The organism is Rheinheimera texasensis DSM 17496, assembly GCF_000711985.1.
In the GTDB taxonomy this organism is placed as follows: domain Bacteria; phylum Pseudomonadota; class Gammaproteobacteria; order Enterobacterales; family Alteromonadaceae; genus Pararheinheimera; species Pararheinheimera texasensis.
This window is the reverse complement of record NZ_JONU01000007.1, coordinates 692,058-806,327: the sequence shown is the minus strand read 5'-3', so window position 1 is coordinate 806,327 and position 114,270 is coordinate 692,058. Positions and strand designations below refer to the sequence as shown.

At 51.8% G+C, this 114,270-nt stretch carries 112 protein-coding genes and 2 riboswitches (2 of these 114 running past the window's edge); of the genes, 61 read left to right on the top strand and 51 right to left on the bottom strand.

The genetic code is table 11. From position 1 onward, the window contains the following. The 3 genes from Q399_RS0103705 to Q399_RS0103695 form a co-directional block, all read left to right on the top strand. On the top strand, positions 1-929 hold the end of the coding sequence (locus Q399_RS0103705) for an efflux RND transporter permease subunit (RefSeq protein ID WP_031565655.1). Its footprint begins 2,293 nt before the window's first position; the window shows 929 of its 3,222 coding nt (coding positions 2,294-3,222); its start codon lies off the left edge, out of view; its stop codon occupies positions 927-929. 13 nt (positions 930-942) lie between these two features. Beyond that, a complete protein-coding gene (locus tag Q399_RS0103700) occupies positions 943-4,023 on the top strand; it encodes an efflux RND transporter permease subunit (protein ID WP_031565653.1) in 3,081 nt (1,026 codons plus the stop codon). A gap of 80 nt (positions 4,024-4,103) precedes the next feature. Next, positions 4,104-4,286: riboswitch (yybP-ykoY riboswitch) on the top strand. Between the two features lie 3 nt (positions 4,287-4,289). After that, positions 4,290-4,859 (top strand): TMEM165/GDT1 family protein, encoded by a 570-nt coding sequence (locus tag Q399_RS0103695; protein WP_031565651.1) that lies wholly within the window; start codon positions 4,290-4,292, stop codon positions 4,857-4,859. Here the strand turns inward: Q399_RS0103695 and Q399_RS0103690 are convergent. After that, positions 4,856-5,464, bottom strand: a complete 609-nt coding sequence (locus Q399_RS0103690) for a hypothetical protein (protein WP_031565649.1) — start codon at positions 5,462-5,464, stop codon at positions 4,856-4,858. The two genes, Q399_RS0103695 and Q399_RS0103690, sit on opposite strands and share 4 nt — an antisense overlap. A 283-nt stretch (positions 5,465-5,747) precedes the next feature. Between Q399_RS0103690 and Q399_RS0103685 the strand changes: the two genes are divergently transcribed. From Q399_RS0103685 to Q399_RS0103670, 4 genes are read left to right on the top strand one after another with little or no spacing between them, the layout of a single operon-like run. Then, entirely contained in the window at positions 5,748-7,949 is a 2,202-nt protein-coding gene (locus tag Q399_RS0103685; protein WP_051685710.1) for a YgiQ family radical SAM protein, read from the top strand. A 21-nt stretch (positions 7,950-7,970) separates the two neighbouring features. Continuing rightward, positions 7,971-8,555 carry a GNAT family N-acetyltransferase gene (locus tag Q399_RS0103680; protein ID WP_051685709.1) on the top strand — a complete coding sequence of 195 codons (585 nt, stop codon included), beginning with the start codon at positions 7,971-7,973 and terminating at the stop codon, positions 8,553-8,555. Beyond that, positions 8,556-9,209 carry a hypothetical protein gene (locus Q399_RS0103675; protein ID WP_031565643.1) on the top strand — a complete coding sequence of 218 codons (654 nt, stop codon included), beginning with the start codon at positions 8,556-8,558 and terminating at the stop codon, positions 9,207-9,209. Beyond that, positions 9,176-9,406 carry a hypothetical protein gene (locus tag Q399_RS0103670; protein ID WP_031565641.1) on the top strand — a complete coding sequence of 77 codons (231 nt, stop codon included), beginning with the start codon at positions 9,176-9,178 and terminating at the stop codon, positions 9,404-9,406. Before Q399_RS0103675 ends, Q399_RS0103670 begins: the two co-directional genes overlap by 34 nt. Before the next feature lie 7 nt (positions 9,407-9,413). Here the strand turns inward: Q399_RS0103670 and ygiD are convergent, their stop codons facing one another. Together ygiD and Q399_RS0103660 are read right to left on the bottom strand one after the other, a co-directional pair. Beyond that, on the bottom strand, positions 9,414-10,190 hold the full coding sequence (ygiD, locus tag Q399_RS0103665; protein ID WP_051685708.1) for a 4,5-DOPA-extradiol-dioxygenase: 777 nt from the start codon (positions 10,188-10,190) through the stop codon (positions 9,414-9,416). A 144-nt stretch (positions 10,191-10,334) separates the two neighbouring features. Next, a complete protein-coding gene (locus Q399_RS0103660) occupies positions 10,335-13,535 on the bottom strand; it encodes an amidohydrolase family protein (RefSeq protein WP_245612818.1) in 3,201 nt (1,066 codons plus the stop codon). Positions 13,536-13,786: 251 nt separating this feature from the next. Between Q399_RS0103660 and Q399_RS0103655 the strand changes: the two genes are divergently transcribed. The 3 genes from Q399_RS0103655 (at position 13,787) to Q399_RS0103645 (ending at position 16,617) form a co-directional block, all read left to right on the top strand. Next, entirely contained in the window at positions 13,787-14,038 is a 252-nt protein-coding gene (locus Q399_RS0103655) for a DUF1289 domain-containing protein (RefSeq protein ID WP_031565634.1), read from the top strand. A 77-nt stretch (positions 14,039-14,115) separates the two neighbouring features. Beyond that, positions 14,116-15,663, top strand: a complete 1,548-nt coding sequence (locus Q399_RS0103650; protein ID WP_245612817.1) for a cation:proton antiporter family protein — start codon at positions 14,116-14,118, stop codon at positions 15,661-15,663. Positions 15,664-15,891: 228 nt separating this feature from the next. Beyond that, positions 15,892-16,617, top strand: coding sequence for a polysaccharide deacetylase family protein (locus tag Q399_RS0103645; protein WP_031565630.1), 726 nt, complete (start codon positions 15,892-15,894; stop codon positions 16,615-16,617). A gap of 27 nt (positions 16,618-16,644) precedes the next feature. On the opposite strand, the gene pcp is transcribed toward Q399_RS0103645, so the two are convergent. The 4 genes from pcp to pxpA are packed head-to-tail and all read right to left on the bottom strand — an operon-like array spanning position 16,645 to position 19,717. Next, complete coding sequence (gene pcp, locus Q399_RS0103640) at positions 16,645-17,295, bottom strand: pyroglutamyl-peptidase I (protein WP_031565628.1); 651 nt, start codon at positions 17,293-17,295, stop codon at positions 16,645-16,647. A gap of 15 nt (positions 17,296-17,310) precedes the next feature. Then, positions 17,311-18,255, bottom strand: a complete 945-nt coding sequence (locus Q399_RS0103635) for a DUF979 domain-containing protein (protein WP_031565625.1) — start codon at positions 18,253-18,255, stop codon at positions 17,311-17,313. Next, positions 18,249-18,968 (bottom strand): DUF969 domain-containing protein, encoded by a 720-nt coding sequence (locus tag Q399_RS0103630; protein WP_031565623.1) that lies wholly within the window; start codon positions 18,966-18,968, stop codon positions 18,249-18,251. The genes Q399_RS0103635 and Q399_RS0103630 overlap by 7 nt, the downstream gene beginning before the upstream one ends. Beyond that, positions 18,965-19,717, bottom strand: coding sequence for a 5-oxoprolinase subunit PxpA (pxpA, locus tag Q399_RS0103625; RefSeq protein ID WP_031565621.1), 753 nt, complete (start codon positions 19,715-19,717; stop codon positions 18,965-18,967). The genes Q399_RS0103630 and pxpA overlap by 4 nt, the downstream gene beginning before the upstream one ends. A 137-nt stretch (positions 19,718-19,854) precedes the next feature. Between pxpA and Q399_RS0103615 the strand changes: the two genes are divergently transcribed. The 7 genes from Q399_RS0103615 to Q399_RS0103585 all read left to right on the top strand — a co-directional run bounded on the left by Q399_RS0103615 (position 19,855) and on the right by Q399_RS0103585 (position 29,162). Next, entirely contained in the window at positions 19,855-20,340 is a 486-nt protein-coding gene (locus tag Q399_RS0103615; protein WP_031565619.1) for a GNAT family N-acetyltransferase, read from the top strand. A 207-nt stretch (positions 20,341-20,547) separates the two neighbouring features. Further along, positions 20,548-21,858 carry a trigger factor gene (tig, locus tag Q399_RS0103610; protein ID WP_031565617.1) on the top strand — a complete coding sequence of 437 codons (1,311 nt, stop codon included), beginning with the start codon at positions 20,548-20,550 and terminating at the stop codon, positions 21,856-21,858. A 110-nt stretch (positions 21,859-21,968) separates the two neighbouring features. After that, positions 21,969-22,574 carry an ATP-dependent Clp endopeptidase proteolytic subunit ClpP gene (clpP, locus tag Q399_RS0103605; RefSeq protein ID WP_037045517.1) on the top strand — a complete coding sequence of 202 codons (606 nt, stop codon included), beginning with the start codon at positions 21,969-21,971 and terminating at the stop codon, positions 22,572-22,574. Positions 22,575-22,644: 70 nt separating this feature from the next. Beyond that, positions 22,645-23,922 carry an ATP-dependent protease ATP-binding subunit ClpX gene (clpX, locus tag Q399_RS0103600; protein ID WP_031565613.1) on the top strand — a complete coding sequence of 426 codons (1,278 nt, stop codon included), beginning with the start codon at positions 22,645-22,647 and terminating at the stop codon, positions 23,920-23,922. Positions 23,923-24,170: 248 nt separating this feature from the next. Beyond that, positions 24,171-26,567: an endopeptidase La gene (gene lon, locus Q399_RS0103595; RefSeq protein WP_031565611.1), complete on the top strand. Its 2,397-nt coding sequence runs from the start codon at positions 24,171-24,173 to the stop codon at positions 26,565-26,567. Positions 26,568-26,777: 210 nt separating this feature from the next. Next, positions 26,778-27,050, top strand: a complete 273-nt coding sequence (gene hupB / locus Q399_RS0103590) for a nucleoid-associated protein HU-beta (RefSeq protein WP_031565609.1) — start codon at positions 26,778-26,780, stop codon at positions 27,048-27,050. A 189-nt stretch (positions 27,051-27,239) separates the two neighbouring features. Beyond that, entirely contained in the window at positions 27,240-29,162 is a 1,923-nt protein-coding gene (locus tag Q399_RS0103585) for a SurA N-terminal domain-containing protein (protein ID WP_031565607.1), read from the top strand. A 101-nt stretch (positions 29,163-29,263) separates the two neighbouring features. Here the strand turns inward: Q399_RS0103585 and Q399_RS0103580 are convergent, their stop codons facing one another. From Q399_RS0103580 to pspF, 6 genes are read right to left on the bottom strand one after another with little or no spacing between them, the layout of a single operon-like run. Continuing rightward, on the bottom strand, positions 29,264-30,031 hold the full coding sequence (locus Q399_RS0103580) for an ATP-binding cassette domain-containing protein (protein ID WP_031565606.1): 768 nt from the start codon (positions 30,029-30,031) through the stop codon (positions 29,264-29,266). Beyond that, positions 30,024-31,025 carry a peptide ABC transporter ATP-binding protein gene (locus tag Q399_RS0103575; protein ID WP_031565604.1) on the bottom strand — a complete coding sequence of 334 codons (1,002 nt, stop codon included), beginning with the start codon at positions 31,023-31,025 and terminating at the stop codon, positions 30,024-30,026. The genes Q399_RS0103580 and Q399_RS0103575 overlap by 8 nt, the downstream gene beginning before the upstream one ends. After that, complete coding sequence (locus tag Q399_RS0103570; RefSeq protein ID WP_031565602.1) at positions 31,025-31,918, bottom strand: ABC transporter permease subunit; 894 nt, start codon at positions 31,916-31,918, stop codon at positions 31,025-31,027. The genes Q399_RS0103575 and Q399_RS0103570 overlap by 1 nt, the downstream gene beginning before the upstream one ends. Then, on the bottom strand, positions 31,918-32,937 hold the full coding sequence (locus Q399_RS0103565) for an ABC transporter permease (protein ID WP_031565599.1): 1,020 nt from the start codon (positions 32,935-32,937) through the stop codon (positions 31,918-31,920). Before Q399_RS0103565 ends, Q399_RS0103570 begins: the two co-directional genes overlap by 1 nt. Beyond that, positions 32,934-34,544, bottom strand: coding sequence for an ABC transporter substrate-binding protein (locus tag Q399_RS0103560; RefSeq protein ID WP_031565597.1), 1,611 nt, complete (start codon positions 34,542-34,544; stop codon positions 32,934-32,936). Before Q399_RS0103560 ends, Q399_RS0103565 begins: the two co-directional genes overlap by 4 nt. Then, entirely contained in the window at positions 34,541-35,635 is a 1,095-nt protein-coding gene (pspF, locus tag Q399_RS0103555) for a phage shock protein operon transcriptional activator (RefSeq protein WP_031565595.1), read from the bottom strand. Before pspF ends, Q399_RS0103560 begins: the two co-directional genes overlap by 4 nt. Positions 35,636-35,819: 184 nt before the next feature. Here pspF and pspA point away from each other — a divergent pair, with 184 nt between their 5' ends. The 13 genes from pspA (at position 35,820) to maiA (ending at position 48,154) form a co-directional block, all read left to right on the top strand. Next, positions 35,820-36,488, top strand: a complete 669-nt coding sequence (gene pspA, locus Q399_RS0103550) for a phage shock protein PspA (RefSeq protein ID WP_031565592.1) — start codon at positions 35,820-35,822, stop codon at positions 36,486-36,488. Positions 36,489-36,513: 25 nt separating this feature from the next. Beyond that, complete coding sequence (pspB, locus tag Q399_RS0103545; protein WP_031565589.1) at positions 36,514-36,753, top strand: envelope stress response membrane protein PspB; 240 nt, start codon at positions 36,514-36,516, stop codon at positions 36,751-36,753. Next, positions 36,743-37,153 carry an envelope stress response membrane protein PspC gene (pspC, locus tag Q399_RS0103540; RefSeq protein WP_031565587.1) on the top strand — a complete coding sequence of 137 codons (411 nt, stop codon included), beginning with the start codon at positions 36,743-36,745 and terminating at the stop codon, positions 37,151-37,153. The genes pspB and pspC overlap by 11 nt, the downstream gene beginning before the upstream one ends. A 44-nt stretch (positions 37,154-37,197) precedes the next feature. Continuing rightward, on the top strand, positions 37,198-38,565 hold the full coding sequence (locus Q399_RS0103535) for a YcjX family protein (RefSeq protein WP_031565586.1): 1,368 nt from the start codon (positions 37,198-37,200) through the stop codon (positions 38,563-38,565). Then, positions 38,562-39,566: a TIGR01620 family protein gene (locus Q399_RS0103530; RefSeq protein ID WP_051685707.1), complete on the top strand. Its 1,005-nt coding sequence runs from the start codon at positions 38,562-38,564 to the stop codon at positions 39,564-39,566. Before Q399_RS0103535 ends, Q399_RS0103530 begins: the two co-directional genes overlap by 4 nt. Positions 39,567-39,698: 132 nt before the next feature. Further along, a complete protein-coding gene (locus Q399_RS0103525) occupies positions 39,699-40,898 on the top strand; it encodes a trans-sulfuration enzyme family protein (RefSeq protein ID WP_031565580.1) in 1,200 nt (399 codons plus the stop codon). A 172-nt stretch (positions 40,899-41,070) separates the two neighbouring features. Next, positions 41,071-41,862, top strand: coding sequence for a phenylalanine 4-monooxygenase (gene phhA / locus Q399_RS0103520; RefSeq protein ID WP_031565577.1), 792 nt, complete (start codon positions 41,071-41,073; stop codon positions 41,860-41,862). Positions 41,863-41,915: 53 nt separating this feature from the next. After that, positions 41,916-42,254, top strand: coding sequence for a 4a-hydroxytetrahydrobiopterin dehydratase (locus Q399_RS0103515; RefSeq protein ID WP_031565574.1), 339 nt, complete (start codon positions 41,916-41,918; stop codon positions 42,252-42,254). Between the two features lie 158 nt (positions 42,255-42,412). Continuing rightward, on the top strand, positions 42,413-43,975 hold the full coding sequence (gene tyrR / locus Q399_RS0103505; protein WP_031565572.1) for a transcriptional regulator TyrR: 1,563 nt from the start codon (positions 42,413-42,415) through the stop codon (positions 43,973-43,975). Between the two features lie 219 nt (positions 43,976-44,194). Further along, complete coding sequence (hppD, locus tag Q399_RS0103500) at positions 44,195-45,268, top strand: 4-hydroxyphenylpyruvate dioxygenase (RefSeq protein ID WP_031565570.1); 1,074 nt, start codon at positions 44,195-44,197, stop codon at positions 45,266-45,268. Beyond that, complete coding sequence (locus Q399_RS0103495; protein ID WP_031565568.1) at positions 45,261-46,406, top strand: homogentisate 1,2-dioxygenase; 1,146 nt, start codon at positions 45,261-45,263, stop codon at positions 46,404-46,406. The genes hppD and Q399_RS0103495 overlap by 8 nt, the downstream gene beginning before the upstream one ends. Before the next feature lie 21 nt (positions 46,407-46,427). Next, positions 46,428-47,450: a fumarylacetoacetate hydrolase family protein gene (locus Q399_RS0103490; RefSeq protein WP_031565565.1), complete on the top strand. Its 1,023-nt coding sequence runs from the start codon at positions 46,428-46,430 to the stop codon at positions 47,448-47,450. A gap of 59 nt (positions 47,451-47,509) precedes the next feature. Continuing rightward, positions 47,510-48,154, top strand: a complete 645-nt coding sequence (gene maiA, locus Q399_RS0103485) for a maleylacetoacetate isomerase (protein WP_307689884.1) — start codon at positions 47,510-47,512, stop codon at positions 48,152-48,154. A gap of 11 nt (positions 48,155-48,165) precedes the next feature. Here the strand turns inward: maiA and Q399_RS0103480 are convergent, their stop codons facing one another. Beyond that, positions 48,166-49,029: a sensor histidine kinase gene (locus tag Q399_RS0103480; protein WP_051685706.1), complete on the bottom strand. Its 864-nt coding sequence runs from the start codon at positions 49,027-49,029 to the stop codon at positions 48,166-48,168. 123 nt (positions 49,030-49,152) lie between these two features. Here Q399_RS0103480 and Q399_RS21380 point away from each other — a divergent pair, with 123 nt between their 5' ends. The 3 genes from Q399_RS21380 to Q399_RS0103465 are packed head-to-tail and all read left to right on the top strand — an operon-like array spanning position 49,153 to position 52,572. Continuing rightward, the gene (locus tag Q399_RS21380; RefSeq protein WP_051685705.1) at positions 49,153-51,153 is read left to right on the top strand and encodes a putative bifunctional diguanylate cyclase/phosphodiesterase; all 2,001 of its coding nucleotides are present in this window, start codon (positions 49,153-49,155) and stop codon (positions 51,151-51,153) included. Further along, positions 51,146-52,315, top strand: a complete 1,170-nt coding sequence (locus Q399_RS0103470; protein WP_031565556.1) for an HDOD domain-containing protein — start codon at positions 51,146-51,148, stop codon at positions 52,313-52,315. Before Q399_RS21380 ends, Q399_RS0103470 begins: the two co-directional genes overlap by 8 nt. After that, positions 52,312-52,572 (top strand): hypothetical protein, encoded by a 261-nt coding sequence (locus Q399_RS0103465; protein WP_031565555.1) that lies wholly within the window; start codon positions 52,312-52,314, stop codon positions 52,570-52,572. Before Q399_RS0103470 ends, Q399_RS0103465 begins: the two co-directional genes overlap by 4 nt. Before the next feature lies 1 nt (position 52,573). Here Q399_RS0103465 and Q399_RS0103460 read toward each other — a convergent pair whose 3' ends face one another. The 3 genes from Q399_RS0103460 to gloB form a co-directional block, all read right to left on the bottom strand. Continuing rightward, on the bottom strand, positions 52,574-53,062 hold the full coding sequence (locus Q399_RS0103460) for a hypothetical protein (protein WP_051685704.1): 489 nt from the start codon (positions 53,060-53,062) through the stop codon (positions 52,574-52,576). Positions 53,063-53,077: 15 nt separating this feature from the next. Continuing rightward, positions 53,078-54,628 carry a LysM peptidoglycan-binding domain-containing protein gene (locus tag Q399_RS20980; RefSeq protein ID WP_037045513.1) on the bottom strand — a complete coding sequence of 517 codons (1,551 nt, stop codon included), beginning with the start codon at positions 54,626-54,628 and terminating at the stop codon, positions 53,078-53,080. Positions 54,629-54,708: 80 nt separating this feature from the next. Beyond that, complete coding sequence (gloB, locus tag Q399_RS0103450; protein WP_031565548.1) at positions 54,709-55,476, bottom strand: hydroxyacylglutathione hydrolase; 768 nt, start codon at positions 55,474-55,476, stop codon at positions 54,709-54,711. Between the two features lie 111 nt (positions 55,477-55,587). Here gloB and Q399_RS0103445 point away from each other — a divergent pair, with 111 nt between their 5' ends. Next, positions 55,588-56,328, top strand: coding sequence for a class I SAM-dependent methyltransferase (locus Q399_RS0103445; RefSeq protein WP_031565545.1), 741 nt, complete (start codon positions 55,588-55,590; stop codon positions 56,326-56,328). A gap of 1 nt (position 56,329) precedes the next feature. On the opposite strand, the gene Q399_RS0103440 is transcribed toward Q399_RS0103445, so the two are convergent. The 4 genes from Q399_RS0103440 to Q399_RS0103425 are packed head-to-tail and all read right to left on the bottom strand — an operon-like array spanning position 56,330 to position 58,145. Further along, positions 56,330-56,794, bottom strand: coding sequence for a YaiI/YqxD family protein (locus tag Q399_RS0103440; RefSeq protein ID WP_031565544.1), 465 nt, complete (start codon positions 56,792-56,794; stop codon positions 56,330-56,332). Further along, positions 56,794-57,276 carry a GNAT family N-acetyltransferase gene (locus Q399_RS0103435; protein WP_157836217.1) on the bottom strand — a complete coding sequence of 161 codons (483 nt, stop codon included), beginning with the start codon at positions 57,274-57,276 and terminating at the stop codon, positions 56,794-56,796. Before Q399_RS0103435 ends, Q399_RS0103440 begins: the two co-directional genes overlap by 1 nt. Positions 57,277-57,317: 41 nt before the next feature. Further along, on the bottom strand, positions 57,318-57,587 hold the full coding sequence (locus Q399_RS22060) for a hypothetical protein (RefSeq protein WP_031565540.1): 270 nt from the start codon (positions 57,585-57,587) through the stop codon (positions 57,318-57,320). Between the two features lie 24 nt (positions 57,588-57,611). After that, complete coding sequence (locus tag Q399_RS0103425) at positions 57,612-58,145, bottom strand: DUF2058 domain-containing protein (RefSeq protein ID WP_031565538.1); 534 nt, start codon at positions 58,143-58,145, stop codon at positions 57,612-57,614. 131 nt (positions 58,146-58,276) lie between these two features. Between Q399_RS0103425 and Q399_RS0103420 the strand changes: the two genes are divergently transcribed. Both Q399_RS0103420 and Q399_RS0103415 read left to right on the top strand, forming a co-directional pair. Continuing rightward, on the top strand, positions 58,277-59,599 hold the full coding sequence (locus tag Q399_RS0103420; RefSeq protein ID WP_031565536.1) for a DEAD/DEAH box helicase: 1,323 nt from the start codon (positions 58,277-58,279) through the stop codon (positions 59,597-59,599). Positions 59,600-59,886: 287 nt separating this feature from the next. Further along, a complete protein-coding gene (locus Q399_RS0103415; RefSeq protein WP_031565533.1) occupies positions 59,887-60,099 on the top strand; it encodes a cold-shock protein in 213 nt (70 codons plus the stop codon). A 301-nt stretch (positions 60,100-60,400) separates the two neighbouring features. Here the strand turns inward: Q399_RS0103415 and dinB are convergent, their stop codons facing one another. Beyond that, complete coding sequence (gene dinB / locus Q399_RS0103410) at positions 60,401-61,456, bottom strand: DNA polymerase IV (protein WP_031565531.1); 1,056 nt, start codon at positions 61,454-61,456, stop codon at positions 60,401-60,403. Between the two features lie 255 nt (positions 61,457-61,711). Between dinB and glyA the strand changes: the two genes are divergently transcribed. The 10 genes from glyA to Q399_RS0103360 all read left to right on the top strand — a co-directional run bounded on the left by glyA (position 61,712) and on the right by Q399_RS0103360 (position 72,002). Continuing rightward, a complete protein-coding gene (glyA, locus tag Q399_RS0103405; protein WP_031565530.1) occupies positions 61,712-62,965 on the top strand; it encodes a serine hydroxymethyltransferase in 1,254 nt (417 codons plus the stop codon). Positions 62,966-63,051: 86 nt separating this feature from the next. Further along, a complete protein-coding gene (gene nrdR, locus Q399_RS0103400) occupies positions 63,052-63,510 on the top strand; it encodes a transcriptional regulator NrdR (protein WP_031565527.1) in 459 nt (152 codons plus the stop codon). After that, positions 63,507-64,652, top strand: coding sequence for a bifunctional diaminohydroxyphosphoribosylaminopyrimidine deaminase/5-amino-6-(5-phosphoribosylamino)uracil reductase RibD (gene ribD, locus Q399_RS0103395; RefSeq protein ID WP_031565525.1), 1,146 nt, complete (start codon positions 63,507-63,509; stop codon positions 64,650-64,652). The genes nrdR and ribD overlap by 4 nt, the downstream gene beginning before the upstream one ends. 9 nt (positions 64,653-64,661) lie before the next feature. Then, positions 64,662-65,315 carry a riboflavin synthase gene (locus tag Q399_RS0103390; RefSeq protein ID WP_031565522.1) on the top strand — a complete coding sequence of 218 codons (654 nt, stop codon included), beginning with the start codon at positions 64,662-64,664 and terminating at the stop codon, positions 65,313-65,315. A gap of 47 nt (positions 65,316-65,362) precedes the next feature. Then, complete coding sequence (gene ribBA / locus Q399_RS0103385) at positions 65,363-66,472, top strand: bifunctional 3,4-dihydroxy-2-butanone-4-phosphate synthase/GTP cyclohydrolase II (RefSeq protein ID WP_031565520.1); 1,110 nt, start codon at positions 65,363-65,365, stop codon at positions 66,470-66,472. Between the two features lie 87 nt (positions 66,473-66,559). Next, on the top strand, positions 66,560-67,024 hold the full coding sequence (gene ribH, locus Q399_RS0103380; RefSeq protein ID WP_031565517.1) for a 6,7-dimethyl-8-ribityllumazine synthase: 465 nt from the start codon (positions 66,560-66,562) through the stop codon (positions 67,022-67,024). Between the two features lie 9 nt (positions 67,025-67,033). Beyond that, positions 67,034-67,447, top strand: coding sequence for a transcription antitermination factor NusB (gene nusB, locus Q399_RS0103375; protein ID WP_031565515.1), 414 nt, complete (start codon positions 67,034-67,036; stop codon positions 67,445-67,447). Positions 67,448-67,475: 28 nt separating this feature from the next. Continuing rightward, the gene (gene thiL / locus Q399_RS0103370; RefSeq protein WP_031565512.1) at positions 67,476-68,435 is read left to right on the top strand and encodes a thiamine-phosphate kinase; all 960 of its coding nucleotides are present in this window, start codon (positions 67,476-67,478) and stop codon (positions 68,433-68,435) included. Continuing rightward, complete coding sequence (locus Q399_RS0103365; protein ID WP_031565511.1) at positions 68,435-68,905, top strand: phosphatidylglycerophosphatase A family protein; 471 nt, start codon at positions 68,435-68,437, stop codon at positions 68,903-68,905. Before thiL ends, Q399_RS0103365 begins: the two co-directional genes overlap by 1 nt. A gap of 157 nt (positions 68,906-69,062) precedes the next feature. Continuing rightward, positions 69,063-72,002: a ligand-binding sensor domain-containing diguanylate cyclase gene (locus tag Q399_RS0103360; protein ID WP_245612816.1), complete on the top strand. Its 2,940-nt coding sequence runs from the start codon at positions 69,063-69,065 to the stop codon at positions 72,000-72,002. Positions 72,003-72,071: 69 nt separating this feature from the next. Here the strand turns inward: Q399_RS0103360 and dxs are convergent, their stop codons facing one another. Genes dxs through Q399_RS0103345 form a run of 3 tightly spaced genes read right to left on the bottom strand, consistent with a single transcriptional unit; the run spans position 72,072 to position 75,084 of the window. Further along, a complete protein-coding gene (gene dxs, locus Q399_RS0103355; RefSeq protein ID WP_031565507.1) occupies positions 72,072-73,934 on the bottom strand; it encodes a 1-deoxy-D-xylulose-5-phosphate synthase in 1,863 nt (620 codons plus the stop codon). A gap of 14 nt (positions 73,935-73,948) precedes the next feature. Beyond that, positions 73,949-74,833 carry a (2E,6E)-farnesyl diphosphate synthase gene (ispA, locus tag Q399_RS0103350; RefSeq protein WP_031565504.1) on the bottom strand — a complete coding sequence of 295 codons (885 nt, stop codon included), beginning with the start codon at positions 74,831-74,833 and terminating at the stop codon, positions 73,949-73,951. 5 nt (positions 74,834-74,838) lie between these two features. After that, positions 74,839-75,084: an exodeoxyribonuclease VII small subunit gene (locus tag Q399_RS0103345; RefSeq protein ID WP_031565500.1), complete on the bottom strand. Its 246-nt coding sequence runs from the start codon at positions 75,082-75,084 to the stop codon at positions 74,839-74,841. A 190-nt stretch (positions 75,085-75,274) separates the two neighbouring features. On the opposite strand from Q399_RS0103345, the gene pomA reads away from it, so the two are divergent. The 3 genes from pomA (at position 75,275) to thiI (ending at position 78,533) form a co-directional block, all read left to right on the top strand. Continuing rightward, positions 75,275-76,045: a flagellar motor protein PomA gene (pomA, locus tag Q399_RS0103340; protein ID WP_031565497.1), complete on the top strand. Its 771-nt coding sequence runs from the start codon at positions 75,275-75,277 to the stop codon at positions 76,043-76,045. Positions 76,046-76,051: 6 nt separating this feature from the next. Beyond that, complete coding sequence (locus tag Q399_RS0103335) at positions 76,052-77,005, top strand: flagellar motor protein MotB (protein WP_031565495.1); 954 nt, start codon at positions 76,052-76,054, stop codon at positions 77,003-77,005. 67 nt (positions 77,006-77,072) lie between these two features. Continuing rightward, on the top strand, positions 77,073-78,533 hold the full coding sequence (thiI, locus tag Q399_RS0103330) for a tRNA uracil 4-sulfurtransferase ThiI (protein ID WP_031565493.1): 1,461 nt from the start codon (positions 77,073-77,075) through the stop codon (positions 78,531-78,533). 22 nt (positions 78,534-78,555) lie between these two features. On the opposite strand, the gene Q399_RS0103325 is transcribed toward thiI, so the two are convergent. Next, positions 78,556-79,458 (bottom strand): ketopantoate reductase family protein, encoded by a 903-nt coding sequence (locus Q399_RS0103325; RefSeq protein WP_031565489.1) that lies wholly within the window; start codon positions 79,456-79,458, stop codon positions 78,556-78,558. After that, positions 79,455-79,817 carry a VanZ family protein gene (locus Q399_RS22005; protein WP_037045508.1) on the bottom strand — a complete coding sequence of 121 codons (363 nt, stop codon included), beginning with the start codon at positions 79,815-79,817 and terminating at the stop codon, positions 79,455-79,457. Before Q399_RS22005 ends, Q399_RS0103325 begins: the two co-directional genes overlap by 4 nt. A 106-nt stretch (positions 79,818-79,923) precedes the next feature. Between Q399_RS22005 and Q399_RS0103315 the strand changes: the two genes are divergently transcribed. After that, the gene (locus Q399_RS0103315) at positions 79,924-80,406 is read left to right on the top strand and encodes a YajQ family cyclic di-GMP-binding protein (RefSeq protein ID WP_031565485.1); all 483 of its coding nucleotides are present in this window, start codon (positions 79,924-79,926) and stop codon (positions 80,404-80,406) included. Positions 80,407-80,511: 105 nt separating this feature from the next. Next, positions 80,512-80,746: riboswitch (cobalamin riboswitch) on the top strand. A gap of 35 nt (positions 80,747-80,781) precedes the next feature. Then, the gene (locus Q399_RS0103310; protein ID WP_051685702.1) at positions 80,782-82,572 is read left to right on the top strand and encodes a TonB-dependent receptor domain-containing protein; all 1,791 of its coding nucleotides are present in this window, start codon (positions 80,782-80,784) and stop codon (positions 82,570-82,572) included. 49 nt (positions 82,573-82,621) lie between these two features. Here Q399_RS0103310 and msrA read toward each other — a convergent pair whose 3' ends face one another. Next, positions 82,622-83,164, bottom strand: coding sequence for a peptide-methionine (S)-S-oxide reductase MsrA (msrA, locus tag Q399_RS0103305; RefSeq protein WP_031565480.1), 543 nt, complete (start codon positions 83,162-83,164; stop codon positions 82,622-82,624). A gap of 89 nt (positions 83,165-83,253) precedes the next feature. On the opposite strand from msrA, the gene Q399_RS0103300 reads away from it, so the two are divergent. Then, the gene (locus Q399_RS0103300; protein WP_051685701.1) at positions 83,254-84,327 is read left to right on the top strand and encodes an NAD(P)/FAD-dependent oxidoreductase; all 1,074 of its coding nucleotides are present in this window, start codon (positions 83,254-83,256) and stop codon (positions 84,325-84,327) included. Between the two features lie 41 nt (positions 84,328-84,368). Further along, positions 84,369-84,746 carry a PH domain-containing protein gene (locus tag Q399_RS0103295; RefSeq protein ID WP_031565475.1) on the top strand — a complete coding sequence of 126 codons (378 nt, stop codon included), beginning with the start codon at positions 84,369-84,371 and terminating at the stop codon, positions 84,744-84,746. Positions 84,747-84,749: 3 nt separating this feature from the next. On the opposite strand, the gene Q399_RS0103290 is transcribed toward Q399_RS0103295, so the two are convergent. The 6 genes from Q399_RS0103290 to Q399_RS0103265 all read right to left on the bottom strand — a co-directional run bounded on the left by Q399_RS0103290 (position 84,750) and on the right by Q399_RS0103265 (position 92,383). Next, positions 84,750-85,595 (bottom strand): cobalamin-binding protein, encoded by an 846-nt coding sequence (locus Q399_RS0103290; RefSeq protein ID WP_051685700.1) that lies wholly within the window; start codon positions 85,593-85,595, stop codon positions 84,750-84,752. 56 nt (positions 85,596-85,651) lie between these two features. Beyond that, on the bottom strand, positions 85,652-86,266 hold the full coding sequence (gene cobO, locus Q399_RS0103285) for a cob(I)yrinic acid a,c-diamide adenosyltransferase (RefSeq protein ID WP_031565470.1): 615 nt from the start codon (positions 86,264-86,266) through the stop codon (positions 85,652-85,654). Further along, on the bottom strand, positions 86,256-87,239 hold the full coding sequence (locus tag Q399_RS0103280; RefSeq protein WP_031565468.1) for a FecCD family ABC transporter permease: 984 nt from the start codon (positions 87,237-87,239) through the stop codon (positions 86,256-86,258). Before Q399_RS0103280 ends, cobO begins: the two co-directional genes overlap by 11 nt. Continuing rightward, positions 87,236-88,024 (bottom strand): ABC transporter ATP-binding protein, encoded by a 789-nt coding sequence (locus Q399_RS0103275; RefSeq protein WP_084164061.1) that lies wholly within the window; start codon positions 88,022-88,024, stop codon positions 87,236-87,238. Before Q399_RS0103275 ends, Q399_RS0103280 begins: the two co-directional genes overlap by 4 nt. Before the next feature lie 198 nt (positions 88,025-88,222). After that, complete coding sequence (locus Q399_RS0103270) at positions 88,223-91,327, bottom strand: efflux RND transporter permease subunit (protein ID WP_031565464.1); 3,105 nt, start codon at positions 91,325-91,327, stop codon at positions 88,223-88,225. A 3-nt stretch (positions 91,328-91,330) separates the two neighbouring features. Continuing rightward, a complete protein-coding gene (locus Q399_RS0103265; RefSeq protein WP_037045684.1) occupies positions 91,331-92,383 on the bottom strand; it encodes an efflux RND transporter periplasmic adaptor subunit in 1,053 nt (350 codons plus the stop codon). A gap of 227 nt (positions 92,384-92,610) precedes the next feature. Here Q399_RS0103265 and Q399_RS21375 point away from each other — a divergent pair, with 227 nt between their 5' ends. From Q399_RS21375 to Q399_RS0103245, 4 genes are all read left to right on the top strand, one after another. Beyond that, positions 92,611-93,276 carry a DUF2982 domain-containing protein gene (locus Q399_RS21375; protein WP_157836216.1) on the top strand — a complete coding sequence of 222 codons (666 nt, stop codon included), beginning with the start codon at positions 92,611-92,613 and terminating at the stop codon, positions 93,274-93,276. A gap of 64 nt (positions 93,277-93,340) precedes the next feature. Next, positions 93,341-93,676 (top strand): hypothetical protein, encoded by a 336-nt coding sequence (locus Q399_RS0103255; protein ID WP_031565457.1) that lies wholly within the window; start codon positions 93,341-93,343, stop codon positions 93,674-93,676. Between the two features lie 97 nt (positions 93,677-93,773). Then, positions 93,774-95,453, top strand: coding sequence for a DUF342 domain-containing protein (locus tag Q399_RS0103250; protein WP_245612815.1), 1,680 nt, complete (start codon positions 93,774-93,776; stop codon positions 95,451-95,453). A 96-nt stretch (positions 95,454-95,549) separates the two neighbouring features. Then, positions 95,550-96,308: a DUF2884 family protein gene (locus tag Q399_RS0103245; RefSeq protein WP_211253160.1), complete on the top strand. Its 759-nt coding sequence runs from the start codon at positions 95,550-95,552 to the stop codon at positions 96,306-96,308. A gap of 1 nt (position 96,309) precedes the next feature. On the opposite strand, the gene Q399_RS0103240 is transcribed toward Q399_RS0103245, so the two are convergent. The 12 genes from Q399_RS0103240 to Q399_RS0103185 form a co-directional block, all read right to left on the bottom strand. Next, a complete protein-coding gene (locus Q399_RS0103240) occupies positions 96,310-97,302 on the bottom strand; it encodes a succinylglutamate desuccinylase/aspartoacylase family protein (protein ID WP_051685797.1) in 993 nt (330 codons plus the stop codon). A gap of 152 nt (positions 97,303-97,454) precedes the next feature. Then, complete coding sequence (gene rimK / locus Q399_RS0103235; protein WP_031565449.1) at positions 97,455-98,345, bottom strand: 30S ribosomal protein S6--L-glutamate ligase; 891 nt, start codon at positions 98,343-98,345, stop codon at positions 97,455-97,457. 92 nt (positions 98,346-98,437) lie between these two features. Continuing rightward, positions 98,438-99,787: a magnesium transporter gene (locus tag Q399_RS0103230; protein ID WP_031565446.1), complete on the bottom strand. Its 1,350-nt coding sequence runs from the start codon at positions 99,785-99,787 to the stop codon at positions 98,438-98,440. A gap of 130 nt (positions 99,788-99,917) precedes the next feature. Then, positions 99,918-100,886: a magnesium transporter CorA family protein gene (locus tag Q399_RS0103225; RefSeq protein WP_031565444.1), complete on the bottom strand. Its 969-nt coding sequence runs from the start codon at positions 100,884-100,886 to the stop codon at positions 99,918-99,920. Between the two features lie 141 nt (positions 100,887-101,027). Next, positions 101,028-102,881 (bottom strand): DUF885 domain-containing protein, encoded by a 1,854-nt coding sequence (locus tag Q399_RS0103220; RefSeq protein ID WP_031565442.1) that lies wholly within the window; start codon positions 102,879-102,881, stop codon positions 101,028-101,030. 56 nt (positions 102,882-102,937) lie between these two features. Next, positions 102,938-104,107, bottom strand: coding sequence for a radical SAM family heme chaperone HemW (hemW, locus tag Q399_RS0103215; protein ID WP_106388947.1), 1,170 nt, complete (start codon positions 104,105-104,107; stop codon positions 102,938-102,940). Further along, entirely contained in the window at positions 104,104-104,715 is a 612-nt protein-coding gene (gene rdgB / locus Q399_RS0103210) for an RdgB/HAM1 family non-canonical purine NTP pyrophosphatase (RefSeq protein WP_031565437.1), read from the bottom strand. The genes hemW and rdgB overlap by 4 nt, the downstream gene beginning before the upstream one ends. 11 nt (positions 104,716-104,726) lie before the next feature. Next, entirely contained in the window at positions 104,727-105,167 is a 441-nt protein-coding gene (locus tag Q399_RS0103205; RefSeq protein WP_031565433.1) for a DUF4426 domain-containing protein, read from the bottom strand. A 50-nt stretch (positions 105,168-105,217) separates the two neighbouring features. Continuing rightward, positions 105,218-105,526 (bottom strand): DUF167 family protein, encoded by a 309-nt coding sequence (locus Q399_RS0103200; protein ID WP_031565432.1) that lies wholly within the window; start codon positions 105,524-105,526, stop codon positions 105,218-105,220. Between the two features lie 2 nt (positions 105,527-105,528). Next, complete coding sequence (locus tag Q399_RS0103195) at positions 105,529-106,074, bottom strand: YggT family protein (protein WP_031565429.1); 546 nt, start codon at positions 106,072-106,074, stop codon at positions 105,529-105,531. A gap of 49 nt (positions 106,075-106,123) precedes the next feature. Then, positions 106,124-106,939 (bottom strand): pyrroline-5-carboxylate reductase, encoded by an 816-nt coding sequence (gene proC, locus Q399_RS0103190; protein WP_031565425.1) that lies wholly within the window; start codon positions 106,937-106,939, stop codon positions 106,124-106,126. After that, positions 106,936-107,700, bottom strand: a complete 765-nt coding sequence (locus tag Q399_RS0103185; protein WP_245612814.1) for a YggS family pyridoxal phosphate-dependent enzyme — start codon at positions 107,698-107,700, stop codon at positions 106,936-106,938. Before Q399_RS0103185 ends, proC begins: the two co-directional genes overlap by 4 nt. On the opposite strand from Q399_RS0103185, the gene Q399_RS0103180 reads away from it, so the two are divergent. Further along, positions 107,699-108,751, top strand: coding sequence for a type IV pilus twitching motility protein PilT (locus Q399_RS0103180; RefSeq protein ID WP_031565421.1), 1,053 nt, complete (start codon positions 107,699-107,701; stop codon positions 108,749-108,751). The genes Q399_RS0103185 and Q399_RS0103180 overlap by 2 nt on opposite strands. Positions 108,752-108,762: 11 nt before the next feature. Continuing rightward, complete coding sequence (locus Q399_RS0103175) at positions 108,763-109,887, top strand: PilT/PilU family type 4a pilus ATPase (RefSeq protein ID WP_031565417.1); 1,125 nt, start codon at positions 108,763-108,765, stop codon at positions 109,885-109,887. A gap of 47 nt (positions 109,888-109,934) precedes the next feature. Here Q399_RS0103175 and Q399_RS0103170 read toward each other — a convergent pair whose 3' ends face one another. The 5 genes from Q399_RS0103170 to rsmE are packed head-to-tail and all read right to left on the bottom strand — an operon-like array spanning position 109,935 to position 112,924. Continuing rightward, a complete protein-coding gene (locus tag Q399_RS0103170) occupies positions 109,935-110,231 on the bottom strand; it encodes a DUF1653 domain-containing protein (RefSeq protein ID WP_051685697.1) in 297 nt (98 codons plus the stop codon). Continuing rightward, positions 110,218-110,628: a Holliday junction resolvase RuvX gene (ruvX, locus tag Q399_RS0103165; protein ID WP_031565413.1), complete on the bottom strand. Its 411-nt coding sequence runs from the start codon at positions 110,626-110,628 to the stop codon at positions 110,218-110,220. Before ruvX ends, Q399_RS0103170 begins: the two co-directional genes overlap by 14 nt. 27 nt (positions 110,629-110,655) lie before the next feature. After that, positions 110,656-111,213, bottom strand: a complete 558-nt coding sequence (locus tag Q399_RS0103160) for a YqgE/AlgH family protein (RefSeq protein WP_031565411.1) — start codon at positions 111,211-111,213, stop codon at positions 110,656-110,658. 10 nt (positions 111,214-111,223) lie between these two features. Continuing rightward, positions 111,224-112,183, bottom strand: coding sequence for a glutathione synthase (gene gshB / locus Q399_RS0103155; RefSeq protein ID WP_211253198.1), 960 nt, complete (start codon positions 112,181-112,183; stop codon positions 111,224-111,226). A 12-nt stretch (positions 112,184-112,195) separates the two neighbouring features. Continuing rightward, entirely contained in the window at positions 112,196-112,924 is a 729-nt protein-coding gene (gene rsmE / locus Q399_RS0103150) for a 16S rRNA (uracil(1498)-N(3))-methyltransferase (RefSeq protein WP_031565408.1), read from the bottom strand. 77 nt (positions 112,925-113,001) lie between these two features. Here rsmE and Q399_RS0103145 point away from each other — a divergent pair, with 77 nt between their 5' ends. Further along, the gene (locus Q399_RS0103145) at positions 113,002-113,928 is read left to right on the top strand and encodes an ABC transporter ATP-binding protein (RefSeq protein ID WP_031565406.1); all 927 of its coding nucleotides are present in this window, start codon (positions 113,002-113,004) and stop codon (positions 113,926-113,928) included. Further along, positions 113,925-114,270, top strand: the beginning of a protein-coding gene (locus tag Q399_RS0103140; RefSeq protein WP_245612813.1) for an ABC transporter permease. Its footprint extends 680 nt past the window's final position; 346 of the gene's 1,026 nt are visible here — the first part of the coding sequence; the start codon lies at positions 113,925-113,927; its stop codon lies beyond the right edge, outside the window. The genes Q399_RS0103145 and Q399_RS0103140 overlap by 4 nt, the downstream gene beginning before the upstream one ends.

Here is a 114,270-nt window from a genome sequence, read left to right as displayed (position 1 = left end):
CGGAAATTACCTTACATTTTGACCATGCACGGTTGTCGCAACTGGGCATGACGGCTTCTGATGTGGCCAAACGTGTCGCAAACTACGTCGGTGGTGAAGTGGCTGGCCAATATAGTATTCAGGACCGAAAAGTCGACATCCGCGTGCGTCTGGCTGAGCAATATCGTAACTCAGAGCAGGAACTGGCCCAGATCATTATCAATCCGGGCAGTGCATCTCCGCTGCCATTATCAGCAGTTGCCAAAATCAGCCGGGAAATTGGCCCGAGTGAAATTACCCGTATCGGTCAGCAACGCGTCGCGGTCATTAGTGCAAACCTGGCTTTTGGTGATTTAGAGCAGGCGACGCAGAATGCCCGGCAGGTACTGCAAAGTGTGCAAATGCCGTATGGCGTCAGTAGCAGTCTGGTCGGACAGAGTGAAGAAATGGAACGCTCATACAACTCATTGATGATTGCCTTAGCGCTTGCGGTATTCCTGGTTTATCTGGTGATGGCATCGCAGTTTGAAAACCTGCTGCAGCCACTGCTGATTCTGTTCACAGTGCCACTGGCCGGTGCGGGTGCCGTGCTTGGTCTGTGGCTGACTGATACCCGTATTTCGGTGATTGTGTTCATCGGGCTGATTATGCTGGCCGGTATTGTGGTGAATAACGCCATCGTGCTGATTGACCGGATTAACCAGCTGCGCGAAGAAGGCTGGGCATTGTCAGATGCAGTGATTGAATCGGGTGGGACCCGCTTACGTCCGGTTTTGATGACCACTTTAACCACAGTGCTGGGCTTATTGCCGATGGTGTTTGGCGGCGACGGTGCTGAGCTGCGTGCGCCGATGGCCATTACGGTGATCTTCGGTCTGTCGCTGTCGACATTGCTGACGCTGTTTTTCATCCCGGTGATTTATCACCTGACCGCCCGTAAAGCGGCTTGAGGAGGCAAGGCTGATGGAACATAAACCTTTAGCACTGACCCGGTTTGCCTTAAGCCGCCCAGTCACCCTTTGCATGATGTTTTTATCTTTTCTGGTGTTTGGTTTGCTCGCCAGCCGGATGTTGCCGCTGGAGAATTTCCCGGGCATTGATATCCCGGAGATTTATATCAATGTGCCGTACCCAAATGCCACGCCGGCTGAGATAGAACGGCTGATCACCAGACCGGTGGAAGAAGCCCTGTCGACGGTCACCGGCATCAAAAAAATGCGCTCGTTTTCCAAAGAAGATTCCGCTGAAATTGGCCTGGAATTTAACTGGGAGGAGAACATCAATACCAAAAGTATTGAAGTGCGTGAGCGGCTTGATGGCATCCGGCATTTACTACCCAAGGACGTCGAACGCGTGTTGGTATTTCAGTTTAATACCAATGATATGCCTATTTTCCAGGTGCGCATCTCCAGCGAACGAGATTTATCGATGGCGTACGATTTACTGGAACGCCAGGTAAAACGCCCGTTGGAGCGGGTGCAGGGCGTGTCAAAAGTCGAACTGTATGGCGTCGATAAACGTCAGGTTACTATCCGGCTGTTGCCAGAGCGGCTGCGCGCGTTGCAATTGGATGCTGGTGTGTTGTTACAAACACTGAGTCAGCAGAACTTTGCTATGACCGCCGGTGAGATCAGAAGCAAAGACGAAAGTATTCTGGTTAAACCTATCGGCGAGTTTGAATCATTGGACCAAATCAAGCAACTGGCGATCGGCCGCGGTCTGCAGCTGGGCGATGTGGCGGAAATCAAACTGGAACTGCCAAAACGCGTGGAAGGGCGCAGGTTAGACCAACGCTATGCCGTTGGTATGAATGTATACAAAGAATCCAACGCCAATCTGGTGGACGTGTCGCGTGCCGCGATGAAAGTGATAGATCAGGCAGGGAAAGACCCTGCCTTTAACGGCATCAATATTTATGTGATGGATGATACGGCCAAAGGCGTGACCGAAAGTCTATCGAACCTGCTGAGCTCTGGTGCGATCGGTGCTTTGCTGTCATTTGCTGTGCTGTTTGTGTTTTTACGCCATACGCCAACCACATTACTGGTGGTTTTGTCGGTACCGGTGTCGATTAGTATCACACTTGGTATGATGTATTTCCTTGATTACAGCCTGAACGTGCTGAGTATGATGGGGCTGATGCTGGCAGTCGGCATGCTGGTCGACAACTCGGTTGTGGTGGTCGAGAGTATTTTCCGCGAGCGCGCTCTGGATGGCGATGTGCGCCGCGCCACAGAGCGCGGGGTTTATCGGGTCAGTCTGGCGGTGATCGCCGGCACTGCCACAACGGCGATTGTGTTTTTACCCAATATCATCGGGCAAAAAGTTGATGTGACGGTATTCCTCGAGCACGTCGCAATCGCCATCACTATTGCGCTGGCGGTGTCATTGCTGATGGCACTGACCTTGATACCATTGCTGTCGACCCGGATTAAAAGCATCACAGGTGCGGAGCATGCCGCGCCATCGAAGCTGGATAAATTTTATGGTCGTACTTTGCGCTGGACCATGGCTCATCCGCGCTGGTCAACTTTTATCGCCTTTATGCTGCTGTTTAGTATCGCGATACCGATGCAGTTTATCTCCGGCGGTGATGATAACGAAGGCGATACTAACCGTCTGTTTCTGAATTACAACATTCAGTCGAATTACGCCTTAGCCGAAGTGGAGCAGGAAGTGAGCCGGATGGAGTCTTATCTGTATGCCAATAAAGAGAAATTCTACATTGATTCGGTGTACAGCTATTACACGCCAGGTTTTGCTGTCTCGACCATTATGTTTGTCGACAAACTGCCGGTGCCGCTGCAGCAGGTGAAAGATGCTATCCGCAAAGACTGGCCGGTGTTAGTGCGTGGCAAACCACAGTTTGGCTGGGGCGACTCTGGTGGTGGTATGCAATTGCATTTGCTGGGCCCTTCGACCGAACAACTGACGCAATTGTCGCAGGATTTAGTACCGGTGCTCAGTCAAATCAAAGGGCTTGAAGATGTGCGCTCAGAGGTGCAGGGCGGGCAAAAAGAACTGCAGATCCGGTTAAAACATGACGAATTGCAGCGTCAGGGTTTAAGTGCACAAAACGTGGCGCAGGCTATTAGTCTGGCACTGCGGGGCAACAACCTGCGCACCTTCCGCACGCTGGATCAGGGCGAAGTGCAGCTGCGTGTGCTATACGACGAAAAAGTCGGCCATTCGCAGCAGGAGCTGGAGTCTATTCCGGTAAAACAACAAGGTACTGAAGTGGTACGACTGGCGCAGGTGGCAACGCTCACCGTCAGTGACCGGCTTGGTGAGATCCGCCGTTTCAACCGCCAGACCGGTCTTGCTATCGGTATGAATCTGAACAAAGAGCTGAAAATGGATGATGCCAAAGATCAGATCAAAAAAGTCATGGAACAACTGCAACTGCCGCCTGGTTACAGCTGGTCATTCGAAGGTAGTTTCCAGTATCAGGATGAAGCGCAAAACATCATGCAAATTAATATGTTGTTGGCCGTTGCGATGATCTATCTGGTGATGGCGGCGCTGTTTGAAAGCCTGTTGTTACCGACCGCAGTGATTGGCTCTTTGCTGTTCTCGATGGTCGGCGTGTTCTGGGCCTTTTTAGTCACCGGCACGACCATGGGTATTATGGGCATGATTGGCATGCTGGTGCTGATGGGGATTGTGGTGAATAACGGCATCGTCTTGGTCGACCGGATTAATCAGATGCGTGAGGAAACGCCGGACGCTGAATTAGTGCCACTGATTGTCACCGCCTGTGAAGCGCGCTTGCGGCCAATTCTGATGACAGTATCGACGACGGTGTTAGGTCTGATCCCACTGGCCTTTGGCGATGCCACTATTGGCGGCGGCGGACCGAGCTATGCGCCGATGGCGATAGCCATTATCGGTGGCCTGGTATTCTCGACTTTAACCAGTTTATTGCTGGTGCCACTGACCTACTGGGGCCTGATCCGCTTGGGTAATAACTGGAGCCGGTTCACCGGTAAAGCGCGACAACGGGCCGATCGTTGGTTAACAAAGCCGGTGAAGTCGGCCAGTTAAATCAATCGCTGTGCTGAGGTTGCAAAAAGGCCGGAGCAAAAATGACTTGCTGCCGGCCTTTCGCATGCTTACAATGCCCGCTTCCTGACTTGGGGGAGTAATCGCCATAAGCGCCATGCTTATGGGCTGTCGTCAACATACTTGTGCCAACGCACATGGCGGCAGCGGAACTTGCAACTGCAATGTTCTGATGAGACCTGAGACAGCGTCGTGGCCCAATGCGGGAGCCACAGCGTTGTCTTTGGCCAATCCCGCTGAGTATTTCCATGGACGCTTTTATCTCTTCTTTCACCGGCGTGGCTATTGCTGAGATCGGTGACAAAACCCAATTACTCTCTTTGTTTTTGGCTGCACGCTTTCGCCAACGTGGCGCAATTGTTGCCGGCATTTTAGTCGCAACGCTGCTCAATCATGCCGCCTCTGCCTGGTTTGGCGCCTGGGTGGCGCAGTTTATCCCGGCGGGTTGGCAGGCTTGGTTATTGGGTGGTTCTTTTATTGCTGTGGCGCTGTGGTTACTGATCCCGGACAAAGACGACAGTGAAGAAAATGGCATGCTGAAATACGGCGCTTTTGCCGCCAGTACTGTGTTGTTTTTCCTCGCTGAAATTGGCGATAAGACGCAAATTGCCACTGTGATTCTGGCTGCCACTTACGATGCAACCACTTTAGTGATTGTCGGTACGACGCTAGGCATGTTGGCGGCCAATGTGCCGGTAGTGTATTTCGGCAAATACATTTTGGAAGTAGTACCGCTGGACTGGGCACGCCGCGTCGCCTGCGGCGTGTTTATGCTGTTAGGGCTGTTGACCATAGCCAGAGGCCTTGGCTGGTTTTAAAAGCGCAGGCTGAGTTCCACCCCGGCAAACCACTGTCCATCTTCTGGCTGGCCATGGACCCAAGGGTCCAGCGCCGCCAGATATTCCTGCTCATAGCTACGCAAATAGCGGTAGCGGCCGAAGGCACGCAGTGACAGATTATTCAGTTCAATGCCGGCACCGACGCCGGCAAACCAGTCGATGGGCCCCATTTTTTCATAGTGCCCACCCCAGCGGTCGTAATAATCATGCTCTTCTTCATCGAAAATCAGCTCATCCAGTGCCACACCGACTTCGCCATATAAACTGATTTTGTCAAAAACGCCAAAACGTACTGAGGTATCGAGGTTCAGAAACTCTATCTCGGGTTGATACATACCATATTGCGGATATTTATCGCTGTAATAAGACGCGAGGCCCACCGCCAGCTGAAAATGCGCATCGGACTGAAACACCGCGCCGAGTGTGGTGATCTGGCCTTTGTCGTTGGCTTCATAGCTCAGGTACGGCGATACCCAACCGACATCTGGTTCATCAAGATAAACAACAGTTTGCGCATGCAAAGCCGCTGGCAAAGCCAATAGAGAACAAGTGGATAACAGCGCAATGAAGCGGAACTGACGCATAATGGATTCCTGAACAAAGACTGGGGACAGTTGCAATCTAAGTGGCTGAAAATTAACAGCTGCTTAACCCTGGGTTTATGATATCTGTTTGTAAGAAAATCTGATAAATCGGACCCAGTGAATTTCATCCTCGCGCAGTCAGGTACCGCAACGGAAAGCCCGCCAGACAAGTCGCATTCAGACAAATACTTGAGTATAATGCTCAACCTTTTTTTGCCGTAGATGAGACATTGCTATGACCAGCACCACAGTTCCATCCCGAAAATCTGCGCCGGTCGAGCGTATGTCCGCAGAACGCGGTTTGTTTTCTTACCCCAAATATCGCGGCGATAATTTTAAACCAGCGCCATTTTTACCGATGAGCAAAGCCGAAATGGCCAAGCTTGGCTGGGATTGCTGCGACATTATTTTGGTGGTGGGTGATGCTTATGTAGACCACCCGAGCTTTGGCATGGCGGTGGTGGGGCGGATGCTGGAAAGCCAGGGGTTTCGGGTGGGTATCATTGCGCAGCCGGACTGGAACAGCAAAGACGATTTTATGCGGCTGGGTAAACCTAAGCTGTTTTTCGGTGTGTCGGCCGGCAACATGGATTCGATGATTAACCGCTACACCGCCGACAAAAAACTGCGACACGACGACGCTTACACCCCGGGCAACGAAGGTGGCAAGCGCCCAGACCGCGCGGTGATTGTCTATTCACAGCGCTGCAAAGAAGCCTTTAAAGATGTGCCGGTCATTATCGGCGGTATTGAAGCCAGTCTGCGCCGTATCGCGCATTATGATTACTGGCAGGAAAAAGTCCGCCGCTCCATTATTTTTGATGCCAAAGCCGAATTATTAATTTACGGCAATGCCGAGCGTCCACTGGTGGAAGTAGCGCATCGCTTGGCTGCCGGTGAGCCTATCAGTACCTTACAAGATATCCGCGGCACTGCGGTGATCCGCAAAGAGCCATTACCAGAATGGCGCGGTGTGGATTCTACCGCTATCGATAAAGTCGGCAAAATTGACCCTATTCCCAATCCATATGGCGCGGACGACGTCGGTTGCAGCAGTTATTCAGAATTCGCTCAGGCTGGTATCGATTTATCCAAACCGGCAGAAGTCGAAGCCAAGCCTGTTCTGGTACAGCCACCGCGGCAAAAACCCTGGGAAAAAACCTATGTGAAGTTGCCGGCTTTTGAGCAGGTCAGTGTGAATAAACCACTGTATGCCCACGCTTCGCGTATTTTGCACCAGGAAACCAATCCGGGTTGTGCCCGCGCTATTATGCAGCGCCACGGCGACCGCTCAGTCTGGCTCAATCCGCCGGCGTTTCCATTAACGACCGAAGAAATGGACGGTGTGTTTGGTCTGCCGTATCAGCGTGTACCGCATCCGGTCTATGGTAAAGCCAAAATTCCGGCCTATGACATGATCAAAACCTCGGTCAATATCATGCGCGGCTGTTTCGGCGGCTGTTCGTTCTGCTCTATTACCGAACATGAAGGCCGTATCATCCAAAGCCGCTCGAAAGAATCGATTTTGCGTGAAATCGAAGAAATTCGCGACAAAGTGCCAGGCTTTACCGGCGTGATCTCCGATTTGGGTGGCCCGACCGCGAACATGTACCGGCTGCGCTGTAAAAATCCAAAAGCCGAACAAACCTGTCGCCGGCCGTCTTGTGTTTATCCGACCATTTGTGAGCACATGGACACAGACCAAAGCCCAACCGTCGATTTATACCGCTCGGCGCGTAAAGTGCCCGGCGTGAAAAAAGTACTGGTTGCTTCCGGTGTGCGTTATGACCTGGCAGTCGAAGATCCGAATTATGTGCGTGAACTGGTGCAGCACCACGTTGGTGGTTATTTAAAGATTGCGCCAGAGCATACTGAAGAAGGCCCATTGTCGAAGATGATGAAGCCGGGCATGGGTGCTTATGACAAATTCAAGGCGATGTTTGACAAATACAGCCGCGAAGCCGGTAAAGAACAGTACCTGATCCCGTATTTTATTTCGGCGCATCCGGGCACTACAGATCTCGACATGGTCAATCTGGCGCTGTGGCTGAAAGAGCGCGATTTCCGCTTAGATCAAGTGCAAAACTTCTACCCAAGCCCGATGGCCAACGCCACAACGATTTATCATACCGAACTGAATTCACTGAAGAATCTAAAAGGTAACACTGAAAAAGTCGCTGTCGCCAAAGGTGAGCGCCAGCGCCGGCTGCACAAAGCGTTGCTGCGTTACCATGATCCGGCTGGCTGGCCGATGATCCGTGAAGCGTTGCTGAAGATGGGCCTTGGTAAACTCATCGGCAAAGGCAAAGGTTGTCTGGTGCCTGAAGAGACTCGCGATGAGAAAAACCTCAAACCCAAAGCCGGCGGCAAAATTGCGGTGACCAAACACACCGGCATGAATCCGGTGAAAGAAGCGCTGATCCGTAAGCAGCAACAGACGTCTAAGTCTTCAGGGCAGGCGTCTTATAAAAAAGGCAAAGGCTAATTATTCCTTGCAGGATGCAGCATGATGGCTAAATTGATCAGAACCGCCCGGCTGCAGCTGCGGCCTTTTACTGCCACTGACGCCCCGGCCATGTTCCGGCTTGGCAACGACCCGCTGGTGATGCGGTATATTGGCTCGCCGCCGATGCAAACCGAGGACGAAGCGCTGGCTTATTTGCAAAGTCATCCGCTTCACGATTACCAACGCACCGGTTTTGGCCGGCTGGCTATAGTGTGGCCCGCAACTGGCGAAATTATTGGTTTTTGCGGCCTGAAATGGGTCGACGAAATCGATGGTTTTGATTTGGGCTATCGTTTGTTACAGCCGTACTGGGGGCAAGGACTTGCTGTGGAAGCATCACTTGCGGTGCTGGCTGATGCGAAGCAACGGCCGGTGCAATGTCCACAAGGCAGGGCTCAACAGCAGATCTATGGTTTAGTCCATCCGCAGAACCAAGGCTCCATCCGCGTGCTGGAAAAACTTGGGTTTATGTATCAGCGCGATATTTTATTTAGCTTATTACCGGAGCAGGCCGTGCAGCAGTTCGGCCTGCTGCTGGATTCTGTTACCATACCTTCAGCTTTTTCAACGAATTCAGGTACATAGATGCGTTGGTCGCTAGAACTAATTCCTTTGCATTACCGGGCGCTTGCCGCCGGAATCTGCGCTTATCTGTTATGGCCTTTTGCCCATGCGCCGCAGTGGCAGTGGCAGGCGCTGTGGCAGTCTGAAGCTGAAACGGCCGCTGCTCTGGCGCCGCTAATGTCGTTTTATACCAAATATGGCGAGCCGGCGTTACCGGCGTTAAATGCCCAGCTGGAGCTGAATAAATTACGTGATTTGGAACTCTCGCTCATCGCCGCTAACGCTGATTTTGCCGATCAGGTTCGGGACGATACCTGGGCCGAAGCTACCGAGTTTATGATTGCGCATGTGGCCCAAAATGTTGGCGCTAATGAGCTGCGCATCTACGACAGCGAATGTCGTAACAACTTATGCCGGATTGAACTGGCGGCGCCAAAAGGCCTCAATCCGGAATTTCGTGCGCTGGTGCTGAAATATGCGGCGACATTAAAAGCCGGCGATCTGGAATTCCATGATCTGAAAGAAGGCAAAGACCGCATCATGCTGGAACTGAAATCAGATAAACGCCTGCAATATGGTTATTTCGAAGAGCGGGCACTCAAACCCGCCGCCCGTGAACAATGGTTAGCAGAGGTAAAAGCATGGCTTGGCACCCAACAACACAACAAAAAGTAGCAGCTGGCTATTTTGTCGCAGGTTTTTGCGCCATCGCTTTGTTGGACGGCGTACTGACGCTGCTGCTGCCAAAACCAGCCGTGCTGGCTCCGCAGCCCGCTTTAAGTAAAGCCATGACGCGTCAGGATGTAACACTCGAGCAATGGAGCAATGCGGCTGAGCGGCTGGAAGAAAAACGTAAACTGGCGAGGTTATAGGGCCGGGTTAGCCAATCCGTAAACTATGCATGGCGAGATTGCCCAGTGTAAAATCCTGATTAAACCACTGCAGAGGCTCGGTTTTATCCGCAGTGCCGAGCAGATAAAACAGTGGCAGCAGGTGGTCCGGATGCGGAACTGCCAACGCGGCTGACTCGCCCCAACTGCGATAATTGGTCAGCTGCTGCCAGTCTCTACTCTCGATACAACTCTGTACCTTCCGTAGAAACTGCACCGCCCAGTCCGGCACCGGGCCGTCGCGCCAATCTAATAACCGCAAGTTATGCACTATGTTGCCGGAAGCCATAATTAGCACACCTTCTTCACGCAAAACCGCCAGTTTTCTGCCCAGCGCTAAATGCCAGGCCGCATCTTTACAACTGTCGATAGAGAGCTGCACCACAGGCACATCGGCTGCCGGAAAAGCATGACAAAGCACCGACCAGGTGCCGTGGTCAAAACCCCACTGACTGTCTGCCGCCGCGCCGTCATCGGCCAATAACTCCAGCAGTAGTGCAGCCAAGGCTGCTGAGCCCGGCGCCGGGTATTGCTGCTGATATAACTCAGGCGGAAAACCGCCAAAATCATGAATAGTGCGGGGATGTGGCTCGGTCAGTACTCTCAGCCCAGGTTTGTCCCAGTGTGCAGAAATCATCAGAATCGCTTTAGGCTGCAGGGCTGCTACCTGTTGACGCCACGCTGTAGTCCAGCGGTTAGACTCCAACGCATTCATCGGGCTGCCATGGCCAATAAAGAACATCGGCATTGGGGTGGTTACAGACATCAAGCGCTCCGTTTAAGCAAGAATTCGCAGCATAAATCGGTTACTGTCGATAAAAAAGTGCAATAAAAGCACTGAAAGCTTGCAGAAAATAGAAAGAAAAATGCCGGCGATTGCCGGCATTTTGCGATGACTTAAAGGCTTTTCTTAATGTTTTTCGAAGTAAAACGGTAGACGTTGTTGTTGCTGACCGTTCAGTTCATGCATTGATTCGGCATCAAACAAGCGGCCATTGACCATGGTGTATTGCACCCGGTCGCTCTGGCGGATGTCCGCCAGCGGGTTGCCGTCGATGACAATCAGGTCGGCCAGTTTGCCGGCTTCAACCGAGCCCAGCTGATGGTCCATACCAAAGGTTTTCGCCGGGTTGATGGTGGCCGTTTTCAGCGCCTGCAGCGGGCTCATGCCGCCTTGAGCAAACATCCAGATCTCCCAGTGTGCGCCTAAACTTTCGCGTTGGCCGTGAGCACCGATATTGGTGATCACACCTTCGTCGCTGAGTTCTTTGGCCATTTTCGCGATGCTGAAATGGTTGTAGTGCGAATCTGGTGCGGTCGGCCGGCGCATACTGCGTGGCCGTAATTCGTCCATCGGCACATATTTGGACAAGCGTGGGTGTTTCCACACTTCGGTTTTGTCGTACCAGTAGTTTTCGCCCCAGATGCCGCCATAAGCCACCACCAGTGTTGGCGTGTAGGCGGTTTTAGTGGCGCGCCACAGCTGTTTGACATCGTCATAGAGTTTGGCGGCCGGCAGCGAATGCTCCAGCGTGGTGTGGCCGTCGACCGCCATGCTGAGGTTGTGCTGCAGCAGCGAGCCGCCTTCCGGTACCACCATCATGTCGAGCTCACGCGCCGCTTCAATCACCTGCTGGCGTTGATTACGCCGCGGCTGGTTATAGCTTTTCACCGAGAAAGCGCCGACTTTCTTTAAGCGTTCCAGATGGAATTTGGCATCGTCCAGGCTATCGACATGCGAGGTATAACCCGCACCATAAGCGCCGTACAAAATAGTGCCGGTGGAGAAAATCCGCGGGCCGACAATCTGCCCGGTTTTTTGCATTTCGCTGGCAGTGAAGATTTCCTGCGTGTCATTAGAAGGGTCGTGAATACTGGTAACACCAAGCGCCAGTGACGCATAGTTAGCATAGTTTTGCTGCGGGATAATTTGATTCACGCCCTGACTGCCGTGCGCGTGTGCATCAAACAGGCCCGGCATCAGGGTTTTGCCTTTGATGTCGATGACTTTGGCACCGGCTGGCACTTTCACCTCGCCGACCGTGCCAACGGCTTTGATCTTATTACCTTCTACCAGCACCACGCCGTCCTGAATCACTTTGTCGCCTTGCATAGTGATGACCTGACCGCCAACAAAAGCCACCAGGCCTTCCGCCTGATAGGCCGGGCTGCTGAAACTGATATTCTGGCCATTGGCGACTTTAAATTTATCCGCCGCTTTGTCGCTGCCGACGTCAAACACGCTGCTTAAATTGGCGTGATAAAGCTCAGGGCCTAAGTTCCAGTACAGCTGTTTGCTGTTACCGCTCCAGCTGATGTTCTCACCGGCGCGCACAGACAGCTGCCGCACCGGAAACTGGGTGTCGCTGCCGCTGATATCAATTGAAGCGCCGCGCTCGGCAAATGGCGTGACATACACTTTAAAGCGATCGGCAAAAGCCACGTATTTTCCATCGGGCGACACTTTAAACTCTGTGCCGTATTTGGCGCTGTATAAAGTGCGTTGGGTTTCAGTGGCAAGATCTATCGTCAGTAACGTCGGCGACTGGCCATAATCCATGGCAAAAATGCGGTCGTTACGGTCAGCATAATGCGGCGCAAAACCGTTGCGGCTGACCAGTTTCAGCTCGCCGCCGGCGGCCGGCACTGTGTAAATGCCGGTATTCAGCGACCAGCGTTTGTCGAGCAGACTGCCGGCGCCGCCTTTGCGGAATACCAGCGTTTTACCATCCGGGCTAAATGAAGGCTCCAGGTATTTGCCCGGCGCACTCACTACGGTGCTGACTTGATTAGTCTCTAAATCAATGACTTTAATCTGACCCTGCTGTTGGTCGTGCCAGCTGACATACACCAGTTTTTTGCCATCGCGGGAAAACGACGGATATAGCTCAAAATGTTCGTTTTGTGCGGTCAGGCGCTGCGGTTTACCGCCTTTGGCGGCGACTTTGTACAAATGCCCGAGCGCCGAATACAGCACAGTGTTGCCATCCGGCGAGGCCTGGACAAACCGCAGCATTTTGACGTCGATGTTGTTGTGGTCGAGGTTCTGTTTAACCCGCACTGCCTGTTGGATTTTCTTTTCCACATCGACTTTAAACGGGATAGCCGCCACTTGTTTGCTGGCGACATCCAGTTTTTGGATTTTGCCGCCGGCCCAGAACACAATGGCTTTATTGTCCGGCGTCCAGCTCATTTGCGGATAAACGCCATGAATGGCCCAGGTTTCCTGCATGTCACGGTCGAGTTTGCCGTATAGCTCAGTAGTTTCACCGGACTCTAAGTTATACAGCATTAATGTGGTCTGGAAATCAACCCGGCGGATATAGGCGAGAAACTTACCGTCCGGCGAAGGAGTAGGGCGAATAGCGCCACCGGCGCCTTCTAACAACACCTCGATTTTGCCGGTTTCGCGCTCAAAGCGTTTGATGACATAAATGCCTTGTTCGGAATCTTTGCTGTAGTGGAAGGTTTTACCCGGCGTGTCGTCCTGCGAGAAATAGACATATTTGCCGTCCGGAGAAAATGCTGGTTCGCCTAAGTCTTTCTCATCGTTGGCTTTTTCTGTCAGCATCACGCCATTGCCGCCGGATTTATGGTACATCCAGACTTCACCGGCGCCCAATGAGCGCGTGTTGGTAAAATGTTTGCGCGCGACGATAAACTCACCGTCCGGGCTCCACGCTGGGCTGTTCAGCAGACGGAAGGTTTCTTCAGTCACCGCATGAGCGTTACTGCCGTCGGCGTTCATCAGCCAGATATTGTCGCCACCGCCTTCATCCGAGGTGTAAGTGATAAATTTGCCATCCGGGCTGAAGCTTGGCTGCATTTGCCAGCCGATGTCAGAGGTCAGGCGTTTGGCAGTGCCGCCGCTGACCGGCATCGTATAAATATCTCCGAGCACATCAAACACCAGGGTTTTGCCGTCGGGACTGACATCCACATTCATCCAGGTGCCGCTGTCGGTATTAATTTGCACCGTTTCGAATTTACCTTGCGGGGCGTTGACGTCCCATGCGGCTTTTTTATCAGCGGCCTGTGCCGGAATTAATGCTGCGCTGACACAAAGTGCCAGTAGAGCGGGTTGCCATTTGTTCATCGACCAATTGTTCATAAGAGTCCCTGGGTTTGCTGTCTGCTGTGGCAGATCTGTGGAGGTAAAGTACCAAACTGCCACAGCCCGCTTCAGAATGTAAGAGGAGGCCCTGGAACCTGCGCCTGTCAGGCGCTGCTCAGCGACAAACGTCAGCCCTTTGCTGCTTCGGGTACAGCGCAAAAAGGCTTAAACCATACTGAACAGGCTTTGAACTGGGCCAACCGCGGAAAATTTTGGCATACTTGCAGGCAAACCTGCCGGAGGCCCTGATGGATTCACCTTGTGTTGCATGCTGCAAACTGAATAACGATAAAATTTGTACCGGCTGCTATCGTCATATTGAAGAAATTGTCGACTGGAACAAAAGGACGGATGCTGAGCAACAGCAAATTCTTGAACGCTGTGCGGCACGGCGGCAGCATGTGGATGCAGAGCAAAGCCCAGCCACCGCCATCACGTCACAGGAGTGGCAACAAGCTAAACAAGCACTGGCGCTGAAAAAGCAAAGCCGGCTCAGTTGATTTGGCGCAATAGCACGGCTTGTTGGTACAGACGCAGGCTGTCAAACTAAAAGAATAACTGCAACAAGGAGATAGCGTTGATTTTAGAAGCAGTCTGGATTGGGTTTGCCTTCAGCCTCGGGATGTTGGTGCGGCTGTGTGGATTGCCGCCGCTGATTGGTTATCTGGCCGCAGGCTTCGCCATCACTGCCAGTACTGAAACCCTACAATTACCGCAAGGCAACGCCATTATTGAACATGTGGCACATTTAGGCGTGTTGCTGCTGCTATTTACTGTGGGCCTCAAACTCAATGTGCGCAGTTTACTCAAACCTGAAGTGCTTGGCGGCAGTTTGCTACATTTTGCCATTTCGGCCTTATTGTATGCCCCGGTCATTTGGCTGGCTGTTGATATCAGTTGGTTTTATGCGCTGATGCTGGGTGCAGCCCTGGCATTTTCCTCAACGGTATTAGCCGCCAAAGTGCTGGAAGGCAAACGCGAGATCCGCGCCTTTCATGGTCGGGTGGCGGTCGGCATTCTGGTCGTGCAGGACTTGATTGCGATGGCGATGTTAAGTTTTTCCAGTGGTGTGACACCGTCTTATTGGGCTCTGGCAGTTCTGGCGGTACCACTAATGCGGCCATTGTTGTTTAAGTTATTGGATTTAACCGGCCATGACGATCTGCAAATCCTGTTCGGCGTGCTGCTTGCTGTGGTGTTGGGCGGCATGGGTTTTCATGCGGTGGGGCTCAGTTCAGAGCTCGGTGCTCTGGTGTTTGGCGCAATGCTTGCCAAGCATCCGAGAGCCGGTGAATTATCCAAAACACTGTGGAGTTTAAAGGAGTTTTTCCTGGTCGGTTTTTTCCTGCAGATTGGTTTAGGTGGCTTGCCGGACTTATCGGCCTGGTGGTTTGCTGTGGTGATGTCGGCGTTGTTACCGCTCAAAGCTGCGTTATTTTTTACGCTGTTAGTGCTGTTTAAATTACGTGCCCGCAGTGCCTTTTTGTCGGGCCTGACGCTGAGTAATTACAGCGAGTTTGCCCTGATTGTTGCCAGCGTGGCAATGCCGCAGTTCTTAATTCCGCTTGCTTTGACAGTAGCCTTGTCTTTTGTTATTTCGGCACCACTCAACCGCTATGCGCACCCATTGTACGAAAGGTTGGCGCACCGTCTGATCCCGCTGGAACGCAACATTCATCACCCGGATGAACAGCCGGTCACGCTGGGCGATGCAGAAGTGATGATTATGGGCATGGGCCGCACCGGTGGGGCAGCTTACGATTATCTGAAGCATAAAACCCATCTGGTCGGGCTCGATTCTGACCCGGCGCGGGTGCGGCAATATCAGGAACGCGGTGACAATGTGTTGTTTGCCGACGCGGAAGACCAGGTGTTCTGGCAAGGGCTGGATTTAGGCCGGATTAAAGCGGTGATCCTGTGTTTAAGCGACAGTGAAGCCAAGTTAATCGCAACACAGAAATTACGAGCCTCAGGCTTTGCCGGCCTGATTGTGTCGCATTCGATGCAGCAGGATGAGGCAAGTAAAGTGATGGCGGCCGGGGCAGACCATACGTATCTGACGATGTCTGAAGCCGGTTTGGGTCTTGCCGAACGGGTACGTCAGCACATCAGTTTGCCGGGATGAGTTAAACGCCCAAGGCGACATCTGTCAATTTTTTATACAGATGCGCCGCAGACATTCAACAACATCTTCGCTGTGACGCGCCGGGCTGGTTGAAACACACCAGTCAGGGGCAGTGTTAGCGCTTTTCCCTTTGTGTGGCACAACTTATGCTTAAGTTTACCCCCAATTTCTGGCGGATAAGCCGCACACAACAACAAGAAGTCCGCGCAGGACACAGAGGGAACGGGCATGCGTGTGCAAACCCACTTTATGTTTTTTTTGGTGCTGGTGCTGTTCAGCGTTGCCGGTATCTGGCGCCTGAGCGCCATGCCGGATTTCCAGCTGTTTGGCGAGCTGAAACACCGGGCGGAAATTAACGACAAATGGATAGCCCTGACCTTCGATGATGGCCCGACGCCGGACAAAACCGAACAAATCCTGCAAATTCTGCAAACTGAACAAGTCCCGGCAACATTCTTTCTGACCGGCAAGGAAGTTGCGCAGCACCCTGACTTAGTGGGGAAAATTCTTGCCGCTGGCCATCAGGTCGGCAACCATAGCTACCACCACCAACGGCTGATTTTTAAGACGCCTGGCTACATCAGTCGCGAATTAGAACAAACCGACGAATTACTCCGTCAGCAAGGGGTTGATGGCGTGATTTATTTCCGCCCGCCTTATGGCAAAAAACTGCTGATATTACCCTGGTATCTGATGAAACATCATAGGGTCAGTGTGACCTGGGATGTGGCGCCGGAGAACTTCCCGAAAATTGCCAAAGATCCGCAGGCGTTGGCAGATCACACGGTCAAACATACCAGAGCTGGTTCTATTATCCTGCTGCATGTGATGTACGACAGCAGGGCGGCAACCATGCAGGCGGTGCCGGAGATTATCCGCCGGTTAAAAGCGCAGGGTTACCGTTTTGTCACAGTGCATGAACTGCTGAAAAAAGAGCAGGCTGAGCGTGGCTGATCACAGCTGAGTATTTAAAAAGTCCGGCTAATCAAGCGTACCCGCTGAGGCTTTGATGTCTGTTTGATATTGCTGACAGCACAGGACCAACTGTCGCAAGCCTGCTACGACTGTGGCAATGGTCATACTGGCAGTATCCGGTTTGGCGGCAGCCTGCTCCGGCGAAAATGGAATATGGATAAAGCCGCCGCGACATGGCTGATCTGGCCGGGCTGCGAGGCTGTGCAGCAACTGGTACATCAGCGCATTGCAGACATAAGTGCCGGCAGTATAAGAAATTTGTGCCGGGATACCGTTTTGCTGTAGTTGCGCACGAATTGCTTTGAGTGGCAAATTGCTAAAATAAGCGGCCGGTCCTCCGCTGACAACAGCTTCACCGCTGGGTTGCCAGCCGCTGTTATCGGCTATACGTGCTTCCAACAGATTGATAGCTACCTGTTCCAGACATATTGCTGTGCGCCCGCCGGCTTGCCCGACGCACAACACCAGATCTGGCTGTAATTGGCTGATGGCGTCATTTAGTAACTCGGCGCTGCGTTTAAACTCCACCGGCAGGATCCGCGCCTGCCAGCTGACTCCCGCGGGTGCATTTTGACTGCAAAGCTGCAGCACGGCTTCCGCGCTTGGGTTACTGCTCTCGCCGCCAAAAGGCTCAAAACCGGTAAATAACACTTTCATCGCTACACTCTTCAATTAAAACGCCAGCTGGTCCAGCAGCACGATATTCACCAACAGCAGCAGCAAAGCGGTTGGCGCCTGTGCTTTAATCACCGCATGCTGATCTTTTAGCCCCAATAATGCCACCGGCACTATATTAAAATTCGCTGCCATCGGCGTCAGTAAAGTGCCGCAATAGCCACAGAACATACCTATCGCCGCCATCACCGCCGGATTGGCGTTGTACTGCATAATGAGCAGTGGGATACCAAGCCCGGCGGTAATCACCGGAAAAGCGGCAAAGGCGTTGCCCATGATCACGGTAAAACCAGCCATTGCCAGCGCGTAGGCTGCAACTGCTGCGAGCCGGCTGTCGAGTTGCAGATAATCATTGCTGAGCGTGGCAATGATTTGCCCTACGCCAGCCTGATTGAACAGCAGGCCCAGGGTCGCCAGCAGATGCGGCAACAAAAAAGCCCAGCCGATGGCTTCGAGTAAACGTTTGGCTTCAAGCCCACCCTGACGCGGTGATTCCCGTGTCAGGTAACAGGCGATAGCAAACGCCAGTATGCAGGCGACACCAAGGCTCAGTAAGGTCAGGTTTTTCGGATCAAACCAATGTAAACCAGGCATTTGCCCCATCATCAGCACCAACACTAAGGTAAAACCCGGGATCGCCAGCGCCGGAATAAACAGCTTTTTGCCAAGACGCTGCAAAGAGTGTTGTTGCTGAGCTTCAGACAGCGGCTGATAGGGGCCGGCAGCCAGACCACCCAAACCGGCCAGCAGCGCCATGCCGATGACCAGAGCGCCGACTACGGCGGTTGGTAGCCAATCACCGACGATAAAAATTGCTGCGTAACAGAGCCAGAATAAACCACTGCGAAAGCGGCGAGGGTGGGCCTGGTCCAATAAAGTCAGCACTGCTACCAGCGTCATAATGGCGCCAACCAGCCAGTACAAATGTGTCAGCGTTAACATGCTGGTGGCTCCGGATTGCGCTGCACGCTTTTTGACAGTCTTGCCTGTTCAGCCGCCAGAACATGGTCGAGCCGGTGCAGGCGCACGGCGTGGATTAAAAAGGCTGCAATCGCTGTTGGAATGCCCCAAAGCGCAATATGCATCGGGTCGGTTTCAATGCCGGATTCGCGCAAAAAAGTGTGCATCAGCACTATGGCACCAAAGGCGACAAACACATCTTCGCCAAAAAACAGACCGATGTTATCAGTTGCCGCCGCCATGGCTTTGACTTTGTCCCGCAGCGTCTGCGACAACCCCGGATGCTGCCGCTCTGCCAGCGCTTCCGCCATCGGCGCTACCAGGGGGCGCACCATTTGCGGATGACCACCCAGGCTGGTTAAACCCAAAGCGGCGCTGCCTTCACGCGCCAGCAAATAAATACTGAGCAGCCGGCCAACCGTGGCGCCTTTGACACCCGCGATAAATCGCTGCGCCTGTTGTTTCAGACCATGCCGCTCCAGCAGACCAATAATGGCAAGTGGTAACAGCAGGATCACCGGCAAAGTGCGGGTTTTCAGGAAACTTTCACCCAGTGCGCTCAGTAACTGCAGCGGTGGCATCCACGCGCACAGCCCGGTGACAATACCCGCGCAAATCACCACCAGTACGGCATTAAAGCGCAGGACAAAACCAATGATCACCACAGCGATCCCTAATAGCGGCCAGTAGTTCATTCGGCGCTCCCGATAAAAGGTCGGATGCTGACACCGGCTTGTTGCAAAGCAGCGCTGAGTTCGTGCACCAGTTGCAGCGCTTCAGGGCTGTCGCCGTGCACACATAAACTGTCGGCCTGAAAGCTAATCTCTTGCTGGTCGATACTGATGACAGTGCCAGTGCTGATCAGCCGCAGGCTTTGCGTCAGTGCGGCCTGATGATCGAGCACAGCGCCCGTTTGACTGCGGGGCACCAGCTGCCCGATCGCTGTGTAAGCCCGGTCGGCAAAGGCTTCATGAAATACCGCGATACCGGCAGCTTTGCCAAGCTCAGACAGCGCACTGTCCGGTAAGGTAAGCACGGCGACATCCGGATGTTGTGTTTTGATGAGGTCAACGATAAGCCCTGCTAAATCGTGGTCTACAGCCGCCTTGTTATATAAAGCACCATGCGGTTTGATGTAGCTCATCCTGACACCGGCTCTTTCCGCTAACTCCTTAAAATACTTGAGTTGTTGCTGCAGGCTTTGAGTCAGCGCTGCCGGATCAAGGTTCAGCGGCAGGCGGCCAAAGTTGGCCCGGTCCGGGTAAGAAGGATGAGCGCCAACACAGACCTGATGTTGTTTACAGGCTAAAAGTGCAGCCAGAATATCCTCTTCAGTCCCGGCATGGGTACCACAGCTGATGTTGGCCGAAGACAGCAGCGGGATAATCGCCAAATCGTCACCGCAGCCCTCGCCAAGATCTGCGTTTAAATCAATATGCTTCATCAGATCACCGTCTGTTCAATTGCAGACTGCACCTTAACAGGCGCGGCTTTTTGCTGTAAAGCTGGCCGCCATTGTAGCATATCGATACACTGGACCGGCCCCAGCGGGGCGGAGCAGTTGTAAAAACAGGAGTGTATATGGCTGAATTATCTGGGGAATTAAGCTTTGGTCCCGTGTTAAAACAAGAGCTTGCGGCCGTTGCAGCGCTTGAGGAAGCGGCATTCCCACCTCCGGTTTATCCGGTATTTTTTTTCCGCCAGGCTTATGACTTATGGCCACAGCTATTTTGGGTGGCGCGGCGGGGCGACGAAATTCTGGCTTATCTGATTTGTGGCCCCGAGCTATCCAACCGGCAACGGCTTAGCCTGATGTCGTTTGCTGTGGACCCGAAGACCCAAGGTCAGGGCATCGGCAAAGCTCTATTACAGGCTTTTATGCAGCAACTTCCTGAGATTGCGCCAGATGTAAGTCAGCTTTGGCTAACGGCAGATCCGGACAACGCAGCGGCGCTGCGCCTGTACCAGCAACATGGATTTGTGCAAACTGCTGAAGAACCTGATTATTATGGCAGCGGTTATCGGCGCCTGGTTCTGACGGCACAAACAGGTGGAAAAAATTGCTGAAAATCACTCTGCTTTTTGTCAAAAACTAAGCGCTAAGCCGCGTCAATACTGGGGGTTCATCAAAAGCTCGACGCCTCGGAAAACCCCCGCTATAATGCCGCGTCCTATTAAACGTTCAGTCTGGCTGCCATCGCTTTTAACGCAACAGAGCCAGGCACAGGTAAGCCGGCGTATCGCTACGCCCGATTTTGATTTTGAGGTAACAAAATGCAAGTTTCTGTTGAAACCACTCAGGGTTTAGAGCGCCGCGTCAATATTACAGTTCCGGCTGCTGCTATCAGTACTGAAGTCGAGAAAGAATTACGCCAAATTGCTAAAAATCGTCGCGTTGACGGTTTCCGTCCAGGTAAAGCGCCTGTATCAATCATCAAAAAAATGTTCGGTCTGTCAGTGTTGCAAGATGTTGCTTCACGTCAGATGCAAAACCACTTCTACCAAGCCATCGTCAGCAACAAGCTGAACCTGGCAGGTAACCCGACATTCGCACCAGGTCAACTGGCTGAAGGTCAGGACCTGTCATTCACCGCTACTTTTGAAGTGTATCCTGAAGTTGCGCTGACTGGTCTGGAAAAAGTTGAAGTAACCAAGCCAGTGGTTGAAATCGTTGCTGAAGACATGGCAAAAATGATTGAAACCCTGCGTAAGCAACACGCTACCTGGGCTGCTAAAGCCGATGCAGCTGCTGCTGGTGACCGCGTCAATATGGACTTCACTGGTTCAATCGATGGCGAAGAATTTGAAGGCGGTAAAGCTGCCGGCTTTACGCTGGAATTAGGCCAGGGCCGCATGATTCCTGGTTTTGAAGACGGTATCATCGGTAAAAAAGCCGGCGAGCAGTTCACTATCGATGTGACTTTCCCAGCCGAATACCACGCTGAAAACCTGAAAGGCAAAGCCGCACAGTTCGCCATCACACTGAACAGCGTTGAAACCCAAGTGCTGCCAGAAGTGAACGAAGAATTCGTGAAACTGTTTGGCCTGGCAGAAAACACTGTTGAAGCGCTGCATACTGAAGTGCGCAAAAACATGGAACGCGAGCTGAACCAAGCCATCAAAGGCAAGGTAAAAGAGCAAGTGATCAAAGGCTTACTGGCAAACCACGAGCTGGAAGTGCCGCAAGCGCTGATCGACAGCGAAGTTGAAGTACTGCGCCGTCAGGCTCTGCAACGTTTTGGTCAGAACATGAACGCGAAAAACCTGCCGGAATTACCAGCAGCGCTGTTCACTGAACAAGCCCGTGACCGCGTCAAAGTGGGTCTGTTATTGGGTGAAGTGATCAAAACCAACAACCTGCAGGTTGACGATTCACGCGTTCAGGCATTGATCGAAACTGTCGCATCTGCTTATGAAGATCCAAAAGAAGTCGTTGCCTACTACAACAGCAACAAAGAGCTGCTGCAAGGTATGCGCAACGTCGCGCTGGAAGAGCAGGCGATTGATCTGGTACTGGCCAAAGCCAAAGTTACAGATCAACCAGCTAAGTTCGACGAAATTATGAATCCGGCTGCTGCGAACTAAGATTGACTTTAGTCCGGTCGACAGCTTTAATGGCCTGAGCAGCAGTGTTCAGGCCATTTTCATTTGTGCTGCCGCATTTCAGGGAATCAGTTATGGTGTCAACACCTCATATGAATGAATTAGTTAACGCGTTAGTCCCCATCGTCATCGAGCAAACCGCCAAAGGCGAACGTTCTTTTGATATTTACTCCCGTCTGCTCAAAGAGCGGGTTATTTTTCTGACCGGCCAGGTCGAAGACCACATGGCCAATCTGATTGTGGCGCAGTTACTGTTTCTCGAATCAGAAAACCCGGAAAAAGACATCTACATTTATATCAATTCTCCAGGCGGTTCTGTCACTGCTGGCCTCGCCATTTATGACACTATGCGGTATATCAAATGTGATATCGCTACGGTGTGTGTTGGTCAGGCCGCCAGTATGGGTGCGTTCCTGTTGTCTGGTGGTACCAAAGGCAAACGTTATGTACTGCCGAATGCCCGCGTGATGATCCACCAGCCGTTAGGCGGTTTCCAGGGCCAGGCCACTGATTTTGAAATCCATGCCCGAGAGATTCTGACGATCAAAGAAAAACTGAATCGTCTGATGGCCGAGCACTGTGGCAAAACTCTGGAAGAAGTGGTGCGCGACACTGAGCGCGATAACTTCTTAAGCGCGCAACAAGCGGTGGATTATGGTCTGGTGGACCAAATTCTGACCAAGCGCGAAGCCAAATAAGCCTGCCAGGCGGCAGTGAATTTAAAAAGTGACGGCAGTGCCGTCACTTTAGCAAGAATGAGGTAGTTCCATGTCTGATCGCACTGACGGCGAGAAGAGCAGCAAGTTGCTGTATTGCTCTTTCTGTGGCAAATCACAGCACGAAGTGCGTAAGTTAATCGCAGGTCCACAGGTCTATATCTGTGACGAATGCGTTGACCTATGCAATGACATTATCCGCGAAGAAATCAAAGATATTTCGCCAAAACGTGATGGCAATAAACTGCCAACGCCGCGGGAGATCCGTACTCACCTGGACGATTACGTCATAGGTCAGGAGCACGCAAAGAAAGTGCTGGCGGTTGCCGTTTACAATCACTACAAACGCCTGCGCACCGTTGGTCAGAAACAGGATGTTGAGCTCGGTAAGTCAAACATTCTGCTGATTGGTCCAACCGGTAGCGGTAAAACCCTGCTAGCTGAAACGCTGGCCCGTTTACTCGATGTGCCATTTACCATGGCAGATGCCACCACCTTAACTGAAGCCGGTTATGTCGGTGAAGACGTGGAAAATATCATCCAGAAGCTGCTGCAAAAATGCGACTACGATGTCGAAAAAGCGCAGCGGGGAATTGTTTACATTGATGAGATCGACAAGATTTCACGTAAATCTGAAAACCCGTCAATCACGCGTGACGTGTCAGGTGAAGGGGTGCAGCAGGCGCTGCTGAAACTGATTGAAGGCACCGTTGCGTCAGTGCCGCCACAAGGCGGCCGCAAACATCCACAGCAGGAGTTTCTGCAGGTTGATACCTCGAAAATTCTGTTTATCTGTGGCGGCGCTTTTGCCGGGCTTGATAAAATCATTGAACAGCGCAGTGCCAAGGGCTCGAGTATTGGTTTTGGCGCTCAGGTCAAAAGCAAAGAATCGAGCCGCAGCCTGACTGAAAGTTTCCGCGACGTTGAACCGGAAGATTTAGTGAAATTCGGGTTAATCCCTGAATTCATCGGTCGTCTGCCGGTCGTTGCTACGCTGACTGAACTGGATTTGGCCGCGCTGATGCAAATTCTGAGTCAGCCGAAAAACGCACTGATTAAACAATTTGGTGCGCTATTCCAGATGGAAGGGGTAGAACTGGAGTTTCGTGAAGATGCACTCAAAGCCATCGCGCAAAAAGCGATGGAACGCAAAACCGGCGCCCGCGGTTTGCGTTCTATAGTTGAAGGCGTGCTGCTCGATACCATGTACGAGCTGCCATCAATGCAGGATGTGGCCAAAGTTGTGGTTGATGAAACCGTTATTCGCGGTGAGTCGCAACCGATTCTGATGTATCAGAGTCCGGAAAAAGTTGCGGCCGAATCGCATTGATACTGAGTATCGCCAGCTGCTGTGAACATCAGCAATTGTGGGTTAAAAAGGAGCTTCGGCTCCTTTTTTGCTTTAAAAGCAGTTGTCGAATCGAAATCTGGTTTAATCCACCATATTCAACGCTTTGCTGCAGCTTTAACCAATGAACTCACCTTTTGGCATTTTTTTTTCGATGGCGTTGAACTGAAGCTTTTGAACCCCATATACTCGTTAATCACGCCTGCAGTAACTAATTCGAGAGTAATTTAATGACAGAAGCAACAGTCGAACGTTTGCATATGCCTGTGTTGGCATTACGCGACGTGGTCGTCTATCCGCACATGGTGATCCCATTATTCGTCGGGCGGGCAAAGTCCATCAAATGCCTGGATGCGGCGATGGACAAAGACAAACAAATTTTTCTGGTGGCGCAAAAAGACGCCACGCTGGACGACCCGGCTGAATCAGACTTATATCAGGTCGGCACTGTGGCGACTATCCTGCAGCTGCTGAAGTTACCGGATGGTACGGTCAAGGTGCTGGTCGAAGGTGGTCGCCGCGCCAAACTGGCTGGTTTTACTGAAACCGACAAAACCTTTATGGCTTATGTCGATGTGATCGCATCGCCAGAACTCGACAGCCGCGAGCAGGAAGTATTCCTGCGCTCTGCGGTCAATCAGTTCGAAGGTTATATCAAGCTCAATAAAAAAATTCCGCCAGAAGTACTGACGGCCTTGTCTGGTATCGACGACGCCGCGCGTCTGGCTGATACGATGGCGGCGCACATGCCGCTCAAAGTCGAAGATAAGCAAAAAGTGCTGGAGATCATCGACGTCACTGAACGGCTTGAATACCTGATGGCGATGATGGAATCGGAGATCGACATACTGCAAGTTGAGCGGCGTATCCGCAGTCGCGTTAAAAAGCAGATGGAGAAAAGCCAGCGTGAGTATTATCTGAACGAACAGATGAAAGCCATCCAGCGCGAGCTGGGGGAGCTCGACGATGCGCCGGACGAATTTGAAGCCATCAACCGCAAAATTGAAGCGGCGCAAATGCCAACGGAAGCCAAAGACAAAGCCAGTGCTGAACTGTCGAAGCTGAAGATGATGTCGCCGATGTCGGCGGAAGCCACAGTCGTGCGCTCCTACATCGACTGGCTGACACAAGTGCCGTGGAAAGCCCGTTCTAAAGTGAAAAAGAATCTGGCGCTGGCCGAAGAAATTCTCAATGCGGACCATTATGGCCTCGATAAGGTCAAAGAACGCATCCTGGAATATCTGGCAGTACAGCAACGCGTCAATAAATTAAAAGGCCCGATTTTATGTCTGGTTGGCCCGCCGGGTGTAGGTAAAACCTCTTTGGGTCAGTCGGTTGCCAAAGCCACCGGCCGTAAGTATGTGCGGATGGCATTGGGCGGCGTACGGGATGAAGCCGAAATCCGTGGCCATCGTCGCACTTACATCGGTTCGATGCCGGGTAAAATTATCCAGAAAATGGCCAAGGTCGGCGTGCGTAACCCGCTGTTCTTGCTCGATGAAATCGACAAAATGGCGTCAGATTTCCGTGGTGACCCGGCGGCAGCATTATTAGAAGTGCTGGATCCAGAACAGAACTCAGCATTCAGCGACCATTATCTGGAAGTTGACTACGACCTGTCGGACGTGATGTTTTTTGCCACCAGTAACAGTCTGAACATTCCGGAAGCCTTATTAGACCGGATGGAAGTGATTCGGCTGTCTGGCTACACCGAAGATGAAAAACTCAATATTGCCAAGCAGCATCTGCTCAGCAAACAAATTGAGCGCAATGGTCTGAAAAAAGGTGAGCTGGAAGTTGAAGACAGCGCCATTATCGGCATTATCCGTTATTACACCCGTGAAGCGGGCGTGCGTAGTCTTGAGCGCGAAATCTCTAAACTGTGTCGTAAAGCAGTGAAACAGATTTTGTTAAACAAAACACTGAAGACGGTGCGGATCAATCAGGAAAACCTGGAAGAATTCCTTGGCGTACAACGATTTGACTACGGCAAGGCCGAAGATAGCAACCGGATTGGTCAGGTCACTGGCCTCGCCTGGACTTCCGTTGGTGGTGATTTGCTGACGATTGAAGCGGCCGCAGTAGTGGGCAAAGGCAAGCTGACGCATACCGGGTCGCTCGGTGATGTGATGAAAGAATCCATTCAGGCGGCGATGACAGTGGTGCGTAGCCGGGCTGAGACGTTACGCATCAACGAAGATTTTTACGAAAAACGCGATATTCATATCCACGTGCCGGAAGGCGCCACTCCAAAAGATGGCCCAAGCGCCGGTATTGCAATGGTGACTGCACTGGTGTCGAGCTTAACCGGTAATCCGGTACGGGCTGATGTCGCCATGACTGGTGAAATCACCTTACGCGGTGAAGTGTTGCCGATTGGTGGCCTGAAAGAGAAGCTGCTGGCGGCGCATCGTGGCGGTATAAAACGGGTATTGATCCCACATGACAACGTGCGTGACTTAAAAGACATTCCGGAAAACGTCAAAGGCGATATCGAAATTTGTCCGGTGAAATGGATAGATGAGGTGTTGGAACTGGCCTTACAGGAGCCGCCAACCGGTATGTCTGTGATCACTGAAGAAAAAAAGAGCACAAGAGCCAAAAAAAGCCAAAAAAATCCGGTTTAGGGGCTTTTCAAAAGCTCAGGCTGTGCTAATTTAGGGGCAGTTTCGGTGCAGCCCTTGTCGGACAAGGGCTGGCGAGACACCAAGAATTTTTCAGGACCCTTGGATTTGTGCTTGCAAGCGGGAAACCAGCTTGATATAACAAAGGCCGAACACAAGAATGTACTTTAAATCTGGTTGTAGAAAATAATAACAATTGAAGGGGATGATATTGTGAACAAGTCTCAACTTATCGACAAAATTGCTGCTGGTGCAGACATTTCTAAAGCGGCAGCGGGTCGTTCTCTTGACGCGTTCATCGAAGCCGTTACTGAAGCTTTAAAGGAAGGTGACTCAGTTGCGCTGGTTGGTTTCGGTACTTTCGCAGTACGCGAGCGTGCAGCACGTACTGGCCGTAACCCACAAACTGGCGAAACGATCCAAATCGCTTCTGCGAAGATCCCATCTTTCAAGCCAGGCAAAGCGTTAAAAGACAGCGTGAACTAAGAAACGCTGATCCGGCGCGCCGGGTAAGTGATTCGGGCTCGAAGGAACCCGTGCCTGTAGTAAGTCTCGTAAAGTGACAATCAGCTAGGGTAGTAACAGTTCCTTCACAGCTTCAATAAAAAAGGCGCATCTGATAAGATGCGCTTTTTTTTTAAGCCAGCTATTGCAGCTAATAGAGATAAACTAAGCATGTTAGAAAAGATCAGAGAAGGTTCGCAGGGCATTATCGCTCAGGTCGTGCTGGGCCTCGTAATCCTGACGTTTGCAGTATCAGGCGTCAGCAGCTATTTCGGAAATAGCACCGACCAGCCAGTAGCCGTGGTCAATGGTGAAGAAATTACCCGCGCCAAATTTGAACAGAGTTATCAGAGCGAACGCGCCCGGATGGAGCAGCAGTTTGGTGAGATGTTCGCCAGTCTGGCCGCCGATAGCAACTACATGAATAACTTCCGTAATCAGGTATTAGAACGCCTGATTGACGAAACGCTGATTAAACAACAAACGGCCAACTTTGGCATCGCCATCAGCGATCAGTTTTTACTTGACGCTATCGTCAAAATGCCTGAGTTTCAAGTCGATGGTGTTTACAACAAAGAACGTTATCAGGCGGTTTTACGCCAGAGTAATCTGACTGCAAACCAGCTGCGTGATATGTTGCGTGAGCAATACAGCCGTAACCAGCTACTGGTTGGTTTAGCCGGTTCGGATTTTGCCCTGCCGGGTGAAATGAAAAATCTGATGACGCTGCAACAACAAACCCGTGATATCGAATTCGCTTTAGTCAAAGCAGCAGATCAGGCTAAAAACGTTAAATTCGATGATAACCAGCTCAATACCTGGTACCAACAGAATCAGGCACGTTATGCCACGCCAGAGCAGGTTGCTGTGCAATATGTCGAGCTCAAAGCTGCTGATTTAGCGAAGGACATCCAGGTCAGCGATGCTGACGTGAAAGCCTATTATGATGCGAATCAGAGCCGTTATCAGGGCGAAGAACGCCGCCGTGTGTCGCATATTCTGCTGGAATCTGCTGAAGAAAACTCAGAGGTGAAAGCGAAGGCCGAAGCGCTCCTGAAGGAAGTGCAGGGCGGAGCTGATTTTGCTGCACTGGCCAAACAACACTCCTCAGACACAGTGTCAGCGGAAAATGGCGGTGATTTGGATTTCATCACTAAAGGTGTGATGGAGCCAGAGTTCGAAGCAGCTGCCTATGCGCTGGCAAAAGCCGGTGATGTTTCTGGCGTCGTGAAAACTTCTTTTGGTTATCACATCATTAAGCTGACTGAAATTGAAGCCGCGAAAGTCAAAACGCTGGATGAAGTGAAAGATAGTATTGTGGCCGTGGTGAAAACCGAAAAATCAGCAGAGAAATTTGCTGAGTTGCAGCAAAAGCTGGCCGAAGTCAGTTTCGAAGTTGCTGACAATCTGGAAGAAGCTGCCACAGCCGTTGGTGCGAAAGTGCAGAATGCAGCACTGTTCAGCCGGGCCACAGCTCCGGAAGCGTTAAATGCACCGAAAGTGCTGGATACTGTGTTTAATGCAGAGTTCATCAGCGCCGGTACCAACAGTGAAGTACTGGAAGTCTCTCCACAGCATGTAGTTGTAGCTCGTCTGGTTGAGCATCAGCCGGCGAAAAACAAATCTTTTGATGAAGTCAAAACGGAAGTACAAACGGCTTATGTCGCAGAGCAAGCCGCAATTCTGGCAGAAGAAAAAGCCAACTTGCTGCTGAGCGAACTGCAAGGCGGTAAAGCGATTAGCGAGCTGGTGGCTGCAAATCAGCTGACGCTGGAAAAATCAGTGGCAACGCCGCGTTTTGGCGGCAGTCTGGACGCGCAAATACGCACTAAAGCGTTCGAACTGGCCAAGCCGACCAAAGACAAGCCAGTCACTTCCGGTAGCGTGAAGCTGCAAAGTGGTGACGCTGCTATTGTATTGGTCAGTAAAGTGACCGAGGTACCGGCACAAGGCGAACCATCACAAGCCGAGCTGGACAATCTGGCGAATCAGTTGAGTCAGTCACACTTTGCAATAGTGCAGAAAGCACTGCGCGACCGTGCCGAGATCAGCCGCAACCTGTCCGTGTTGACCGCAGCGACGGAACAACAATAAGTCAGTTTGTTGTAGTAGCGCGAAACAAAAAGCCAGCATCCGCTGGCTTTTTTCATGGCATTAGACACTATGCATAAGCAAAGCGTGCTGTGCGTTCGACGCTAGTATTGCGCACTGCCGATCAGTTTACGGCTGAAATCATGTTTGGGTTGCAGGAAGACTTCTGCGGTCGGACCATATTCGAGCACCTGGCCCTGGTGCAGCACCATGGTCTGATCGGCAAAATGTCGTACCAGTCGTAACTGGTTGGTGATTAATAAATAAGCGATGCCGGTTTTTTGCTGGAGCTCCAGTAACAAATTGACGATTTGAGCACGCAGTGACGGATCTAACGCCGTCAGCGCTTCATCCAGGATCAGCACTTTAGGGTCCAGGATCAACGCGCGCGCGAGCGCCACCCGCTGCAGCTGGCCGCCGGAAAACATGTGCGGATAGTAGTTGGCATGTTCGTTCAATAAGCCAAGCAAGCGTAAGGTTAAACTGATTTTTTGCTCACGCTGCTGAGCACTTAATACAGTGCTGTAACGTAGCACCGCGTGCAGGATCTCAGCTATTTTCTGATTTGGATTTAGCGAGCGGGCGGCATCCTGAAAGATGTAGCGGATGAATTGATTGGTTTTGCGATATTCACTGCAATTAATTTGATTACCGGCATAGAGAATTTCGCCTTGATCCGGCTGTTCAATACCCACTAATAATTTAGCCAGTGTACTTTTGCCAGAGCCGGTCTCACCGACAACAGCCAAAGTCTCGCCAGCTTGTAATGTAAAACTGACCTGTTGCAAGGCGATGATTTCTTTGTGTTTAAACAGGCCGGTTGCTTTGCGGTAAGTTTTACCGAGATTGCGGACTTCAATCAGATCACTCATCAGCGCCCCCCCGGTGAATTGGAAAATGACAGCTGTAGAAGTGGTTTTGTTGCCGTTCCAGTTGAGGCGTTTTCACACACTCCCGACGGGCGTTGGGACAACGCGGCCCTAAGCGACAACCAATCGGTAGATGTTGCAGCGTGGGAATGCTGCCGTGTAAGGCATACAGCTGTTGTTTAAAGCCTAAATCAGGCTGAAATTCCGGCACGCTGCGGATCAGTGCATCGGTATAGGGATGGCGTGGATTCTTCAGCAATTCGGCAGTTTCACCGGCTTCAACAAGCTGACCGCAATACAACACACTGACGGTGTCAGTATTTTTTGCGACGGTCTCAAGCTCATGGCTGATCAGTAAAATAGATGTGCCTTTGAGCTGATTAAAACTTGCCAGCAAGCGAAACAGCTGCGCCTGCGTGGTACTTTCCAATGCGGTCGTCGGTTCATCGGCTATTAATAACTTCGGATCTTTGGCAATCGCCATTGCAATAGAAATTTTCTGGCAAACACCTTCTGACAGCTGATATGGATAACTGTGGAGCACTGCCTGATGGTCGCGGATCCCGACTTTATGCAGCAAATTAATCGCTCTTTTGCGACGGAAAAAACCTTTCTGCCACCAGGACACCCCTTCCAGCCGGTGATCCGGGATGGATTCGGCCAATTGCTCACCAACAGGCGCCGTCGGGTCCATGCTGCGGCTTGGTTCCTGATAAATCATCGCTATATCACGGCTGATGATTTCCCGCTGGCGTTGATAGGGCAGACGCAATAAATCTTCGCCACACCAGCTGAAGCGGTCAGCCGAGATGTGCCAGCGCTGATGCAGCACGCCCATAATGGCTTTGGCAATCAGACTTTTGCCTGAGCCGGATTCACCGACTAAGCCCCGGATCTCGCCTTCTCGTAGCGATAAGTTGACCCGGTCAACTGCCCGCACAATGCCATCGGGGGTCTCCAGTTCCAGCGTCAGATTGCGGATATCTAATAACTGCATCAGTTTTCCCGCCGCTTTTTCATCGCGTTACGCAAGCCATCGCCGACCAGATTTACTGACAACACTGTGATAAAAATCAATAAACCTGGTAACGCCACTGTCCAGGGGGCCAGATAAATAGAATCCAACGCATCCGCCACCATGCTGCCCCATTCCGGCGTTGGTGCCTGTGCGCCCAGACCCAAAAAGCCCAAAGCAGCAATATCCAGAATTGCAGTTGACAGCGCCATCGTAAACAACAAAGACAGTGGCTCCCATAAGTTTGGCAACACCACAGACCATAGAATTTGCCAGTTATTGGCGCCATCCAGCCGGTAGGCTACGACATAATCCTGCTTTAACTGTTGTTGTATGGCATTGCCGACACCATGGATAAACTGTGGCAGTAACGCCAGCAAAATAGCCCAGATGGTATTGAGCAAGCCCGGTCCTAATACTGCAACAATCACAATGGCGAGCAACAGGCTTGGGATAGTTAAAGCTAAATCCAGTAAGTGGTTGAAGATACTCGACTGTATCCCTCTGGTCATGCCAGCCAGGATGCCGAGAGCAAGCCCTATCAACATAGCGCCGCTGACCGCCAGGATCGCCAGCCCAAAGCTATAGCTGGTGCCCAGCATCAGTCGTGACATCAGGTCGCGACCTAAGTCGTCAGTGCCAAAGGGATAGGCCACCAGACCAGTGCCTTGCCAGGATGGCTGCAATAATAAAATTTCTGAGTTTTGCAGATAAGGGTCGTGCGGGCTGACAAAAGGGCTTAACACCGCCAGCAACAACAGGATGGACAAGATCACCAGCCCAAACAGAGCAAAATGCTGAGTAATAAAGTGCCGCCACAGCAGCTGATACGGCCTTTTATTATATTCTTCGTAGTACAAGCGCAATTTTTTCATCAGAGTTTCCGCGCCAGTGGGTTAAACAGCGTATGCAGAATTTCGGTCAGCATATTCACACAAATCACCAGACTTGAAACCACCAGTAAACCGGCCTGAATTGCCGGATAATTGCGCTGATAAATGCTGTCAATCAGCCATTGACCAATGCCGGGCCAGGAAAAAATCACCTCGGTTAACATCGCGAGCGTGATCAGCGTACTAAATTGCAGCCCGACCTGACGGGTGACCGGCAACAAGGCATTGCGCAAACCATGCCGGTATAATACCTGGCTTCGGGACAAGCCCTTGGCCCGCGCGGTTTTGATGTAGTTTTGCTCCAGCACTTCCAGCATCGACGTCCGGACAAAACGAATCATCACGTTTGTCGGATACACGGCAAGAATAAACGTCGGCATGGCCAGATGCTGCAATGCACTGTAAGCTGCGGCGCTGCGCGAGACATGCTCGGCCAGCAGAATATCGACAAATATGAAACCAGTCTGGCTTGGGACTTCAAACAGCACGCCGAGCCGGCCTGAAGTGGGCAACCAGCCGAGCTGTAGCGAAAACAGCATAATGCAGATCAACGCCAGCCAGAATACCGGCATCGAATAACCAACCAGCGCGATGCCGGAAATACAGCGGTCCAGCAGGCTGTCTTTTTTCACTGCCGCCAATAATCCCAGCGGAATGCCGGCGAATAAACTCAGGCACAGCGCATAAGCCGCCAGTTCCAGCGTGGCGGGCAACACCTGCATAATCTCAGCTAATACAGGTTGCTGACTGGCGAAAGATAAGCCCCAGTCACCGGCCAATAAGCGCCTGTTATAGGCGATGTATTGCTGCCACAAACTATGGTCCAGCGCCAGCATTTGCTGTAACTGCTGATGTTTTTGCGGGGATATATCCCGCATGCCGGTCAGGTTACTGACTAAATCACCGGGAAACAGGTAATTAAGGCTGAACACAAAGACCGTCAGGGCAACAAAAACAAACCCAAGCAGGAATAATCTGCGCGCCAGGTAGCGTAAAATCATGGTGTTTTCCCGGCGTTGACCAAACTAATACCGCCATAAGGGTTAATAGTCACCCCCTGCACACTGCTGTTCTTCACTTGAAAGCGTTTCGAATGTGCAATCGGCATCAACGGCATTTGCTGCTGCAGATATTGTTGGGCAGCCAGATAATAACTGCGCCGCTGCGCGACATCAGTCGTCTGTACGGCGCCGGAAATAAACTGGTCGAACTGCTCATCACACCAGTTAGCTCTGTTACTGCCGGAGACGGCTGCTGCACAACTGAGTAAAGGCCGCAGGAAATTATCCGGGTCAGCATTGTCGGCTGACCAGCCAATTAACACAGAATCATGCTCGCCCTGGCGCAATTTACGCCGGAAGGTATTCCATTCATAAGAGACAATCCGTGCCTTGACGCCGATAGCCCGCAGGTCGGCCTGGATCAGTTCTGCCATTTTTTGCGCATTGGGGTTATACAGACGTTGTACCGGCATCGCCCAGATATCGATGCTAAACCCATCCGGGTAACCGGCCTGAGTCAGTAACTCTTTCGCTTTGACCGGATCAAAAGATTGCACCAGATTTTGTTTGCGGTAGGCCCATGAGTTAGGTGGCAACACTGAAGTCGCTTCTTCGGCCTGACCAAAATAAACCGCCTGTAAAATATTAGGTTTATTGATTGCAAGGGCCAGAGCCTGACGTACTTCAACCCGGTCAAACGGCGGTTTTTGCGTATTAAAAGCCCAGAACGCCACATTCATACTGGTTTGTTGCTCAACTTTAAAGTCCGGCCGGTTTGAAAACATCTGTAATTCAGCCAACCGGGGAATAGGCGCAATATCACATTCCCGGGTCAGCAATTTGGCCAGTCGTTTGGTGTTGTCCGGAACTATATCTATCACTAGCTGCTGAATATCACCGTGTTGTCGCCAGTAGTTGTCATGCCGGTAATAACGGATCAATACATCTTTCTGATATTGGCGAAACTTAAACGGACCAGTGCCGACCGGTTGGATATCCAGCAAGGGTTTTTGCTGCTGGGCAACGAGTTGTGCACCATATTCAGCCGACAGAATCGCAGCAAAGTCGGTCGCCAGCACAGATAAAAAAGAGCTGTCAGGTTGATTGAGTTTGAATTCAACTTCGTCAGAACTGAGTGCTGTGATGCTTTTCACCCGATGGCGCCATTCGATGCTGTCGAAATAGGGATATTCGGTTGCTGTTTGAAAAAACGGGTGTTCGACCTGTAGCATGCGGTTAAAAGTAAAGACCACATCTTCGGCAGTCAGATAACGGCTTGGGGTAAAGTAATCGGTCTGATGAAAGCTGACATTCGGGCGTAACTTAAAACGGTAAGTTAAACCGTCAGGACTGATGTGCCATTGTTGTGCCAGTGCCGGTAACAGGTCGCCGCTATTAGCATCAATATCCAGCAGCCGGTCGTACAAATGCTGACTGATGGCATCAATGGTCGTACCGGAAGTCACCAGCTGTGGATTAAAGCTCTCAGGTGAGCCTTCGGCACAGTACACCAGGCCCTGACCGCTGTTTGCCACGGTGGCCGGTTGACACCCGGTTAACCACAGTACCAGACTCAGGCTACCAAAACGGCAATAAGAAAAATTCATTGTTGGCTGTCTAACAGTTTGTATTTTTTCATATATCCACGTAGTTGATGATACGTCAGATTCAGTGCATCCGCAGTCTTTTTCTGATTGTACTGACAAGCAGCGAGGGCCTGTTTAATCAGAGTCACTTCATAGTGTTCGGACAGCAGTTTAAAATCCTGCACCTGACTGAAATCAAACTGCAGAGCACCGGGAGCAGTTGGTGCTGCGGCTGTTGCGGCAATACCAGGCTGCATAGCCGAGGGTATCGCTTGTGGCGCAACCGCCGCAGGCTGCCGGTCTATCGTGCGTACTCTGGCTTGCGGCCGGAATGGTGAGGCGAAAGGGTCAAACAAAATATCATGTACCGGGACATAAGGATTGTTGGTGCGGTAGACACTGCGCTCCACCACGTTTTTCAGTTCACGCACGTTACCCGGCCAATCATAATCCAGCAGCTGACGTTTAGCTTTTTCGCTGAAGCCGCTGAACAACTCGAAATTCAGTTCCCGCGCCATGTTAATGGCAAAGTGTTCAGCAAGCTGCATAATATCTTCGCGCCGCTCGCGCATCGGCGGTAGGGTGATGACGTCAAATGCCAGCCGGTCTAATAAATCGGCACGGAACTCGCCGCGCTCCGCCATGCCAGGTAAATCTTCGTTGGTGGCACAAACCAGCCGGACATCAACTTTAATAGGCCGGCTGCCGCCAACGCGTTCGAATTCACCGTATTCAATGACTCTGAGCAGTTTTTCCTGCACCAGCCCTGGTGTGTTAGCTAATTCGTCCAGAAACAGCGTGCCGAAGTTAGCCCGTTCAAAGCGGCCTTCATGACGTTTGCTGGCACCGGTAAAAGCGCCGGCTTCATGACCAAACAGTTCACTTTCCAGCAAATTTTCATTTAATGAAGCACAGTTTAATGTCAGGTAAGTCTGATCCCAACGCTGTGACAGATAATGTAAACGTGCGGCAATCAGCTCTTTACCGGTGCCGCGCTCACCAATAATTAACACGGGCTTATTCAGCGGCGCTATTTGTGACACCTGATCCAAAACGTTGAGAAAACTGTTAGATTGGCCAATCAGATTGTCTTGTTGAAAAGCTCTTGCCATATCGCTGCCATTAAGTGGTTAAATTTGCTAATAAGTAGTCTATTTGAAAGTTGATGTTGGCAACAGCCTTTACTAAAAATAAAATAAATTCATTTAAAACAGTTGGTTATGATTGTTTTGCGAGTTGGCAAGCTTCCTGAATAAGGATATATGACTCAATCAGACACCAAACGAGGTAAACATCATGGGTATTTTCTCTCGCTTCTCAGACATCGTGAATTCAAACATCAATGCTTTGTTAGACAAAGCCGAAGATCCGGAAAAAATGGTCCGCCTGATTATTCAGGAAATGGAAGATACGTTAGTCGAAGTGCGTTCTTCTTCAGCAAAAACCATCGCTGAGAAAAAAGAATTGCAACGCGTCGTCAGCCGTCTGGAAGAAGATGTTGCCGACTGGCAAAGCAAAGCCGAGCTGGCACTGAGCAAAGACCGTGATGATTTAGCACGCTCTGCTTTGATTGAAAAGCAAAAAGCGGCAGATCAAGCGGCCGCTGTAAACGCAGATATCGCGAATTTAGACACGCATATCAGCAAGTTACAAGATGAAGTTGCGCAGCTGCAAGAAAAACTGGCCGATGCAAAAGCCCGGCAAAAGACCATGCTGATGCGCCAGAAGACTGTTGCATCACGGCTGGAAGTGAAAAAATCACTGGACAGTACCCGTTTAAATGACGCGATGTACAAATTTGAGCGGTATGAGCAAAAGATCGACAATCTGGAAGCACAGGTCGAATCTTACGACTTAGGTAAAAAGACTTTACGCGACGAATTTGCTGAATTAGCCGCCCAGGACAAAATTGATTCTGAACTGGCAGCGTTAAAAGCAAAAATGAACAACGAGAATAACGCCTGATCACCAGGCGTTTCTGGAGCCTAAGATGGAAGTTACCGAAGCTTTTGCCGTACCATTGATTATCTTCATGATATTCGTGGCGCCGATTTGGATCATTATGCATTACCGCAGTAAACGCAAAATATCCGAGGGCCTGTCCGAACATGAACTGGCGCAGTTAAACGATTTATCCGCGAAGGCGGAGCGGATGGCGGACCGGATTAAAACTCTGGAAGCTATCCTCGATGCCGACGCGCCAAACTGGAGGCGCAAACATGAACAGTAAACGCCGTGAGCTGTTGCGGGATGACCGCAACGGCAAAATCGCCGGGGTCTGTGCCGGCATCGCCGATTACTTCGGCTGGGAATTGTGGTTAGTTCGGGTAGTTGTTTTAGCGTCTGTCTTGTTAGGCTTTGGCGGGATTTTGCCAGTGCTGTATCTGGTTGGCTGGATAGTATTGGAAAAGAAATCAGTCGCTGAAAAACGCAGTGGAGAACCTGCAGCTCCGGTGGTCGAACGTCCGGTCGAAGTTAAAACCCGGGTCTGGCAGCGGGGTGAAGCTCCACCACGGGCTTTAAATCATCTGAAACAACAATTTGATGCGATTGAATACCGGTTGCGGGATATGGAATCTTATGTCACTTCGAGTAAATTCCAGTTACATCGCGAGTTTAATAAACTCTGAACCTGACCTGAAACTTGCAGTCAACCAGCGGAAGCCTTGCTCTGATGAATTTTCAACTGCCAGACAAAGCCCGGATCCTCGGGCAACGTCTGGCGAATCAACATCTCCGTCTTGGTATTACCGGCATCAGTGGTGCAGGTAAAACCGCATTCCTGACCAGTTTAATCCGGCAACTGACGCAGGCACCGTCCAACCAGTTACCGTTTTTTCAGGTGATGCAACAACAGCGTTATTTAGGGGGACAACCCGTACCCAACGCCGTAGCAGCCAGAGCGCGTTTTCCGTTTGAACTGAATCTGCAGCAGCTGCAGCATGGCCAATGGCCGGCATCGACCACGGCGCTCAGCCAAATTACTTTGCAGTTGCGTTACAAACCCCAGCATCCGCTGAAGCAAAAACTGCTGGACTGGCAAACACTGACACTGGAAATCACCGACTATCCCGGCGAATGGCTGCTGGATTTACCGATGTTGCAGTTAGATTATCCGCAGTGGTGTCAGCAAGTCTGGGCTTTGCTGGATTCTGAGCCCGTGCGCGACCTCGCAGGACCGTTTCGCCAACAGCTGGCACAGGCTGAATTAACCGCGGATGCTTTGCTGTTGCAACAGCTGACCGACAGCTATCAACAACTTTTACTCGACATCAAACAGCGGCAACTTGCAGTGATGTTACAACCGGGGCGTTTACTGCGACCGGCGGAACTGCAAGGTGCGCCTTTGTTACAGTTGTTCCCGTTATTACCGGAACAGCTGGTTAGCTCAAATGCACTGAAAGAGCAACTCCAGCGTCATTTCCAGGACTACCAGCAACAAGTTGTGTTGCCGTTTTATCGCGATTATTTCGCCGGTCTGGACCGTCAGGTCATCATGGCTGACTGTCTTGGTGCGCTGAACCGCGGGCATCAGGCGCTGACGCAGCTACAAGAAGCGCTGATGCTGATCATGCAGCATTTCTCCTATGGCCCCGAAAGCTGGTGGCGGCGGTTGTTTAAACCGCGTATTGACAAAGTGTTGTTTGTGGCGTCAAAGGCCGATTTGCTGACGCCGGACCAGCATCGCAATTTGTTGTTATTACTACAGCAAATGTTGCAACAGCCTTTATATCAGCAACGATATCAGCAGTGCGAAACCGAAGCGTTGGCCGTGGCTGCTGTGGTCAGTGCCGAGTTTGGTCAGGTGCAGACTGCGAATGGGCAATCACCTTGTTTACGCGGGCATCTGGCATCAACCGGCGAGTTACAGACCTGGTATCCTGGTGAGGTGCCGCTTTCGATGCCATCGCCGCAACTTTTTGCCCATCACCAATTCGCCTTTCCGGAATTTTTGCCATTAGTTGGGTCGGCCTCCGAGTATCCGCTGCAGCTTCGGATGGATCAGGCGCTGCAGTTTTTACTGGGGGATCATTTGCGTTGACAGAACTGAAAAGTGCGCAGCAATTTACAAATGACGATTTTGTCAGGTTGCAGGGCGAATCCAACCCGACACTGAAGGAAGCGGTGCAGCTGCCGGATAACGGCTTTGTTGCGGCGGATGAGCTGCAAAATCCAACAGATCCTGCTGTAAGCGAAGTACAGCAGGGAGGCGTGTCTGGCTGGTTGCTTACTGGCCTCGCGTTAGTTCTGCTCCTTGGCGGCATACAGTGGGCAGAATTTGTGCAGCAGAGCCTGACTCAAAGCTGGCTGCAGGGCGGTGCCGCGGTGGCCTTAACCGGGTTTGGTTTTGCTGCTGTTGGCACACTGCTGTGGAGCGCCTGGCGTGGCAAACGCCAGCGCCAGATGCGGCAGCAATGGCGGGAAGAAGCATTAACTATGCAACTAAGCCTGCAATATGGTCAGGCCACTCCGCTGTGTCAGCGCATTCTGGCTGCTTTACCGCAGGCGGATCGCAGTGCGTTTTTAGCGCAGCACAATTTGCAGTTTTCCGATGCAGAAACTCTAAAACTTTTTGATTTGCTGGTGTTACAACCTCTAGACCAGCAAGCAGCACAGCGGATTAGCGCGGCCGCGAAACAAGCCGGGATGGCCGTCGCTGTCAGTCCTTTTGCCTTAGCGGATATGCTGTTAGTCAGCTGGCGGGCCTGGCGTCTGATGGCGGAGCTCTCAGAAGTTTATGGGGTCCAGCTTGGCGCTGTTGCCAGGCTCACGCTTTTGAAAAAATTTGCCAATTTGCTGTTCTGGACGGGAGCCACTGAGCTTGCCATTGATATTGGTGGCGATTTTCTCGGGGTGGAACTTAGCAGCAAGTTATCAGCCCGGGCCGGACAAGGGGTATTGGCGGGCCTGATGCTGGCACGGCTTGGCCGATTTGTGCAGCAACAACTGCGGCCATTGCCGTTATTACCGGCGGAGAAACCTGTACAACCGCTACTGCAGTCGTTGATCCAACAGTTATTACAGCGACCATCTGCACAATAATATTTACAATCGCCGCGTTGTGCCCAAAAGTCATCTCGGATTAAACAGACAGACAGATGTCTGCATGCCTTGTCCGGCTTATAACTTCTTTGCTTAAGTTAATTGAAAGATCATCTAAGCAGTCAGGTAGTTATGAGCAGTAGCAGCAAACACGCAGAAACCTTATGTATTCATGCCGGCAAAACCTATGACACCCAATTTGGTAGTCTGGCCACCCCGCTATTTCAAACTTCCACTTTTGTGTTCGGTAGTGCCGAGCAGGGCGCAGCCCGGTTTGCCGGCGAAGCTGAAGGTTTTATTTATACCCGGCTTGGCAACCCGACTTCCCGCGAGCTGGAATTAAAAGTAGCAGCGCTGGAAGGGATGGCCGATGGTGCTGCAACCGCCACCGGCATGGGCGCCGTGGCTGCGGCTACGCTGGCTTTTTTGCAGCAGGGTGACCACCTTATCGCCAGCAAGGCTATCTACGGCTGCAGTTTTGCGCTGTTTAATCACCAGTTCGCCCGTTATGGCATTGAAGTCAGTTTTGTTGATATGACGGACCATGCAGCGGTTGAAGCTGCACGCAGGCCGAATACCAAAATGCTGTTTGCTGAAACTCCGATCAACCCGAATCTGGTGGTGCTGGATCTGGAGTTTCTCGGCCGGTTTTGCCGCCAGCACGCTATCAAATCTGTGATTGATAACACTTTCCTGACGCCTTTATTGCAGCAACCCGCCTTGTTTGGCATCGATATCGTCATTCACAGCGCTACCAAATACCTAAACGGCCATGGTGATGTCGTCGCCGGTATTATTTTGTCTGATGCCGAGACTATCAAAACCATCAAGCTCACGACGCTGAAGGATATGGGGGCGACTATCAGCCCGCATGATGCCTGGCTGATTATCCGCGGTCTGAAAACCTTGTCGGTGCGGATGGAACGCCATTGTCAGAATGCACAAAAAGTCGCTGAATATCTGCAGGCGCATCCTGCAGTGGCGACTGTGTATTACCCGGGGCTGCCATCCCATCCCGGGCATCGTTTTCTCGGCACTCAGATGAAAGGTGCGGGTGGCGTGCTGGCGTTTGAGCTCAAAGGCAGTCTGGACGATGGCCGTTATTTTATTAATCAATGTGCGTTATTAAGCCTGGCGGTCAGCCTTGGCGATGCTGAGTCGTTAATCCAGCATCCGGCATCGATGACCCACAGTCCTTATACGGCAGAGGAACGCCGCGCCGCCGGCATTAGTGATGGACTCATTCGAATCTCGGTCGGACTGGAGCATGTTGATGACATCATTGCGGACATTCAGCAAGCTCTAGTAAAGATGCGGTTACAGCAAAAATAATGTTTAAAATCAGTCTGGTAGTGTAGTCTTCTGCGGCTGTGTATAAAAAAGTGCACAGTCGCAACGCCGCCAGTTTCGTCAGGCGGGTTAACAGCTTTGACTCGATCCACTAGGATGCCTGCCATTCAGCCAGCCCAACCGAGGCCGGCACAAAGAATCAACAGGTAGTAACATGACGACTTACGTATCCCGCCAGTCGGACGCCAATGGCATCATTGCCTGGTCTGACGAAGAAAACCAGATTTGGGCTGATCTAATCCAGCGTCAGCTGAGCTGTATCCAAGGCAAAGCCTGTAACGAATATCTTGAAGGCTTAGAACGACTGAACCTGCCGACCGACCGGATCCCACAATTACACGAAGTTAACGCAGTGCTGGAAGCCACTACTGGCTGGCGCTGTGCCGAGGTCCCGGCGCTGATTAGCTTTGACCGGTTTTTTGAATTGCTGGCGAATAAACAATTCCCGGTCGCCACTTTTATCCGCAGCCGCGAAGAATTCGATTATTTACAGGAACCCGATATCTTCCACGAAATTTTTGGTCATTGCGCCATGCTGACCAATCCGGATTTCGCTGAATTTACTCATATCTACGGCAAGCTAGGTCTTGCCGCCAGCAAAGAAGACCGGGTCTATCTGGCGCGTTTATACTGGTTCACCATCGAATTCGGTCTGCTGGATACCGCTGACGGTCTGCGGATTTACGGCGGTGGGATTTTGTCGTCGCCGGGCGAAACCCAATATGCCATTCACTCTGATATCCCTGAGCGTAAAGTACTCGACGTGGTCGACGTATTCCGTACGCCTTATCGCATCGACATTATGCAGCCGATTTATTTCCGTATTCAGAGCATCCGTCAGCTGTTTGAGATCGCGCAGCAGGACCTGATGGCGCTGGTGCAGCAAGCCAAAGCTTTAGGCTTACATGCGCCCAAATTTGCGCCGAAACAGAAAAAAGCCAGTTAACTTTAGTAAATTGAACATCAACAAAATTAACTCCAGCAAAATTGAGAACAAAGATGACCGAATTAGCTGTACAAAAATGTGAAGCCTGCCGCGCTGATGCACCGCGTGTCTCTGATGACGAACTGCCGGAGCTGATGCGCCAGATCCCGGATTGGACACCTGTGGTGCGCGACGGTATTTTGCAACTGGAACGCGAGTACAAGTTCAAAAACTTCAAGCTGGCCTGGGCCTTCCATCAAAAAGTGGCTGAGATGGCAGAAGAAGAAGGTCACCATCCGGCCTTATTGTTGGAGTGGGGCAAGTTGACTGTGACCTGGTGGTCACACTCGATTAAAGGCTTACATAAAAACGATTTCATCTGCGCCGCCAAAACTGACGCCTTACTCGGCTGACAGAGGAACGATTAAAAAGCTGCTGCGGCAGCTTTTTTTGTCTGCAAAATACCGCCAATCGCCAGCTCTCGTTCACAATAGTTTACAAAAGAGCTGGTCTGCAGCGCGCGCAATGCCGTATGATGCATCAAGAGTCATCTAGTTGGGTTGTTATTCGCATGCGCTTAGAAATCCATTGTCAGGACCGCGTCGGTATCGCCCAGGAAGTACTGAACATCCTGGTGCACTATCAGATTGACCTGCGCGGCATCGAAGTTGATCCGGAATTAGGCCGGATGTTTGTCGCTTTCCCCAGCGTCGATTTTGAAAAATTCCAGGAACTGATGGCGAAAATTCGCCGCATCCCGGGCGTTGAAGACGTCAAAACTACGGCTTTTATGCCGTCAGAACGTGAACACAATGAGCTGTTTACTCTGCTGAAAACCTTACCGGACGGCGTTATCGCCATCGACACCAAAGCCAATGTCACTGTGATTAACGAAGCCGCACTCGATGCGCTTACGCTGCAACGCGACGAAGTGGCGGGTCTACCTATTACGCCGCTGGTAAAAGGCTTTAATTTCCAGCGCTGGCTCGAAAGTGACGATGTGCTGGCGCAGACCCGCAAAATTGAGATCCACGGCAAGAAATTTATCGCCGACATTTTGCCGGTGATGGTGCCGGCTGAAGCGGGCCATGAAATTCTGGCTGGTGCAGTCATTACTTTAAAATCAGAAAGCCGGCTCGGTGAGCAAATGGTTGCGTTCAAAAAGGGCGATCAGGAAAGCTTTAACTCGATCCAGGCCAGCAGCAATCTGATGCGCAAAGTGGTGCGTGAAGCGAAAAAAATGGCCCAGCTTGATGCGCCAATTCTCATTACCGGCGAAACCGGTACCGGCAAAGAACTGTTAGCACGGGCTTGTCACGGCGCCAGCAGCAGAGCTGGCAAGCCGTTTCTGGCGGTCAATTGCGCGGCTTTGCCGGATAACGTCGCCGAATCAGAACTATTTGGTTATGGCCCGAATGCATTCCCCGGCACCACCGAAGGCAAAAAAGGCATTTTTGAGCAAGCTAACCGCGGTACGGTATTTTTAGATGAAATCGGCGAGATGTCGCGCGAGATCCAGACCAAGCTGTTGCGTTTTCTGCAGGACGGCAGTTTCCGCCGGGTTGCTGACGAAAATGAAGTGAAGGTCGATGTGCGGGTGATTTGTACCACACAAAAAGACTTACCGGGCATGGTGCAGGAAGGCCGTTTCCGCGAAGATCTATATTACCGGCTCAACGTGCTGACGCTGATGTTACCGCCGCTGCGCGACCGCAAGCAGGATATTGTGCCGCTGGCCGAACATTTTATGGCGCGTTTATCGGCGAGGCTCGGTCGCAAACCGCCGAAGCTGACTGAAAGTTGCGCGGCCTTTATTCAGAGTTATCCGTGGCCCGGTAATGTGCGCCAGCTGGAAAACGCTTTGTATCGTGCAGTGACCTTGCTTGAAGGTGCTGAACTGGATAAAGAACAGCTGCAATTGCCGAGTTACACCAATGATTTTGGTTACTTAGAAAAAGATTTCGACGGCACGCTGGATGAGGCAGTAAAACGCTTTGAAGCCGGCTTATTGCGAAAACTGTTCCCCGCTTATCCAAGTTCACGTCAACTGGCAAAAAAACTCGGTTTAAGTCACACCGCTGTAGCCAATAAACTGCGTGAATATGGCATCAATCGCAAGAGCGTAAAAATTTAAATACGCTTTGTGCGCTTGCCGTTACTTAAAACAGGCCGTTTTCCGTCGAAAACGGCCTGTTTTGTCTGTTTAACACAAAAATCAGCATTTCGTACGCAAAACGATACAAAACGGCACTTTTGCCCTGTTAGCAGTATGTAAGCAACCAGACTTTCTTTTTCTGTGTCAAACGGCAAGATAACCACATTCCCCCTTGTATTTTTGTTGCCGGAGTTTGTTATGTTTGATCCAATCAACCCGCTGGGTACCGATGGTTTTGAGTTTGTTGAATATACGGCCGCCGACGCCAATGGCATCCGCCAGTTAAAAGAGCTGTTCCAGTCGTTGGGTTTTTCTGAAGTTGCCCAACACCGCTCAAAACAAGCCTGGTTATACAAACAAGGCGATATCAATTTCATCGTCAATGGTGAACCCAATTCACAAGCAGAAGAATTTGCCCGGGTACATGGTCCAAGCGTTTGTGCTATGGCATTTCGTGTCAAAGACGCTGCCGCCGCGCTGAAACATGCATTGGACAATGGCGCCAAAGAATATAAAAACCAAATCGGCCCGATGGAATTAAATATCCCTGCCGTGTACGGTATTGGCTCCAGCCTGCTGTATTTTGTGGACCGTTATGGTCAAAGCTCAGTCTACGACATTGACTTTAAATTCTATGACAACTGGCAGACCACGATGGCAGCGCACGGCGTTGGCCTGGAAGTGCTGGATCACCTGACTCATAACGTTAAACGCGGCAACATGAATGTCTGGGCTGGCTTCTATGAAAAAATTGGTAACTTCCGCGAGATCCGTTATTTCGACATCGAAGGCAAACTGACTGGTCTGGTGTCACGCGCGATGACAGCGCCTTGCGGCAAAATCCGGATTCCAATCAATGAATCTTCCGACGATAAATCTCAAATCGAAGAATTTATCCGCGAATATAAAGGCGAGGGCATTCAGCACATCGCTTTAACCACCGAAAATATCTATGAAACTGTCCGTACCCTGCGTAGCCGCGGCATGGACTTTATGCCAACGCCTGATACCTATTACAACAAAGTGAACAGCCGGGTTGAAGGCCATACTGAAGATCTGGACGCGCTGCGTGAACTGCGGATTCTGATTGATGGCGCGCCGGAAAAAGACGGCATCCTGCTGCAGATTTTCACCAAAACCGTGATTGGTCCTGTGTTCTTTGAAATCATTCAGCGCAAAGGTAATGAAGGTTTTGGCGAAGGCAATTTCAAAGCCTTATTTGAATCGATTGAAGAAGATCAAATCCGTCGTGGGGTGTTAGCCGATGCGTAAATGGGCCCAATTTCCGTTGAAGGAAGGCGATATTTCGCGCCAGGCGCATGCTGATTTTCCGGAGCAGGCGATTTATGAGCGTGAAACCGGCCGCAGTGGTTTTTTCGGTCCGGCCAGCCATTTCCATCATACCCATGCACCAACCGGCTGGACTAGCTGGGAAGGGCCGTTAAAGCCGCGGCTGTTTAATTTCAATGAAATTGGCGCTGACAAAGCGCAATCGCCCTGGGCAGTGCCGAATTTGCTGCATAACGCGCATTGTAAAATGCGCACCTGGCGCTTAGAGCAGTCGATGGACTTTCTGGTGCGCAATGCCGACGGCGACGAGCTGCTGTTTATCCATGAAGGTAGCGCCGAATTGTATTGTGACTATGGCCACCTGAGCCTGCGCGACGGTGATTATGTGGTGATCCCACGGTCTACCAGCTGGCGGCTGGAGATCAGCGCACCGTTGTTTGTGCTGTTGATTGAAGCGACCAACGATTCTTACCAGTTGCCGGAGAAAGGCCTGGTTGGCAACCATGCGATCTTCGACCCGGCGATGCTGGATACACCGAAAATCGATGACGCTTTTAAAGCGCAGTACAGCGAAAACGCAACACAGGTGCAGGTGAAAAGGCACGGTCAGGTGTCGGTGATTACGTTCCCGTACAATCCATTAGATGCGATTGGCTGGCACGGTGATTTAGCGGTGATGCGCATTAACTGGCGGGATATCCGGCCACTGATGAGTCATCGTTACCATTTACCGCCTTCGGCACACACTACTTTTGTTGCCAGCCGTTTTGTGGTTTGTACCTTTGTGCCAAGGCCGATTGAAAGCGACCCTGGGGCGTTAAAAGTGCCGTTTTACCACAACAATGACGACTACGATGAAGTGCTGTTTTACCATGCCGGCGATTTCTTCAGTCGTGACAATATTGAACGTGGCATGGTGACGTTTCACCCGGCTGGTTTTACCCATGGACCGCATCCAAAAGCCTTTCAGGCCGGGCGCGAGTATCGCAAGAAGTTTACTGACGAAGTGGCGGTGATGCTCGATACCCGTGATGCGCTGGAAATGGGGCCGGCGGCGCTGGCCACTGAGAATCCGGAATACGTCAATAGCTGGAAAACCAAACCGGCTGAGCAGCAGTAACAGTTTGACAGGACACAGAAAATGAAATTAGCCAGTCTGAAAAATCAAAGCCGTGATGGCCAGTTAGTGGTGGTGAGCCGCGACTTAACCAAAGCGGTGGCGGTACCGCACATCGCTGCGACTATGCAATATGCACTGGACCATTGGTCAGTCGCAGCGCCAAAGCTTACTGAAGTGTATCAGGGCCTGAATCACGGCACAGTCCAGGGCGAATTTGCTTTTGACCAAAGCGCCTGTGAGTCGCCGTTACCGCGGGCTTATCAGTGGGCCGACGGCAGTGCTTATGTCAATCACGTTGAATTAGTGCGCCGGGCGCGTAATTCAGAAATGCCGCCAAGTTTTTGGACTGATCCGCTGATGTATCAGGGCGGCTCGGATGATTTTATCGGTCCACGCGACAACATCGATGTGGTCAGCGAAGATTACGGCATTGATTTTGAAGGCGAAGTTGCCGTCATTACCGGTGATGTGGCAATGGCATCAACGCCGGAGCAGGCGCGCCGGCAAATTCGTCTGGTAATGCTGGTCAACGATGTGTCGTTACGTGGCCTCATTCCGAATGAACTGGCCAAAGGCTTTGGTTTTTTCCAGTCCAAGCCTGCGTCTGCTTTCAGCCCGGTGGCGGTGACGCCGGAAGAGCTGGGTAGCCATTGGCAGGAAGCAAAACTGCATCTGCCGCTGGTATCGTATTTAAACGGTAAATTGTTTGGCAAACCGAATGCCGGTGTCGACATGACTTTTGACTTTGGTCAGCTGGTAGCGCATGCGGCGAAAACCCGCAATCTGGGCGCCGGTGCCATCATTGGCTCGGGCACAGTGTCAAACAAACAAGGCACGGATTACGGCACCTCGATTGACGAAGGCGGCCTCGGTTATTCCTGTATCGCTGAAGTGCGGATGATTGAAACTATTCGTGATGGCGCGCCAAAAACCTCATTTATGCAGTTTGGCGACCGCATCCGCATTGAAGTACTGGACGAACAAGGCCAGAGTATTTTTGGTGCTATCGACCAGCAGGTTGTGCAATATCTGCCGCGTGATTAACCTGTTACTTGCATGAAAGAGCCGGCGATTGCCGGCTTTTTGCCACTTGGAGTTTTCCGATGCTGACTTTATATACTTACTGGCGCTCGTCTGCAGCTTACCGGGTGCGCATCGCGCTGGCGCTCAAAGAATTAACCGCAAACCATATTCCGGTGCATTTGCTCAAAGACGGTGGCCAACAAAAAGCGGAGCCGTACCGGGGACTGAACCCGGCAATGCTGGTGCCTACGCTGCAACATGATGATTTAACACTAAACCAGTCGCTGGCCATTATCGAATATCTGGATGCAACTTTTCCCCGGCAGCCATTGTTACCAGCAGAGCCGGCTCAAGCTGCGGTCGTGCGTGCACTGGCGCTGGATATTGCCTGTGACATTCATCCACTCAATAATCTGCGCGTGCTGCAATATCTGAGTGGTACTTTGGGCATCAGTGATCTGCAAAAGACTGACTGGATTTTGCATTGGCTGCGACAAGGTTTTACTGCACTGGAGCAACGGCTGAACCAAACTGCCGGGCTTTATGCCTGTGGAGATACGGTGACGCTGGCAGATGTTTGTCTGGTGCCGCAAGTCTATAACGCGCTGCGTTTTCAGTTAGAACTGACGCCCTTTCCTCAGATTGTGCGCATTTATCAGCAGTGTATGACACTGCCGGCTTTTATCGCTGCTGCGCCTGAGCAACAAGCGGATGCACAGGCCTGAACACTGGCGTTTTAACCCGAACTGCTGTCCCCTGACGCGGTGGTTGTCTCTGCGGGCAGGCGCAGGGTAAAAGCAGCGCCGCCAAGTGCTGAGGAGCCCACGCTGATGCTGCCGCCATGCTGTTGAACAATGGACTGACAAATCGGCAAACCCAGCCCGGTACCTTTGCCCGGTGCTTTAGTGGTAAAAAACGGCTCGAAAATCTGTGGAAGGATCTGCGGCGCAATGCCGGGGCCACTGTCAGCAATACAAAGCTCAAGCGAGGCACCGGTCTGCACTGCAGTTATGCGGATCAGACCGGTATTCGCCCCTATGGCCTGTGCGGCATTGAGCAGCAGATTCACCAGTACCTGGGTCAATGCAGCTGGTTGGCCCTGCAGCCAAATGCTGGCAGGCTCCAGCAAACATTCTGCTGTGATATGATTTTTCAGCTCATTTTTGCTCAACCGCAATGCCATCTCCAACAACGGCCGTAATTCAAGCCGTTGAAATTCTGCGTGATCCGGATGAGAAAAACGGCGCAGATCCAGCACTAAGTCGCGCACTCTTGAGGCCCCCTGCACGGAGTCATTCAGCAGACTTTGAGTATCATTCAATAAAAACTGTAAATTCTCCTGCTGTTCCAAACTTGCCAGCTGTTGTTGCAGCAGGCGTTTTTGTTCTGTATCACTGCAGCGGGCCAATGCCTGTAAAATGTCGAAATACTGAATGAAAATAGGCAGATACAGCTGGAAGCTGATCAGGTTACTCAGAATATACCCAATAGGGTTATTCAGTTCATGTGCGATTCCGGTAGTCAGAGTACCAATGGTCGCCAGCCGATCTGTTTGTTGCCAATGCGCGTTAGTCGAAGGGGCTGTTGCCGGTTTTTGCATCTTTACTGCTCCACTGCCGATGAGGCTTTATATTGGCGCTCCACGGCTCGCAGAGCAAGTATGCAGGAAAATACTTGCCTGAGCTGCCTGCTCCTGTTTATGGTGAATGGGGAAGGAGCTTGCATGGCAAAAACAATCTTATTAGTCGACGATGAACCGGCCATTTTGCGTGCGCTGCAACGTACTTTGCAGCGCGCCGGGTACAGGGTGCTCCTGGCTGAAAGTGGCGCTGTGGCGTTGAATCAGCTGGCTGCTGAGCCTGTCGCGCTGGTGTTGTCAGATTTTCGCATGCCAGGCATGAACGGCGCCGAGCTGCTGCAGCAAGTCAAGCAACAATACCCCTCGACTATCGGGCTCGTCTTGAGTGCCTACGCGGAGCGTGATGCGTTGCTAGCCTGCTTAAACAGCGGCGCGGCCTGGCGTTTCCTGGAAAAACCCTGGGACGACGGGCAATTGCTCAAAGAAATTGCGGCGGCTATCAGTGAACGTGACCGGCGGCAGGCCGAGCAACAAAGAACCAACTTGTTGTTATCCAGTCACGAAGCTCTGCTTGAATTGTCTGCGTCTGGTCAGGTGTTACGGTTTAACAGTGCAGCCTGTCAGGTATTGGGGCTGCAGCCTTCCGAACTGCGTGGTCAGGTGTTGTCTGCGTTGTTTACCGACATCAATCCGATTGAACTGGCCAGTTTCTTACATAAAAAAGATCATGATATTCAATTGCATGGTGTGCACGGCGACTACTTTAGCTTTAGCCACCGTATCTCAGATTTACAGCATTATTTGCTAAAAATTATGCCGGTTCAGCGCATCAGTGACCAGGTCTTCACTGCTGTCAGCGCGCTATTGACCGCGGCAGATATACGCTCACAAATCGAAGATCTGCTGTCTTCGGATCAACGGGAATTCGCTGTTGTCACTTTGTTGTTACCAGATTTTGCGCTGTACAACGCGTCACTGAGCCAGGCTCAGCTGGATGAACTGCTGGAAAAAACCGGCCAGGTGCTGCGTGGCCAGTTACCGGCCAAAGCTCTGCTGGGTTATGTTGCGGCTGACAAATTTGTGTTGGTGTTGCCAGGTCTGGTGCAGGAAAGTCAGTTGTTGGTGTCGATTGAACAGGTCCTGCGGCCGTTCAGGCAACAATTGGTATTGAGTTTTAACCGGGTGCAGCTGGTTTTTTGCGTCGGCTATGCCTTGTCGCCGGCTGACGGTGCGACTGCGGCTTTATTGCTGCAACATGCCGACGTGGCGTGCCGGCAAAATCTGGTGAATCCGGCTGGTTTCTTTCTACGTTACGACGCCGGGATGGTGGAACAAAAACGCCAGCATTTTGAATTGAGTAACTCATTATATGATGCGCTGGAAAGTCAGGAATTCAGCCTGAGTTTTCAGCCCAAAATCCGGCTGAGTGATGGCTGTTGTGACAGTGCTGAGGCGCTGATCCGCTGGCATCACCCGAAGTATGGTCAGGTGTCGCCGGCGGTGTTTATCCCTATTGCTGAGCAAGATGGTCAAATTCAGGCCATCGGTGATTGGGTGTTGCAGCAGGCGTTGCGTCATTTCCAGCAATGGCAACGCCAGGGCCATTCGCTGTCACATCTGGCAATCAACCTGTCCGGTCGTCAACTCACAGATCCACAATTGTCGGGCCGCATCGCGGCGTACCTCGAACACTTTGGCCTCGCGCCCGCATGTCTCGAACTCGAAGTGACCGAAACATTTTTGATGGCCGATATTGATGCCAGCAGCAGATTGTTGGGGCATTTACATGGCTTAGGTTGCCTGTTGGCGATGGATGATTTTGGCACCGGTTATTCGTCGCTGGCCTATCTGGCGAAGCTACCGGTGAATAAACTCAAACTCGACCGGTCTTTGTTATTAGATCTGGAACACTCACCACAATGTGCCAGTATGATAAGACACATGATCCGGATGGCCCACGAATTGGGAATGCAAGTGGTGGCAGAAGGTATTGAATCCATCGGGCAGGTCTTGTTGTTGCGCGATATGCAATGCGACTACATCCAAGGATATGTTTTTAGTAAGCCACTCAATAGTCAGGAGTTTGTCAGTTTTCTTGCCTGCCAGCCAATCCGGCAGCAGTGGGAGGAATTACTTCATGTTTGAGGCTGATCGCTGGTTGGTATTGATAGTTGAACCGGACCCGGCTGCAGGTGCCGCGACAAAGCGTTTGTTGCGCCGGCTCTGTCCACACTGGCAGGCTGAGCTTTGCACCGATGCGGTCAGTGCAACTCAGTTTCTGCTGGAACAGGCTTTAGCTCCGCAAATGCTGCTGGCGGACCGGCTGGACGAATCGCTGCGCGGGGAAGAGTTACTGGAATTTTGCGCCGGGCATTCACCGGCAACAATCCGGGTTTTGATGAGTGCAGAAAACGACGAGTCGGTTTTGCTGGCGGCTGTTCAGTCAGCGCAGATGTTACTCGGCAAACCTTTCACTGAGCTGGATTTACTGGCTATTTTTCAGCGGGCGGAACAGATTATTGAGGGACCGTTTTCTGAACATGCCCGGTATCAGCTGGGCACCTTGCAAGCCTTGCCAATCCAACAGCGGCAGTATCAACATATTCTAACCTTGTTGGATGACCCGGACAGTTCGCAGCGGGCGCTGGCTGCCGCCTTAGAGCGCGAAGCGCCTCTGGCAGGGCGGCTGATCCAGATGGCCAATTCGGCATATCTGGGTTTCAGGCGTCAGACACTTGATTTGCAGGAAGTCACCAGCCGGCTTGGTCGCGACATGATCAAAGCGATTATGCAGGCTTTTATGTTACATCAGCAGTACCAGGGGCGCATCCAACCACAATTACATCAGCAGTTACAAGATTACGCGGTAGCACTGGCCTCTGTGGCATTCCAGCTTGCACGCACACAATGCCGGGATGACGCCAGTCTGGCGGAGAAAGCTTATGTTGCGGGCCTGATGCAGGCCCTTGGTCCGCTGGCTCTGTTAGCGACCCAGCCGCTGAGCAGCCAACAGCTGACGCAGGAAGATATGTTTCAGGATGACGTAGCTGATCACTGTGTGTTAACCGGCTATCTGATGACTTTGTGGGGCTTTTCTGCCGATATTTGTGCAGCAGCCATGTACAGACTGGATCTGCAATCGTCGCCCCATATCGACAGGTTACAGGCAATTTTGCACCTGGCCAGTTATGTATTGTATCTGCAGCAGCAAGACCCGACAGGTACGCCAATTCAGCCTGATTTGGATGCGCTGGATCGTTTTGCGCTGACGAACAGTTTCTTAGCAGTCAATCAGGAGGGGGGATGACAACAGATCCAGTTTGGCAGTTACGCCGGCCCAAACGCTGGTTTAACGCTTTGCTGTTTTACACCGGTTGGCTGGGTTTAGCTGTGCATCTGGTGTTGATGACACTTTGCTATGCTTGGGGGTTGTTCTATCCGCTGAGTTGGTGGTTTGTCGCGCTGGCGCCGGCATTATCGGTGTTATGGGGTGGGGTTGCTGCGTTGCAGTTACAAAAGGAAGCAGGCCCCGAAGCTGAAACTCAGGCCCGCTTTCATTGCTAAGTCAGCGCTTAGGTTGCAGCATGGCCTCTACTGCAATTTCGGTAATGCCTTTTTCGTCAAAATGAAAATGGATCTGCGCTGGTCGGCCTTCGATAAAATGATAACGCAAATCGTCAATCAGCAGGACAAAATCGCCCGGACGTGCCGGTTGTAATTTCTGTTTGAATAATTTCAGCTGATGCTTGCCAATTTGCCAGTGAAACCCGCTAAGCGGAGCTTTACTGAAATCCCGCGCCCACACCAGCTGATCTTTATTCAGCATCAGTGCCAGCGTGTAACGCTTGGGCACTTCCTCTACAGCCATGTTGTGTTGCCCCAGTTTAAACTGATAACCGCCGTCGTTTTGCAGGAATGCAAAGCCAAATTCAGTCTGCTGCTGGTTGCCGTCCGCCAGCGTGAGCTGTATCGGACCATCTAACTGAAATTCGGCCAGACTTGCAGAACTAAAGCACAATGCAGCTAAGGCCAATGCCTTTGTCAGATACTTCATAATCACCCCGTTTTATCACGATTGCCGGTTGTCAGGCGTTAATCGCAGTTGTTGGCCTGGTTTTAATTTGCTATCGGCCTGTAACTGATTCCATCTGAGCAAATCGGCTAATTTAATTTTATGTCGTTTGGCGATGCGGTCGAGTGAATCGCCTTTTTTAACTGTGTAGACAGCCTTGTGTTTCTTTTTGCTGTCAACGACGGTTCCAGACGATACTGATGAACCCGGGACGCGCAGAGACTGACCTGGTTTTAAGTGAGCGTTGGTTGCTAACTTGTTGTATATCCTAAGTTCTTCGCTGTCGACCCGCAATTTTTGCGCTATTGTCCACAGGCTGTCGCCGGATTTGACCTGATAACTCTGCGCCCGAGTTCCGGCAACTGTTGTGGACATATTTTTGCCTGCCGGTATCAACAGGATTTGCCCGGTTTGCAACTGATCGTTTTTCAGCTGGTTCAGGCGACGCAGGCTGGCAACTTTGGTTTTGTAGCGGGCTGCAATACTGCCGAGGCTGTCGCCATTTTTGACTTTATAGCGTTGGGGGCCGACTGACGGTGCTGCTGCGACAGTCACTTTTTTCAATAAATGACGTTGTTTTTCAAATGCATCGATAGTGTCCAGTGGCAATAAGAGCGGGAACTCTTTGCCTTCTGGCGTAGTTGTCAGGGCAAATCCAGGATTGAGTTTTTTAAGCTGATTCAGCGGGATCCCAGCCAGTTCGGCTGCTTGCTGTAATGGCACGGCCCCGGCAATTTTCGTCGAGCCAAGAACAGGCCGGTTTACCACAGGGGGCAGACTGATTTGATAATTAGCCGGATTTTTCACCAGACTAATCATCGCCAGCCACTTGGGCATGGTTTGGACGTAACGCCCGGGGATCTGCAGGCTCCAGTAATCAGTCGGTTTTCCACGTGCTTTGTTGCGCTCGACGGCGGCCATAATCCGGCCTTCACCGCTGTTATAGGCAGCAACTGCATTCAGCCAGTCATTGCCGAGGCTGTCGTGCAAATGTTGCAGATAATCCAGTACCGCGACAGTGGAGCTCCATGGATCTTTACGACCATCATAACCGTGCTGGATCTTCAGGCCAAAATTACGGGCAGTTTGCGGTACCATTTGCCAAAGCCCTGCAGGTCCTTTGCCTTGTGCGACCGGATTGTAGGCACTTTCAACGATCGGCAATAACGCCAGTTCAACCGGCATCCGGCGTTTTTCCAGCTCAGTGACTATCAGATAGAGGTAAGGCTCTGCGCGGCTGGCGACTTCATTAAAAAACTTTTGTTTACTGGCAAAAAATGCGATTTCCCGGCGGATATCGGCACGTGGCGGCACCTGAATATGCATTTGCTGGCGAATGCGTTGCCAGACATCGGTGTATGTCGACAACTCGTTTTCTGTCACGACCGGATCCAGTGGCGACATCGGCACGTCCAGCACCGCAGGCTGTTGCTGACTGATTGCTGCTGGCGCTGAGCTGGCAGCAGCAGACTCGGCCTGTTCTGGAGTCTGACGGGCGCAGCTACAAAGTGCCAGCAAAGCAAGCAGTGGGAAGCATTTGTTTAACATGCATTTTTCCTGAATTCAGTTGCCAGCGGCAACACGAAGGCCGCGTATAGTAACGGGCTGATTCGTAATTGCAAGCCGTATTAAAATCGGTTTTTCCATTGTCGCAAAAACGTAAAAAGCGACAATGCATCCGGCTGCGACCAGCGCTGTTGTAACAAAGGCTCATGGCAGCGCAAAAATGGATTTACCGCAAGTTCAAGTCCGATTTGACTTGGGAGGGTCGGTACTCCGTCAGATCGTAACGCGACTGCGTGGCGCTGGTATTCGACCAGCGTCTGATTATCAGGTTCAACTTCGAGGGCAAATCGCAGATTGGCCAGGGTATATTCATGAGCACAGCAGACTAATGTCGTTGCAGGCAAAGCTGACAGACGCTGCAGCGATTGCAACATTTGGGCTACAGTTCCTTCAAATAGACGGCCACAGCCCGCACTGAACAGCGTGTCGCCACAGAACAATACCGGTGGCGTGCCATCCACCAGAAAAGCCAGATGATTTAAGGTATGGCCAGGTACGCCAAGCACCGAAATGGCGCCTTGCCACTCGTTGATCTGAAGCAATTCACCATTCTGAACCTGACGACCGGCCAACTGAACATCCGTCGCAGCTGCCTGCGGCACCAGGACCGCCGCTTCGGGCCAGTCAGCGGCAAGTTGCGAAAGTCCGCCGATATGGTCAGGATGTTGATGGGTTACCAATATCGCCCGAAGTAGTAAATGCTGTTGTTGCAGATAATCAGCCACCGGCTGATATTGCCCCGGGTCTACCACAATTGCATTGGCCCCTTGGCGCAACAGCCAGATGTAGTTATCCTGCAGAATTGGAATAGCTTCCGGGGTGAGGTGCATCAGCAATCCTATGAGTCATAAAGATAATTGTTGCAGCAGCCAATGCCTTCAACTGAAGCATGCCGGCAGTCTTCGCGCAGTATATCGCGGATTATACCGGGGGTGGCGAGGATGAAACCAGCTTTAAGCCGTTATGCGCTCAGTCAGGTGCCGCAACACTGGCATGCGTTTGCGCAGGGTGAGGTACTGGCAAAGCAGCTCGAAAGTCAGTTTAACCTGTGGTGGCCGCGTATTTTTGGCTATCACTTGCTTAAAGTGGGCACACTGAGTTGCCAGCTCGATACCACGGCTTGTGGCATCCGGCATCAAATTCATCTGGCAACAGGGGGGGATCAGGTGTCCGTGATTGCCGATCCGGATGACCTGCCATTTATTGAGCATGCCGTCGATGCCGTGTTATTGGCGCATTGCCTGGAATACACTCAGGATCCGCATCATGTGATCCGCGAAGCCCATCGTGTGCTGATGCCGGATGGTTATCTGCTGATGAGTGGATTTAATCCCTATAGTCTGATGGGACTGCTGAAGTTATGGCCTGGCCTGCATCAAAGGTTTCCCTGGTCTGGCCGGTTTTTTTCGCAGTCAAGGGTAAAAGACTGGTTGCAACTGCTAGGCTTTGAAGTTTTGTACGAACAGCGACTGTTTTGCACCAGCATGCTGGCGCAATCTAAGGCGGATTCGGCGTTTCGGCTCTGGGCTGAGCAACATCTGAATTATTTTGGCGCTGCTTATGTGCTGATTGCGCGCAAACGGACGTTGCCCTTAACGCCAATCAAACCGAAATGGCAGCTGACTAACAGCTTTAAGCCGGCGGTAAAAGGCGTCAGTGTCCGGCAGCAGGGCGAGCTCTAAGTCAGACCGGAGGCTGCCTGCGTTGCCATTGTTGCAGGTATTGGTCCAGAGCATTGCCAAATTTTTGCCGATCGCGCTGGTCAATCGCTGGCGGGCCACCGCTGACCATGCCGGCACTGCGTAATTCTTCCTGCAGATTGCGTACGGCAAGCCGGACCTGCACGTTGTCTTTATCGAGTTTGTCGCCGCGTGGTGTCAACACCGTCGCGCCTTGTGCGACACAAATAGCCGCAAGTGGAATGTCTTGTGTCATCACCAGGTCGCCAGGTCGAACTGACTTGGCAATCAGGTTGTCAGCGACGTCAAAGCCTGCTTCAACCCGGAATTGCCGGCACCAGGGCGCACGTGGCAGCGGCAAGGCGTGATTGGCGACAAAGTTCAGCTCGATTTTTAAACGTTCACCGGCGCGCAATAACATGTCACGACACACTTTCGGGCATGCATCCGCGTCTATCCAAATCGGCATCAGGGTTCTCCGTGATTGATGAAGACTGGGGCGGCAGCAGCCAGTGCACAGCAGGCCTGATTGGGCAATGTCATAAAATGCAAATCAGCACGATGCGCAGCCGGTTGTGGACCCGCTTGAAAGCCAAGACGCTGGTAGCTGTGGATAGCCGCGCTGTTGTTTTTATAGACATAAAGCGACGCGGAGCGGGTCGGCCAGCGCTTCAATCCCTGCTGCAATAAACCGGCGACTAACACCCGCGCAAAACCCTGCCGCCGATATGGTGGCAGCACCAGCAAACGGGCCAGATGGATTTTGTCGAACCGATCGCATATCTGGCCAAAAGCCAACAGGTTTTCGGCATGCATCAGAACGAATGCTTCAGTGTCAGGGAGCAATAACTGCTGCAAAAAATGTTGGCGTTGCAGTGGATATGAAAACCCTTCGCCGCCCCAATGCCGAATCTCTGCAGCAGAGTGGAACAGGCTTTGTAAATGCCACAACTGTGTCTTTTGGGCAGGTTGCAGCGAGAGTTCAGGCGATGTCAAAATTGGCTGGCCAAATAATAGCAACCTGGTACTAACAGCAGCCACAGTAATATCATGCTGATTTGCCAGCTCAACCGGTAGAAAGGCTGGGCATAGAAATTCGGCTGCTGACGGATCCACATCAGCATTGCTGCCCCTATAACGCTGGGCAAGCCATAAATAGTTTCAAACTGACCATTGAACAAACTGGCCCAACAGGCGACAACCCCGGTCACTGACAACAACAACCAGCTCACTACCATCGTTTTACTTTGATTGACTGACATCTGCTCTCCCTTAGCTACCAAGACTTACCACATTAAATCGTCAGGGATCTTAAAGTCTGCGTATGGGTCGTCTTCAGGCGCCTGTGTATCTTGCTGATTCAGCAGCACAATCGCTTCAGGTTGACGCAGCTGGATTTTTTCTGCGATTTGGATCGGCACCAAATGATATTGCTCACCAAGCTTTGCAATTGCAATCAGACCTTTGACTAATTGCTGATGCACTTTTTCACTGACGTAAATTTTCTTGATTTTATTGGAGTCAGTAAAGTTGAAGCCCAGTTCGCCTTTATCGGTGATGATATTCATTTCAATGAGTTGTTTGACTTGGGCAATTAGCGACTTACGGTCGGCTTCAGCTTTTTTCTGCTGATTTAATTCCCGGTCCCTAGCGATTTGTGCTTGTCTTGCCTGCTCGGCCAGTACCGCAGCCTGATTGATAACCTGCCCATTTTTGCCAGCCTGAACCCGTTCTTTATGTTGTTCTTTTTTGATGTTTTTCAGCTTTTTGGCATCGCCAAGGCCTGCTTTTAATAGCTGCTCGGCCAGTGATTTGCTCATATTTAAATCCAGCGTTCTCGAAAAAATGACGGTTATTGTTCCATGTGTTGCGCTGTCTTGCCAAGCGCTGTGGCTGACGGCAGCATTGATTTACGGTATGCTAAGCGATTATTTTCAGCTTCAGAGTACTTATGGCCGCTTTTCAGGAACTCGCGTTAGATCCCCGTCTGCTGCGTTCAATTCAACATTTGGGTTTTACCCAACCAACAGAAATTCAGCAAGAGGCTATTCCTGCAGTGATGCAGGGCAAGGATTTAATCGTTTCTTCAAAAACCGGCTCTGGCAAGACGCTGGCTTATCTGCTGCCGATGATGCAGCGGCTGTTGCGTAGCAAACCACTGTCAGCACAAGACCCGCGTGCAGTCATTCTGGCACCAACCCGAGAACTGGCGCAGCAGATTTATGCGCAGCTGCGGCTGTTTGTCGCCAATACGCGTTTAACCCCTGCTTTTATCGTGGGTGGTGAAAATTTCAACGACCAGGAAAAAATCTTAAAGCGCCAGCCACATATTATTGTCGCGACGCCCGGACGTCTTGCCGACCACCTGGAACATAAAAGCTTTTTTTTACAAGGGCTTGAAATGTTAATCCTGGATGAAGCTGACCGTATGCTGGACCTCGGTTTCATGCCGCAGATCAATGCAATCCACAAACAGGCGTCACACCGTTTACGTCAGACATTAATGTTTTCAGCCACTTTAGACCATGCCGAAGTCAATGAGCTGGCGTTATCTTTGCTCAAGGACCCATATCGGGTTGCATTGGGCGCTGGTTATGACCCACATAAAGACATCCGGCAGCTTTGTTATTTTGCGGATAATCTGACACATAAAGAAGCATTATTGATGCATTTTTTACGGTCTGAACCTATCCGTCAGCTGATTTTGTTCACGGCGACCCGGGAAGATACCGAGCGCCTCGCCGCGCTGGTCCAGACCGCTGGCTTTGCCGCGGTTGGCCTGAATGGCAAACTAACGCAAGCACAGCGAAATAGTGTGATGCAGTCATTTGCCGCAAATAAGTATCAGGTGCTGGTCACGACAGATGTTGCCTCAAGGGGCCTGGACTTGCTGCAGGTTTCGCATGTGATCAACTTTGATTTACCTAAACACCCGGAAGAATACGTGCACCGTATCGGCAGAACCGGGCGTGCCGGTCAGCAAGGCCTGGCGTATTCGCTGGTTGGCCCGAAAGATATTGCTGCCTTCAGTGCGATTGAGCAGTTTTTGCGCCGACCGCTTGAAATGGCCCTGATTGAAGGTTTGACCGCAAAATTTGATGGCATAGTAAAGAAAAAGCAGCCAGTAAAACCCGTGGTTAAACCTCAGAAGAAGACGGCAGGGGCGGGCAACAACAAAATGAAGTCGGCTGACAGCCCGTTGCCAAAGAAAAAGCCACAGTTTTTCCAGGGTGGCGACGACGGTTCAGCGCCAATGAAAAAAAAGCAAAAATAATTTGAGATGATTGCTTTTTCGACACAATTCGGTGCTACACTGCGAACAGCAGCTGAGTGTTAATTGAACACATTTACTGCCAAGGTTTTGTTTGCAAAGGTTTTATTTTGCACTCAACAGGAACGGTCAACAGACGGTTAATTTTATTTTCCGTTGGATCAGCAATACCTATTGACCCCACCCAGTGGTTCCCACATAATGGGGTCGTAATATGTACTAGCTCGAACGTGGCCGGTAATATTTAAGTCGCCAGTCAATGGCAAATATAGTTAAAGTAAGAGAATGTTATGTCACAATTAATTTCCGGCACCGTTAAGTGGTTCAACGAAGATAAAGGTTTTGGTTTCATTGAGCGCGAAGGCGGCAAAGATGTATTCGTACACTTCCGCGCTATCAACGGTACCGGCCGTCGCACGCTGGTAGAAGGTCAGAAAGTGACTTTCGAAGTAACTGAAGGCCAGAAAGGTCCTCAGGCAGAGAACGTAACTGTAGTTGCTTAATAGCAAGCTCAGAAAAGTTTCCTGAAAAGCCGGCTTCTGCCGGCTTTTTGTTTTTGTAAATGCTGAAATCCTTAATCCTTAATCCTTAATCCTTAATCCTTAATCCTTAATCCTTAATCCTTATTCCTTATTCCTTATTCCTTAATCCCTAGCTTTCTTTATTATCTATGTCCTTTATGTTTTGATTAAGTTGTTTGCGGCAAGAATGAAATGAGCGTTGCAGTTCAGTGTGTAAAGTGTCGACAAATACTGAAACTATTTGGTGCGAAAAAGGGGGCTGAGATAAAAATTTTATGTACTGTTATTGCCAATCCAGATCCAATTGAGCCTGCTCTGCCTGACTTTTTAAACCAACATGGATCCCGACCAGCCGTACTGCTTTGCCCTGACCCCGGAGCCAGGCTTGTGTCAATAACTGCTGTAGCAACTGAAAGCAAAGCTCAGGGTGTTGTCGCTCTATGGTGGTTTGATGGAAATCCTGAAATTTCAGTTTAATCCCAACTTTGTGGATATGCTCCTGCGCACCGCAGCGCTCTATGCGACGCAATAACTTTTGATACATATCTGCAAGGGGTTGCAAGCCTTGCTCAGGTTTATTTAAATCCTGACTGAAAGTTTGCTCCACCGCGACTGACTTTCTTTCGCGATCTGTGTGAACAGCACGATGATCAATTCCCTGACTGCGCTCTAACAACACTTCTGCAAAACTGCCGAACTCCCTGACTAACAAAGTCAGATCTGCATTTTGGACATCGCTACAGCGATGCAGGCCGAATTTGGCCAGTTTTTCTGCTGTTTTTTGCCCAACACCAGGAATTTTGCGTAGCTGCAGATGAGCAACAAAGCCACTGACCTGCTCCGGTGGGATCACAAACATACCGTCAGGTTTATTCTCGTCACTGGCAATTTTTGCCAGAAACTTGTTTGGTGCAACACCAGCTGAAGCCGTCAGGCCGGTTTCCTGAAAAATGGTCTGGCGAATATGTTCAGCTATTCGGGTGGCACTACCTTGGAACAAGTCGCATTCGGACACGTCAAGATAAGCTTCATCTAACGAGAGTGGTTCGACTTTGTCAGTATATCGATGAAAAATAGCCTGAATGCTGGTACTGACAGCTTTATATTTTTCCATATTACCAGGGACCAGTACCAGCTGTGGGCACAGCTTAAACGCTTGCCCTGTCGGCATTGCTGAACGTACGCCAAAAGCACGGGCCGGGTAGTTACAGGTACTAATCACGCCCCGTTCTGTCCTGCTGCCACCAATTGCTAGGGGTACTTGTCGCCAGGCCGGATTGTCCCGCATTTCGACGGCGGCAAAAAAACAATCCATGTCGATATGAATAATTTTGCGCATGATTCAATTGAACTGTATATGTATACAGTTATCATAATCAGAAAAAGCTAACTGTAAAGTGTCGCTTGCAAGTTAAAGTGTAAAAGATCCGATAGCTGTTGTTTGCCGCACTCTAAACTGCTCTGATCTGCCACAGAATGAATGCATGTAGATGTTCAGACGTCTAATTTTGCAGTGCAGACTGACCTTAACAGGTGTATCATACCGCGCAGTTTTTGTATCTTAATTTGCGACTGTGCCAAAGCAGGAGAAACCATGTTAAAGCGTGAAATGTCGATTGCCGATTTTGATCCACAATTATGGCAAGCTATTGTTGATGAAACTCAGCGTCAGGAAGATCACATTGAGTTGATCGCTTCTGAGAACTACTGCAGCCCACGAGTTCTGCAGGCCCAGGGTTCACAGCTGACCAACAAATATGCAGAAGGTTACCCGCACAAACGCTACTACGGTGGCTGTGAATTCGTTGATATCGCAGAAGATTTAGCTATCTCTCGCGCGAAAGAATTGTTTGGTGCTGATTACGCGAACGTTCAGCCACATTCAGGTTCTCAGGCAAACTCAGCGGTGTTTCTGGCGCTGTTAAATGCTGGCGACACTATCCTCGGCATGAGTCTGGCGCACGGTGGTCACCTGACTCACGGCGCAACAGTCAGTTCATCAGGTAAGCTGTACAAAGCTGTACAGTACGGCCTGCACCCTGAAACTGGCGTGATTGATTATGATCAAGCCGAAGCTTTAGCACTGGAGCATAAACCAAAACTGATCATCGCTGGTTTCTCGGCTTATTCAGGCATCGTGGATTGGCAACGTTTCCGTGATATCGCCGACAAAGTCGGTGCTTACCTGATGGTCGACATGGCGCACGTAGCAGGTTTAGTTGCTGCGGGTCTGTATCCAAATCCGGTGCCAATCGCTGACGTCGTCACCACGACCACACACAAAACGCTGGCTGGCCCACGCGGTGGCCTGATTTTGGCGCGTAAAAACGAAGAAATTGAAAAGAAACTGAATTCTGCGGTATTCCCGGGGGGCCAGGGTGGTCCTCTGATGCATGTGATCGCAGCCAAAGCTGTGGCGTTTTTAGAAGCGTTACAGCCAGAGTTCAAAACTTACCAGCAACAAGTGTTGAAAAACGCTGTCGCTATGTGTGATGCGATGAAAGCTCGTGGCTACAAAATCGTCTCTGGCGGCACCCAAAACCACTTGTTCCTGATGGACCTGATTGACAAAGACATCACAGGTAAAGAAGCGGATGCGTGGTTAGGTCAATCGCACATCACCGTGAACAAAAACTCTGTGCCAAATGACCCGCGTTCACCATTTGTGACTTCAGGTCTGCGCATCGGAACTCCTGCTATTACGCGTCGTGGTTTTAAAGAAGCCGAAGCGCAAACGGTTGCGAACCTGATTTGTGACGTACTGGACAGCCGTGGCGACGCCGCAGTGATCGAAAAAGTGCGGGCGAAGGTTTCTAACTTGTGTGCGGGTTTCCCGGTTTACGCATAAGTTTAGGCGCCGCAGCCTGACAGCCGTCAGGCTGAAGTGATATGATGGCCGCCTTTCGCGGCCATTGTTTTTTCAGGAGAAGGCCAGTGTTTTGTCCTTTTTGCCGGGCGGACGATACCAAAGTTATCGACTCCCGTCTGGTTGCCGATGGTTATCAGGTCAGACGGCGGCGGGAATGTACTGCCTGCCACGAACGTTTTACCACCTTTGAAGCCGCTGAACTGGTGATGCCCCGGATCATCAAGCGTGATGGCTCACGTGAACCCTACAATGAAGACAAACTGCGCAGTGGCCTGCAGCGTTCGCTGGAAAAACGGCCGGTTCCGACTGAAGATATTGAATCGCTGATCAGCAAAGTCGAATCCCAGCTGCGGGCAACCGGCGAGCGCGAAGTGCAAAGTGAAATGATTGGTCATTTAATCATGGAACAATTGCTGTTGCTGGATAAAGTCGCCTATGTGCGTTTTGCCTCTGTATATCGTTCCTTTAAAGATATTCGTGAATTTGGCGAAGAAATTGCCCGGCTAGGAGACGATCCGACATGACGGCATTTTCAGAGTCCGATCATCAATTTATGCAGCGGGCCTTTGAGCTTGCCTTTCTCGGGCGCTTCACCACGCCGCCTAATCCGAACGTTGGCTGTGTCATTGTCAAAGATGGCGAGGTCGTAGGGGAAGGTTATCATCGTCAGGCTGGCGGGCCGCATGCCGAGGTTTTTGCATTACGTCAGGCCGCTGATGCCGCAAAAGGCGCCACCGCTTATGTCACACTGGAACCCTGCAGCCATTTTGGCCGCACCCCGCCGTGCGCCGATGCTTTAATTGCTGCCGGATTAGAACGGGTGGTTGTGGCCATGCTGGACCCAAATCCTAAAGTGGCAGGCACTGGCGTCGAGCGGCTCAGCGCAGCCGGCATTCAGGTCGATGTTGGCTTGTTGGACACGCAGGCGGAAGCGCTGAATCCGGGCTTTTTGCACAAAATGCGGACAAAACTACCTTACGTGCAACTGAAGCTAGCCTGCAGCACAGACGGCAAAGTGGCGCTTGCCAATGGTGAAAGCCAATGGCTGACCGGAGCCGCTGCCCGTGAAGATGTGCAACTCTGGCGGGCGCAAAGTTGCGCCATTCTCTCGACTGCTGAAACAGTCAAAATGGACAAAGCCCTATTAAACGTGCGCTCGGTAGCTGTCACGCCGTTAGAGCAGGGCCAATTACGCCAGCCTCTTCGGGTGATTTTGGACCGTCGTTGTCGTCTGACTGGCGCTGAACCACTGTTTCAGCAAGGCGGCGATATTCTGCTCTGTCACGCCGGCCCCGCCGACGAGTGGCCTGAACTTGTGCCGGCCGCTGTTGCAAAAGTCAGTCGGTTGCGGCTCGGACTTGATGCAGTGGGGCAGTTTGATCTCGGAGCTTTATTACAGGCCTTAGCCGATTATCCGATTAATACTTTGTGGGTCGAGGCAGGTAGCACACTGGCAACTTCATTCTGGCAGCAACATCTCATCAACGAACTGGTACTGTACCAGGCGCCGATGTTATTGGGGGCGGACGCAAAGCCGATGTTGAAGGCCGGTGGCCTCAGTTCGCTGCAACAAGCGCCGCGTTGGCAGTGGCAGGATGTACGCCGGATAGGTGACGATCTGCGGCTCACCGCATCATTTAATACCAACACAAAGCCAAAACGCTGAGGAAGCATTATGTTTACCGGCATTATTGAAGCAACGGGCCAAATCAGCGTTATTCAGCGTAGCGGCCAGGATGCCAGGCTCACTATTCACAGTGACACGCTGGATTTTTCCGACGTTAAATTAGGCGACAGTATCGCCAGCAATGGCGTCTGCCTGACAGTCACTATGCTCGGTGCCAACAGTTTCAGCGCTGACGTGTCAGGCGAAACTTTAAGCCGCACGCTGTTTGGCAGTTATCAAACCGGCCAGCGCATTAATCTGGAAAAAGCCTTGTTGCCCACTACGCGGTTAGGCGGCCATCTGGTCAGCGGCCATGTGGATGGGATTGCGCTGGTCAGTCAAGTCGAGAAAACCGGCCAGAGCTGGCAAATTTATCTGCAGTCGCCGCCGGAGCTTAGTCGGTATATCGCCGAAAAAGGCTCAGTGACTATTGATGGGGTGAGCCTCACGGTCAATGAATTAACCAGTGATGGTTTTCGGCTTACAATCGTGCCGCATACCGCTCGTGAAACCACAATCCAGCAGCTTAAAGCCGGCAGCAAAGTCCATCTCGAAGTAGATTTGCTGGCCCGCTATCTCGAACGCTTATTGCAAGGCCGGCAGCAGACTGCACCTGCATCCACTGTCACCATGAACTTATTACAACAAAGCGGTTTTCTCTGAGTCTTGCCCTGATCGGCAAGATTAAACCCTGTACCCGAGGATTTGAGATGCAATTAAATACCCCAGCCGAAATTATCGATGATATCCGTAACGGCAAAATGGTGATCCTGATGGATGACGAGGACCGTGAAAACGAAGGCGATTTGGTGATGGCTGCCGAATACGTCACGCCGGATGCGGTCAATTTTATGGCGACGCATGGCCGTGGCCTGATTTGTCTGACGCTGACACGCCAGCGCTGCAAGCAACTCGATTTACAGTTAATGGTTGATAAAAACAAGTCGCCATTTTCCACTGCTTTTACCGTGTCAATTGAAGCGGCGGAAGGCGTCACCACCGGTATTTCAGCCGCCGACCGTGCCCGTACCGTCAAAGCCGCTGTGGCGCGCGATGCCAAACCTGCGGACATTGTGCAGCCGGGTCATATCTTCCCATTGATGGCGCAGGATGGTGGTGTATTAGTGCGGGCAGGTCATACCGAAGCAGGTTGTGATTTAGCCCGGTTAGCAGGCCTTGAACCGGCCGCGATGATTGTCGAAATCCTTAACGAAGACGGGACTATGTCACGCCGGCCGGATTTAGAAAAATTTGCCGCCAAGCATGGCATCAAAATCGGCACAATTGCCGACTTAATCGAATACCGCAATTTAAATGAAACGACCATTGAGCAGGTCGCGCGCTGCAATTTGCCCACTGCGGCTGGTGATTTTGAGCTGGTGACATTCCGTGACACCATCGACAATCAGCTGCATTTTGCGCTGGTTAAAGGCGAGATCAACGCAGAGCAGCCTACCCTGGTACGGGTGCATCTGCACGACACGTTCAGCGATTTGCTGTTGTCCAACCGTGGCGCAAATCGCAGTTTTTCGCTGCAGTGCGCGATGGAACGTATTCAGCAAGAGGGCGGTGTGCTGGTGCTATTAGGTAAACAGGAATCTACCGACGATTTAATCCGCACTGTGGAATATTTTGCTGCAGAAGACCGCGGTGAAAAACCCAGAGCTGCAGCCTGGAAAGGTACCAGCCGCAATGTCGGCGTGGGCTCACAAATTCTGGCCAGTCTTGGCGTGAAAAAAATGCGCTTACTCAGTCAACCGAAGCGTTATCACGCCTTGTCCGGTTTTGGTCTGGAAGTGGTCGATTACGTTTCAGAATAAGCTGAATAAAAGCAGGATGGCAAAGGCCGCACTTGTGCTATCATATGCGGCCTTTTTCACAAAGTACTTCATAAAAGAGGATCTCCGATGCAGGTGATTGAAGCTGGCTTGTCCGCCAAAGGAAAAAAGTTTGCCATCGTCGTGGCGCGTTTTAACAGCTTTATCGTCGAAAGTCTGCTCGACGGTGCCGTAGATACCTTAAAGCGCGTCGGTAATGTCGACGACGCCGATATTACGGTCGTGCGGATCCCTGGTGCTTTTGAATTACCACTGGCAGTGCAAAAAGTCGCTGCCAGCAAACAATATGATGCCATCATCGCACTGGGTGCAGTGATCCGCGGTGGTACTCCACACTTTGAATACGTTGCCGGTGAATGCACCAAAGGTATTGCGCAGGTCATGATGCAATACGGTTTACCGGTGTCTTTTGGCGTGCTGACGGTCGAAAGTATCGAGCAGGCTATCGAACGGGCCGGTACCAAAATGGGCAATAAAGGCGGGGAAGCTGCGTCTTCTGCGCTGGAAATGGTCAACGTTCTGGCTCAACTCTAGGATTTTTGCATGAAACCGAATGTACGTCGTCAGTCCCGTTCACTGGCTGTTCAAGGGATTTATAGCTGGCAGGTCAGCAAGAATCCGATAGGTGATATCGAGCAACAATTGTTGCTGGAACAAAATACCAAACATCTGGATGTTGGATTTTTTCAGGATTTATTGCGCGGTGTCGTAGTCAATCTGAACGTACTGGACGATGCATTAAAGCCGTTTGTTGAACGTCCGTTTGAAGAAATTGATTTGGTAGAAAAAGCCATCCTGCGGGTGTCGGCTTATGAACTGAAGTTCCGTCCTGATGTGCCCTACAAAGTGGTGATCAACGAAGCGATTGAACTCGCCAAAGCCTTCGCCGCCGATGACAGTCATAAATTTGTCAACGGCATCCTCGATAAAGCAGTCAGGCTACTGCGACCAAACTGATGGAGAGCCGGCGAAAGTCGGCTTTTTTATGCACGAGTTTGAACTGATAGAACAATGTTTTGCCCGCTCCGGCTATCGGCGTAATGACGTCAGTATTGGCGTCGGCGATGATGGCGCCGTGATCCAGGTCCGCGACGGTTTTGATTTGGTCGTGACTACTGACACTATGGTGCAAGGCGTGCACTTTTTCCCTGATGTCGACCCGCGCTCACTCGGCCACAAACTGGTCGCAGTCAACGTCAGCGATCTGGCAGCTATGGGGGCCGAGCCTTGCTGGTTGTCGCTGGGGCTGACGCTGCCGGCGGTTGATGATGCATGGCTGAAGGCCTTTGCCGAAGGCCTGAGTGAAACCGCCGATTATTACAATTGCCAGTTGGTTGGTGGTGATACCACCCGAGGACCATTGACTTTGACGTTATGCGCCAAAGGCATAGTGCCGCGGGGCAAAACCCTGAGCCGCGCCGGCGCCAAAACCGGTGATTATATCTATGTGACCGGCACTTTAGGCGACGCAGCTTTTGGTTTGCAGGTGGAGCAAGGCAAAGCAGAGGTCAGCAAAAAACATCGCGGTCATATTTTGCAGCGTTTTCATTATCCAACAGCCCGGGTGGCGATAGGGCAGGCGCTACGCACTATCGCCAGCAGTTGTATGGATATTTCAGATGGTTTATGCGGTGACTTACCGCATATCCTGAAACGTTCAAACGCTGGTGCTATTGTCGATGTGGCGAAAATCCCGATGTCGCAGGCATTGAAAGACAGCTGCGACTGGCAACAGGCGTTGCAGTTCGCGTTATCCGGCGGTGAGGATTACGAACTGCTGTTTACAGTGCCGGAAGATAAACGTGGTTCCCTTGAAGTGTTATTGTCGCCTTATGGGGTGCCTGTTACTTGTATTGGCCGCATTACCGGCGCGACCGGTAAACTGGAACTACGTCATCTGGATCAACCATTTAACTATCAGCACAGCGGATATCAGCATTTCTGATGAAAAAACAACCCTTTAATCTGCGCCGCTGGCAACACATTGTGGCGACAGGCTTTGGTTCAGGCCTGGCGCCGGTGGCGCCCGGTACCTTTGGTACTGCGGCGGCTTTGCCGTTAGTGTTCGTGCTGGCGCAACTACCGCTGCTGTGGTCGGCATTGTTGCTGGTTGCGCTGACGGTGCTGGGGGTTTATGTCAGTGAAATCACCAGCCGCGATTTAGGTGTCGAAGATCATGGCGGTATCGTTATCGACGAAGTGGTGGGTTTTGGCTTGACCATGTGGGCTTTGCCTGTGGAGTGGCCATGGCTGCTGGCAGGTTTTTGTCTGTTTCGGCTGCTGGATATTGTCAAACCATGGCCGGTACGCTTTTTTGACCAGCATGTCACTGGCGGTCTTGGTGTGATGGCAGACGACATAGTCGCCGGAGTGCTGGCTTGTTGCTTACTGCATGGTGTATCGTTAGCGCTGTAAGCTCCGTCTTCACGGTTCACAGGTTGCTATGTTTCTGAAACGATTCTGTTTTCTTCTGCTTTTTTGCTTGTTCGCCAGCCATTCAGTGCTGGCGGCTGAGCCTGCCACACAATCCATTTATGATTACGATATTAAGCAATGGACAGCCGTTGACGGTTTGTCTAACAACTCAGTCCGAGCTGTCACTCAGGACCAGCAAGGTTATTTGTGGGTTGGTACGCTGGAAGGGCTGAACCGCTTTGACGGCAGCCATTTTGAAAGCTTCAGCAGCATCAATACCCGCCGCCAACTCATTGGCAACGTGATCACCCGTCTTTATACCGACAGCCAGGGCTATATCTGGGTTGGCACTATGACCGGCTTGTCGGGCTTGAACAGCCGGGAGCTGAAGTTTGACCGCTACAACATTCTCGGTGAAGTGACGGCTATTGCTGAAGTTGGCGAACGTGAGATTTGGGTGGCCGCCGACAACCTGTTTCGTGTGCGGGACGGTCAGGTCAGCCGGGTTGAAGAAATTAAAGAGCCGGTCAGCCAAATTGCGGTTTCTGCAGAGCACGTCTGGGTCAGCAGCAGTAAATATCTGTATAAACTGGCCCGCAACGGTCAGCTCGATAAAATCAGCTTACCTGCCGATTTAGCCCAACATCCCATTTACGATTTGCTCTGGCATGACGGTGTGATGTATCTGGCCAGTGAACAGGGGTATTACCGTGTCGAAGACACTGGCGGCATTCGTCCGGCGCAGTTGCCGCTGGAGCGGGGGACACCGGTGTACCAGCTGTATCAGGACAGCCAGAATGGCAGCTGGGTATCGAGTTACGACAAGTTGTTTTATCGTCACCAGCAACAGGACTGGCAAGTGATTAGTCGGGATGAACTCGGCAGTGCAACGCAATTTAACGACATTTTTGAAGACGCGCAGCAGAACGTCTGGCTTGGCAGCTTCGGTGATGGCTTATATCGCGTCAGCCGCGGCAAAATCAAACGGGTGATAGGTCAGGGTCAGCAGGATGTAATGGTGCGCAGTGTGGTGCGCACCGCTGACGACCAGTTACTGATTGCTTCAAGCCAGCGCCTTGGCGTGTTGGACAAAACTCAGCGTTACACCGAAATCACTTTACAGGGTGATGTGCCGCTGAATGTAGTGCAGGATTTTGAGCCGGACGGCGACAGCTGGCTGCTGGCGACCGACAATGGGCCCAAACGCCTGCGCGTGAGTGACGGCCTGCTAAGCCCATTGACAGAAGACTTACGTGGCGTCAAAACCAAAACGGTAAAAAAACGGCAGGCGGGTGGCTTCTGGCTAGGCACCAACGATGGTTTATTTGTCTATCAGGACGCGCTGATGCCGTTTCCGCTCAATCACGATCTTGAATCGAGCGTCATTACCTTTGTGCAGGACAATCCGGATAAATTACTAATCGGCACCACGCGGGGCGCTTATCAGTATCAGCAGGACAAGCTGCTGCGGATAGGGTTAGGGACGCCGCTCTACAATGCATTTGTCACCACTATGTTGCAGTTGCCGCAAGGCCCGCTGGTGGTCGGCACTGTCGATGATGGCCTTTTTGTCCGGCAGTTTGACGGCAAATGGCTGCAGTTTGATACCGCCAGTGGTTTGCCATTTGAACCTGTGGTCAGCCTGTATCAGGATACAGTTTCGGGTTATGTCTGGGTCAGCACGCTCAAAGGGATTTTTCGCTTTTTGCCACAACAACTCAGCGATAGTCCATCGGGGCGCAATCTGTTTGAAGAAGTGCTGACGCCTTATGAGCGTCAGCTTGGCACAGCGCCCGGGCGTTGCTGTAATGGCTCCGGCGCCAGCAAAGTGGCGCTTTGGCAGGAGCAGCTTTGGTATCCGACGTTAAAAGGCCTGGTGGCAGTGCCGGTGAAACTTAAAGCGAGCAGCAGCCAGAGCTACAAACCCATGGTGCAGCAGGTTCTGGCGCAGAAAAGTTATAGCCTGTTGCCTGAACAAAATCGGCTGGTGCTGGAAACAGATGAACGCAATTTCTCTATCCGTTACACCGCCGTTGATTTTTTAAAACCGATGGCGCTGGAATTTCGTTATCGGCTGGTTGGATTTGACCAGGATTGGCACCTGGCCGCAGGCCGGCGTGATGCGATTTACACCAACCTGCCAGCCGGGCGCTATCAGTTCCGCCTGCAGGCCCGCAACCTGAATCAAAGTTGGGAAGTTGCTGGGCAAACTGAGCTGGAGCTGGTGATCCCAAGGCGTTTTGATGAAACTGTGATGTATCGCGGTTTGTGGTTGTTACTAGGGTTATTTGTACTCTATGGTCTGTTCTGGCTGGCACGGCGTAACGTGCAACTGCGTGAAGCGGAGTTAACCAAGCTGGTGAAACTGCGCACTCAGGAGCTGGAAACCTCGAATATCCGCTTAAATGAACTGAACGAGCAGTTGTCGCAGTTAACCCACAAAGACGCGCTGACCGGCCTGCGCAACCGGCGGTTTCTGTTCGAGCAACTGCCGAAAGATATCGAACATTATCAGCGCAACCGTGAATCGATGTTGGCGCAAAACAAGTGCATTGCATTGATGCAGCTTGATTTGGATAACTTCAAATTAATCAACGATAAGTTTGGAAACAGTGCCGGCGACAGTATCTTGCAGCAGGTCAGCGGCTTGTTAATCCGCGAAACCCGCGGCTCAGACTACGTGGTGCGATATGCCGGTGAGGAATTTATGCTGGTACTGCGCGATATTCCGCTCGATATGGTGCGGGAATTTGCCTGCCGGCTGAATGAGCTGGTCGGCAGCGAAGCTTTTGTGCTGCCCGACGGACGGGCTGTAGCAGTGCAATGTTCGGTCGGCTATGCCATTTATCCGCTTGAACTCCTGGGTGGGCAACTGATTGGCTGGGAAATTTCGCTGCAGTTGGCGGAGCTCGCTTTATTCCACGTCAAACATAACGGCCGCAACGGTGTTGCCACTATTCAGTTCGACCGTCAGGTGGATGCGTTTGAATTTGAAGATTCTGATCATATTGAAGCTCAGATTGAGAAGTTGTTAGCCGATGGCGTGGCATGGTTTGAACTGAGCAGCGGCCGCACGCCGGACCCAATACTCCAATAAAAAATCCAATAGCGAACCAAAATTAACGACAGAAAAAAGCCCGGTCATCTGATCACCGGGCTTTTTGCTTTAACGCAGGCAATGGCGGCGAATACTTTGCTCGATGCCGACGCTGTCGAGCCCCAGTTCGGCATACAGCTGTTCCTGCGTGCCGTGTCGGATAAAATGGTCGGGCAGGCCCAGATTCAACAACTGTACCGGTAACTGCAGCGCAGCAACCGCTTCGTTGACACCGGAACCGGCACCACCGGCAATGGCGTTGTCTTCAAGTGTGACGAAGTACTGATGATCGCTGCTTAAGTGTTGTAGTAAAGCCAAGTCCAGCGGTTTAACAAATCGCATATCGACTAACGTGGCATCCAGGGTTTCGGCAACTTTGGTTGCATGTTGCAGCAGCGTCCCAAAGGCCAGGATGGCGATCTTAGCGCCGGAACGCACCACGCGGCCTTTGCCGACAGGCAGGGTAGTCATTTGCGCATCAGGCGTGACGCCGGTCGCTGAGCCGCGAGGGTAGCGTACAGCGGCAGGGCCTTTGTGCTGATAAGCGGTATAAAGCATTTGCCGGCATTCGTTTTCATCCGACGGCGCCATAATCAGTAAATTTGGTACGCAGCGCAGATAACTCAAATCAAAAGCGCCCTGATGCGTCGCGCCATCAGCGCCGACAATGCCAGCCCGGTCGATGGCAAAGGTTACATCCAGATTTTGTAAGGCGACGTCATGGATCAGCTGATCATAGCCACGCTGTAAAAAGCTCGAATAAATCGCGACCACCGGCTTTAAGCCTTCTGTAGCAAGACCCGCCGCCAATGTCACTGCGTGTTGCTCAGCGATAGCAACGTCGTAATAGCGTTCCGGATAGGTTTTGGAGAACCGGACTAAATCCGAGCCCTCGCGCATCGCTGGTGTGATGGCATGCAGCTGCTTGTCTTGCGCCGCCATATCACATAACCAATTGCCAAAAATATTGGAAAAACTTGGGCTGGCAGCTTTTTTCGGCTGCATCTGGCTCGCCGGGTCGAATTTACTGACCGCGTGCCAGCCGATAGGGTCTTGTTCTGCCGGCGCGTAACCCTTGCCTTTTTTCGTGACTATATGTAACAGCTGTGGGCCTTTCATCTGACGCATATTGCGGATGGTGTCGACCAGATTCAGCACGTCGTGGCCATCGATAGGGCCGATATAGTTAAAACCCAGCTCTTCAAAGAATGTGCCGGGTGTGACCATGCCTTTAAAATGCTCTTCAGCGCGACTGGCCAGTTCATGCAGCGGCGGCACGCCGCTTAGAATTTTCTTACCGCCTTCGCGCAGGCTGGTGTAGAAATTACCGGATAAAATGCGGGCGAAATAACGGTTTAACGCCCCGACGTTTTCCGATATCGACATTTCGTTGTCGTTTAAAATCACCAGCATATCCGGCCTGACTTCACCGGCATGGTTCAGCGCTTCAAACGCCATACCGGCCGTAATAGCGCCATCGCCAATCACCGCTACCACTTTGCGGTTTTTCTGTTCAGCACGGGCGGCAATCGCCATACCGAGCGCAGCACTGATCGATGTTGAAGAGTGCCCCACCGTCAGCGTGTCGTATTCGCTCTCTTCCCGGCACGGAAAAGGGTGTAAGCCGTCGAGCTGACGGATGGTCGGCATGCGTTCGCGCCGGCCGGTCAGAATCTTATGCGGATAAGCCTGATGGCCGACGTCCCAAATCAGCCGGTCGAACGGCGTATTGTAGACGTAGTGCAGGGCAACGGTCAGTTCGATTGCACCAAGACCTGAGGCAAAATGCCCGCTGCTCTGGCTGACACAGTGCAGCAGATAATCCCGTAATTCGTGGCTCAGGCGCGGCAGCTGGTCCTGCGGAATTTGCCGCAAATCAGCGGGCAGATTGGCTTTAGCCAGCAGCGGATAGTTGGAAATGTCAGGCGCCATGAAAATAACCTTGCTCAGAATTTGCGTGCAATAACATAACTGGCAAGTTCCGCCAGTTCGGTCGTGTCATAAGGTAAACTGTGCAGTGCCTGATGGGCTTCTGCCACTAAATCCGCCGCTTTTTGTTTGGCTGCAGTAAGGCCAAGCAGCGCTGGATACGTCACTTTGTTGGCTTCCAGATCAGAGCCTTGTGGCTTGCCAAGTGTGGCGGTATCGCCTTCGATATCCAGAATATCATCCTGCACCTGAAAGGCCAGCCCGATAGCGCGGGCGTATTGCAATAACGCCTGCAGGTGCTGCGGGTTTTGGTCCGGGCTGCACAACCAGCCCAACTGGACGGCACAACAAATTAAAGCCCCGGTTTTGAGCTGATGCATCTGTTCCAGCGCAGTCAGCGTCATGGTTTTGTTGGTGTGCGCCAAATCAATTGCCTGACCGCCACACATGCCCAGATAGCCTGACTGACGAGCCAGTTCTCGCACCAGTTGCAACTGCCGCTCGACGCTTACGGCCTGATAAGGATGTTGGGTTAGCAGCTCAAACGCCAGTGTTTGCAGCGCGTCACCCGCCAAAATGGCAGTGGCTTCGTCAAAGGCTTTGTGGCACGTTGGCTGACCACGGCGCAGGTCGTCGTCATCCATTGCCGGTAAATCATCGTGGATAAGCGAATAGGTATGAAGGCACTCAATTGCCATAGCCGGGCCATCCAGGTCGGCTGGGGTAGCGCCAAGCATCCGTCCTACGCTATAAACCAGAAAAGGCCGCAGTCTTTTGCCGCCAAGCAGCAGACTGTATTGCATAGCCTGATGTAACCGTGGGTCTGTCAGGGGCATGCCGGAAAAATGCGATAACAGCAGCTGACCGACTCTATGCTGGTCAGCAGCGAGATTGGCTAACATCAGGATCAGACTCCGCTGTCGGTCTGGAAGGGAACCAGTTGTTCACCTTGCGCCTGTTGCACCAGTAGCTGAACTTTTTGTTCGGCTGCCTGCAGTTGTTGTTGACTGAGGCGGGTCAACACAACACCACGTTCAAAAAACGCCAGAGCCTGTTCCAGTGATAATTCACCTTGCTCCAGTTGCCGGACTATTTCTGTCAGTTCTCGGATATTGTCCTCAAACTGAGCACTTTCTGCCTGCTTTTTGCTCATAGCGGTCCCCACCTTAATTTGAGCGCAAAGTTACCTCAGGCACCGGCACCGGTCAATCAGAAAGGCCCCGGATAGTACTAATTTTGCCTCCAATCAGAAAAAAATTTAACATTGTCCGAAGCTTGGTCGATAGATCGCGTTAAGCTAGCATGATTACATCAGTTTTTTCTGATTCGGCAGGAGATGAGAAGTGGATTTAGCAACCGTCATAGGATTACTTGCAACTATTGGTATGATGGTGTGGGCGATGTATTTAAGCGCCTCCGGCAATCTGATGATGTTTTATGACTTCGTATCGATTGTTATCGTGTTTGGCGGCAGCTTCACTGTCGTATTTATGAAGTTCACTTTGGGTCAACTTGCGGGTTCTGGAAAGGCAATCGGTAAGGCCTTTCTATTCAAGATGGAATCGCCCGAAGAGTTAATTGAAAAAGCTGTTCAACTGGCTGATACCGCTCGTAAAGGGGGGTTTTTGGCGTTGGAAGAGGCAGAGATCCCCAACGAATTCATGCAAAAGGGTATCAATATGCTGGTAGATGGCCATGATGCGGATGTAGTCCGGGCCACGCTGGAAAAAGATATCGACCTGTCCTATAACCGCCACGGTATTTACATCTCAATCTTCAAGCAATTAGGTGATCTTGGTCCGGCAATGGGCATGATCGGGACTTTAATCGGTCTGGTGGCAATGTTGGCAAATATGTCTGATCCGAAAGCTATCGGGCCCGCAATGGCGGTGGCGTTGTTAACTACTTTGTATGGCGCAGTACAGGCTAACTGCTTGTTTATGCCATTAGCGGACAAAATGGCTATCCGCAATGAAGAAGAAAAAAACAACCATCTGCTGATTTTGGATGCGGTGATGGGCATTCAGGATGGCCAAAACCCGAAAGTCATTGAGGGTATGCTGCGCAATTACCTGATGGCGAAAAAACGCGCCGTGAAGACAGAAGAGGGTTAACAGCTTATGGCTGAATGTCCGAAATGCCCACCCCCTGGTTTACCTGCATACATGGGAACCTTCGCCGACCTGATGTCGCTGCTGATGTGTTTCTTTGTATTGTTGTTGTCATTTTCAGAAATGGACGTGCAAAAATTCAAGCAAATAGCCGGTTCTATGGCCTTTGCTTTCGGTGTGCAAAATAAAATCGAAGTGAAAGACATCCCCAAAGGCACCAGCGTCATTGCCATGGAGTTTCGTCCTGGCCGGCCAGAGCCGACCCCTATCGACACCATCCAGCAACAAACTATCGACATGACTCAGCAAACCATCGAATTCCAGGCTGGTCAGGAAGATTCGTCCGGTGGTGTGCAGGAGCAACGCGGCGAGCAGACCGGCGGCGCTTCACAAAATACCGATGCCATGTCTTCCGCAGCCAGCGAAAATAGTGCGCAGGACCAGGAACAAACCAATGAGCTGGCAAAAAAAGTTGCTGAAATGATGCAGGAACAAATTCAGGACGGCGCTATCGAACTCGAATCGCTCGGCCAGCAAATTATCATCCGCATCAAGGAAAACGGTTCTTTTCCTTCAGGTTCGACTTTCCTGCAGCCACGGTTTAAACCGATTATCCAGCAAATTGGCGCGATTTTGCGTGATATCCCAGGCGAAGTGACAGTGTCTGGTCATACTGACAATGACCAGGTGTCGGATGAACTGAACAGCAATAACTGGGAGTTGTCGTCCAAACGTGCCGTATCGGTGGCGGTGGAACTGTTAAATGGTACCGGTATGGATAAAAACCGGCTGGTGGTGGTGGGGCATGCCGACACCCGGCCGCTGGTTGACAATGACACTGAACAGAATCGCAAACGCAATCGCCGGGTGGAAATTTCGATTCTGCAGGGTAAAGCCAAAGAGTCTGAACCTATTCAACTGAAACAGCCGCCGGCACAGCCGGCTCCTGTGAAGCAGCCTTAAATACTGTTGTCGCACTTGCACTGAGGGCGCTGTATAATCAGCGCCCGTTTTTTTGTCCGGTGTTCCCATGATTGAATTTATTGTCAAACTGCATCCAGAGATCTCCATCAAGAGCAAGTCGGTGCGTAAACGCCAGACGATGTTGCTGGAACAGAATATTAAAACCATTCTGTTGCGGTTGGACCCTGCAGTCGAAGTGCACAATTTGTATGACCATCTGACCGTGCGGCTCGACAAAGATGATGAAAAGCTGCGTCAGCAAATGGCTGAGCATCTGCAGTGTATTCCAGGCATAGTGCAGTTTGCTGAAATGCAGTCAGCAAGTTTTGATTCGCTGCATCATATATTTGAACAAGTGTTGGCGCTCTATCGCGACGAACTGAGCGGCAAAAGTTTTGTCGTGCGGGTACGGCGCAGCGGTGACCATAGTTTTAGCTCACTGGATGCCGAGCGTTACATCGGCGGCGGCCTGAATCAGCATATCCCAACGGCTCGGGTACAATTGAAAAACCCGGACGTCTCGGTTCAGCTAGAGATCCGTCGCGACAATCTCATCATGAAAAAACGCATTTATCAGGGCATGGGCGGATTTCCGCTGCCAAGCCAGGGCGATGTGCTGTCGTTGATCTCTGGCGGTTTTGACTCGGCAGTCGCCAGTTACCTGATGATCCGCAAAGGCTTACGTACTCATTTCCTGTTCTTTAATTTAGGCGGTGCGGCGCATGAAACCGGCGTGCGGCAAATGGCGTTTTATATCTGGCAAAAATACAGCCTGTCGCACAAAGTAAAATTTGTCTCGGTGGATTTCGCGCCTGTGGTCGATGAGATTTTAAGCCGCATTCCGTCCGGCCTGATGGGCGTCGTGTTAAAGCGCATGATGATGCGCTCTGCTGCCGTTGTGGCCGAGAGCCTAAATGTTAAAGCGGTGGTGACCGGTGAAAGTATCGGTCAGGTGGCAAGCCAGACCATCGTCAATCTGAACGTGATTGACCGGGTGACCGATACTTTGATCCTGCGTCCGCTGATTTATCAGGATAAACAAGAAATTATCGATATCGCCCGCGCCATCGGCGTGGAGGATATGGCCAAAACCATGCCGGAATATTGCGGTGTGATCTCGCGCAGCCCGACCATTAACGCGGTACTGACCGATGTATTGGCCGCGGAGCAGCAGTTCGATTTCAGTATTCTCGACAAAGTCAGTCAAGAGGCCAAAGTGCTGGATATACGCACTGTGGAATATCAGGCCGAGCAACAACTGACTACTGTGGCGACTGAATCGGTGTTGCCGTCGGATGCGATAGTGCTGGATGTACGGGCGCCGGATGAAACGGACTTACACCCGCTGCAGCTCGACAGTCATCAGGTACAGGAATTACCGTTTTTCCGCATTGCCAGCCAGTTTGCCGGCCTTGACCAGAGTAAACAATATTACCTGTACTGTGACCGCGGCGTGATGAGCCGGTTGCAGGCCTTGTTGCTCAAAGAGCAGGGCTACCAGAATGTCGGTGTCTACAAAAAAGCTTAAGCTTTTCGCTTTAATACCTGGCTCAGGCCGGTTTGACCGCGCGCAGTTGCTGGTACAGCTGCTGATGCGCCGGGATCGCAATACCGGCCTCTGCCGCCGTTCTTAATAAAAATCCTGTGATAAATTCCAACTCGTCCGGGCGCTGCAGCGCCCGGTCTTGTTGCATCGACGAGTAATTGCCGGCGGTATTGGCAGCGACGCTGAGGACAGTCTGTAGCAGGGAAAGTGCATCAAACCGCTGGCCTTGCGTCCATGCAACCTTACAAAACTCTACCACCAGCTGGTCTATGTGGGCACGGTACTGCGGTTTGGTCAGTTCACCATTTTTCACCATCAGCAAAGCGGTCAGCGGATTAATCACGGCGTTGATTGCCAGCTTTTGCCACAGCACCGGCAAGATATCCGTGACAACCTCTACCGGGCCTAACGCCGCATTGAGCAGCGTAGCAGGCGCCACCGCATTTTTTGCAACATCATTGACAGGCCCGAGTATTGTGCGGCCGATGCCGGTATGCTCAAGCTGATGGGGGCCGGATTTCAGTGCGCCATGTGTCGTACTGGCAAACCAGAGCTTTTGCTTTGGCAACAGTTGCTGCTGCGCCATTGCCAGCGTACCCATGCCATTGTGGCACAACACAATATCAGCATCAGCTGCGCACAGCGGTAGCCATTGCTGCAGAGCACTCTGCACCGAAAAGGCTTTTACAGGCACCAACAACAGTGTGATTGGCTGTTCTGGTGGCTGGCAATTCAGCAGCAGGGGATAGTCTTGCTGTTGCTGACGAAAATTCAGTACCAGACTGTTACTCTGCGGCTGACGCAGCAGCAAGTGAAAAGGGCACTGGTGCAGCGCCAGCTGACTGGCAGCCAGCAGACCGATGGCGCCCTGACCGACAATAGCGGTGACGGTGTTTGCGACGTTCATGCCAAGTCACGGCGAAACCAGCCGGCGGGTAGCAGACGGGTCAGGGCGGCCGCGAGAATTATACCGGCCACGTCAGCCAACCAGTCGAGTGGGTCACCCATCCGACTGGTGAAAGTGGCCTGAGCGACTTCGATCAAAGCGCCATAGAGGGCTAGCAGTATCAAACATTGCCAGAACGGTCGCACGAAAGCTTGCATAAAACTTAGCGTCAGGGCGAAAAACACCAGCAGATGCATCACTTTGTCATTTGGCATCCAACCAGACGGAATGCCGCTGACATCTTTTAAAAAACCATAGGTCGCAATAGATAACAGCAACAGAAACAAAGAGATCGCTAGCGGTTTTTGCAGAGGGAGCAAGAAAAAACACCTGAAATTGTACCAAGATGCTCGGATTATACGGTGCGTGGCGCTATAATCGCCAGCCGTAAAATTTGCATGGTTTGCATAAAAAGAGGAGCGCCACATGCCATCATTTGACATTGTTTCTAAAGCGGACGCGCAGGAAGTGCTAAATGCCGTGGATAACGCCAACCGTGAACTGGCAACCCGGTTTGATTTTCGTGGAGTGCAGGCTGAATTCAGCGTCAAAGAGACGACAGTCACCATGAAAGCAGAAGCAGAACCGCAGTTAAGCCAGATGAAAGATTTGTTTTTTAACAAAGCCATCAAACGCGGTCTGGATATCCGTTCTTTTGAATCCGGTAAAGTGGAGTTCTCCGGCAAAACCTGCAGCCAGCAGTTAACTGTGAAACAAGGTGTCGAAAAAGATCTGGCGAAGAAAATCGTCGCTTTGGTTAAAGACAGCAAACTGAAAGTGCAGGCGTCTATTCAGGGCGATGAAGTGCGGATCACCGGTAAAAAACGCGATGATTTGCAGGAAGCTATCGCGTTATTACGCGCCACGGATTTAGGCCAGCCACTGCAATATCAGAATTTCCGCGACTAAACCATTTTCTCAATAGCCTGTTTTTCTGTGAAAAGCAGGCTGCTCAACTCTTGTCTTAGCCGTCTGGATTTCTAAATTCGTTGACTTTCTGAATGTCCCCGTTACACTGAGCGCGCTTTTTCAGGTGCTGCGTTAGTTCGCAGTGAAACGGGAAGCTGGTGTCCGCCGCAAGGCCAAATCCAGCGCTGCCCCCGCAACGGTAAATTCTGTGCTGTGTTGGTGAGTTTTACTCTGACACTGCGCGCCACGCCACCACTGTCTTAGGATGGGAAGGGACCTGGCGTTGTCATTTTCTGACAACAGGATCAGCCCGGAGACCGGCCTGAAAATTTCATCAACCAACCACATGCGGCGGGCATGTGCAGTGGAGTCAATATGTCGAAATTTTCATTACTGGCCATCGCGGTGGCCGGCGTCTTTACCCATACCAATGTTTTAGCGCAATCATCACCTACCGATCTGGAACATATCTCAGTTTACGCCAGCCGTCAGGCCAAACCGGTCAGTGACGTCAATGCCAGTGTAACAGTGTTAGACCGCGTGGAAATTGAAGCCGCGCAGGTACGAGATTTGCCGGCGCTGCTGCAGCAAGTCCCGGGTGTGACTGTATTACGTCAGGGTGGCCGCGGTCAGACCAGCAGCATCTTTATCCGCGGTGGTAAAAGCGGACATACGCTGGTGCTGCTTGACGGCGTGCGCATTGGTGCTGCCACGCTGGGATATCAGTCATTAGCGATGGTGCCACTGGAACAAATTGAAAAAATTGAAATTATCCGCGGTCCGAAAGCGGCGCTTTATGGTTCCGATGCGCTCGGCGGCGTGATCGCTATTACCAGCCGTCGCAGTGAGCATCTGACCTTTAATGCCAAAGCCGGCAGCCATAAACATACCGAAGCTAATCTGGCGGGTAGTCAGCAGCTGGACAACCTCAGGGTCTTTGGTTCTGTCGGCACCGCCATGGCCGACGGTTTTAACGCCACTGTGAATGGCGACCCGGATCGGGACGGTTTTGAGCAGACTTATGTCAAAGCTGGTGCTGAGCTGGATAACCAGTTTGGTTTGTGGCAATGGCAGTCTCAGGTCAATGATGGCGTTTACGAATATGACAACAGTTGGGGCGGCGATGAAGCAGAAATGCGGCAGGACATGCACCAACTGCAGTGGCAGGGCAACGGCTTTGGTGGCGCTCATCAGCTGAAGCTGGCGCATAACCTCGATGACGACCTGAACTATGGCAATAAAGCTGCCGACAGTCTGTTTCGCACTCAGCGTGATGAAGCCGATGCACAAAGCCAGTTTGCCCTCGCTTCAGGCATCAACGTTTTAATCGGCGGCAACTGGTATCAGGAAGAAGTACGCAAGAGCGGCACTCAGTTTGTCAGTGACAGTCGCACGAACAGTGCAGGCTTTGCCGGTTTCAGTGTGCAACTGGGGGATTGGTTATTTGATGGGACCGGCCGACGGGATCAGGTCAGTGGCTACGGCGGCGAAAACAGCTATGAACTCGGTGCTGGATATCAGCTGAGTAAAACGCTGCAGCTGCGGGTCGGTCAGGGCACAGGGTATAAAGTACCGACCTTTAACGATTTGTACTGGCCTGGTTTTAGCAATCCAACGCTAAAACCGGAGGAATCGCTGGCTCGCGAAGTTGGCCTTGATTATGTCGATGGTGTGTATCAAAGCAGTCTGGTGTTGTTTAAGCGCGATTTGACCAACCTCATTCAACGCAAAAATCAGTTGCTGGAAAATGTCGAACTGGCGCAGTTTGAAGGCGTTGAATTTAGTCAGAGCCTGCGCGTGGCTGAGGTGGATGTCGCTTTTAACTACACCTGGCTGAACGCCCGGGATGTGGTGAAAAAGCAGCAACTGAGTAAACGGCCAAAACATCAGGCCAATCTGCAGCTGGACTATGCGTTTGAACGCTGGACTTGGGGCATGAATACCCATTTCCGATCGCGGACTTTCTCCGGTGATAACTTTGGCACGCCGGTGCCGGATCTGGCTTCTGTGGTACTGTTTGGGCTTGGCACGACCTATCAATGGGACTCGCAAATCCGCCTGCAACTGAAAGTAGATAACTTGCTCAATCGTACCTATCAGACTGATTATGGTTATCGTCAGGCTGGGCTGGAGCTGATGTTTGGCATTCAGATTGCGCAATTCTGATTAAACTGAAAACGAAACCACCTGCATGCAGGTGGTTTTTGTTTTAGCGTTATTCAGTGAGTGTTTCAATTCTTAGCTTTTCCTTAAACATATCGCTGAATTTCGCCAGCTTTGGTGCAATTAAATACGCACAATATGGCTGCTGTGGATTTTGGCTGAAATAATCCTGATGATAGGCTTCTGCCGGATAAAAGGTGCTGGCGCGGCTGATGGCGGTGACGATGGGTGCGCTGTACCCATGCTGCTTGCTGGCAATAAATTGCTGTGCTGCTTGTAACTGCGTCTCATCGTGGACAAAAATTTCCGAGCGGTACTGCGTGCCGACATCATTGCCCTGGCGGTTTAATGTGGTGGGGTCATGCAGCTGAAAAAACATCTCCAGTAATAGTTCGAAACTGACCTGTGCCGGATCAAACTGCAGCTGCACAACCTCGGCATGGCCGGTGGTGCCGGTACAAACGGCGCGGTAGTTAGCGGTGGCACTGCTGCCGCCCATATAACCGCTGACAACCTGCGAAACGCCCTGAACCCGGGCAAACGCCGCTTCAATACACCAAAAACATCCGCCTGCAAAAGTTGCCAGTTGTGTCATCTTGATTCCTTATACCAATCTGCCTGTTGCCCGATAGCGTAGTCTAATACGACAAAGCAGGCCAACAGATGTAAAACAGGGAGAAAAATATGCGGGTTGCTATCATCGGTGCAGGCATGACCGGCGCCACTGCCGCCAGCGCTTTGGCGGACGCCGGCGCTGAAGTTACGGTGTTTGACAAAGGCCGTGGCCCGGGTGGGCGTATGTCGTCCAAACGGTTGCAGCTGGATGGTGCCAACGGCGGTTATTTGCAGCTTGATATGGGGGCGCAGTATTTCACCGCGCGCCATCCGTGGTTTTTGCACCAGGTCCGGCAATGGCAGCAACAAGGTTTGGTGCAGCGCTGGGTGTTCGCGCCGCATGTCTGGCAGCATGGATTGTTGTTACCTTCGGATGATGCCGCCATTCGTTATGTCGGTGCGCCTGCGATGCATCAGATGCTGCGCTCACAGCTTGGCACTTTGGTGCAGCACTACAGCTGTCAGGTGACGGAATTGAGTTACAGTCAAAGTAGTTTTAGCAGTCAGCAATGTGGTGAATGGACTGTCAGTACCGCCGATGGCGCCAGCTATGCCGGTTTTGATGCGCTGCTGCTGACTTGTCCGCCTGAGCAATGCCGCAAACTACTGGTGACAAATCCGCTTGCTGAGCAGCTCCCGGCTGACCTGCTGCTACCATGTTGGGCTGTGGCGATAGAACTCGCAGAGCCGGTGACACACCCGGCTGTGGGAATTTTCGGCAAGTCAGGCGCCTTGAGTTGGTGCGCTCGCCACAACGCTAAACCAGGACGTCCGGCTTTATCAGAACATTGGGTGTTGCACCTGAATGCTGCGAGCAGTTTACAGTTGCTAGAAGCCACGCCCGGGGAGGTAGCTGCTGTTGCTGAGCAAGCATTTAGCCAGATTGTTGGTCAGAAACTGCAGGTCACTTCCGCGCTTTGTCATCGCTGGTTATACGCCAGTTACAATGCTGAATTGACGCCACCCGGCGTGCTGAGCGAGCCTGCGCAGCGGCTCGTCGTTGCAGGTGATTGGAGTTTCGGCGGCCGGGTTGAAAATGCCTGGTTGGCTGGAGTTGTGGCGGCCAGTCAGTTGCTGCCCGAGCAGATTAAAGCGCCAGACTTGTCAGCAACAGCTGCGGACTCTATGCTGGCGACGCAATAAGCGCGTAGTCGCAAGGGCGGCGCAACAAAATCGGAGTGATGATGGGATTATTCAGTGGGTTATTAGGCAATGCCGGCGCAGTCGAATTGGCCGATGTGGAAGCGGAGCTGGCAGCATTTCTCGCCGACGGCGAGCAGGCTGAACAGGCGTTTAAAGTGCTGCGCGATATTATCGTGTTTACCAACAAACGCTTAATTCTGATTGATAAACAGGGTATTACTGGTTCGAAAAAAGAATATATGTCAGTGCCTTACCGCTCCATTGTGCGGTTTTCGGCAGAAACCAAAGGTCACTTTGACCTTGAATCCGAGTTGCTGATTTGGCTGAGCAGCACCAACGACCCCATTCGCAAAACCTTTAGTAAAGACAGCAATATAGTCGCAGTACAGAAAGCGCTGGCGACTTACGCCTGTCGCTAAACACTAGTGTTGCGCTGCCTTATCGGCGTAAAAGGCGCGGCTTTTGGCCAGCATCTGGCAGAGTTCAGCGACGCCATCCAGGGTCCTGAGCGTGGCTCTGTGTAATAAATCGGCGTTGGGCTTTGCCAGTTGATTCAGCTGAACTGCCCGCAAGCTAGCGAAACGCTGTGGGAAGTCAGTCAGGCGTCTGGCTTCAGTGTTGGAGGTTGGCTGCAGGATCAGCTGCGGCTGACGTTGCAGCAGCGCTTCGGCACTGACCTGCGGATAAGCGCTGCTGGCGTCAGCAAAGATATTTTTACCGCCGCACAGGCTCAGCGCCTGCATAGGCCAGGCATTCGGCCCTATGGTTGATAAGGGCTCATCCCACAACTCATAAAATACTGTCACTGCAGTTTGTTGCTGGTATTGCTGGCGCAGTATGCTTAGGCGTTGTCGAAACTCAGCCGCAAGCTGCTTAGCCTGTTGCGGCTGACCGGTTAATTCGCCAAGGTGAAGTAAATCAGTGGCAATATCGTCCAGCGTTTTGGCTTCAAAGGCGACAGTGCGGATGCCAAGGCTTTGTAGGCGGCTGATGTCGGCCGCCGGACTGCCGCTTTGCCAGTACAGTACCAGATCCGGTTTTAATGCCAGAATTTTTTCCAGTTGCAGACCGGCATAGTTGCCAACCCTTGGGATTTTACTGGCAGCAACCGGATAATCGGCGTGTTCGACGGTTCCGACAATCATTTTGCCGGCATCGATGTTATATAACTGCTCGACCAGATGCGGCGCCAGCACCACCAGTCGTGGCGGGGGCGCAGCCATACAGCTCAGGCTAGACAGCAACAGCAGAGTAGTCAGCAGTCTCACCAGTCGGCTCCTCTCCAATCGACTTCTCGCCAGACCGCCCCTCACCAGTCCACCCCTCACCAGTCCACTCCCTGCTGAGCACGGATGCCGGCATCAAATGCATGTTTGACGTTTTGTACTTCGCTGACGGTATCGGCCAGTTCTAGTAGCGCACGGTGACAGCCCCGGCCGGTGATCACAACATGTTGTTGTGATGGGCGGGCTTTGAGCACTGCCAGCACTTCGTCCAAATCAAGATAATCGTATGCGACCATATAAGTCAGCTCATCGAGCAACACCAGCTGAATGTCTGGGTCTGCCAGGAATTGCCGGGCTTCGGCCCAGACTTGCTGCGCGGCGGCACGGTCGGTGTCGCGGTTTTGTGTCTCCCAGGTAAAACCGGTTGCCATCACGGCAAAAGGCACACCATGCTGTTGCAGTAAATTGCGCTCGCCACAGGCCCAGCCACCTTTGATAAATTGCACCACCGCTGCTTTTTGGCCATGGCCGGTCGCGCGGCTGACAATGCCAAAACCGGCGGTCGATTTGCCTTTGCCGTTGCCAGTGATCACCAGTAACAAACCTTTGTCCTCGGTGGCGGCGGCGATGCGTGCATCAACTTGCGCTTTGAGTTTTTGCTGGCGTTTTTGGTGACCGCTCTGGTCATCAGGCTGTTCGGTTTCAGAATTCATTGGCACTCCGGCGACTTAATAACAACAAAAAGAAAATACTGCCGCACAAGGCGGTTAAGATACCCAGTGGCAGTTCTTGTGGTGCCAGCACAGTACGGGCAGCACTGTCGACCCAGATCAGAAAAATGGCGCCACAAAGGGCACTGCCAAACAACAGCGGGACCACCTGACTGCCGAACAGCAGCCGGACCAGATGCGGGATCATCAGGCCAACAAAACCAATACCGCCGCAATACGCCACCACAACGGCAGTTAACAATGCGCAGAGTAACAGCAGCACCAGCCGCCAGCGCTGAACCGCAACACCTAAGCTTTTGGCCATATCATCAGACCAATTCAGTGCCGTCAGCTGGCGCCGGCCAAAAGCGCAGAGCACCAGCGTCAGCGTCAGCGTGATACAAAGCAGTTGCACTGCCGGCCAGTCAGCCCGGCTTAAACTGCCCATCAGCCAGAACATGATGCGGTTGGCGGCAAAGCTGTCAGCGTGGTACAGCAACAAGCTCGCGACGGCGCTGCAAAAAAACGACACGGCAAGACCGGTCAACAGCAAAGTACTGATATTTTGCATGCCTTGTCGGGCTGCCTGCTGCGCCAAAGCCAACACCAGCAGAATTGCAAAGAAAGCGCCGGCAAAGGCTGCCACCGGCAAAGCCAGCGCGGGTAACCATAAACTGCTGATGGTTGCACCCAGCGCCGCACCGGACACTACGCCAAACAGGTAAGGATCAGCCAGTGCATTGCGACTCAGCAACTGTAGTAATGCGCCACAAACAGCCAGAGCCGCGCCGGCAAGCCCGGCCAGCAACACCCGCGGCAACCGCAGTTGCCAGAAGATCTCAGCTTGCAGCGCATCGCTGCGGCTCCCAAGTAGTAGCGAAGGGAGTGACACATCGACAGCGCCAATCTGCAGCGCCGCCAGCATGCTGGCGGCTAGCAGGCAACACCAGAGAAAAAGCCGGAAGGCACTGTTCATATCGGCTCCGGCGCAAAAGTGACCCGGCAACTACCGGTAAAAGGGCTTTGGTCGACCAGACAAGGCCGGCCAAACACCTGCTGCAACAAATCCGGCTGCAGCACTTGCTGTGGTGTGCCGGCAGCAATCAGCTGGCCTTGTTGCAACAGGATGAGTTCATCACAGTAAGTCGCGGCCAGATTGATGTCGTGGAAACTGGCGAGCACACAAAGGCCGCTGCGACGCAAAGTCGCCAGTAGCTGGTGCTGAAAGCGAATATCAAGATGATTAACCGGCTCGTCGAGTAATAACAACTGCGCTTGCTGTACCAGCACGCGGGCCAGATGCGCGCGCTGCTGCTCTCCGCCAGACAAACGACCAAGCAGCGTGTCGGCTTGTTGGCTGAGTCCGGTATCACGCAAGACACGATTGATGTTATCGCGGTCATTTTGGTTATCACGCTGCCACAGCGCTTTATGCGGTAACAGGCCTAAATGCAGCAACTGGCGCACTGTCATCTCGGTCGGTGCTTGTTGTTGGCTGAGAAAGGCTAAATGCCGCGCGCGTGTTGTCGCGGTATAAGCCGACAGCGCTTGTTGCGCCAGTATGATGTGACCGCTGTCAGGCTTTTTTAGTCCGGCGAATAACTGCAATAACGTCGATTTACCGGCGCCATTAGCGCCCAGCAGGCCGTACAGTTTGCCGGATTTGAGCTGCAGGCTCATTGGCCCTAACTTAAAACCGTCGGGCTGGCGTAATTCAAGCTGTGCACAGTGCAACAACAAATCTGACATGCGTTTTTTCACCGCAACTGCCGGCGGGTCCGGAGTCTGTAGCGAGGAGGATGCTGAATACTAACAAATATTCAACGCGCCGCCCAGCGAAGCTGGCGGTCCCAGGCAATGCTCAGGCAGGTTTTATCGAACGGAAAGCGATTGGGGCAAACCGTGAAGAAAGTGCGGGAAGGAGAAAGTGGGGCGCAGCATAGCCGCGCCCCGGCAAGTTTACAGATCTGCTTTGTTATCGAGACTGTGTAACTGTTTGGCGATATCCTGCGGCGAGCCGGTATTACGCGCCAGTGCGACATAAGCCACAGGCACTATATACACTGTCAGCAGTGTCGCAACGCCAACGCCGGCACAAATTACCATACCAATCACCATGCGGCTTTCAGAGCCAGGGCCTGAGGTGATAATCAGCGGAATACTGCTCATCACCGTAGTAAAGGCTGTCATGGTAATAGGCCGTAAGCGCTGCACGGCCGCCTGATGGATAGCGCTGGTGAATTCAACGCCGGTGTCACGCAGTTGATTGGCAAATTCAACAATCAGAATGCCGTTTTTCGCCACCAGACCAATAATCATCACCAGGCCAATCTGACTGTAGATATTGAGCGTCATGCCAGCCAGATAAAGCCCGCCAAGCGCGCCGGCCATACCAAGCGGCACCGTCAGCATAATGACAAAAGGATGGATAAAGCTTTCAAACTGCGCCGCCAGCACCAGATAGGTGATGATAAGCGCCAGCGCGAAAATCAGCAGCGTTGATTCGCCGCTGTTTTTATACATCAGCGACTCGCCTTTGTAGTCGATACCGCCGACATCTTTGATCTCAGTGCGAACCACGCCTTCGAGATATTCCAGCGCTTCACCCAGGCTATAACCCGGAGCCAGATTGGCCATGATAGTGATAGCCCTCATCCGGTTATAACGGTTTAACGTTGACGAGGTGGCTTCTTCTTTTAACGTCACCAGGTTATCTAGCGGAATAAGCTGATTGGAACCGCTGGAGCGGACATAAACACCGGTGATACTGGTCGGATCGCTGAAATCTGTATCCGCGCCTTCGAGAATTAAATCATATTCTTTGCCGCGGTCGAGGAATGTCGTGACCCGTCGGCCCCCCAGCATCGCCTCTAAAGCCCGACCGACGACACCGACTGAAATACCCAGATCAGCCGCCCGTTCTGTGTTAATTTCCACCAGAATTTGCGGTACTGTCTCTTTGTAATCGTGGTCTAGCATCTGTAGATTTGGGTTTTCCCGCGCCTTAGCCAGCACGATATCGCGCCATTTTGCTAATTCTTCGTAGGTATTGCCCTGAATAACAAACTGTACCGGCCGGCCGCCACCACCGCCGCCACGGCCTGCAGTTAAGCCACTGCGCATATTGGTAAAGGCGCGCACATCGGACAGGTTATTAAGCTTCTGACCTATCTCCTGCATCAGTTCTGGCGTGCGGCGCTGGCCGTTGTGCCAGTTTTCACTGCCGACAATCGCCATACCGCCGCTGTTGCCAAAACCGGGCACCCGGATTAACAAACGGTTCAGTTCACCTTTTTCATAGTAGGGCAGCAGGATATCTTCAATCAGCCGCATATTTTGCTGATTGGATTTATAGCTGGCGCCTTCGGCCGGGCTCATCATGACAAAAAAGGTACCGCGGTCTTCCTGTGGCGATAATTCCGACGGCAGTTTAAATACCAGAAATACGCTGATTGCCATGCAACACAACAGCAGTAACCAGCTTGGCCAGCGTACAGTCGTCACCATCTGCAGTTGGCGCAGGTAAGCGGCCTCGACTTTTTCCATCACATTATGCACAAACAAGCTGAAACCACGTTTTTCCGGCTGTACTTTGAGCATTTTGCTACAGAGCATTGGCGACAAAGTCAGCGCCGCAATAGCTGAAAACGCCACCGCGGCCGCAACCGCCAGAGCAAATTCGGTAAAGAGCTTGCCTAAATCACCCTGCATAAACACCAGCGGTACAAAAACCGCTATCAATACCAATGTGGTCGCGATCACGGCAAAACCGACTTCCCGGCTGCCATGATAAGCGGCCAACAACGGTGGCTGACCACGTTCAATCCGGCGGTAGATATTTTCCAGCACGACAATCGAGTCATCGACCACTAAACCTATCGCCAGCACCATCGCCAGCAAGGTTAGTAAGTTGATGGAAAAATCCAGTGCATACAGCACGGTGACGGCAGCAATCAGCGCTACAGGCACTGTAATGGCCGGAATAAAAGTGGCGCGCACACTGCCCAAAAAGGCAAAGATCACCAGCACCACCAGCACCATGGCGATGCCAAGGGTGACATAAACCTCATGGATTGATTCGGCAATAAATAACGAGGAATCATAACCCGGTACTATAGTGGTGCCCTGCGGCAGACTGGCGGAGATGCGGTCGACTTCGGCGCGGACATTGCGCACCACATCGAGTGTATTGGCTTTGGACTGCTTGATAATGCCAATCCCCAGCACGTTTTTGCCGTCACTTCTGAATTCACTTTCTTCGTTTTCTGATGCTAAAGTGACATCAGCAATTTCACCCAGTCTGACCAGATAATTATTGTCGCCTTTTTTCACCACCAGCCGGCGGTAGTCATCCTGGGTTTTATAAGTACGAATAACGCGGACGATAAAATCGCGGTCATTGGATTTCACATTGCCTGCCGGCAATTCGACGTTTTCGTTGCGCAGCACGTTTTCAATATCAGCGACTGTGACATTGCGCGACGCCATGGCGTCTTTATTTAGCCAGATGCGCATCGCATATTTACGTTCACCGCCAATTTGCAGCCGTGCCACACCGTCGACCACCGAAAACCGCTCAACAATATAGCGGTTGGCGTAATCGGTCAGTTCCAGGTTGGTCATGGTATCGCTGTTGAGTAAAAACCAGGCAATGGTGTCGTCATCGCCGTTGGCTTTCACCACCTGTGGCGGGCGCGCCTGATCCGGCAATCTTTCCATCATCCGTGACACGCGTTCGCGTACGTCGTTGGCGGCGGCGTCGATATCTCTGTTGACGTTAAATTCAATAATGACGTTCGAGCGGCCAACGCGGCTGCTGGAACTGATATTAATAATGCCTTCCACGCCGCTGATTAAATCCTCCAGCGGCTGGGTAATTTTCGATTCGACAATTTCGGCCGAAGCACCGGGATAATCGGTGCTGATGGTCACCACCGGTGAATCGATGTCCGGATATTCCCGCAGTGGCAACATGCTGAAACAGACGATACCAAAAATCACCAGTACCAGATTAATTACGGTGGCAAAGACTGGTCGTTTGACCGACAGATCAGACAGCAGCATCTGTTATTGCTCCGCTCTGGTGATCACGACGCCAGTGCGAAGTTTCTGGCTGCCTTGCGTGACAATTTCATCACCGGCTTTGAGGCCAGAGACCACCTCGACTAAACCTGGCAAACGCTGGCCCGGAGTAATTTCAACCTGACGTACTTTATCGCCGGCTTCCACCACAAAGACATAATGTTTACTTTGCAGCGGCATCACGGCTTTTTCCGGGATTTGCACCACGGCGGTTTTTGCCAGTTCAACATGCACGTTCAGCAGCATGCCGGGCCTTAATTTTAAATCGGCGTTGTCGATGACCGCATGTACTTTGACCGAGCGGGTGACCGGGTCAATCCGCGGGTCTATCGCTTTGACTTTGCCGTGAAACAAGTGGCCGGCATAAGCAATGTTGTCTGCGCTGATTGGCATATCAGTTTGCAAAGCCGCCAGGTAACGCTCAGCGACATTAAATTCAACGCGGATTTTGCTGATGTCATCCAGCGTCGTCAGTTCAGTACCACTGGCCAGATAAGCGCCGTTACTGACTTGACGCAAGCCTAACACGCCATCAAATGGCGCGTGGATCACCAGCTCGCTGAGCCGTGCTTCCAGTGCATCCAGCTGGGCCTGCGTGGCATTTACTTTGGCCTGCTGCTCGTCAAGCAATGACTGCGCGCTAGCCTGAGTACGGGTTAAGTTTTTCAGCCGGGCCAGCTGGCGGTTTTGTTCCGTCATCAGCGCTTTGAGTTCGGCGATGCGGGCACGCTCTTCGGTGTCGTTGAAGCGGGCAATCAAATCGCCTTTTTTCACCGGTTGCCCTTCGCGGATATTCAGTTCAATCAGATAATCACTGCTGGCATTGACGATACGTGCCGAGTCATAAGCCAGTGCTGTGCCTAAAGCATCCACATTGCGGGTAATTTGTGCACTTTGTACCTGACTGGTGGTGACGAAAATATTGCTGTCGGCTCTGCGGTTTTGTTGCTCCGGTGCGCTGCTGTCCCAGAACAGATAAAGCAAAAAGCAAGCTAACAGTAACAGCAGGATCCAAATCAGGCGGGAATGTTTATTCAATGTCAAAACTCCGAACGGTGTCATTCAGTAAAACCTGATGTATTGTAGGGAATCGATGTCAGAATGGATGTCGGTATTATCGCAGCACAAGGTAGATTGGTCGTATCATTTGGGCAGAGGCAGCAGATGACAGAAAAAAAATGTGAAAGGTGCAGAATGATTCGGTTTTACCTGATCTGGACCATTCTGATGAGCATATTGATGTATTTCTATCTGAAATCAATTTAATGGCAAACCAGTTTTATTCGGCGTCTGCCCGTGGCGGCGCAGTGTTGTTTCTAAGCGCAGCCCTGATGTTTTTGCTGGGCATGTTGCTGCTGGCGGTTCGCGCAGATTTAGCCAGTTCACAGGCCTGGGTGCTGTGGTTTTTGCTGACAACTGTTGCGGCTTTTGTTGGCATCAAAAAATTATCGTCGCCGGTGGTTTTAGTTGAGGCTACCGATGAGGCGCTGATTTACCATCATCCCAGAGGCAGCTGGCGTTTACCCTGGCAGCAGATTGCGTATGTACAGCAGCTTGAACTGCAAGGCCGGGAGCTGGCCTGGGTTGGCGTGCGTCTGCACAGCTACGATGCGCTGCTCGAAACCATCCCGCTGCGACTGGCGGTGCGTTTGTTAATTGAACAACGTGCTGTGCTCATTGCCGCAGCAGGGGGCGCCTGTCCGACCGGACGCTGCGCCGGCGACTATCTGGCGGATGCCACAGAATTTCGTACGCCGCAGCGTTTTTACAAAGGCGTCCAAGCCATGTTCGGCCAGCGCATGGCAAATTTGCGGCAATTGCTGCAGGTTGACTTACTGATCCCGGCCGACTTCAAAGATTGCTCAGCGCAGGAGTTCAGCCGGCAGATTAACCGCCAACGGTTGAATTTTACCCAACAAAACAACGGCTAGACACACTGAAACCGCTGGTTCATAATGCAAAAAAGTCCCCCCAGCTGATTTGGTGAATCCGCAGATGAGTACATACGAAAGACCTTTTCTGGTCAGTGGCCGCAATACAATTATTCACAAACAGAAAAAACTTGATCTGGTCATTATCAATGGTGATAACGATCCGGTAGTTATAGTGTCGCGCACCGGCGTGAAAAAGTTTGATGAACCTGTACCGGCAAACCGGGTTGAAGCCAAGGAGCGGTATATGGAACTAGTTGATATCGGCAGTTCAGACGTGTTCGGCGAATCAAAAACATTATTGTTTGTGCAGGCCTTAAACAATAAAGAATACAAAATAGATTACAGCAAAGTTGGTACAGATTTGTTTATCCGGGTGCATCAGGAAAACTATATCTAAAACTGCTTTTCACAGTCCCAAACGCACATTTACTTGCTTTCAGGGCGGATTTTTGTTTCATTAACGTCAATGTCCGTTTGCCTGAAGTGATGTTGTCGTGAATAAAGTCGTTATGCAATTCGGCAAAGATCAAGATTTCATTGAAGTCAAAATTGCTGTCGGATTAAATGAACTGACCGCTCAGGCCGTAGGCGATGCTTTACAAGAAGCAGGCTACGGCCGCTGTTTTATCCTCACTGAACAAATCAACCAGTTGCTGAGCGATTATCAGGCACTGCAAAGCGATATCAAATTAAACAAACTGCAGGAAGGCGTCGTCATTCGCCGTAAAATTGCTCAGCGCAAAGATGCTGTGGTTTCAATCCAGATAGCGGCTGATGGCATGTCTGCGGTGGCTGAAATCATTGCAGCCTGGGGCGGCGCGCCGGTGTCTGCCAATGAGCTGGTGAAATCCGCTCAGGAGCAGGGCGTCAGTTTTGGATTTCAAAAAGAAGCAATAGTACAGCTTGTCGGCACGGCCAGCCGGGCTGAACCCGGTAGCAAATCGTCACAAGTCATTGCGATTGGCCGGCTAATGCAACCAGGACAAAATGCCCGTTTTGAAGCCTTAGTTGAAGGTTTAAATGTCCGGCCAAACCGGCCTTTGCAGGTCAGCGAGTCTAAAGTTGATTTACGTGATTTTGGTGTTATCCCTTCAGTGCAAAACGGCGACGCCGTGATCCGCCGTTTGCCACCAACCAAGGGCGTTGATGGTGTCTCAGTGCGCGGTGATATCACGTTGGCCCCGCATGGTCAGCAGGTAGAGTTGAAGCCGGGTGAAGGCACCGAAATCAGCCCCGTCGATCCGGATTTGTTAATCGCCAGCCGGGACGGCATGCCGCGAGTGATGGAAGCCGGTGCTGCGGTTGATGAAGTCTACGCCGTGAAAAAAGTTGATCTGAGCACAGGTCACGTGCAGTTTAAAGGCGCGGTTATCGTTAATGGTGACGTCACAGAGAGCATGAAAGTAATTGCCGGCGGCAATATCTTTATCAAAGGGGTTGCTGAAGGTGCTTTGATTGAATCGGGTGGCGATGTGCAAATTGGTGGCGCTATCATCGGCCATCAGTTTTCGGCACAGGAACCCAACCTGGAAAACTTTAGTACTGTGGTGCGGGCGGTCGGTAGTATTCGCTGCGCATTGGCACAATATGCCCGTGTCGAATGTCAGGGTGATTTTATCGCCGTCAAACAAATTAACCATTGTGATGTTACAGCGCGCAGTGTCATTGCCGGCGCTGAAGATAAATTAAACGGTAAAATCGTTGGTGGCCGGTTCTATCTGGATTTCGGCCTGAAAGCGGGGGTGCTGGGGTCGTTGTCAGAAAGTTCGCTGCAAATCAATCTGAATCGCCGTATTGATCCTATTTTGGAAAAGCAGCAGGCGCTGAAACAAAACATAGCGATGGTGAAACAGGAAATGGAGCAGATACGCCAAACCCTGGAGCAGATGAAGCAGCAGGAGCGCTCCGCCGCCGCGCTGGAGCAGATGAAATATCTGGTTGATGATTTCGAAGCGCAAAAAGCCATTGCACTGGCGCTGATTGAAGATGTGAAGCTGCTCGAGGTCGACCGGCTGAGCAAAATGGCTGAAGTGCTGGTGTTGGTGAAACAGGAAATGTACGCCGGTGTTGAGTTTCGGCTCGGGACTGAGGTGTTACCGGTCAAACGTGAACATGGCCCGAGCAAGATTTTATTGCAGGACAACCGGCTGGCGATAGACCCATGGGTCAGCTGATAAAACCGACCAATCCCCACAGTTCTGCGACTTTGGCCACAGCATTGATCTTCGCTTGCTGATAAAATTATCGCCATTGCCGTTGCGGATCACGCCATGAAATTAGCTGCGATTATTTTATTCTGTTGTTTGCCGATGTTCGCTGTCGCCAGTGAATGCAAAATGGCGTTTCGGCACGGTATTTTGATATCGCCGGATCAAATTCGGATCCAGACCGCCGATCGTACCCAATATCAAATCAATAATGACCAGCAGCTTTTCATTCAAGGAGAGCTTCAGACTCTGTCTGTCGAAGACATTGTGATTTTACAAAAATACAGTCACGGCTTACGCAAGTTTGTCCCACAGGTTGTTGGTATCGCTGTCGACAGTATGGAACTTGGCCTGCAGGCAATTGAAAGTATGCTGGTCGGTGTTGGCAGCAAAGCCCAGCAGGAAGAGTGGCAGGCGCTGGTGCGCGAAACAACTTATCAAATCATGTCGCGTTTTGTCCGCAGCGGTGAGCACTTTTATCTGGCACCACAAAGCCTCAATGAAATGGATGCTTTTTTGCACGGCGAGCTGAAAGACAATTTAAATTTACTGGCAAAAAACACTGTTGGTGCAGTCTGGCAGGCTTTGCGCGAAGCACTGCAACAAACTGACGACAATTTTGAACTGAACGACAGCCGTGATTGGCAGCCGGTTGAGCAACTGGTCGATAAAATTAACCTCGGCCTTGATGCCAAAGCCGAAGAGCTGGAAGCTAAGTCTCTATTATTCTGTAACCGGCTGGTTGAAATCGACCAGATTGAAACAGAACTGCAGCAACGGGTGCCGGGACTTGCCGCTTACGACGTAGTGATCGCTAAATAAACTACACCACACTGTAATCATTACCTAATGCCGCTGGCATCGCGTTATCCACTTCATCACTAATTGCATCCAGTGTTTTCTCTGCTTCTGCCAGCTCGCTGACTTCGGCAATATGAAACAAAGCCTCACCTTCGTTAACCAGCGGTAAGTTATTGCGGCCGATAATAATACCGCTGAACGGCGCCAGAACAGCCACTTCAAAATCTGAATACGGCGAATAAATATGCGCCAGTACGTCGCCGGCATTGACGATTTGCCCCAGCCGCTGATAATAGCGGGCGATACCGTCATGCTCGGCGCGGATCCAGCTACTTTTCTTTGAAAATAACGATCCGGTTTTTTGCTGGCGTTTTAAAGTTCTGAGCATGCCGAGGCTATGCATCACATTGACGATGCCACGCACGCCAATATTAATCGCCTGTTCGTCAAAGCGCAGCGCTTCGCCCGCTTCGTACAAAATGATCGGAATACCAAGGCCATTGGCGGTGCCGCGCATCGTGCCATCTCGGCTGGCAGCTTTAATAATAATAGGTGCATTAAAGCTCTCGGCCATCTTCAGCGATACTTTGTCTTTTGAGGTGGCGCGGACTTGTGGATAGTTGCTGCGATGAATAGCGCCGGTGTGTAAATCAATGACATGCGTACACTTTTTCAGGATTCGGTCAGTAAATTGCCAGGCCATCCTGCTGCCGAGCGAGCCTTTTTCGCTGCCGGGGAAACTGCGGTTGAGGTCACGCCGATCCGGCAGATAACGGCTTTGCTGCACAAAACCATAGGTATTGACGATAGGGACGACTACCAGTGTACCTTTGAGATTATTCAGCCGTGGCAGGCGTAATAATCGCCGGCAAATCTCCACACCGTTAATTTCATCGCCATGCAAAGCGGCGGTAATGAGCAAGACCGGACCCGGCCTTTTGCCGTGGATCACATGTGCGCCGATATTGAGTTCGGTGTGGGTATAGAGCTTACCAAACGGAATATCCACGACCATGCGCTGGCCCGGTGCTATCTGGCTGTTACCGAGCACAAAATCAGCCTGCAGTGGGGCTGTAGGTTTGACGTCAGCTGAATTCGTGGTGTTCTCACCTGCTGGGGGGGCGCTTTGTTGCTCTGTAGTGGTGGAAAGATCGGTTGGCACTGACATCAGCGACCCCGTAGTTTTAACCATTGTTGTTCCAGATAATCCAGAATTGCACCGGCAACGTCAACTGCGGTGGCGGCTTCAATACCCTCAAGCCCTGGAGAACTGTTGACTTCCATCACCACCGGGCCATCACTGGATTGCAGGATATCGACGCCGGCCACCGCCAGTCCCATACATTTGGCGGCCTGCAACGCGGTTTTTCGCTCTGCGGCAGTCAGTTTTACGGCAGTCGCTGTGCCGCCACGGTGCAGATTAGAGCGGAATTCCCCCGCTTTTGCCTGGCGTTTCATCGCGGCGACGACTTTGTTGCCGACCACAAAACAGCGAATGTCGGCGCCTTTGGCTTCGCTGATATATTGCTGCACCAGAATATTGGCATTCAGTCCCATAAACGCTTCGATGACGCTTTCTGCAGCGGTGCGGGTCTCAGCCAGCACCACGCCAATGCCCTGGGTACCTTCGAGTAATTTAATGACTAATGGTGCACCGCCGACCATTTCAATCAGGTCGGGGATATCGCCGGGTTTGTCAGCGAAACCAGTCACCGGCAGGCCAATGCCATCGCGGGCCAGCAGTTGCATCGAGTTCAGTTTGTCACGGGCCCGGCTGATAGCGTCGGCCGTATTTAGACAATACACGCCCATCATTTCAAACTGCCGTAGTACTGCGTTGCCGTAAAAGGTGATAGAAGCGCCAATGCGCGGGATCACGGCATCAAAGCCTTCCAGCGCCGCGCCACGGTAGTGAATGGATAAGGCATTGTGGTTGATATTCATGTAACACAAGGTCGGGTCTATCACTTCCACCTGATGGCCACGCGCAATGGCGGTATCGACCAGGCGGCGGGTGGAGTACAACTCGGCATTACGGGATAACACAGCAATTTTCATGCGGACTCCGAAGCTCGCAAATTCTTTTCAGGAATTGCCTGATTCTAGACGGATTTTTTAGAAGCGGGAAAGTGGCCAGCGCTTTAGTAAATCTATGGCAACAGCAACAAAGAACCAAGGCCCAAAAACACAAAAAAACCAATCACGTCAGTGACAGTGGTCAGGATCACCGAACCGGATAACGCCGGGTCTATCCGCGCCTTTTCCAGCCAGACCGGGATCAGCACGCCGGAGAAGGCCGCAACCAGAATATTGATCACAATCGCCAGCGCAATGACCATGCCGATAATCCAGTCGCCAAACCACAGATAAGTGACGCCACAAATCACCACGGCCCATAAAATGCCATTGATGAGACCCACACCCAGTTCTTTACGCATCAGCGCCCAATAAGTTTGTGGGGTGATTTGCCCGAGCGCCAGGCCGCGGATAATTAGCGTCAGCGTCTGACTGCCCGCGATGCCACCCATGCTGGCTACAATCGGCATCAACACGGCAAGCGCAACTTGTTGCTGCAGCGTGGCTTCAAACAGACCAATGGTCCACGCCGCGAGGAAGGCGGTAAGTAAGTTGATGCCAAGCCAGACGGCGCGGCTTTTTGCGCTCGCGAGCACCGGTGCGAACAAGTCTTCGTTTTCATCAAGACCAGCGGTATGCATAAACTGGCCTTCGAGGCTTCTGCGCACGTTTTCCAGCGCTTCACCAATTGAGATCCGCCCCAGTAACTTACTTTCTTCGTCGACCACTGCCAATGCGCTGTAACCGGAGCGGGCGACAATATCCGAGCCGGTGTCTAAATCCATTTCGCCTTCGACCACAGGCGCATCTTCGTCGATATATTCAACCACGGGTAAATGCGACGGCGCGCCCAGTAAGCGGGTGCCGTGTAACTGGCCGACGTAACGACCGGTGCGATCGACCACCATCAGCGAGTCCTGATACTCGGCGTCTTCATTGAGTTTCTTGAACATCCGTACCGCATCGCGGACTTTGGCATTGTTGCGGATGGTCAGTACGTCGTGGTCGGCGTAACGGCCGCATTGTTCATCGGTGTAGGCCAGTGCTGTAGCGAGCCAGAGTTTTTCGCTGGCGTCGAGTTTAGAACAAGCTGCCTGATACACCGCGGCGGGTAATTCGTCGAGCAGTTCAATCAGGTCGTCGACGTCCATCCGCTCCACCAGCTCGGTGAGCGCAGCGTCGGGTAGCTGTTTAAAGATATTTTCGCGGGCGTCTTCCCGCATGTAACCCAGAGCGTGGATCTGTTCGTCCGGATGCAGGCCCAGCCAGGTGCTTAGCCGTTGTTCCAGCGGCATAGCTTCGAGCGCCACGGCGATTTCTTCCGGCTCCAGCTGGCTGAGTTTTTCCCCGAGCAGTTCGGCTTCCTGCTCGTCAAAACTGTCGCGGACTATCTCTTCGATATCCAGCAGCTGGGTTTCAGCCATAATCCGGGCCCTGTCGGCAGGACTTGGTGGTCCTGAGTGAAAATTTGCTGCGGATGATACCGCAGCAAGGTCACATTTTTATAGTCAATTCAACGGCATTTTTCGAGGCGGCGGCATTTGATTGACCATTTTACCACCAGCGTTTGATTTTAAACGCCAGCAACATGCCAAGGGCTACCGATGCCATGCCCGCCAGGGTCCAGAAATACCCCATTGGCATATGCAGTTCCGGCATATTGTCAAAGTTCATGCCGTAGACGCCAACGATAAAAGTCAGCGGGATAAACACCGTCGACACCATGGTCAGTAACTTCATCCGTTCGTTAATTTGATGGGAAGATGTCGACATGTAACTGCTGACCAAATCACCGAGCTGGTCGTAGTACATTTGGGTCATCGAGTGCAGTCGTTCAAATTTTTCATAAAAATCACGCAGTTCAACCGCTTCAAATTGTGACATCACGCCAATACCGCCATCGTCCGGCGTCAGCAAATCAGCAAACATTTCTTTCTGATAGGCGAGGTTACGGTCTAGTTTACGAAATACCGAACGAAGCCGCATGATTCGGCTCATTTTATGGTCATCGCCATGGGTCAGCATGGCATCCTCGAAATCTCCCAGCTCATCTTCAAAATTAATCAGTTTTTCCAGATAACTGGCGGAGACGGCGTGGATATAACTTTTCACCCATTCTTTGATCGGGGTCACCGGCTTGCTGACATCAAAGGGCTGTACTTTATAGTGGCCGGTTTGCTCTGGCAGCTGGCATTTAAATAACAGTACCTGATTTGAGAATAGCAGGCTGAGCTGGGCATGGCCCGGATACTCATGAAAACTTTCACCGGCAAAAGCACGTAAAATCAATAAAGTAAAGCCGTCATAAGCTTCCAGTTTTGGCGGGTGGCGTTCACGCAAATAGTCATCGGCAATCACCGGATGGATTTGAAACCGGTTCAGCACTTGTTGTTGTTCAGAGAAACTTGCCGCAGATAAATCAATCCAGGCCTTTTGGTCACCATGCAGTGGCAGTTGCAAGGTGTTGATATCGCCGGTGTGCCAGCTGTTGGTTTCCGGGTTGTATAAATGCAGGATCAACATGCAGGGTCCTTTCAACGTCCATTACTGTCAGCATAAGCAGTTCAACGGTTTTGAACCAGCAGAAAAGTATAGGGAATATCACAAAAAACAACCCCCGGGTAGGCACCGGGGGTTGTCTGTATCAAGCCAGGTAGCTGACTGTTAAGTGCTTTGTTTGCCTTTAATGTAGGCGTCGACCAGCGCTTCCAGTACATCCAGCGGGACTGGACCGTTTTTCAGCACCACGTCATGGTATTCGCGGATATCAAACTTTTCGCCAAGCACCGCTTTGGCTTTATCGCGTAGCTGGACAATTTTGATCATGCCAATTTTGTAGGCTGTGGCCTGAGATGGCATCACGATATAACGCTCTATGGCATTTTCAGCCTCGGTGCGGGCGTTTGGCGTGTTGTCAGCTAAATACTGAATGGCCTGTTCGCGGGTCCATTTTTTCGCATGAATACCGGTATCGACTACCAGCCGGCAGGCGCGCCACAATTCCATCGCTAAACGGCCAAAGTCGGAGTACGGGTCCTGATACAGACCGATGTCTTTGGGCAGTAATTCAGTGTATAAACCCCAGCCTTCGCTGTACGCGGTGTAACGGCCGAAGCGGCGGAATTTGGGCAGATCGCCAAGCTCCTGCGCTATTGCTAATTGCATATGATGACCCGGAATACCTTCATGGTAAGCCAGCGCTTCCATTTGATATTTCGGCATGTCTTTCATATTATGCAAATTGGCGTAATAGATACCAGGTCTGCTGCCATCCATTGAAGGCCGCTGGTAAAAGGCTTTACCAGCCGATTGTTCGCGAAATGGCTCCACAGCTTTGACAATCAGGTCGGCTTTGGGCTTGACCAAAAACAGGCTGTCGAGCTGCGATTTCATATGGTCAATCAGCCGCGTTGCTTCAGCGAGATATGCCGCTTTGCCCTCTGCGGTGTCCGGGTAATAGAACTGGGCGTCATCACGCATAAAGGCAAAAAACGCCTGCAGATCGCCTTTAAAACCGACCTTTTGCATGATGACTTTCATTTCATCATGAATACGTGCCACTTCACTAAGACCAAGCTGGTGAATTTCCTCAGCAGTCATTTTTGTAGTTGTAGTGCGTTCCAGCGCCATGTTGTAGAAGGCTTCGCCATCTTTAAAACGCCAGACGCCGTCGTCAGTACCGGCTTGTTGTTCCTGCGCCGTTAAATATGCAATCAGACTGTCATAAGCCGGTTTCACGCTGCTGGTCAGCGCTACTTCGGCTTCTTTAATCAGCAGTTGTTTGGCTGCTTCGTCCAGCGTCAGCTTGTTGACTTTATTACGGAAATCTTCCAGTAAGGTGCTGTCAGCACCCGCAGTGAACGGCGCGCCTTTGATAATGTTCTGACTGGCTTCGATCACCAGCGGAAACACAAACTTGGGTGGAATAATGCCGAGTTCAGCACGCTTGGTCAGCTGCGCTTCCAGTTGTTTAAACAGTTGCGGAATGCCGTTTAAGCGGGCGATATAGGCTTTGGCGTCGGCTTCATTGTCGATCTGGTGTTGGTTGATCAGCAGCGCAGGTACGCCGGCATGCATACCAAACATCTGATTGACCGGATAGTTGTAATAACGCCATTTATCGTTGGCAATATCCTGTTCCAGCTGCTGTTTAAACAGCTGATAACTTAATGCCGTTTGCGTATCCAGTTTACTGACATCAAACTGCGCTAAATCCGCTAAGGCCTTTTTAGTCAGCGCCAGCTCTTTGTCGTTTTGCTCGTCGGTCAACTGGTCCCATTTATCGTAATCCTGTTTGAGGCCAAGCTGGGTCAGTGCCATCGGGCTTAATGCAGCGGCTTCGTTGAAATACTGTTCAAAGAAAGCATTGGCTTTGGCCGACTCAGTTTGAGCTGCAGCCGGCGCTGTTTGCGCTGCTGCTGGTGCGGGTTGACTGGTGCTTAGCTCCGGTGCTTTATTACAGCCGGCCAGCAATGCGGCTGAAATGGCAATGCTCAGCAGTTGAAGTTTTAAATTCATGATATCCCCGGGTTGTTTTTCATTATTTTGGCGGTCAAACCAGCCTGCAGCTGGTGTTATAAAAACAGTTGCAACAGCTCATTGAGATAGCGCACCCCTTGTGGAGTGATTTGCCAGTGCTGTGGCGTTTCGCTAACTAAACCTAACTGCACAGCGCGGGCAAGCGCCGGCGCGACCGTTTCGACAGGCAACCCGGTATATGCGGTAAAGTCCGCTTTGGGGCAGGCTTCCAGTAACCGGAAGCGGTTCATAAAAAACTCAAAGGGCAGGTCGTCAGCAGCCACAGCTGTGGTGCTGTCGAGATATCCGCGGCTTAAATCCATATAGCCTTTGGGGTGTTTGATTTTGACGGTGCGTCTGACAGAGCCTGCCGGGTTTTGTGCATCAGCGCTCAAAGTGATTTTGCCATGCGCGCCACAGCCAATACCGAGGTAATCACCAAACCGCCAGTAATTCAGATTATGCGCGCACTGATAACCGGCTTTGCTGTAGGCCGAGGTTTCATATTGCTGATAACCGGCAGCGGTTAACAGCGCATGGCCTTGCTCCTGGATATCCCACAAAGCTTCATCTTCTGGCAGCACCGGTGGGCGGGAGGCAAAAGCAGTGTTAGGTTCAATGGTCAGCTGATACCAGGACAGATGCGGCGGCGCTAAGTCGATGGCTTGCTGTAAATCGGCGAGGGCAGCGCTGACATCCTGCTGTGGCAGGCCATGCATTAAATCCAGGTTAAAACTCGCCAGGCCTTCGCTGCGAAGCTGTGTCGCCAGTTCAGCGGCGCGCCGTGCCTGTGCCGGATTGTGAATACGACCCAGCGCCTGTAACTGGCTGGCCTGAAAACTTTGCACGCCAATCGAAAAGCGCGTGACTCCAGCTGCGACATAACCGGCAAAACGACTGGCTTCGACAGTGCCCGGATTGGCTTCCATCGTCACTTCAGTGCCGGCCGGCATCTTAATGCGGTCGCGTACACCACTGAGGATAGCGGCGATGCCTTCAGCGCTGAAAGTGCTGGGCGTGCCGCCACCGATAAAAATACTATGCAGCGGCCGGCCTTGCACCAGCGCTAAATCCTGATCTAAATCCGCCAGTAAATGAGCAATATATTCGGCTTCCGGAATGCCTTGTTTCACCGCATGCGAATTAAAGTCACAGTACGGACATTTCTGTACACACCAGGGAATATGAATGTAGAGCGACAGCGGCGGTAACTGTAACACGGTCATGCCTGCAGCTGCGCCAGCAGCAGCAGGCGCAGCGCCTGGCCACGGTGGCTTAACTGTGATTTTTCGGCTTTGGATAGTTCCGCGGAAGTTTTTTGCAGCTCCGGCAACCAGAAGATCGGGTCGTAGCCAAAACCACCGCAGCCCTGCGCTTCGCGGGTGATGAGGCCTGCCCAGCGTCCATGCGCTATCAGCGGCACCGGATCTTCAGCATGTTGCACCAGCGCCAGCACGCAGTGAAATTCGGCCCGGCGGTCGTCGTGCTGTGCCATTTGCTTCAATAAAAACCGGATGTTAGCAGCATCTTTTGACTCGCCATCCTGCAGTGCACTATGCATGGCGGCGTAACGCGCGGAATAAATTCCCGGTGCGCCACCCAGGGCGTGCACAGCAAGACCGGAGTCATCAGCAATAGCCGGCAGGCCGGTGAGTTTCGCGGCATGACGGGCTTTTAAAATGGCATTTTCAATAAAACTGAGCCCGGTTTCGTCGGCATCCGGCACGCCAAACTGGGTTTGTGGTAACACTTCGATGCCCTGGTCGGCTAACAGGCTTTGCAGCTCTGCCACTTTACCGGCGTTACTGCTGGCGAGGACTAACTGTTTAAACATGAAACAACCTGCTATTCCGGATAAACATCCTGGGTAAATTTTAACACTTGTGTCTGCTCACCCTGGCGGATGGTCAGTTCAATAGTCATTTTCTGTTCGGAGCGGGCTTCAACACCGGCCAGATAATACAAAGCTGCGCCTTCTTTCACCGGCTTAAAAGTCAGCTGCTGACGCTGCCCGGCGAGGTTAGTCGCGCTACCGGTCAATTCGACCTGCTGCGCCTGTTGGTCTTTACTATTGAGTACCGAAATATTCAGCAGCTGATAGTTGCGGCTACGGCTGAGCTGATAATTCTTCGCCACTTCGGAATCGAGCAGAGTGGTCGGCATCAGCATGTAATGCACATCCCAGTTACCCAGTTGCTGTTTTTGTTCAGCCGTCACTGCAAAACTCAGCAACAGACCAGAAAGCAGAGAAATAAAGGACCAGAGTTTCATTACAGACAGTTTCATCACGGACTCCTCATAATAATCAATAACTTGAGGGGAAATAAGCGCTGGTTTCAGGCCTTGGGGGCCAACCCGAGTACCGCAAATGCCGGCGGGATTTGCCCCGGCGCACGGATCAGCCACTGCTTATGCCGGCTCAGCTCACCGCGTTGCAGTTCAACCTGGCTTTTTGCTACCCCAAACCACTGCGCCAGTAATTTCAGCACATGGGCATTGGCTTTGCCGTCAACTGGTGGCGCTGTGATGGCAATTTTGATTGCATCGCAGTGCAGACCTACGACCTGATCCCGGCTGGCTTTGGGTTGAATATACAGCTGCAGCTGTAAATCAGCGCCAAGCCAGCACCACGGCGTTGCCGTCATAATCAGAGCAGACCGATAAAAAAGCTCTGCAGTAAAATCTGCAGAAATTGCAGCGCAACCAATACGATCAACACGGACAAATCCAGGCCACCCATCGGCGGAATGACTTTACGCACCGGCGCTAACAATGGTTCGGTCAGTTGCATCAATACCAGTTCCATCGGGTTACGGCCTTGCGAGAACCAGCTCATGATGGCGCGGATGATCAGCACCCAGAACAACAGGCTGAAAGTTTCTTTGACGGCTGTGACAAATGCGCCGGTGAAAATTGCCAGCAGATTAAACTGACCGGCCAATAACAGCTGGATCAGCAGCATTTTCAGCGCACTGACTAAAAGTGCCAGCACCACAGCACCGGTATCCAGCTTGCCTATACTCGGAATGACACGTCTTAATGGGATCAGCAGCGGGTTGGTTGCTTTAACCACAAACTGACTCAGTGGATTATAAAAATCAGCACGACTGGCCTGTAACCAGATACGCAGCAGCACCACCATCAGATACAGGTTAAACACAGTGTCCAGCAGAAAATAAAAAGCGTTGTTCATGCGGGTTCCTTGTCAGACGTTAAAACTCGTTTGGTAAAAATTGCGTCGATCACAGCGTTCTGGCCATTTCTTCCGCCCGGCGGATCGCAGCCTGCATCGCATCCGCGACCAGCAGTTCTAAATTTGCATTGCGCATCGTTTCAATGGCTTCATGAGTGGTACCGCCTCTGCTGGTCACTTGTGCGCGTAAATCGGCAAAACTCAAAGTCGATTGCGCGGCCATAGTGGCAGCACCCAGTGCGGTTTGCGTCACCATCAAACGGGCTTCTTCAGCGCTAAAACCCAGCAATTCGGCTTTTTGCGCCATCGCCTGCATAAAATAAAAGAAATAAGCCGGTGCACTGCCTGTAACGGCGATGATGTCGTTGATTTGACTCTCATTGTCCAGCCAGACGGTTTTACCGGTAGCGCTGAACATGCTGTCGACAAAAGATTTTTCATAATTTGAGCAGCGGCTGGCAAAAATGCCGGTGACACCAAGCCCGACTAACGATGGCGTATTGGGCATAGTACGCATCAGACGAACCGGTCCCAGCCATTCTTCATAGCGGCTGACCGGTAAGCCTGCGGCTACTGTGACGAAAAGCTTTTCGGCGATGTCCGGTACGCCGGCGATAAGGGCTGTGCAGACTTCGGCCATCAGCTGCGGCTTGACCGCAAGGACTATAACGTCCGCTTTGGTTACCGCCAGTAAATTGTCCTGCGTCACTTCAATGCCAAAATCGGCGGCAAGCGCCTCGAGTTTGGGAGTACTCGGATTGGTGGCAATAATATTTGCGGCCGGATAGCCGGTTTTCACCATGCCACCGATAATGCAGCGCGCCATATTGCCGGCGCCGATAAAGGCTACTGTGTTGTCATTCATACTGATGTGTCGTTAGTTGCGGTGCCGTTATCTGCCTGTGCAGTGCGGCTACCAAAAATGGCAGTGCCTAATCTTATCATAGTTGCCCCGAAAAGAACGGCTTGTTGCCAGTCGTCCGACATGCCCATCGACAATTGATTTGCTTGCGGAAATTCGGTCTGAAGCTGTTGTGACAGCTGCTGCATCGCGGCAAAAGCCTGCTGATTGTCGCCATCCACTGCCGGTGCCGGAATGGCCATAAGACCTGCCAGCTCAAGATTAGGCAGTGCGGCGACCTGTCGCGCCAGTGGCAGCACATCTTGTGGTAACACGCCGGATTTACTGGCTTCCAGGCTGATATTGACCTGCAATAATACCTGCAGCGGCGCTTTACCGGCCGGTCGCTGCGCCGACAGCCGCTCGGCAATCTTAAGCCGGTCGACGCTGTGCACCACATCGGCGTACATGGCCACATCGCGGGTTTTATTCGATTGTAACGGCCCGATAAAATGCCAAAGCAAACCGGGCAGGGTAGCCAGCGCCTGCGCTTTGGCGGCAAGTTCCTGCACATAGTTTTCGCCGAACAAACGCTGGCCGGCCAAGTAGGCTTGTTCTATGTCATTGACTGGCTTGGTTTTACTGACGGCGATTAACTGAACAGTCGCGCCGCTTGGTGGCTGAATTTCTGCAAGTGCCCTGTAGGCTGTCTGTAAGCGTTCTGCTATGGTGTTATGCATCGAAACCTGATTTGCCTCTTCACTGACACAGGAGTATGTCGTCATGGATATTACCGAATTACTGGCGTTCAGCGTACAGCACAAAGCGTCGGACTTACACTTATCGGCCGGTGTGCCACCGCTGATCCGTGTTGACGGCGACGTGCGCCGTTTAAACATTCCACCGCTGACGCATAAAGACGTGCATGCGCTGGTGTACGATATTATGACCGATAAGCAGCGCAAAGAATACGAAGAACGCCTGGAGTCAGACTTCTCGTTTGAAGTGCCTGGTCTGGCCCGGTTCCGGGTCAACGCTTTTGTGCAAAACCGCGGTGCGGCGGCGGTATTTCGTACCATCCCCAGCGAAGTATTAAGCCTGGATGATTTAGGCGCACCGGAAGTATTCCGCACTATTGCTGACAATCCGCGTGGTCTGGTGCTGGTAACCGGGCCGACCGGTTCGGGTAAATCTACCACGCTGGCGGCGATGGTCGATTACATCAACACCGGCCGCCATGAACATATCCTGACCATTGAAGACCCGATTGAATTTGTGCACCACAACAAACTTTGCCTGGTCAACCAGCGTGAAGTTCACCGCGATACCTTAAGTTTCTCCAACGCACTGCGCTCAGCACTGCGGGAAGACCCGGACGTGATCCTGGTTGGTGAATTGCGTGACTTAGAAACTATTCGACTAGCGATGACAGCAGCAGAAACCGGCCACCTGGTGTTTGGTACATTACACACCACCTCGGCACCGAAAACGATCGACCGGATCATTGACGTTTTCCCGGGTGAAGAAAAAGCCATGGTGCGGTCGATGTTGTCGGAATCTTTACGGGCTGTTATTTCCCAAACGCTGCTGAAAAAAATCGGCGGCGGTCGTATTGCCGCGCATGAAATCATGACCGGTGTGCCGGCGATCCGTAACCTTATCCGCGAAGACAAAATCGCCCAGATGTACTCGGTTATTCAAACCGGTGCTTCACATGGCATGCAGACGATGGACCAGTGTTTGTTGAATCTGGTCAACCGCGGGCTTATCACCAAACAGGATGCGCTGGCCAAAGCGCAGGATAAAAACGCCTTTGGTGCTATGGGCCGGATTTAACGGAGACGATGATGGAATTAATCAGACTGCTGCAAAAAATGGTCGATGCCAAAGCATCGGATATGTTTGTCACCGCCGGGATGCCGGTCGCGGCAAAAATCAACGGCGAGTTACAGCCGATTGAAGAGACGCCATTAAGCGCCGAAGCATCTCTGGAAATCGTCTTGGCTTGTATGAATGACAAGCAAAAAAACGAGTTTCTGACACATAAAGAATGCAATTTTGCCATTGCCAATGACGCCGGCCGTTTTCGGGTGTCGGCGTTTTTCCAGCGCGATCAGGCTGGTATGGTGGTGCGCCGCATCGTCACCAAAATTCCGGAAGTGGATGAGCTTGGACTGCCACCGATTTTAAAAGAACTGATCATGTCCAAACGCGGCCTGCTGCTGTTTGTCGGCGGCACCGGCACCGGTAAATCGACGTCCCTGGCGGCGCTGATTGGCTATCGCAACAAAAATGCCCGTGGTCATATCCTGACTATCGAAGATCCGATTGAATTTGTGCACGACCATGCTAAGAGTCTGATCACGCAGCGCGAAGTGGGCATTGATACCGAATCTTTTGAAGCAGCGCTGAAAAGCTCGTTGCGCCAGGCGCCGGACGTGATCCTGATCGGTGAGATCCGCAGCCAGGACACCATGGAATATGCGCTGAGTTTTGCTGAAACCGGCCACTTGTGTATCGCGACGTTGCATGCCAATAACGCCAACCAAGCGATTGACCGCATTCTGCATTTGGTGCCGAAAGAGAAACACGCCAAATTGATGTTTGACCTGGCACTGAACCTGCGCGGTATTGTCGCACAGCAACTGATCGCCACCGCTGACGGCACCAAACGTATGGCAGCGATTGAAGTGCTGACCAACTCGCCGTTAGTTGCGGACCTAATCAAAAAAGGTCAGATTGATGAGATTAAAGCGGTGATGGCAAAATCGCGTGAGCTTGGTATGCAGACCTTTGATCAGGCGCTGTATGACCTGTATCAGCGCAATCAAATCAGTTACGCCGATGCGCTGCACCACGCCGATTCACCAAATGACTTACGCCTGATGATTAAACTGCGTAACAATGAAACTTCAGGCGCTGGTATGCTAGCCAATGTGACGGTTGACGGGCTGGAGAAACCGGAACGTTAAACGCAAAGACAAGAAACAAATAACGCGGCTCTGGCCGCGTTATTTGTTTAGGTTTGTACCAGACCAGGCCATAAAGACGCATCGGGTAATGGCGTAGGCAGTTCAAGGTCGGCAGGTTTTTTGCTGCTGATATAAGTAAAGCGCGGCAGCGGCTCGCCATCGATACTGACACTTTCAACGAACATCGCAAGCGGCCGCACCCAAAGGCCAAAATCGCCGTACAAGGCCCGGTACAGTACATAAGGCGCGTCTTCTTCACTATGCCGGACTGTGGCTAAAACCTGATAATAACGGCCTTTGTAGTGGCGGTAGAATCCAGGCTGCAACTGATTATTGGTGTTCAAACCAGCTCTCCAGAATTAACTTGGCCGAATAACAATCGACGGCGTCTTTGCTGAGCTTTTTAACCCCCCCCTGCGAAAACAACTCGGCGCGCGATTCAACTGTGGTCAGCCTTTCGTCCTGCGCCACCACTTTGACGCCAAAACGGCCGTGTAACCGGTTGATAAATTTGTGCACCCGCGCTGTGAAAGGCTGCTCGGAGCCGTCCATATTCAGTGGCAAACCAACTACTACCAGCGTCGGCTGCCATTCTTTCAGTAAGGCCTCAATCTGGTTCCAGTCCGGGGTGCCGTCCACGGCCTTTAGCGCTTTTAACGTGCTGGCGGTGCCGGTCAGCTGCTGGCCGACGGCCACGCCAATACTTTTCAGGCCATAATCAAATGCCAGAATACAACTCATGGTTTTTCCTGTGGTAATGGCCTGTGATCAGGCATGGCCGGCCTGCGCGCTCAGTTGCCAGCTTTGAATGCCGAGCTTGGCCGTAGCACCTTGCCATTTTTCTTTGTGCGGTAAATCGAAAATAATTTTATTGTCAGCCGGGATCACCAACCAGCTGTTCTCTGCCAGTTCCTGCTCCAGCTGACCCGCGCTCCAGCCGGCGTACCCGAGCGCCAGAATAAACTTTTCCGGCGCATCTTCGGTGGTCAGTTGCTCCAGAATGTCTTTGGAAGTTGTGATCATCAAATCCTGATTCAGCTGCATACTGCTGGTAAAACCGGCTTTAGGGGTATGCAAGACAAAACCGCGGTCATTTTGTACCGGGCCACCGGCGCAAACCTTCCGCTTGGCGGCGTCAGAACCAGCGTCAAATTCAATTTCCATCTGTTCCAGCAGCACCGCAATATCAACCGATAACGGATGGTTAATCACGATGCCCATGGCACCTTCTTCATTGTGTTCACAGATATAAGTCACGCTGCGGCTAAACAGCGGGTCGTCAAGGCTTGGCATCGCAATCAATAAATGGTTTTGCAGACTATCCATGGTGAACTCCTCAGGCTTTTTTCGCCTGTAGCAACCCTTCAATCTGATCAAATAGCATGCCGGTGATGGAAACCGGAAAAGCGGCTTCAATTTCGCGGATGCAGGTTGGGCTGGTGACGTTAATTTCGGTCAGTTTGTCACCAATAATGTCCAGACCGACAAAAATCAAACCTTTGGCTTTTAACGCCGGGCCGACAGCACGGGCAATGGCCCAGTCACTTTCAGACAGCGGCCTGGCCTCACCGCGACCGCCGGCGGCCAGATTGCCGCGTGTTTCGCCGCTGGCCGGGATCCGCGCCAGACAATAAGGCACCGGCTCGCCATTAACTACTAATACGCGTTTATCGCCGTCGACGATCTGTGGAATATAGCGCTGCGCCATCGCATACATAGTGCCGTGGGCAGTTAAAGTTTCCAGGATAACACTAACGTTCGGATCCTGCGGTTTTAAACGGAAAATTGAGGCGCCGCCCATACCGTCCAGCGGTTTTAAAATCACATCGCCTTCGGCCTGATAAAAAGCTTTTAAGCGCGCCGCATCACGGCTGACCAGCGTTTTTGGGGTGTGCTCAGCAAACCAGCTGGTGCAGAGTTTTTCGTTGGCGTCACGCAGGCTCTGGGGTTTGTTAACAATCAGCGTGCCAGTGTCTTCAGCGCGTTCCAGAATGTAAGTGGCGTAAATAAATTCGGTATCAAACGGCGGGTCTTTGCGCATCAGGATCACGTCGAGATCGCCAAGCGCGATATCCTGCTCGCCCTGAAATTCATACCAGCGCGCCGGATTTTGTTCCACCTGCAGCAAGCGGGTACGGGCACGAGCCTGACCTTCTAACAGATACAAATCGGCCATTTCCATGTAATGCAATTGGTAACCACGGCTTTGTGCCTGCAATAACATAGCGAAACTGGAATCTTTTTTGATATTGATGGCGCTGATAGGGTCCATCACGATGCCGAGTTTAATCAACAGCTTACTCCTTAATCAGGCGAGATCGCCCAGTTGTAATTGCAATGCCGCGATGGCTGTCAGTGCGGCCGTTTCGGTGCGCAGCACACGCGGGCCAAGCCGTACCGGCTGGAATCCGGCGGCAGTAGTAGCTGCCACTTCGCGGTCGCTGAAACCACCTTCCGGGCCTATCACGAGGCGCAGCCGGTTGGTTGGGGTTAACTGTTTAATGGTGGCGCTGGTCCAGGGATCCAAGGTCAGCTTCAGACAATTGTCATCTTGTGCCAACCATTTTTCTAATGTGACCGGCAGATGCACTGGTGGCACCACAGAGCGGCCGCTTTGTTCGCAGGCACTGATGACAATTTTTTGCCATTGTTCGCGTTTTTTCTCCAGCCGTTCAGCGTCGAGCTTCACACCGCAACGTTCTGTAAACAGTGGCGTAATTTCACTGACACCCAGCTCGACTGCTTTCTGAATGGCAAAATCCATCCGGTCGCCGCGTGAAATGCCCTGGCCTAAATGTAAATGCAGCGGCGACTCCACTGGATTAGCCGCCGCACTTTGAATTTGCACCCACAACTGTTTTTTGCCAACTTCGGTGATTTGAGCCACATAGTTCTGGCCATCACCATTAAATAATTCCAAGGCATCACCAGGCTGCATCCGCAGCACTTTACCGGCGTGATTGGCGGCATCTTCACAGAGTGCCACAGTTTGCCCCGGCGTCAGCACGCCGGGCTGAAATAAACGTATTGTGCGCATGAGATATGATTCGAAACTGCAAAAACTGATATGGTAGCAGTCCCTTGACGCTAAGGGTATCTCCAAAGGAGTCCTGTATGGACGCAGAGCAAGTTGTCTCTGCGACACCGGCGGTGCTTGCCGTGTCGCAGCTGTGTAAAAGTTATGGTGCGCTTAAAGCGGTCAATAACCTCAGTTTCAGTGTCAAAGCCGGGCAGTGTTTTGGTTTGCTGGGGCCAAATGGTGCCGGCAAAACGACTACCCTAGAAATGCTCGAAGGTATTATCAAGCCAGACAGTGGCGCGATCTATTATCAGGGCGAAATCGCTTCGCGCCGGCATTTTCAGCAGCTTGGCGTGCAGTTTCAGCAAACGGCATTACAGGATTTTCTCACCGTCGAAGAGACGTTAAAGATGTTTGCCGCGTTTTATCCTAATCCGGCTGACATCGCAGAGCTTATTCAGCTTTGTGATTTGCAGGATTTTTTAACCCAGGACCATAAAAAATTATCCGGCGGCCAGCGTCAGCGTCTGTTGTTGGCTCTGGCGCTGGTGAATCAGCCACAAATCCTGTTTTTAGATGAACCGACCACGGGCCTTGACCCACATGCGCGGCGTAATTTTTGGTCGCTCATCCAGCGCATTAAGCAGCAAGGCCGGACTATCATTCTGACCACGCATTATATGGACGAAGCTGAGCAGCTCTGTGATGAGCTGATTATCGTCGACAAAGGCCAAATCATCGCGCAAGGCTCCCCACAGACGCTGCTCAGGCAGCATTTTGAAGGCGCTTTGCTGCAGCTGCCAGACCCTGGGTTTCTGCCGCAAATGCCGGCGGGCCAGCAGGTTAGTGTGCAGGGCGGCCAACTGTGTATTCAGACGCCGGATGTACAGCTCAGCATTCAGGCGCTGTTGCAGCAACAAGTGCCGCTGCAGGGCTTGCTGGTGAAATCAGCGACGCTGGATGATTTATTCCTGAAATTAACCGGCCATGCGTTAAGCGCTGTCACACCGGAGGCTGCATGATGTTCAGTTTCAGACGTTTTATCGCGGTGCTAAAGGCGCGCAATCTGGAGTTCTGGCGCGACCGCGCGGCACTCGGCTGGAACTTATTGTTTCCGTTTTTACTGGTGGCCGGTTTTGCTTTTGTTTTCTCCGGCGAGCCAAAAGCCGAATATAAAGTCGGGGTGTTGCAGCAAAGCGCGGTGCTGGACAAAACTCAGCATCCGCTGCTAGCCACCCGCTTTGTCGAGTTTGTGCCTTATCAGACCGAAGCGCTGGCGAAACAGCGGCTGGCGCATCACCAGATAGATTTGGTGCTGGACCTTGCCGCAAACCGCTATGTGGTGAATCCGGATTCAGCCAAAG

Bases quoted from the DNA above. Each gene is read 5' to 3' on its own strand.
- Q399_RS0103700 (WP_031565653.1), top strand. From the start codon at position 943: ATGGAACATAAACCTTTAGCACTGACCCGGTTTGCCTTAAGCCGCCCA.
- Q399_RS0103695 (WP_031565651.1), top strand. From the start codon at position 4,290: ATGGACGCTTTTATCTCTTCTTTCACCGGCGTGGCTATTGCTGAGATC.
- Q399_RS0103690 (WP_031565649.1), bottom strand. From the start codon at position 5,464: ATGCGTCAGTTCCGCTTCATTGCGCTGTTATCCACTTGTTCTCTATTG.
- Q399_RS0103685 (WP_051685710.1), top strand. From the start codon at position 5,748: ATGTCCGCAGAACGCGGTTTGTTTTCTTACCCCAAATATCGCGGCGAT.
- Q399_RS0103680 (WP_051685709.1), top strand. From the start codon at position 7,971: ATGATGGCTAAATTGATCAGAACCGCCCGGCTGCAGCTGCGGCCTTTT.
- Q399_RS0103675 (WP_031565643.1), top strand. From the start codon at position 8,556: ATGCGTTGGTCGCTAGAACTAATTCCTTTGCATTACCGGGCGCTTGCC.
- Q399_RS0103670 (WP_031565641.1), top strand. From the start codon at position 9,176: ATGGCTTGGCACCCAACAACACAACAAAAAGTAGCAGCTGGCTATTTT.
- ygiD (WP_051685708.1), bottom strand. From the start codon at position 10,190: ATGTCTGTAACCACCCCAATGCCGATGTTCTTTATTGGCCATGGCAGC.
- Q399_RS0103660 (WP_245612818.1), bottom strand. From the start codon at position 13,535: ATGAACAATTGGTCGATGAACAAATGGCAACCCGCTCTACTGGCACTT.
- Q399_RS0103655 (WP_031565634.1), top strand. From the start codon at position 13,787: ATGGATTCACCTTGTGTTGCATGCTGCAAACTGAATAACGATAAAATT.
- Q399_RS0103645 (WP_031565630.1), top strand. From the start codon at position 15,892: ATGCGTGTGCAAACCCACTTTATGTTTTTTTTGGTGCTGGTGCTGTTC.
- pcp (WP_031565628.1), bottom strand. From the start codon at position 17,295: ATGAAAGTGTTATTTACCGGTTTTGAGCCTTTTGGCGGCGAGAGCAGT.
- Q399_RS0103635 (WP_031565625.1), bottom strand. From the start codon at position 18,255: ATGTTAACGCTGACACATTTGTACTGGCTGGTTGGCGCCATTATGACG.
- Q399_RS0103630 (WP_031565623.1), bottom strand. From the start codon at position 18,968: ATGAACTACTGGCCGCTATTAGGGATCGCTGTGGTGATCATTGGTTTT.
- pxpA (WP_031565621.1), bottom strand. From the start codon at position 19,717: ATGAAGCATATTGATTTAAACGCAGATCTTGGCGAGGGCTGCGGTGAC.
- Q399_RS0103615 (WP_031565619.1), top strand. From the start codon at position 19,855: ATGGCTGAATTATCTGGGGAATTAAGCTTTGGTCCCGTGTTAAAACAA.
- tig (WP_031565617.1), top strand. From the start codon at position 20,548: ATGCAAGTTTCTGTTGAAACCACTCAGGGTTTAGAGCGCCGCGTCAAT.
- clpP (WP_037045517.1), top strand. From the start codon at position 21,969: ATGAATGAATTAGTTAACGCGTTAGTCCCCATCGTCATCGAGCAAACC.
- clpX (WP_031565613.1), top strand. From the start codon at position 22,645: ATGTCTGATCGCACTGACGGCGAGAAGAGCAGCAAGTTGCTGTATTGC.
- lon (WP_031565611.1), top strand. From the start codon at position 24,171: ATGACAGAAGCAACAGTCGAACGTTTGCATATGCCTGTGTTGGCATTA.
- Q399_RS0103585 (WP_031565607.1), top strand. From the start codon at position 27,240: ATGTTAGAAAAGATCAGAGAAGGTTCGCAGGGCATTATCGCTCAGGTC.
- Q399_RS0103580 (WP_031565606.1), bottom strand. From the start codon at position 30,031: ATGAGTGATCTGATTGAAGTCCGCAATCTCGGTAAAACTTACCGCAAA.
- Q399_RS0103575 (WP_031565604.1), bottom strand. From the start codon at position 31,025: ATGCAGTTATTAGATATCCGCAATCTGACGCTGGAACTGGAGACCCCC.
- Q399_RS0103570 (WP_031565602.1), bottom strand. From the start codon at position 31,918: ATGAAAAAATTGCGCTTGTACTACGAAGAATATAATAAAAGGCCGTAT.
- Q399_RS0103565 (WP_031565599.1), bottom strand. From the start codon at position 32,937: ATGATTTTACGCTACCTGGCGCGCAGATTATTCCTGCTTGGGTTTGTT.
- Q399_RS0103560 (WP_031565597.1), bottom strand. From the start codon at position 34,544: ATGAATTTTTCTTATTGCCGTTTTGGTAGCCTGAGTCTGGTACTGTGG.
- pspF (WP_031565595.1), bottom strand. From the start codon at position 35,635: ATGGCAAGAGCTTTTCAACAAGACAATCTGATTGGCCAATCTAACAGT.
- pspA (WP_031565592.1), top strand. From the start codon at position 35,820: ATGGGTATTTTCTCTCGCTTCTCAGACATCGTGAATTCAAACATCAAT.
- pspB (WP_031565589.1), top strand. From the start codon at position 36,514: ATGGAAGTTACCGAAGCTTTTGCCGTACCATTGATTATCTTCATGATA.
- pspC (WP_031565587.1), top strand. From the start codon at position 36,743: ATGAACAGTAAACGCCGTGAGCTGTTGCGGGATGACCGCAACGGCAAA.
- Q399_RS0103535 (WP_031565586.1), top strand. From the start codon at position 37,198: ATGAATTTTCAACTGCCAGACAAAGCCCGGATCCTCGGGCAACGTCTG.
- Q399_RS0103525 (WP_031565580.1), top strand. From the start codon at position 39,699: ATGAGCAGTAGCAGCAAACACGCAGAAACCTTATGTATTCATGCCGGC.
- phhA (WP_031565577.1), top strand. From the start codon at position 41,071: ATGACGACTTACGTATCCCGCCAGTCGGACGCCAATGGCATCATTGCC.
- Q399_RS0103515 (WP_031565574.1), top strand. From the start codon at position 41,916: ATGACCGAATTAGCTGTACAAAAATGTGAAGCCTGCCGCGCTGATGCA.
- tyrR (WP_031565572.1), top strand. From the start codon at position 42,413: ATGCGCTTAGAAATCCATTGTCAGGACCGCGTCGGTATCGCCCAGGAA.
- hppD (WP_031565570.1), top strand. From the start codon at position 44,195: ATGTTTGATCCAATCAACCCGCTGGGTACCGATGGTTTTGAGTTTGTT.
- Q399_RS0103495 (WP_031565568.1), top strand. From the start codon at position 45,261: ATGCGTAAATGGGCCCAATTTCCGTTGAAGGAAGGCGATATTTCGCGC.
- Q399_RS0103490 (WP_031565565.1), top strand. From the start codon at position 46,428: ATGAAATTAGCCAGTCTGAAAAATCAAAGCCGTGATGGCCAGTTAGTG.
- maiA (WP_307689884.1), top strand. From the start codon at position 47,510: ATGCTGACTTTATATACTTACTGGCGCTCGTCTGCAGCTTACCGGGTG.
- Q399_RS0103480 (WP_051685706.1), bottom strand. From the start codon at position 49,029: ATGCAAAAACCGGCAACAGCCCCTTCGACTAACGCGCATTGGCAACAA.
- Q399_RS21380 (WP_051685705.1), top strand. From the start codon at position 49,153: ATGGCAAAAACAATCTTATTAGTCGACGATGAACCGGCCATTTTGCGT.
- Q399_RS0103470 (WP_031565556.1), top strand. From the start codon at position 51,146: ATGTTTGAGGCTGATCGCTGGTTGGTATTGATAGTTGAACCGGACCCG.
- Q399_RS0103465 (WP_031565555.1), top strand. From the start codon at position 52,312: ATGACAACAGATCCAGTTTGGCAGTTACGCCGGCCCAAACGCTGGTTT.
- Q399_RS0103460 (WP_051685704.1), bottom strand. From the start codon at position 53,062: ATGAAGTATCTGACAAAGGCATTGGCCTTAGCTGCATTGTGCTTTAGT.
- Q399_RS20980 (WP_037045513.1), bottom strand. From the start codon at position 54,628: ATGTTAAACAAATGCTTCCCACTGCTTGCTTTGCTGGCACTTTGTAGC.
- gloB (WP_031565548.1), bottom strand. From the start codon at position 55,476: ATGCACCTCACCCCGGAAGCTATTCCAATTCTGCAGGATAACTACATC.
- Q399_RS0103445 (WP_031565545.1), top strand. From the start codon at position 55,588: ATGAAACCAGCTTTAAGCCGTTATGCGCTCAGTCAGGTGCCGCAACAC.
- Q399_RS0103440 (WP_031565544.1), bottom strand. From the start codon at position 56,794: ATGCCGATTTGGATAGACGCGGATGCATGCCCGAAAGTGTGTCGTGAC.
- Q399_RS22060 (WP_031565540.1), bottom strand. From the start codon at position 57,587: ATGTCAGTCAATCAAAGTAAAACGATGGTAGTGAGCTGGTTGTTGTTG.
- Q399_RS0103425 (WP_031565538.1), bottom strand. From the start codon at position 58,145: ATGAGCAAATCACTGGCCGAGCAGCTATTAAAAGCAGGCCTTGGCGAT.
- Q399_RS0103420 (WP_031565536.1), top strand. From the start codon at position 58,277: ATGGCCGCTTTTCAGGAACTCGCGTTAGATCCCCGTCTGCTGCGTTCA.
- Q399_RS0103415 (WP_031565533.1), top strand. From the start codon at position 59,887: ATGTCACAATTAATTTCCGGCACCGTTAAGTGGTTCAACGAAGATAAA.
- dinB (WP_031565531.1), bottom strand. From the start codon at position 61,456: ATGCGCAAAATTATTCATATCGACATGGATTGTTTTTTTGCCGCCGTC.
- glyA (WP_031565530.1), top strand. From the start codon at position 61,712: ATGTTAAAGCGTGAAATGTCGATTGCCGATTTTGATCCACAATTATGG.
- ribD (WP_031565525.1), top strand. From the start codon at position 63,507: ATGACGGCATTTTCAGAGTCCGATCATCAATTTATGCAGCGGGCCTTT.
- Q399_RS0103390 (WP_031565522.1), top strand. From the start codon at position 64,662: ATGTTTACCGGCATTATTGAAGCAACGGGCCAAATCAGCGTTATTCAG.
- ribBA (WP_031565520.1), top strand. From the start codon at position 65,363: ATGCAATTAAATACCCCAGCCGAAATTATCGATGATATCCGTAACGGC.
- ribH (WP_031565517.1), top strand. From the start codon at position 66,560: ATGCAGGTGATTGAAGCTGGCTTGTCCGCCAAAGGAAAAAAGTTTGCC.
- nusB (WP_031565515.1), top strand. From the start codon at position 67,034: ATGAAACCGAATGTACGTCGTCAGTCCCGTTCACTGGCTGTTCAAGGG.
- thiL (WP_031565512.1), top strand. From the start codon at position 67,476: ATGCACGAGTTTGAACTGATAGAACAATGTTTTGCCCGCTCCGGCTAT.
- Q399_RS0103365 (WP_031565511.1), top strand. From the start codon at position 68,435: ATGAAAAAACAACCCTTTAATCTGCGCCGCTGGCAACACATTGTGGCG.
- dxs (WP_031565507.1), bottom strand. From the start codon at position 73,934: ATGGCGCCTGACATTTCCAACTATCCGCTGCTGGCTAAAGCCAATCTG.
- ispA (WP_031565504.1), bottom strand. From the start codon at position 74,833: ATGTTAGCCAATCTCGCTGCTGACCAGCATAGAGTCGGTCAGCTGCTG.
- Q399_RS0103345 (WP_031565500.1), bottom strand. From the start codon at position 75,084: ATGAGCAAAAAGCAGGCAGAAAGTGCTCAGTTTGAGGACAATATCCGA.
- Q399_RS0103335 (WP_031565495.1), top strand. From the start codon at position 76,052: ATGGCTGAATGTCCGAAATGCCCACCCCCTGGTTTACCTGCATACATG.
- thiI (WP_031565493.1), top strand. From the start codon at position 77,073: ATGATTGAATTTATTGTCAAACTGCATCCAGAGATCTCCATCAAGAGC.
- Q399_RS0103325 (WP_031565489.1), bottom strand. From the start codon at position 79,458: ATGAACGTCGCAAACACCGTCACCGCTATTGTCGGTCAGGGCGCCATC.
- Q399_RS0103315 (WP_031565485.1), top strand. From the start codon at position 79,924: ATGCCATCATTTGACATTGTTTCTAAAGCGGACGCGCAGGAAGTGCTA.
- Q399_RS0103310 (WP_051685702.1), top strand. From the start codon at position 80,782: ATGTCGAAATTTTCATTACTGGCCATCGCGGTGGCCGGCGTCTTTACC.
- msrA (WP_031565480.1), bottom strand. From the start codon at position 83,164: ATGACACAACTGGCAACTTTTGCAGGCGGATGTTTTTGGTGTATTGAA.
- Q399_RS0103300 (WP_051685701.1), top strand. From the start codon at position 83,254: ATGCGGGTTGCTATCATCGGTGCAGGCATGACCGGCGCCACTGCCGCC.
- Q399_RS0103295 (WP_031565475.1), top strand. From the start codon at position 84,369: ATGGGATTATTCAGTGGGTTATTAGGCAATGCCGGCGCAGTCGAATTG.
- cobO (WP_031565470.1), bottom strand. From the start codon at position 86,266: ATGAATTCTGAAACCGAACAGCCTGATGACCAGAGCGGTCACCAAAAA.
- Q399_RS0103280 (WP_031565468.1), bottom strand. From the start codon at position 87,239: ATGAACAGTGCCTTCCGGCTTTTTCTCTGGTGTTGCCTGCTAGCCGCC.
- Q399_RS0103270 (WP_031565464.1), bottom strand. From the start codon at position 91,327: ATGCTGCTGTCTGATCTGTCGGTCAAACGACCAGTCTTTGCCACCGTA.
- Q399_RS21375 (WP_157836216.1), top strand. From the start codon at position 92,611: ATGGCAAACCAGTTTTATTCGGCGTCTGCCCGTGGCGGCGCAGTGTTG.
- Q399_RS0103255 (WP_031565457.1), top strand. From the start codon at position 93,341: ATGAGTACATACGAAAGACCTTTTCTGGTCAGTGGCCGCAATACAATT.
- Q399_RS0103245 (WP_211253160.1), top strand. From the start codon at position 95,550: ATGAAATTAGCTGCGATTATTTTATTCTGTTGTTTGCCGATGTTCGCT.
- Q399_RS0103240 (WP_051685797.1), bottom strand. From the start codon at position 97,302: ATGGTCGTGGATATTCCGTTTGGTAAGCTCTATACCCACACCGAACTC.
- rimK (WP_031565449.1), bottom strand. From the start codon at position 98,345: ATGAAAATTGCTGTGTTATCCCGTAATGCCGAGTTGTACTCCACCCGC.
- Q399_RS0103230 (WP_031565446.1), bottom strand. From the start codon at position 99,787: ATGGCTGAAACCCAGCTGCTGGATATCGAAGAGATAGTCCGCGACAGT.
- Q399_RS0103225 (WP_031565444.1), bottom strand. From the start codon at position 100,886: ATGTTGATCCTGCATTTATACAACCCGGAAACCAACAGCTGGCACACC.
- Q399_RS0103220 (WP_031565442.1), bottom strand. From the start codon at position 102,881: ATGAATTTAAAACTTCAACTGCTGAGCATTGCCATTTCAGCCGCATTG.
- hemW (WP_106388947.1), bottom strand. From the start codon at position 104,107: ATGACCGTGTTACAGTTACCGCCGCTGTCGCTCTACATTCATATTCCC.
- rdgB (WP_031565437.1), bottom strand. From the start codon at position 104,715: ATGTTTAAACAGTTAGTCCTCGCCAGCAGTAACGCCGGTAAAGTGGCA.
- Q399_RS0103205 (WP_031565433.1), bottom strand. From the start codon at position 105,167: ATGAAACTGTCTGTAATGAAACTCTGGTCCTTTATTTCTCTGCTTTCT.
- Q399_RS0103200 (WP_031565432.1), bottom strand. From the start codon at position 105,526: ATGACGGCAACGCCGTGGTGCTGGCTTGGCGCTGATTTACAGCTGCAG.
- Q399_RS0103195 (WP_031565429.1), bottom strand. From the start codon at position 106,074: ATGAACAACGCTTTTTATTTTCTGCTGGACACTGTGTTTAACCTGTAT.
- proC (WP_031565425.1), bottom strand. From the start codon at position 106,939: ATGAATGACAACACAGTAGCCTTTATCGGCGCCGGCAATATGGCGCGC.
- Q399_RS0103180 (WP_031565421.1), top strand. From the start codon at position 107,699: ATGGATATTACCGAATTACTGGCGTTCAGCGTACAGCACAAAGCGTCG.
- Q399_RS0103185 (WP_245612814.1), bottom strand. From the start codon at position 107,700: ATGACGACATACTCCTGTGTCAGTGAAGAGGCAAATCAGGTTTCGATG.
- Q399_RS0103175 (WP_031565417.1), top strand. From the start codon at position 108,763: ATGGAATTAATCAGACTGCTGCAAAAAATGGTCGATGCCAAAGCATCG.
- ruvX (WP_031565413.1), bottom strand. From the start codon at position 110,628: ATGAGTTGTATTCTGGCATTTGATTATGGCCTGAAAAGTATTGGCGTG.
- Q399_RS0103160 (WP_031565411.1), bottom strand. From the start codon at position 111,213: ATGGATAGTCTGCAAAACCATTTATTGATTGCGATGCCAAGCCTTGAC.
- rsmE (WP_031565408.1), bottom strand. From the start codon at position 112,924: ATGCGCACAATACGTTTATTTCAGCCCGGCGTGCTGACGCCGGGGCAA.
- Q399_RS0103145 (WP_031565406.1), top strand. From the start codon at position 113,002: ATGGACGCAGAGCAAGTTGTCTCTGCGACACCGGCGGTGCTTGCCGTG.